Origin of the sequence: Vibrio crassostreae 9ZC13 (assembly GCF_000272045.2) — a bacterium.
In the GTDB taxonomy this organism is placed as follows: domain Bacteria; phylum Pseudomonadota; class Gammaproteobacteria; order Enterobacterales; family Vibrionaceae; genus Vibrio; species Vibrio crassostreae_C.
The window spans coordinates 1-115,343 of record NZ_AJYZ02000002.1 but is presented as its reverse complement, the minus strand read 5'-3'; the positions used below and the strand labels follow the sequence as shown (position 1 = coordinate 115,343).

At 45.9% G+C, this 115,343-nt stretch carries 99 protein-coding genes and 3 tRNA genes (1 of these 102 running past the window's edge); 55 read left to right on the top strand and 47 right to left on the bottom strand.

The genetic code is table 11. The features are described from left to right. From aroB to pilM, 7 genes are all read right to left on the bottom strand, one after another. Positions 1-101: the start of a 3-dehydroquinate synthase gene (gene aroB / locus A136_RS00520; protein WP_017061124.1), read on the bottom strand. Its footprint begins 988 nt before the window's first position; the window shows 101 of its 1,089 coding nt (coding positions 1-101); it begins with the start codon at positions 99-101; the stop codon falls past the left edge of the window. A 25-nt stretch (positions 102-126) separates the two neighbouring features. Beyond that, positions 127-645: a shikimate kinase AroK gene (gene aroK, locus A136_RS00515; RefSeq protein WP_017061125.1), complete on the bottom strand. Its 519-nt coding sequence runs from the start codon at positions 643-645 to the stop codon at positions 127-129. Positions 646-821: 176 nt separating this feature from the next. Beyond that, positions 822-2,540 (bottom strand): type IV pilus secretin PilQ, encoded by a 1,719-nt coding sequence (locus A136_RS00510; RefSeq protein WP_032545762.1) that lies wholly within the window; start codon positions 2,538-2,540, stop codon positions 822-824. Positions 2,541-2,575: 35 nt separating this feature from the next. Further along, positions 2,576-3,094, bottom strand: a complete 519-nt coding sequence (locus A136_RS00505; RefSeq protein WP_017063694.1) for a pilus assembly protein PilP — start codon at positions 3,092-3,094, stop codon at positions 2,576-2,578. Next, complete coding sequence (locus tag A136_RS00500) at positions 3,081-3,710, bottom strand: type 4a pilus biogenesis protein PilO (protein WP_017061128.1); 630 nt, start codon at positions 3,708-3,710, stop codon at positions 3,081-3,083. Before A136_RS00500 ends, A136_RS00505 begins: the two co-directional genes overlap by 14 nt. Next, on the bottom strand, positions 3,703-4,302 hold the full coding sequence (locus tag A136_RS00495; protein ID WP_017061129.1) for a PilN domain-containing protein: 600 nt from the start codon (positions 4,300-4,302) through the stop codon (positions 3,703-3,705). Before A136_RS00495 ends, A136_RS00500 begins: the two co-directional genes overlap by 8 nt. Continuing rightward, positions 4,286-5,311, bottom strand: coding sequence for a type IV pilus assembly protein PilM (gene pilM, locus A136_RS00490; RefSeq protein WP_017061130.1), 1,026 nt, complete (start codon positions 5,309-5,311; stop codon positions 4,286-4,288). The genes A136_RS00495 and pilM overlap by 17 nt, the downstream gene beginning before the upstream one ends. A gap of 151 nt (positions 5,312-5,462) precedes the next feature. Between pilM and A136_RS00485 the strand changes: the two genes are divergently transcribed. After that, a complete protein-coding gene (locus A136_RS00485; protein WP_032546261.1) occupies positions 5,463-8,024 on the top strand; it encodes a penicillin-binding protein 1A in 2,562 nt (853 codons plus the stop codon). Between the two features lie 111 nt (positions 8,025-8,135). Here A136_RS00485 and oxyR read toward each other — a convergent pair whose 3' ends face one another. Then, entirely contained in the window at positions 8,136-9,029 is an 894-nt protein-coding gene (oxyR, locus tag A136_RS00480; RefSeq protein WP_017061132.1) for a DNA-binding transcriptional regulator OxyR, read from the bottom strand. Between oxyR and A136_RS22935 the strand changes: the two genes are divergently transcribed. From A136_RS22935 to A136_RS00460, 4 genes are all read left to right on the top strand, one after another. Further along, positions 9,028-9,207 (top strand): hypothetical protein, encoded by a 180-nt coding sequence (locus A136_RS22935; RefSeq protein ID WP_017063692.1) that lies wholly within the window; start codon positions 9,028-9,030, stop codon positions 9,205-9,207. The two genes, oxyR and A136_RS22935, sit on opposite strands and share 2 nt — an antisense overlap. Positions 9,208-9,251: 44 nt before the next feature. Then, positions 9,252-9,980: a glutathione peroxidase gene (locus A136_RS00470; protein ID WP_017061133.1), complete on the top strand. Its 729-nt coding sequence runs from the start codon at positions 9,252-9,254 to the stop codon at positions 9,978-9,980. Positions 9,981-10,254: 274 nt separating this feature from the next. Further along, complete coding sequence (locus A136_RS00465) at positions 10,255-11,721, top strand: dihydrolipoyl dehydrogenase (protein WP_017063691.1); 1,467 nt, start codon at positions 10,255-10,257, stop codon at positions 11,719-11,721. Positions 11,722-11,966: 245 nt separating this feature from the next. After that, the gene (locus A136_RS00460; protein ID WP_017063690.1) at positions 11,967-13,655 is read left to right on the top strand and encodes a hypothetical protein; all 1,689 of its coding nucleotides are present in this window, start codon (positions 11,967-11,969) and stop codon (positions 13,653-13,655) included. Positions 13,656-13,724: 69 nt separating this feature from the next. On the opposite strand, the gene A136_RS00455 is transcribed toward A136_RS00460, so the two are convergent. Beyond that, positions 13,725-14,084, bottom strand: coding sequence for a RidA family protein (locus A136_RS00455; RefSeq protein ID WP_017063689.1), 360 nt, complete (start codon positions 14,082-14,084; stop codon positions 13,725-13,727). A gap of 86 nt (positions 14,085-14,170) precedes the next feature. Here A136_RS00455 and A136_RS00450 point away from each other — a divergent pair, with 86 nt between their 5' ends. Then, entirely contained in the window at positions 14,171-14,419 is a 249-nt protein-coding gene (locus A136_RS00450; RefSeq protein ID WP_029235154.1) for a DUF3624 domain-containing protein, read from the top strand. Between the two features lie 261 nt (positions 14,420-14,680). On the opposite strand, the gene argH is transcribed toward A136_RS00450, so the two are convergent. From argH to argC, 4 genes are all read right to left on the bottom strand, one after another. Beyond that, positions 14,681-16,555 (bottom strand): argininosuccinate lyase, encoded by a 1,875-nt coding sequence (argH, locus tag A136_RS00445; protein ID WP_017063687.1) that lies wholly within the window; start codon positions 16,553-16,555, stop codon positions 14,681-14,683. Positions 16,556-16,902: 347 nt separating this feature from the next. Beyond that, positions 16,903-18,114, bottom strand: coding sequence for an argininosuccinate synthase (locus A136_RS00440; RefSeq protein ID WP_017061137.1), 1,212 nt, complete (start codon positions 18,112-18,114; stop codon positions 16,903-16,905). Positions 18,115-18,227: 113 nt separating this feature from the next. Next, the gene (argB, locus tag A136_RS00435) at positions 18,228-19,016 is read right to left on the bottom strand and encodes an acetylglutamate kinase (RefSeq protein ID WP_017063686.1); all 789 of its coding nucleotides are present in this window, start codon (positions 19,014-19,016) and stop codon (positions 18,228-18,230) included. A 12-nt stretch (positions 19,017-19,028) separates the two neighbouring features. After that, on the bottom strand, positions 19,029-20,033 hold the full coding sequence (gene argC / locus A136_RS00430) for an N-acetyl-gamma-glutamyl-phosphate reductase (RefSeq protein ID WP_017063685.1): 1,005 nt from the start codon (positions 20,031-20,033) through the stop codon (positions 19,029-19,031). A 153-nt stretch (positions 20,034-20,186) separates the two neighbouring features. Here argC and argE point away from each other — a divergent pair, with 153 nt between their 5' ends. The 3 genes from argE (at position 20,187) to A136_RS00415 (ending at position 25,100) form a co-directional block, all read left to right on the top strand. After that, a complete protein-coding gene (gene argE, locus A136_RS00425) occupies positions 20,187-21,323 on the top strand; it encodes an acetylornithine deacetylase (RefSeq protein ID WP_017063684.1) in 1,137 nt (378 codons plus the stop codon). 252 nt (positions 21,324-21,575) lie between these two features. Then, complete coding sequence (ppc, locus tag A136_RS00420; protein ID WP_017063683.1) at positions 21,576-24,212, top strand: phosphoenolpyruvate carboxylase; 2,637 nt, start codon at positions 21,576-21,578, stop codon at positions 24,210-24,212. Positions 24,213-24,560: 348 nt separating this feature from the next. Next, complete coding sequence (locus A136_RS00415) at positions 24,561-25,100, top strand: PadR family transcriptional regulator (RefSeq protein WP_017061141.1); 540 nt, start codon at positions 24,561-24,563, stop codon at positions 25,098-25,100. Between the two features lie 129 nt (positions 25,101-25,229). Here the strand turns inward: A136_RS00415 and metF are convergent, their stop codons facing one another. The 3 genes from metF to A136_RS00400 all read right to left on the bottom strand — a co-directional run bounded on the left by metF (position 25,230) and on the right by A136_RS00400 (position 30,022). Then, entirely contained in the window at positions 25,230-26,129 is a 900-nt protein-coding gene (metF, locus tag A136_RS00410) for a methylenetetrahydrofolate reductase (protein ID WP_004729683.1), read from the bottom strand. A gap of 297 nt (positions 26,130-26,426) precedes the next feature. After that, a complete protein-coding gene (locus tag A136_RS00405; RefSeq protein WP_017063682.1) occupies positions 26,427-28,838 on the bottom strand; it encodes a bifunctional aspartate kinase/homoserine dehydrogenase II in 2,412 nt (803 codons plus the stop codon). Positions 28,839-28,840: 2 nt separating this feature from the next. Further along, positions 28,841-30,022 (bottom strand): O-succinylhomoserine (thiol)-lyase, encoded by a 1,182-nt coding sequence (locus A136_RS00400; RefSeq protein WP_017063681.1) that lies wholly within the window; start codon positions 30,020-30,022, stop codon positions 28,841-28,843. A gap of 208 nt (positions 30,023-30,230) precedes the next feature. Between A136_RS00400 and metJ the strand changes: the two genes are divergently transcribed. Then, entirely contained in the window at positions 30,231-30,551 is a 321-nt protein-coding gene (metJ, locus tag A136_RS00395) for a met regulon transcriptional regulator MetJ (protein ID WP_004415993.1), read from the top strand. Positions 30,552-30,717: 166 nt separating this feature from the next. On the opposite strand, the gene A136_RS00390 is transcribed toward metJ, so the two are convergent. Both A136_RS00390 and rpmE read right to left on the bottom strand, forming a co-directional pair. Continuing rightward, a complete protein-coding gene (locus A136_RS00390; protein WP_017063680.1) occupies positions 30,718-32,025 on the bottom strand; it encodes a malic enzyme-like NAD(P)-binding protein in 1,308 nt (435 codons plus the stop codon). Between the two features lie 334 nt (positions 32,026-32,359). Then, positions 32,360-32,578 carry a 50S ribosomal protein L31 gene (gene rpmE, locus A136_RS00385; protein ID WP_004737142.1) on the bottom strand — a complete coding sequence of 73 codons (219 nt, stop codon included), beginning with the start codon at positions 32,576-32,578 and terminating at the stop codon, positions 32,360-32,362. 332 nt (positions 32,579-32,910) lie between these two features. Between rpmE and priA the strand changes: the two genes are divergently transcribed. The 3 genes from priA to A136_RS00370 all read left to right on the top strand — a co-directional run bounded on the left by priA (position 32,911) and on the right by A136_RS00370 (position 37,019). After that, positions 32,911-35,112, top strand: coding sequence for a primosomal protein N' (priA, locus tag A136_RS00380; RefSeq protein WP_017063678.1), 2,202 nt, complete (start codon positions 32,911-32,913; stop codon positions 35,110-35,112). A gap of 240 nt (positions 35,113-35,352) precedes the next feature. After that, the gene (cytR, locus tag A136_RS00375) at positions 35,353-36,357 is read left to right on the top strand and encodes a DNA-binding transcriptional regulator CytR (protein ID WP_017061147.1); all 1,005 of its coding nucleotides are present in this window, start codon (positions 35,353-35,355) and stop codon (positions 36,355-36,357) included. A 122-nt stretch (positions 36,358-36,479) separates the two neighbouring features. Next, a complete protein-coding gene (locus A136_RS00370) occupies positions 36,480-37,019 on the top strand; it encodes an SPOR domain-containing protein (protein ID WP_017063677.1) in 540 nt (179 codons plus the stop codon). A gap of 108 nt (positions 37,020-37,127) precedes the next feature. Here A136_RS00370 and A136_RS00365 read toward each other — a convergent pair whose 3' ends face one another. After that, positions 37,128-37,388 carry a hypothetical protein gene (locus A136_RS00365; protein WP_017061149.1) on the bottom strand — a complete coding sequence of 87 codons (261 nt, stop codon included), beginning with the start codon at positions 37,386-37,388 and terminating at the stop codon, positions 37,128-37,130. A gap of 298 nt (positions 37,389-37,686) precedes the next feature. Here A136_RS00365 and hslV point away from each other — a divergent pair, with 298 nt between their 5' ends. The 4 genes from hslV (at position 37,687) to rraA (ending at position 41,299) form a co-directional block, all read left to right on the top strand. Beyond that, the gene (gene hslV / locus A136_RS00360; RefSeq protein WP_004729692.1) at positions 37,687-38,235 is read left to right on the top strand and encodes an ATP-dependent protease subunit HslV; all 549 of its coding nucleotides are present in this window, start codon (positions 37,687-37,689) and stop codon (positions 38,233-38,235) included. Between the two features lie 58 nt (positions 38,236-38,293). Next, positions 38,294-39,634 (top strand): HslU--HslV peptidase ATPase subunit, encoded by a 1,341-nt coding sequence (hslU, locus tag A136_RS00355; protein WP_017061150.1) that lies wholly within the window; start codon positions 38,294-38,296, stop codon positions 39,632-39,634. 155 nt (positions 39,635-39,789) lie between these two features. After that, positions 39,790-40,707: a 1,4-dihydroxy-2-naphthoate polyprenyltransferase gene (locus A136_RS00350; protein ID WP_017063676.1), complete on the top strand. Its 918-nt coding sequence runs from the start codon at positions 39,790-39,792 to the stop codon at positions 40,705-40,707. A gap of 73 nt (positions 40,708-40,780) precedes the next feature. Beyond that, a complete protein-coding gene (gene rraA / locus A136_RS00345) occupies positions 40,781-41,299 on the top strand; it encodes a ribonuclease E activity regulator RraA (RefSeq protein ID WP_017063675.1) in 519 nt (172 codons plus the stop codon). Positions 41,300-41,397: 98 nt separating this feature from the next. On the opposite strand, the gene zapB is transcribed toward rraA, so the two are convergent. Then, the gene (gene zapB / locus A136_RS00340) at positions 41,398-41,640 is read right to left on the bottom strand and encodes a cell division protein ZapB (RefSeq protein ID WP_008219652.1); all 243 of its coding nucleotides are present in this window, start codon (positions 41,638-41,640) and stop codon (positions 41,398-41,400) included. A gap of 324 nt (positions 41,641-41,964) precedes the next feature. Here zapB and glpX point away from each other — a divergent pair, with 324 nt between their 5' ends. The 3 genes from glpX (at position 41,965) to A136_RS00325 (ending at position 44,261) form a co-directional block, all read left to right on the top strand. Next, positions 41,965-42,972: a class II fructose-bisphosphatase gene (glpX, locus tag A136_RS00335; protein ID WP_017061153.1), complete on the top strand. Its 1,008-nt coding sequence runs from the start codon at positions 41,965-41,967 to the stop codon at positions 42,970-42,972. 198 nt (positions 42,973-43,170) lie between these two features. Then, the gene (locus A136_RS00330) at positions 43,171-43,791 is read left to right on the top strand and encodes a helix-turn-helix transcriptional regulator (protein ID WP_017063674.1); all 621 of its coding nucleotides are present in this window, start codon (positions 43,171-43,173) and stop codon (positions 43,789-43,791) included. A gap of 122 nt (positions 43,792-43,913) precedes the next feature. Further along, complete coding sequence (locus A136_RS00325; RefSeq protein ID WP_017061155.1) at positions 43,914-44,261, top strand: DUF3135 domain-containing protein; 348 nt, start codon at positions 43,914-43,916, stop codon at positions 44,259-44,261. Between the two features lie 61 nt (positions 44,262-44,322). On the opposite strand, the gene A136_RS00320 is transcribed toward A136_RS00325, so the two are convergent. Beyond that, entirely contained in the window at positions 44,323-44,751 is a 429-nt protein-coding gene (locus A136_RS00320; protein WP_017063673.1) for a DUF805 domain-containing protein, read from the bottom strand. A gap of 45 nt (positions 44,752-44,796) precedes the next feature. Beyond that, complete coding sequence (locus A136_RS00315) at positions 44,797-45,144, bottom strand: 5-carboxymethyl-2-hydroxymuconate Delta-isomerase (protein ID WP_017061157.1); 348 nt, start codon at positions 45,142-45,144, stop codon at positions 44,797-44,799. A gap of 249 nt (positions 45,145-45,393) precedes the next feature. Between A136_RS00315 and tpiA the strand changes: the two genes are divergently transcribed. Further along, entirely contained in the window at positions 45,394-46,164 is a 771-nt protein-coding gene (gene tpiA / locus A136_RS00310; RefSeq protein WP_017061158.1) for a triose-phosphate isomerase, read from the top strand. Between the two features lie 149 nt (positions 46,165-46,313). Here tpiA and pfkA read toward each other — a convergent pair whose 3' ends face one another. From pfkA to A136_RS00295, 3 genes are all read right to left on the bottom strand, one after another. Next, positions 46,314-47,276, bottom strand: coding sequence for a 6-phosphofructokinase (gene pfkA, locus A136_RS00305; protein WP_017061160.1), 963 nt, complete (start codon positions 47,274-47,276; stop codon positions 46,314-46,316). A 317-nt stretch (positions 47,277-47,593) separates the two neighbouring features. Further along, positions 47,594-48,502 carry a CDF family cation-efflux transporter FieF gene (gene fieF, locus A136_RS00300; RefSeq protein ID WP_017066567.1) on the bottom strand — a complete coding sequence of 303 codons (909 nt, stop codon included), beginning with the start codon at positions 48,500-48,502 and terminating at the stop codon, positions 47,594-47,596. 164 nt (positions 48,503-48,666) lie between these two features. After that, positions 48,667-49,176: a CpxP family protein gene (locus tag A136_RS00295; protein ID WP_017063671.1), complete on the bottom strand. Its 510-nt coding sequence runs from the start codon at positions 49,174-49,176 to the stop codon at positions 48,667-48,669. 187 nt (positions 49,177-49,363) lie between these two features. Here A136_RS00295 and A136_RS00290 point away from each other — a divergent pair, with 187 nt between their 5' ends. From A136_RS00290 to trmL, 4 genes are all read left to right on the top strand, one after another. Continuing rightward, entirely contained in the window at positions 49,364-50,053 is a 690-nt protein-coding gene (locus A136_RS00290) for a response regulator (RefSeq protein WP_017063670.1), read from the top strand. Next, a complete protein-coding gene (cpxA, locus tag A136_RS00285; protein ID WP_017061164.1) occupies positions 50,053-51,432 on the top strand; it encodes an envelope stress sensor histidine kinase CpxA in 1,380 nt (459 codons plus the stop codon). Before A136_RS00290 ends, cpxA begins: the two co-directional genes overlap by 1 nt. A 76-nt stretch (positions 51,433-51,508) precedes the next feature. Continuing rightward, positions 51,509-52,126, top strand: coding sequence for a superoxide dismutase (locus A136_RS00280; RefSeq protein WP_017063669.1), 618 nt, complete (start codon positions 51,509-51,511; stop codon positions 52,124-52,126). Positions 52,127-52,203: 77 nt separating this feature from the next. Further along, entirely contained in the window at positions 52,204-52,683 is a 480-nt protein-coding gene (trmL, locus tag A136_RS00275) for a tRNA (uridine(34)/cytosine(34)/5-carboxymethylaminomethyluridine(34)-2'-O)-methyltransferase TrmL (protein WP_009844716.1), read from the top strand. A gap of 168 nt (positions 52,684-52,851) precedes the next feature. Here the strand turns inward: trmL and A136_RS00270 are convergent, their stop codons facing one another. Continuing rightward, positions 52,852-53,376 carry an FxsA family protein gene (locus tag A136_RS00270; RefSeq protein WP_012604974.1) on the bottom strand — a complete coding sequence of 175 codons (525 nt, stop codon included), beginning with the start codon at positions 53,374-53,376 and terminating at the stop codon, positions 52,852-52,854. 284 nt (positions 53,377-53,660) lie between these two features. Between A136_RS00270 and aspA the strand changes: the two genes are divergently transcribed. From aspA to A136_RS00215, 11 genes are all read left to right on the top strand, one after another. After that, a complete protein-coding gene (gene aspA, locus A136_RS00265; RefSeq protein WP_017063668.1) occupies positions 53,661-55,112 on the top strand; it encodes an aspartate ammonia-lyase in 1,452 nt (483 codons plus the stop codon). A gap of 180 nt (positions 55,113-55,292) precedes the next feature. Beyond that, positions 55,293-56,600 (top strand): anaerobic C4-dicarboxylate transporter, encoded by a 1,308-nt coding sequence (locus tag A136_RS00260; protein WP_017063667.1) that lies wholly within the window; start codon positions 55,293-55,295, stop codon positions 56,598-56,600. Between the two features lie 510 nt (positions 56,601-57,110). Beyond that, positions 57,111-58,559, top strand: coding sequence for a YfcC family protein (locus A136_RS00255; protein WP_017062726.1), 1,449 nt, complete (start codon positions 57,111-57,113; stop codon positions 58,557-58,559). Between the two features lie 805 nt (positions 58,560-59,364). After that, positions 59,365-60,588, top strand: coding sequence for an arginine deiminase (gene arcA / locus A136_RS00250; RefSeq protein WP_017062724.1), 1,224 nt, complete (start codon positions 59,365-59,367; stop codon positions 60,586-60,588). A 73-nt stretch (positions 60,589-60,661) separates the two neighbouring features. Further along, positions 60,662-61,573, top strand: coding sequence for a carbamate kinase (gene arcC / locus A136_RS00245; protein WP_017062723.1), 912 nt, complete (start codon positions 60,662-60,664; stop codon positions 61,571-61,573). Positions 61,574-61,714: 141 nt separating this feature from the next. Then, a complete protein-coding gene (locus A136_RS00240; RefSeq protein WP_017063666.1) occupies positions 61,715-62,725 on the top strand; it encodes an ornithine carbamoyltransferase in 1,011 nt (336 codons plus the stop codon). A 484-nt stretch (positions 62,726-63,209) separates the two neighbouring features. Next, entirely contained in the window at positions 63,210-64,139 is a 930-nt protein-coding gene (pyrB, locus tag A136_RS00235; RefSeq protein WP_017063665.1) for an aspartate carbamoyltransferase, read from the top strand. A gap of 15 nt (positions 64,140-64,154) precedes the next feature. Beyond that, positions 64,155-64,619, top strand: a complete 465-nt coding sequence (pyrI, locus tag A136_RS00230) for an aspartate carbamoyltransferase regulatory subunit (protein WP_017062720.1) — start codon at positions 64,155-64,157, stop codon at positions 64,617-64,619. Between the two features lie 327 nt (positions 64,620-64,946). Next, a complete protein-coding gene (locus tag A136_RS00225; protein ID WP_017063664.1) occupies positions 64,947-65,435 on the top strand; it encodes an arginine repressor in 489 nt (162 codons plus the stop codon). A gap of 175 nt (positions 65,436-65,610) precedes the next feature. Beyond that, positions 65,611-67,461 carry a protein-disulfide reductase DsbD gene (locus A136_RS00220; RefSeq protein WP_017063663.1) on the top strand — a complete coding sequence of 617 codons (1,851 nt, stop codon included), beginning with the start codon at positions 65,611-65,613 and terminating at the stop codon, positions 67,459-67,461. Positions 67,462-67,673: 212 nt separating this feature from the next. Next, positions 67,674-68,303, top strand: coding sequence for a response regulator (locus A136_RS00215; protein ID WP_017062717.1), 630 nt, complete (start codon positions 67,674-67,676; stop codon positions 68,301-68,303). On the opposite strand, the gene A136_RS00210 is transcribed toward A136_RS00215, so the two are convergent. After that, positions 68,300-70,051, bottom strand: a complete 1,752-nt coding sequence (locus tag A136_RS00210) for a potassium/proton antiporter (RefSeq protein ID WP_017063662.1) — start codon at positions 70,049-70,051, stop codon at positions 68,300-68,302. The genes A136_RS00215 and A136_RS00210 overlap by 4 nt on opposite strands. 448 nt (positions 70,052-70,499) lie before the next feature. Here A136_RS00210 and A136_RS00205 point away from each other — a divergent pair, with 448 nt between their 5' ends. The 4 genes from A136_RS00205 to A136_RS00190 all read left to right on the top strand — a co-directional run bounded on the left by A136_RS00205 (position 70,500) and on the right by A136_RS00190 (position 74,465). Further along, positions 70,500-70,766, top strand: coding sequence for a DUF4212 domain-containing protein (locus A136_RS00205; protein ID WP_010435433.1), 267 nt, complete (start codon positions 70,500-70,502; stop codon positions 70,764-70,766). Positions 70,767-70,776: 10 nt separating this feature from the next. Then, the gene (locus tag A136_RS00200; protein WP_017062715.1) at positions 70,777-72,480 is read left to right on the top strand and encodes a sodium:solute symporter family protein; all 1,704 of its coding nucleotides are present in this window, start codon (positions 70,777-70,779) and stop codon (positions 72,478-72,480) included. Positions 72,481-72,680: 200 nt separating this feature from the next. Beyond that, complete coding sequence (locus tag A136_RS00195; protein ID WP_017062714.1) at positions 72,681-73,067, top strand: hypothetical protein; 387 nt, start codon at positions 72,681-72,683, stop codon at positions 73,065-73,067. Positions 73,068-73,079: 12 nt separating this feature from the next. Beyond that, entirely contained in the window at positions 73,080-74,465 is a 1,386-nt protein-coding gene (locus A136_RS00190; protein ID WP_017063661.1) for a class II fumarate hydratase, read from the top strand. Between the two features lie 117 nt (positions 74,466-74,582). On the opposite strand, the gene A136_RS00185 is transcribed toward A136_RS00190, so the two are convergent. Next, a complete protein-coding gene (locus tag A136_RS00185; RefSeq protein ID WP_032546799.1) occupies positions 74,583-78,014 on the bottom strand; it encodes a hybrid sensor histidine kinase/response regulator in 3,432 nt (1,143 codons plus the stop codon). A 118-nt stretch (positions 78,015-78,132) separates the two neighbouring features. After that, the gene (locus A136_RS00180) at positions 78,133-79,329 is read right to left on the bottom strand and encodes a 3-phenylpropionate MFS transporter (protein ID WP_017062710.1); all 1,197 of its coding nucleotides are present in this window, start codon (positions 79,327-79,329) and stop codon (positions 78,133-78,135) included. 232 nt (positions 79,330-79,561) lie between these two features. On the opposite strand from A136_RS00180, the gene A136_RS00175 reads away from it, so the two are divergent. The 9 genes from A136_RS00175 to fis all read left to right on the top strand — a co-directional run bounded on the left by A136_RS00175 (position 79,562) and on the right by fis (position 89,350). Further along, the gene (locus A136_RS00175; protein ID WP_017063659.1) at positions 79,562-81,394 is read left to right on the top strand and encodes a DUF294 nucleotidyltransferase-like domain-containing protein; all 1,833 of its coding nucleotides are present in this window, start codon (positions 79,562-79,564) and stop codon (positions 81,392-81,394) included. 10 nt (positions 81,395-81,404) lie between these two features. Beyond that, the gene (locus A136_RS00170) at positions 81,405-82,037 is read left to right on the top strand and encodes a 3'-5' exonuclease (protein WP_017062708.1); all 633 of its coding nucleotides are present in this window, start codon (positions 81,405-81,407) and stop codon (positions 82,035-82,037) included. A 218-nt stretch (positions 82,038-82,255) separates the two neighbouring features. Then, the gene (gene acs / locus A136_RS00165) at positions 82,256-84,205 is read left to right on the top strand and encodes an acetate--CoA ligase (protein WP_017063658.1); all 1,950 of its coding nucleotides are present in this window, start codon (positions 82,256-82,258) and stop codon (positions 84,203-84,205) included. Between the two features lie 322 nt (positions 84,206-84,527). Further along, on the top strand, positions 84,528-84,977 hold the full coding sequence (aroQ, locus tag A136_RS00160; protein ID WP_010435475.1) for a type II 3-dehydroquinate dehydratase: 450 nt from the start codon (positions 84,528-84,530) through the stop codon (positions 84,975-84,977). Positions 84,978-85,051: 74 nt separating this feature from the next. Beyond that, a complete protein-coding gene (accB, locus tag A136_RS00155; protein ID WP_017062707.1) occupies positions 85,052-85,504 on the top strand; it encodes an acetyl-CoA carboxylase biotin carboxyl carrier protein in 453 nt (150 codons plus the stop codon). A 15-nt stretch (positions 85,505-85,519) separates the two neighbouring features. Then, complete coding sequence (accC, locus tag A136_RS00150; protein WP_017062706.1) at positions 85,520-86,863, top strand: acetyl-CoA carboxylase biotin carboxylase subunit; 1,344 nt, start codon at positions 85,520-85,522, stop codon at positions 86,861-86,863. A gap of 170 nt (positions 86,864-87,033) precedes the next feature. After that, a complete protein-coding gene (gene prmA, locus A136_RS00145) occupies positions 87,034-87,921 on the top strand; it encodes a 50S ribosomal protein L11 methyltransferase (protein WP_017055901.1) in 888 nt (295 codons plus the stop codon). Between the two features lie 140 nt (positions 87,922-88,061). Then, complete coding sequence (dusB, locus tag A136_RS00140) at positions 88,062-89,030, top strand: tRNA dihydrouridine synthase DusB (RefSeq protein ID WP_032546269.1); 969 nt, start codon at positions 88,062-88,064, stop codon at positions 89,028-89,030. Between the two features lie 23 nt (positions 89,031-89,053). Beyond that, positions 89,054-89,350 (top strand): DNA-binding transcriptional regulator Fis, encoded by a 297-nt coding sequence (fis, locus tag A136_RS00135; protein ID WP_004729744.1) that lies wholly within the window; start codon positions 89,054-89,056, stop codon positions 89,348-89,350. Positions 89,351-89,438: 88 nt separating this feature from the next. Here fis and zntR read toward each other — a convergent pair whose 3' ends face one another. Continuing rightward, complete coding sequence (gene zntR, locus A136_RS00130) at positions 89,439-89,879, bottom strand: Zn(2+)-responsive transcriptional regulator (protein ID WP_017062704.1); 441 nt, start codon at positions 89,877-89,879, stop codon at positions 89,439-89,441. Positions 89,880-90,204: 325 nt separating this feature from the next. Here zntR and purH point away from each other — a divergent pair, with 325 nt between their 5' ends. Together purH and purD are read left to right on the top strand one after the other, a co-directional pair. Continuing rightward, positions 90,205-91,812: a bifunctional phosphoribosylaminoimidazolecarboxamide formyltransferase/IMP cyclohydrolase gene (gene purH / locus A136_RS00125; RefSeq protein ID WP_017063656.1), complete on the top strand. Its 1,608-nt coding sequence runs from the start codon at positions 90,205-90,207 to the stop codon at positions 91,810-91,812. 133 nt (positions 91,813-91,945) lie between these two features. Further along, positions 91,946-93,235, top strand: coding sequence for a phosphoribosylamine--glycine ligase (gene purD / locus A136_RS00120; RefSeq protein WP_017062702.1), 1,290 nt, complete (start codon positions 91,946-91,948; stop codon positions 93,233-93,235). A 181-nt stretch (positions 93,236-93,416) separates the two neighbouring features. On the opposite strand, the gene A136_RS00115 is transcribed toward purD, so the two are convergent. After that, positions 93,417-94,115, bottom strand: a complete 699-nt coding sequence (locus A136_RS00115; protein WP_017063655.1) for a DUF1481 domain-containing protein — start codon at positions 94,113-94,115, stop codon at positions 93,417-93,419. A 47-nt stretch (positions 94,116-94,162) separates the two neighbouring features. Then, positions 94,163-94,435 carry a nucleoid-associated protein HU-alpha gene (gene hupA, locus A136_RS00110; protein WP_004729753.1) on the bottom strand — a complete coding sequence of 91 codons (273 nt, stop codon included), beginning with the start codon at positions 94,433-94,435 and terminating at the stop codon, positions 94,163-94,165. 270 nt (positions 94,436-94,705) lie between these two features. Here hupA and A136_RS00105 point away from each other — a divergent pair, with 270 nt between their 5' ends. Then, on the top strand, positions 94,706-95,857 hold the full coding sequence (locus tag A136_RS00105) for a CNNM domain-containing protein (protein WP_017062700.1): 1,152 nt from the start codon (positions 94,706-94,708) through the stop codon (positions 95,855-95,857). 104 nt (positions 95,858-95,961) lie between these two features. On the opposite strand, the gene A136_RS00100 is transcribed toward A136_RS00105, so the two are convergent. After that, positions 95,962-96,549, bottom strand: coding sequence for a YjaG family protein (locus A136_RS00100; protein ID WP_017062699.1), 588 nt, complete (start codon positions 96,547-96,549; stop codon positions 95,962-95,964). Between the two features lie 71 nt (positions 96,550-96,620). On the opposite strand from A136_RS00100, the gene A136_RS00095 reads away from it, so the two are divergent. Together A136_RS00095 and A136_RS00090 are read left to right on the top strand one after the other, a co-directional pair. Continuing rightward, entirely contained in the window at positions 96,621-97,547 is a 927-nt protein-coding gene (locus tag A136_RS00095) for a D-2-hydroxyacid dehydrogenase (protein ID WP_017063654.1), read from the top strand. Then, positions 97,547-98,140: a uracil-DNA glycosylase family protein gene (locus A136_RS00090; RefSeq protein ID WP_017063653.1), complete on the top strand. Its 594-nt coding sequence runs from the start codon at positions 97,547-97,549 to the stop codon at positions 98,138-98,140. The genes A136_RS00095 and A136_RS00090 overlap by 1 nt, the downstream gene beginning before the upstream one ends. Positions 98,141-98,243: 103 nt before the next feature. Here the strand turns inward: A136_RS00090 and hemE are convergent, their stop codons facing one another. Both hemE and nudC read right to left on the bottom strand, forming a co-directional pair. Then, positions 98,244-99,311 (bottom strand): uroporphyrinogen decarboxylase, encoded by a 1,068-nt coding sequence (hemE, locus tag A136_RS00085; RefSeq protein ID WP_017060530.1) that lies wholly within the window; start codon positions 99,309-99,311, stop codon positions 98,244-98,246. A gap of 299 nt (positions 99,312-99,610) precedes the next feature. Next, a complete protein-coding gene (gene nudC / locus A136_RS00080; RefSeq protein ID WP_017060529.1) occupies positions 99,611-100,420 on the bottom strand; it encodes an NAD(+) diphosphatase in 810 nt (269 codons plus the stop codon). Positions 100,421-100,585: 165 nt separating this feature from the next. Between nudC and A136_RS00075 the strand changes: the two genes are divergently transcribed. Further along, positions 100,586-101,083: an Rsd/AlgQ family anti-sigma factor gene (locus A136_RS00075; RefSeq protein WP_032546263.1), complete on the top strand. Its 498-nt coding sequence runs from the start codon at positions 100,586-100,588 to the stop codon at positions 101,081-101,083. A 330-nt stretch (positions 101,084-101,413) separates the two neighbouring features. Here A136_RS00075 and rpoC read toward each other — a convergent pair whose 3' ends face one another. From rpoC to A136_RS00015, 12 genes are all read right to left on the bottom strand, one after another. Beyond that, positions 101,414-105,616, bottom strand: coding sequence for a DNA-directed RNA polymerase subunit beta' (gene rpoC, locus A136_RS00070; RefSeq protein WP_017060527.1), 4,203 nt, complete (start codon positions 105,614-105,616; stop codon positions 101,414-101,416). A gap of 92 nt (positions 105,617-105,708) precedes the next feature. Beyond that, positions 105,709-109,737 carry a DNA-directed RNA polymerase subunit beta gene (gene rpoB, locus A136_RS00065; protein WP_017060526.1) on the bottom strand — a complete coding sequence of 1,343 codons (4,029 nt, stop codon included), beginning with the start codon at positions 109,735-109,737 and terminating at the stop codon, positions 105,709-105,711. Positions 109,738-109,972: 235 nt separating this feature from the next. Next, the gene (gene rplL / locus A136_RS00060; RefSeq protein ID WP_017060525.1) at positions 109,973-110,341 is read right to left on the bottom strand and encodes a 50S ribosomal protein L7/L12; all 369 of its coding nucleotides are present in this window, start codon (positions 110,339-110,341) and stop codon (positions 109,973-109,975) included. 57 nt (positions 110,342-110,398) lie between these two features. Further along, a complete protein-coding gene (gene rplJ / locus A136_RS00055; RefSeq protein ID WP_017060524.1) occupies positions 110,399-110,893 on the bottom strand; it encodes a 50S ribosomal protein L10 in 495 nt (164 codons plus the stop codon). Positions 110,894-111,143: 250 nt separating this feature from the next. Continuing rightward, positions 111,144-111,848: a 50S ribosomal protein L1 gene (rplA, locus tag A136_RS00050; RefSeq protein ID WP_017063651.1), complete on the bottom strand. Its 705-nt coding sequence runs from the start codon at positions 111,846-111,848 to the stop codon at positions 111,144-111,146. Between the two features lie 4 nt (positions 111,849-111,852). Continuing rightward, positions 111,853-112,281: a 50S ribosomal protein L11 gene (rplK, locus tag A136_RS00045; protein ID WP_010435555.1), complete on the bottom strand. Its 429-nt coding sequence runs from the start codon at positions 112,279-112,281 to the stop codon at positions 111,853-111,855. Positions 112,282-112,494: 213 nt separating this feature from the next. Further along, positions 112,495-113,043, bottom strand: a complete 549-nt coding sequence (nusG, locus tag A136_RS00040) for a transcription termination/antitermination protein NusG (RefSeq protein ID WP_010435556.1) — start codon at positions 113,041-113,043, stop codon at positions 112,495-112,497. 13 nt (positions 113,044-113,056) lie between these two features. Then, positions 113,057-113,434, bottom strand: coding sequence for a preprotein translocase subunit SecE (gene secE / locus A136_RS00035; RefSeq protein WP_010435558.1), 378 nt, complete (start codon positions 113,432-113,434; stop codon positions 113,057-113,059). Positions 113,435-113,657: 223 nt separating this feature from the next. Beyond that, complete coding sequence (gene tuf / locus A136_RS00030; RefSeq protein WP_010435158.1) at positions 113,658-114,842, bottom strand: elongation factor Tu; 1,185 nt, start codon at positions 114,840-114,842, stop codon at positions 113,658-113,660. 95 nt (positions 114,843-114,937) lie between these two features. Then, positions 114,938-115,013: transfer RNA gene (locus tag A136_RS00025), tRNA-Thr, on the bottom strand. A gap of 13 nt (positions 115,014-115,026) precedes the next feature. Further along, a tRNA-Gly gene (locus A136_RS00020) sits at positions 115,027-115,101 on the bottom strand. A gap of 39 nt (positions 115,102-115,140) precedes the next feature. Then, positions 115,141-115,225: transfer RNA gene (locus A136_RS00015), tRNA-Tyr, on the bottom strand. Positions 115,226-115,343 lie beyond the last annotated feature (118 nt).

Below are 115,343 nucleotides of genomic sequence, written 5' to 3'. Positions count from 1 at the left end.
TTACCTGATAAAAAAGAAAGGTACGCCGGGTCTTCAAATAACCCGGCGCCAATAGAGATAGGGTAGCTACGCTCAGCTAGATTGACCGTAATCCGTTCCATGGGTTTGCTCTCCGAAAAAATGAACTTAACGTTCTTCTAGCATTTTTACGATCTGGTTGGCTACCACTTTTGCACTTTGGTCGTCAGTACGAACTGTGTAGTCCGCCACTTCTTCGTATAGTGCGTTGCGAGATACAGCTAGATCTTCTAGCACATCACGCGGGTTGTCTGTTTGAAGTAGAGGGCGTTTCTTGTCGCGGTTAGTGCGAGCAAGTTGCTTTTCAATTGTTGTCTCTAGGTATACAACAATGCCTCGTGCAGATAGACGGTTACGGTTTTCTTTGCTCAACACTGAACCACCACCTGTCGCAAGAACAATACCTTGTTCTTCTGTCAGATCATTGATTACAGATTCTTCGCGCTTACGGAAACCTTCTTCGCCCTCAACATCAAAAACCCATGCGATGTCTGCGCCAGTGCGCTCTTCGATCACAGTGTCAGAGTCTAGAAACTCCATATGAAGTTGGGAAGCTAGGTGTCTACCAATTGTACTTTTGCCGGCGCCCATTGGGCCAACAAGAAAAATATTGCGTTTCTCAGCCATGTTTTTAGCAGTAATTTACAACGTTAATTCAATGACATCGCCACAAGGTAGGTCAGTACAAGTACTGAAATTAAAAGGCCCGTGGCACCGATTCCTCACAGATAATTCGTGATAAGACCCGAAATTATCAAGGTTAGGTGCCACTAATGCAACTTTATTTTTAATCTAATTGTTCATTACTGAATCACAACTTTGGGTGTGACAAAAATAAGTAGTTCACTTTTACCCACATTTTCATAGCTGCGACGGAACAATGCGCCCAAAACTGGCAGGTCCCCCAACAGAGGAACTTTATCCACTGTACTGCTCACGCTGTGCTGAAATATCCCGCCAAGCACGACAGTTTCACCATTATTAACAAGCACTTGCGTACCTATTCTTTGCGTATCAATGGCGACCGCTTCACCGGTTCCAGTTTTTACCACTTGCCCTGGCCTATCTTGAGTCACGCTCAAATCCAATACCAAACGATTATCGGGCGTGATCTGCGGTGTCACCTTAAGACTCAACACGGCTTTCTTAAATGCAACCGACGTAGCGCCACTTGAAGATGACTCTAAGTAAGGAATTTCAGTACCTTGCTCAATATAAGCCGGCTTTTTATTGGTGGTGATTAAGCGTGGACTAGAAATGATTTCAGCTTTTGACTCTTGTTGCAGTGCCGACAGTTCAAGATCGAGTAAGGTATCTGAACCCAGTTTGGCCACCTGAAACGCAATACTCGAGGCGTTCGGCGATGTTGCCCCTAAATTGACGTTGAGATAGTCATCAATCACGCTGCTGCCGCTATCGTCGTCATACGGCGTAATCGCTGATGGGTGGTTACCTTCGATTGAGCCACCAACGGTGAAGCTTCCGTTGGTTGAGGAAACGCCCCAGCGCACGCCAAGCTCATCAAGATTACCCTCAGTAACCGTGACAATACGTGCCTCTATCTGTACTTGCTTCACGGGAATGTCTAACGATTCAATGATGCCTCGGATCACGGCAATGTTTTCTTCCAATTCACGAATGAGCAGTGAGTTGGTGCGCTCATCAATGGTAATCGAACCACGATCGGACAACATGCTGACCGCACCTTCACCTCCAATCATGTCAGCGATGTCGGTGGCTTTAGCAAAGTTAATCTTGATGATTTCCGATTTAAGCTCCCCTAACTCCTCTTCTAAGCGCGATTTCTCTAACGCTTGTTGCTCTCGAAGGTCGAGCTCCGCTTTCGGCGCGACCAAGATAACATTGCCATCAACACGCTTATCCAAGCCTTTAACTTGCAAGATAATGTCGAGAACTTGCTGCCAAGGTACGCCATCTAAGCGTAACGTCAGGTTTCCGGCTACCGAATCAGACACCACGAGATTGAAGTCGTTGTAATCGGCAATCAGTTGCAGGACATTTCGTACCGGGATATCCTGGAAGTTAATCGATATCAGCTTGCCCTCTTTCTCTAGAACGCTTTTTTCTTTGGTCGCTTCATCGAGCACCGGTTTGCTGATCACCACCTCAATAAAGCGCCCCTTTAGGTTGTATTCATACTGATAGTCATTGCTAATCGTCGCTAGAAGCCGAGTGCTTGGTGTCTCTTTATAGACTTCAATGCCTTCAACCAAGGTAGCGAAATCCTTCACATCCAGCAGGTAGAGCTTGTCATCATCAACTTGAGTATTGATTAGCTCGATACTTAACCCTTCCTGAGCTCGTTGAACATCCACGACTGCTGTGCTGGTCGCCAGCTCAATAATGATGACGGCGTCTTTATCCTTATTGACCCTAAAATCAATATTCTCCAATTTGTTCGGTAAGCTCTCGGCATGGCTGAGCACGCTAACAACCAACATCACAGACACAGCAAAACCTTGTAGAGCCTTGCTCACTAATCCACTTATTCCTTTAATCATATTTACATCTCATATCCACATCATGTGACATTGGTTTACTTCAGAGCCAGCCTAACGTTGCGCTTATGCCAACAACCTAAGCCATCTGGAAGAGTTTCATTAATCTGAACGTATTGGCTCGTCACCTTAGTAACTCGGCCATTGTTTAAGCCGATAAACTGGCCTTTCTTGACGTTTACCACGTTGCCTTTGGGTGTTTGCACTAAGCCAAACACGCTTGAGCCACTGCCCATCACGCCTCTTAAACGAAGCTTACTCAGCGGGTACTTCTCTAACTTGCCATTACGAGAACGGGCGCTGGGTTGCCAACAGTCTTTCTTAACCAAGGGTTGGTTTTGCACAATGGCTTCTTTAGGCAGTTCAAAGGGAGGACGCAAAGATCGGCGCTGATAAGTCGCCGCCGTGAATTCAGTTGCTGGGACAAGTTGCTCGACATCTTTTCTCGCCTTGGCTTCAACCTGCGCCACAAAATCTTGCAGTGAGTCTTGATTAGCTTTGCAGCCTGACAACGCAAGCATCAATACGATTGAGTAAAACGCGCTATTGGGTTTCATCATTAACCTCCGATTTAAACTGGTAGGTATAAGCTCGAACCCTAAAGTGCAGCGTGCTACTTTCTTGACTGACTCGCTGCCAATTCACATCATCAAAGCTAATAATACGCGGCAGCTTGGCGATGGCAGCAGAGAAGTCACCAATCTCGTGATAGTCACCTGTCAGCTCTATATTGAGAGGCAATCGATAGAGAAACTCCTTATTCTGCTTTTGCCCCCAATCGATTCGTGTGAAGGTCAGCGAGTTATCCAAGCCGAGCTCATTCACGGAGGCCAACATGCTCGCTAACTCCTTTTGAACGGGCAGCTGCTCTAATAGATAATCGTAGCGACTAGTTAGCTCATCCAACTGGCTCTGCAACTTAGGCAAGGCTGCAACCTTATTCGCCTTTATCCTCAAGGTCGTTTTTAAGGTCTGCTCCTGTTGCTTCATCTGTTTCAGTTCCTCGTCGAGCGGCAGCAGATACAGCCAAGTGCCAACACCTTGGATTAACACCATCAACACCAGAATCACGAGAAGCTGAGGCAACAATGGCCATTCGGTGATCTCATCAACATCGAGATCTTGCAAGCTCATCCTGTTTTGCCTACTAATCCTATTTTGAAGGTTAGCCATGATGCGCCCCCTTATCTTTTCTGCTCGCGGTTGTGTTTTCTAAAGACACAGGGCTAAACACAAAAGAGACCTTGAAGGTCTGAAACTCTTTATTGAAGCGCTTGCGGTTATGAACGATAGAGTGCATCTCGACCCCTTTCAAAGAATCTGAACGTTCGAGGTTGTCCAACATGGTGGCGAGACGAGCAGTGCTGTCGCTGATGCCCGACATTTCAATCTCCTGACCATTCATCTTTATCTTGTCGACATAGACACCCTCTGGAATCAGCTCCGGCATCAAGTTCATGAAGTCGGTGGTCTTATTACGGCCAAGCTGCAGCGACTCAACCACATCAAGTCGAGTCAGAATGGCTTTGTGTTCTTGCTCTGCGACTTTTAACGACTGAATTTGTCGGTCGAGCTCAGCAATGTACTGATTGAGGTAATTGAGGCGAGCTTGCTGCTTGGCTTGTTGATCGTGAAAATAGTGACCAACCGCCCATTGCCCTATAAGCGCAATGATGACGCCAAGAATGACCAGATGGATAAAACGCTTCTTGTGCTGAGCACGAATCTCATCACGCCACGGCAGCAGGTTAATTTGATGCAACATGCTTCTCTCCCTGCCACTTGAGCCCACTCATCGCCATACCCGCCGCGATACCAAAGTGTTGCCAGTCAATCGGCAGTCGGCGTCTCTTGGCGACCTTATTCTCAAATAAAGACAAAGGATTCAATGACTCGCAGCTCAACTGAAAATGGCGTTCTAGCTCTTCGGTTACCATAGGGATGCTGGCGCCCTCGCCCATCAACCAAATCCCTGAGATAGGTTGCTGCGCATTTCCCGATGAATAGAGCTGCAATTGACGCTTGAGCTTCTCAATCAGGTTAACAATGAATTGATGTGTCTCTTCCATAGTACCGAACACGCTCTCGATATCACTCGGGTCATCTGAGCTGCGAAGATCTTGAGTGCCAAAGGCGATGTCTTTATAGAAAGGCGCCGAATTCTGCGGGATAACCCCTAGCGAGGTTTGGTCGATTCCAACATCCACTAGCAACCAGTTTTTCTTATCGGGATACAGGCGCGAGGCCAATTGCCAGATATTAAGTAGCCCATGCGCCTGTGTATCCACCACCACAGGTTTGAAGCCAGCCTTGGTTAATGCATCCGCTCGGCTATCCACAACTTCTTTACGAGTGGCGTATACCTGATAACTGCTTGTCGAACCTTTACCAAATCGTTTGTCTTCCAGCTTTACAAAATCTAAACTCAGCTCCTCGATAGGAAAGGGAGATTGATGGGCGAAGGTTTGATAGATAGAAAACTCTTTTTCTCTGTCTTCTAACTCACTCTCTATTTGCAGTACTTTGCTGATCACCGTGTTATCAGGTACCGAAATGGCGACGTTGCGACAGCCAAAAGGCAGTCCTTTCCTAAGTTCTTTAAGTTTCTTAACAGTTTTCTGATACTCCAAAGTATGGTTAGCTGTAAAAATGTCGTCCGAAATCGGCAGCTCTTTGTATCCCACTAGGGCATACAACTCCCCCACGGGTTTTAGTACCACGGCTTTGATGCTGTGATGATTTATATCTATACCTGTAATTAATGATGAACCCATGTGACCTAGCTCCTGAAGTGCCAAGCATTTCGTTGATTATCTAGGGGTTGTGATTATTAGTTAAATAAGCGTTAATAAACGAAAGCTAAGTTTTTAGCCTAGAGTACAAGGGTTTGCTGCTTATCAGCCTTAACTAATCAGGGATTATCCGGTGAAGTTCATAAAGCGATTATTCATATTTACATTGATTTGCATGATTCTTGGAGTCAGTACAATTTTCGGGTTTTATTTTTACGTAAAACCAGAGTTGCCTGATGTTGCCACTTTGCGCGACGTAGAACTCCAAACGCCGATGCAAGTCTTCAGTCAAGACGGTAAGCTGATCTCTCAATTTGGTGAAAAGCGTCGTAATCCAGTCACTTATGACGAGATTCCTCGCCACTTAGTTGAGGCTCTGATTGCCACCGAAGATAGCCGTTTCTATGAACACCCAGGTATTGACCCAATCGGTATCACACGTGCAGCACTCGTGGTTGCAATGTCGGGTTCAGCCAAACAAGGTGCTAGTACCATTACTCAGCAGCTTGCGCGTAACTTCTTCTTATCTAATGAGAAAAAGATTATGCGTAAGATCAAAGAGATCTTCATTGCGATCCACATTGAGCAACTTCTTAGTAAAGAAGAGATCATGGAGCTTTACGTCAACAAGATCTTCCTTGGTCACCGTTCGTATGGTTTTGGCGCGGCAGCACGTGTTTACTTCGGTAAAGATCTTCCTGATCTCACGCTGAGTGAAATTGCGACCCTTGCGGGTATGCCAAAAGCACCTTCGACAATGAACCCTATTTACTCTGTTGAGCGCGCGACTAACCGTCGTAACGTTGTATTGCGTCGTATGTTAGACGAGAAATACATCACTCAAGCAGAGTTCGATGACGCTCGTAGCGAAGAGCTTATCTCGAAATACCACGGTGCAGAGATCGAACTGAGCGCGCCATATGTTGCTGAAGTTGCACGTGCTTGGATGGTGGAACGCTATGGTGAAGAAGCTTATACATCAGGCATGAAGGTCTACACGACCGTTGATTCGAAACTGCAAAAAGCAGCGAACCAAGCCGCAATTAAGAACCTACTTGGCTACGATGAGCGTCACGGCTACCGTGGTGCTGAAAAAGTATTGTGGCAGACTGCGCAATCAGCGTGGGATCAAGAACAAATCGTTAAACACCTTAAGTCTCAACCAACCTATGGTGACCTAGTCCCTGCTGTTGTTACCGCGGTTGATTCGAAAAGTGCTCAAATTTGGGTTAAGAACCAAGGTGAAGGCACTATCGAATGGCAAGGCATGAACTGGGCGCGTAAATTCCTAACGGATAACCGCCAAGGACCAGCGCCTTCTCAAGCGAAAGAAATTCTGGCGGTTGGTGAACAAATCTGGGTTCGCCATGAAGCCGTTACCGGCGATGAAGTCTCTGAAGAGCCGACAGAAGAGTCAGCGACTGCAGAATCAGAAACACCGATTGTATGGCGACTAAGCCAAGTACCGAATGCGAACACAGCATTTGTTGCAATGAACCCGAACAACGGCGCGGTATTGTCGATGGTCGGTGGCTTTAACTTCGTCCACAACAAGTTCAACCGTGCAACGCAATCTATTCGTCAGGTGGGTTCTGGTATCAAACCCTTTATCTACTCAGCAGCGATTGAGAAAGGCTTAACGCTAGCCTCACTGATCAACGATGCACCGATTAACCAATGGGATAAGAGCCAAGGTACCGCATGGCGACCAAAGAACTCGCCACCGACTTACGTGGGTCCAACTCGTTTACGTATTGGCTTAGCTCAGTCTAAAAACGTAATGGCGGTACGTGTACTGCGCGAAGTAGGCCTAGATGATACTCGTAACTACCTAACTCGATTTGGTTTTGATATTGACGAAGTGCCTCGTTCAGAGACCATTGCTCTGGGTGCGGGTAGCTTAACGCCAATGAAAGTAGCTCAAGGTTACTCAGTATTCGCTAATGGCGGCTACTACGTTGAACCTTTCTACATCAGTCGCATTGAGACACCATTTGGTGAGACTGAATTTGAAGCGACACCAAAAGTGGTTTGTAAAGACGATTGCCAACAGCAAATGACCTCAGACCCAATGGCTGATGAGTTTGCAGAGCAAGATGTGGATGCCAAAGTACAATACGCACCTCAAGTTATCTCTGAACAGAACGCATTCCTTGTTCGTGAAATGATGTACAGCAACATCTGGGGTGGCGGTGATTGGAGCGCTGGCACTGGTTGGAACGGTACTGGTTGGCGTGCACAACCGTTGAAGCGTCGTGACATTGGCGGAAAAACGGGTACCACCAACGATTCTAAAGATACTTGGTACAGCGGCTACGGCCCTGGCATGGTGGCTACGGTATGGGTTGGTTTTGATAACCACAACCGAAACCTAGGCCGTACTAAAGCGAACTCGAACCTTGGTAAAAATCAGATTACTGGTGCAGAAGCTGGCGCGAAAACAGCAGAACCTGCATGGGTTGATTTTATGGGTACGGCGTTAGCGGGTGTTCCTGCTGAGCGTAAAGAAATTCCGGAGAACATCGTCCGTGTTCGAATCGACCGTGAAACTGGCTTACTGACCAACAAGTTCGATAGCTCATCAATGTTCGAGTACTTCGAGAAAGGCACAGAGCCAACCGAGTACATCACTGAGCGTTTCAATGATGACATCTACTCAACCTCATCAGGTGAAGCAGTAGAAGAACTGTTCTAACTAGGGTTTGTAGAACCTAGTAACATGAACCAACAAAAAGGGTTGATATGAATTCATATCAACCCTTTTTATATATCTATATCTGACCAGACTAGGCTCTAAATTCAAGCGCTAAGCCGTCTTCTCCAGTTGAGTTCGAATCGTCTCAGCCAGTTGCTCGAAACGTCCCTTCAATGGAGAGCCCGGACGATAAGCCACGACAATTCGACGTGAAGGTGTTGGATTCACCGCAGGTACGTAACACACACCATCTTTCTGCTTTTCCTTTGGCACCGATAACTGAGGTAGCAAGGTAATGCCCGCCCCCGCCGCGACCATGTTACGCAGCGTTTCTAAGCTGGTTGCCTTAAAGCGCTCGTCATCTTTGGCACCCGCAGCAAAACAGAAACCCAAGGCTTGGTCTCTTAAACAGTGACCGTCACCTAGCGCCAGTACGGTTTGTCCATTTAGCTGCAGCATATCGACAGTGTCTTGTTGAGCCCACTCGTGGTCACATGGAACGGCAACACTTAACGGCTCGTCATACACATCAATCTCTTTAAACACCGCCGTTTCATCAACCGCAGCCAGTACCAAGCAATCAAGCTTGCCGTCTTCAAGTTGACTCACTAACTGATGGGTCTGAGCTTCATGCAGGTAAAGCTCAAGATCTGGGAAGCTCTCTTTTAGATGAGGAACAATCTTAGGCAAGATGTAAGGACCCACGGTTGGAATAAAACCAATGTGCATTGGCCCCGTCATCGCTTCACCGTGTCCACTCGCCATATCTTTAAAAGTTTTCACTTCATTGAGAATACGCTTGGCTTGTTCAACAAGTTGTAACCCTGATTCTGTAAATATTACCTTCCTTGGACTACGCTCGGTTAACTGAAGTCCAATTTCATCTTCGAGTTTGCGTATTTGACCGCTTAGTGTCGGCTGACTGACAAAGCACGCTTCTGCCGCTTTTCGGAAGTGTTTATGCTCTGCGAGCGCCACCAAGTATTCAAAGTCACGAATGTTCATGATCAGTCTCTTACCTCAGGTTTTAATAAGAACAAGGGTTCTAATAGAAACATTTAAAAGAAAAATGCTCTTGATAGAATTTACCTATCAAAACCATAACATCAAACGATTAGAGCTATCAAAGGATTTATCTAATAATGGGCTCAACGAAACGAAACTGAGCGAAGAAAAACGTTAAGCTCTGATAGAACAAAATTAAAAATACTATTTAAGGAAATCAATATGTTTGCATCTAAAGAAGGTCAATCAATCCCTCAAGTAACATTCCCAACTCGCCAAGGTGATGCATGGGTTAACGTAACTACTGAAGAGCTATTCAAAGACAAGACAGTTATCGTATTCAGCCTACCAGGTGCGTTTACGCCAACATGTTCGTCAAGCCACCTACCTCGTTACAACGAGCTACACTCTGTATTCAAAGAAAACGGTGTTGATGACATTCTGTGTGTTTCAGTAAACGACACATTCGTAATGAACGCTTGGAAAGCAGACCAAGAAGCGGAAAACATCACATTCATCCCAGATGGTAACGGTGATTTCACAGACGGCATGGGTATGCTAGTTGAGAAAAACGACATCGGCTTCGGCAAACGTTCATGGCGTTACAGCATGCTGGTTAAAAACGGCGTGGTAGAAAAAATGTTCATCGAAGAAGACGTACCAGGCGACCCGTTCAAGGTTTCTGATGCAGATACTATGCTTAACTACCTTGCTCCTGAGCACAAAGAGCAAGAGTCAATCACAGTATTCACTAAGCCAGGCTGTCCTTTCTGTATGAAAGCAAAACAGAACCTAATCGACAAAGGTCTGAACTACGAAGAAGTGGTTCTAGGTAAAGATGCAACAACAGTAAGCCTACGTGCAATCTCTGGTCGCACTACCGTTCCTCAAGTATTCATCGGTGGCAAACACATCGGTGGTAGTGAAGAACTAGAAACTTTCCTAGGCTAATCGCTTCATCGACGATATAGGCTTAGAAGTATCAGCTAACCCACCCTCTTGTGGGTTAGCTATTCCAAACACTCTTATCTGAGTTTTGGGAAAAAGAATATAGCTGGTGACTCGCCTGTCTTTTACTAACCTATAGTTAGCAATAAAAGCAGAGTCACAAGCTAAACCTAATAAAACAGAATCACAAAACTGACCCGCAATCCTGACTCTCAAAAAATCATCAGAGTTGGAGGGGTTCGTTCAAACCAAATTTAGCCATTGCGAGAAAATTATTATGAAACAAGTCAATGTAGATGTAGCAGTTATCGGGGGCGGTACGGCAGGTTTAGGTTCTTACCGCGCTGCAAAAGCACACACTGACAGTGTCGTGATGATTGAAGGTGGCCCTTACGGTACAACCTGTGCTCGTGTTGGTTGTATGCCATCTAAACTGCTTATTGCAGCTGCGGAAAGCGTACACCAAATCGAGAAAGCTCCGGCTTTTGGCGTTCACCCACAAGGTGATATCGTGATTAACGGCCGTGAAGTGATGGACCGAGTGAAGTTTGAGCGTGACCGTTTTGTTGGTTTTGTTTTAGAAGGTGTTGATGAAATCCCAGAGCAAGACAAGATCTCTGGCTACGCAAAGTTCTTAGATGACAACACACTACAAATTGATGACCACACGGTTGTCACCGCTAAGCGTATTGTTATCGCGACCGGTTCTCGCCCTGCATACCCTGCCGTTTGGAATGAGCTTGGCGATCGCCTGATCATTAACGACGACGTGTTCAGCTGGGATGATTTACCAGAATCGGTTGCGGTATTTGGCCCTGGTGTTATTGGTCTTGAGCTTGGTCAGTCACTGCACCGCTTAGGTGTGAAGACCAAACTGTTCGGTTTGGGTGGTCAAGTTGGCCCAGTAACTGATCCAGAGATCATGGCTTATGCAGATAAAGCTTTCAATGAAGAGTTCTATCTCGATGCCGACGTGAAAATCGAAAGCATGAAGCGCATTACCACTGAATCGGGTGAGCCACGTGTCGAAATCCAGTTCATCAATAAACAAGGTGAATTAGAAACTAACGTCGTTGAATACGTACTAGCAGCAACAGGTCGTCGCCCTAACACTGACAAGCTTGGCTTAGAGAATACCTCTCTAGAGCTTGATGAACGTGGTGTGCCAATCGCAGACCACTACACGCTACAAACATCACTACCATCAATATTTATCGCTGGTGATGCGAGTAACCAACTGCCTCTACTGCATGAAGCAGCAGACCAAGCTCGTATTGCGGGTGACAATGCAGGTCGCTTCCCAGAGATTCGTGCAGGCCTACGCCGCTCTAAAATCTCGGCAGTATTCTCTGACCCGCAAATCGCGATGGTTGGTGAAACCTACAAAGAGATCACCACACGCTTAGGCACATGTGGCTGTTTCGCAACGGGTGAAGTGTCTTTCGAAAACCAAGGTCGTTCACGAGTGATGCTTCGCAACAAAGGTATTCTGCACGTATACGGCGAGCAAGGCACAGGCCGCTTCCTTGGTGCTGAGATGATGGGACCAAACGCAGAACACTTGGCTCACTTATTAGCATTGGCACACCAGAACAAGATGACGGTTTCTGAGATGCTAGACATGCCGTTCTACCACCCAGTAATCGAAGAGGGTGTACGAACTGCCCTACGTGACCTGAATGCGAAACTGCACCTAGGCCCAGAGATGGTGAAACACTGCCTAGATTGTGGTCCTGGTTGTTAAATTATTGATATTTAATATAAATAGCTTACCTTTGGTAAGCTATTTTTCTATTTACCCACATATTTCATAATGTTTTCCACACCAAGTATGATTAAAGTCACTTGGTTACTTTTAGATACATTTCGACACTTCCATTCATCCCCTTGCATACCTCTATAATAGTAACTCATCGAAAGGTGACCTTTATTCCATAAAGGGAATTTTCAGCAATTTACTACAACTAAAATGTTCACAAGGAAGATGTAATGTTCAAACAAAGTTTGCTAGCAGCAACCATTACTTTGGCTTTAATTGGGTGCGGCTCAGACTCCAATTCAGGATCAAGCGAGGAAACTATAACCTCATACCAATTTATTGATTCTGCTGTTGAAGGGTTATCATACACAACAAGCTCAGGGTTAAATGGAGTAACGGATTCAGAAGGGAATTTCAACGCCCTCCCGAACGATTCGGTCACCTTTTATATTGGTGGTCCTGATGGTGTAAAAGTAGGAGCAGCTTCAGTGCAAGAAGTAGTAACACCGTTTGAAGCAGCTGGTAAATACAACAGAGCGATAAACTTAGCGGTTCTACTCCAGTCTGTTAATAACCAATTTGGTAGTTCCGGAAGCGGCGTTTTAACTATCCCGGAAAAGCTACAAGACAGAGACGATCAGCAAGTTGCTGATGCGTTAGTCAACCTTAGACTCGACAATATCAGCAGTGTTGAGACTTTTTTAACTGAGATTGGCGTTGCTTCCACGAACATAGTGACTGACGCTGAAGCTATCGCACATATGTCTGATTCTTTTGGTGAAATGGTGCGTGGAGACGTTGATACCAACAACCCGTTCGCACAAGGTGGTCATAAACACGTACGCTATATCGATGTTACTCAGTATAAAATCGCTACAGACTTAGACCCACAAACATTTACCTACGTACATGCAGATAAAACCCTGCCAATCGAGCTCTTTGAAAAAACTCGTGGCATGACATCTATGGACTTCACTTTAGATTCAGAAAACGTAGTTATGCTTGCTGGCTCAAACGACACATCCCTTTCGGAAAGCAGAGCTGAAGATTATTTAAACTGCCTCGCGGCAGGCCATAACTTTGTTGATAAAAGCTGTGATGGAATCCCCGACGAAAATTATTCGATCATTAAAAATGGGACATTCGCTTACCAACTGCAAGACCCTGAAGGTGTTCAAGAAACCAACGAACCATTTCCTTGGGATGAGTTCAATTTTGGTCCATTCCAAGCAAGCACTATTAGTGAGTTAAATCACTTCAATGAACGAGTTAGAGACGATAAAGATGATGGAGATATCGACTCCGCATGGCAGCGTGAAGTTATCTCAGGAGCTTACGACCCGATTACTGGCATCTACACAGAGATTACTAACAAAACAGAGTTAAATGGAGATAGCTGTGATCTATCGCCATCAAGTTGCACCGATAGCCGAAACACTCAGTTAGTCGCATTCTATTATCCTGTAGATGAGGCTGGAGGTGAGCGCTACGTAAACTTTGAAGGTGAATGGGTTAACACTCAGATTTGCGCAGACAACTCCGTAGCGAAGGAAAGCTACTCTTTCTCAGAATCCAATGTCACCATCAGCGGTTCGGAATGTCAAAATGGAACCGCACAAGACAATACCCATGACGAACCATACACCTATGAAGATTTAGCTAACATCGATTATTGGTGGTTCAACCAAACAGGTCGACAATCTCAGGCAACCCTTACAGAGTTGAACACGGTCGTGCGCTTCTGTGATCAAGATGACTATGTTCAGGGTGACGTGTGCTCTGACAATAAAGAGTATTTCGTCAAATGGGAATACCAACCTGCTGGGACAGACTGGGATCAAGGCTTGTTAATCCGTACGAAGAAATCTAAGTCGGGTCAAGTTGTTGGTCGTAGCATAATGCAAAAAGTATCTAGCTAACTGTTTCAGAATTAGTCATATAAAAAAGCCTCGCATAACAGCGAGGCTTTTCATTGAACTAAGAATGAATTAACAACAGCTGTTTTTCTCAGCAGCAATCACAGAGATCTCAACAAGTAGCGCTTCGCGAGCCATGTCGCCAGTCACACATGCGCGAGCTGGAGCGTGACCTTCTGGAACCCATGCATCCCAAACTGCGTTCATTTCTTGGAAGTCTTTCATGTCTTTCAAGTAAATCGTTGCTGACAGCATGTGCTCTTTGTCGCTGCCTGCTTGATCAAGTAGGGCTTCGACTTTATCCAGCATCGTTTGTGTTTGCTCAGTGATGTCTTTGGTTGCATCAGCACACACTTGGCCACATAGGTAGATAGTACCGTTGTGTTTAACAATACGGCTCATACGTTGCTTGGTTTCTTGGCGCTCAATCATCGACTTTCTCTCTCGTGTCACCGTGATCCAATATCTTGTGACGTGTTATTATCAGGGCAACAAGCATAACGCGAATCAAACCCAAGATGACATGCATTCATTGCAATAAAAGTGAAAAAATCCGTAACAAACTCGGTCGCTGCCAGCGCTGTATGAATCAGCTGATGGTGTTGTCGATTTTAAGTTGGGGAGCATGGTGGTTGTTTTTCAAAGAAGACCCAAAAACCATCAATGCCATCGCGTTGATGATGGCCGCTTTTGCGTTCAGTGGCTTACTGTCGTTGCATTGGATAATGAAGTTTGTCGTGCTGCCTTTAAGGAACAAAAAGCGCTAACAGAGAGATTTTGCTAGATAAGTAATAAAGGCTAGATAAGCGATAAAGGCTAAATGCCAAATTAAATGACCCGACTTAGCAAGCCATCATCATTTCCCAAACAGCAGATAGAAAAAAGCCCCAGAACCAATCGATTCTAGGGCTTTCTTAGAAAATTCTAAGAAAAAGCAGTGGTACTTTAATAGACCGGACTTTTCTTAATTTGTTCCCAAAAAAGATCAATTTTTTGATCTTTTTTTTAGGGACTATAAAATCAATGCTTTATGCAACATTAACCTTAGCGATGATCTGCTCTACCAAGTTCACTTCCAAGGCCACTTCATCACACGCGTGTTGACGAGGACACTGGTCACAATCTTTCAGCACCTTCTCAGGCAGCAGAGATTTTGATGTCGGTAAGAAGTCATGCTTCATAAAGAACTCTGGAGTACGAGTCAGCACAAACACCTTCTTGATGGCCATTTGTCGCGCTTTCTCAACCAAGTGCTGCACAATTGCGGTACCCTGCCCTTGACCTTGCCAGCCAGCTTCGACACCCAGTGAACGGATTTCCGCTAGGCCAGAGTCATACACATAGAGTGATGCACAACCTGTCACCTCACCATGATGCTCTGCGACCGCAAACGAGCCAATATCACGCACCAGTTCATTACGAGAACGAGGTAGGTTTTCACCCATGTTCGCCCAGTAAGCGACCATACCTTCCAACGCTTCAATATCGGTCAGACGAGCAGGACGAACCTTGACGATGGACGTATCACGCTGTGATAAACGTTTCTCAGCTTGGTCAACCGCGTAAGCCACTTGCTGTGGAGATACACCGCCTAGCGCGCAACGTTTTTCAAGACACGATTCAATGGTCAGGATGTCATACACATCTTCCTCAATCACCTCAGAGAACTCTTTCATCTCTGCGATGGTTAATTCTTCTAATGCACAGCCTTTAGCAATCGCCGCCACTACCGTCACACCAACAATATGGTGAGCTTCACGGAAAGGAATCCCTTTCGCTACTAGGTAATCAGCCAATTCAGTTGAGTTCGCGTAGCCTTGTTTCGCGGCTTCAAGTGTACGTTCGCCGTTCACTTTAATGCCGTCAAAACAGAGTGCTGCCATTTCCATACAATCATTCCAAGTATCTAAAGCGTCGAACAGACCTTCTTTATCTTCTTGCATGTCTTTGTTGTACGCCAAAGGCAGAGCTTTTACTGTCATCATCATTGCCGCTAATGAACCGTAAACACGGCCAGTTTTGCCACGGATAAGCTCTAGCGCATCTGGGTTTTTCTTTTGTGGCATCAGAGATGAACCTGACGTCACGGTATCCGCTAACTCGATGAAGTTTGATTCACCTGAGTTGTAGAAAATCATATCTTCTGCAAGACGCGAAAGGTGAAGCATAGAGATAGAAGCAATCGACATTAGCTCCATCACATGGTCGCGGTCAGAAACTGAATCTAGAGAGTTGCGCGTTGCACGACGGAAACCTAAGTTGTGAGCTAACTCTTCACGGTCCATCGGGTAAGCTGTTCCAGCAAGGGCACCAGAACCCAGCGGACATGTGTCTAGACGCTTAATCGCATCATTCAAACGTGAATAATCACGCTCAAGCATTTCAACGTAAGCCAAGCACCAGTGAGCAAAAGTTACCGGCTGAGCACGTTGTAAGTGAGTGTAGCCAGGAAGCACGGTTTCTTGATGCTGAGAAGCAACGTTCACCATTTGGCTTTGTAGGCGATCCAATGCCAGTAGCAGTTGGTTACCTTGCTGACGACACCATAGTTTCAGGTCTGTCGCCACTTGGTCGTTACGAGAACGGCCAGTGTGAAGTTTTTTGCCCAAGTCACCGACTTTGCCGATAAGTTGCTGCTCAACCCAGCTGTGAATATCTTCTGCATCAGAACGTAGAATCTGTTCAGGATCTTCCATCACCTCAAGTTTTAGCTCATTCAGCGCTAACTCAAGCTTCTGTTGCTCTTCTTCTGTTAATACGTTGACCGACAGTAGAGCTTTAGACCAGGCAATTGAGCCCACAATGTCTTGCTCAGCCAATCGGTAATCAAAACGAAGAGAATCGTTAAAATCTTTGAACCGGGTGTCTGCTGCTTGGGTAAATCTACCGCCCCATAATGCCATTGTGTATCTCCTAATTGCACAGTGCTCACTGTTTTTGCAAATGATAATTCTGATTAAGATTCAGTATTTTTCTGATGGTTTAAACTTACGGCAATTCAAAATGAAAATAAAGTATTAATTCATTATTTTCACATATTTATTCACCAACAGTTCAATCCATTGATTATTTTTAGCGTGGAGCGCGAATTATATGCCATCCGATAGGAAAAACCGAAGCTGATTTATTAGGCAAATAGAAAGTAAAAAGCCCACTCACTAATCAATAGTGAATGGGCTTTGCATAATAATGTCTGTTTACTAACCTTCAATCTTTCATCAAAGGCTAGCTCACTAACTCATTGTTAGGATTACTTTTGGCTATTCAAAGCACGGATACGGCTTGATAGCGAGTAAAGGCGGATGAAGCCTTCAGCATGGCTTTGGTCGTAAACTTCATCTTCACCAAAGGTTGCAAACTCTTCTGAGTACAGGCTGTTGTCAGAACGCTTCTGAGTCACCGTTGCATGGCCTTTGTAAAGCTTGATAACCACTTCACCATTCACGTCTTGTGCTAGCTCTTCTGTCGCGGCAAGGATTGACTTACATAGTGGAGTGAACCAACGACCATCGTATACAAGGTGAGAAGCCTTAACACCGAGCTCTTCACGGAATTCGAATGCCGCTTTATCAAGAACCAGTTGCTCTACTGCACGCAGTGCTTCCATCATGATTGTGCCACCCGGAGTTTCGTAACAACCACGAGACTTCATGCCAACAAGACGGTTCTCTACGATATCGATACGACCAACACCGTGCTTAGCACCTTTCTCGTTTAGGTAAACCAGTGCGTTGTATGGCGTCATTGTTTCGCCATCAACCGCAACCACTTCGCCTTTTTCAACTTTAAGCGTCACTGTTTCAGATTCGTTTGGCGCTTGCTCAGGGTCTACAGTCCAAGCCCAGCAATCTTCGTTAGGTGCATTCCATGTGTTTTCTAGAACGCCGCCTTCTGTTGAGATGTGCCATGCGTTTGCATCACGCGAGTAAATCTTAGTAAGAGAAGCCGTACAAGGGATGTTACGCTCAGCCAGGTAATCTAGACACTCTTCACGACTCACTAGATCCCATTCACGCCATGGTGCAATTACGTGTAGATCAGGTGCTAGTGCAGCAAATGCGCCTTCAAAACGAACTTGGTCATTACCTTTACCAGTACAGCCGTGACACAGTGCGTCTGCACCTACTTTACGTGCGACTTCAACCTGTGCTTTCGCGATGATTGGACGCGCCATCGACGTACCTAGTAGGTATTTACCTTCGTAGTAAGCGCCCGTTTTCAGCGTTGGGTAGATGTAGTCAGCAACCATCTCTTCTTTAAGGTCTGCGATGTAACACTCAGATGCACCAGAAGCTTTTGCTTTCTCTTCGATACCAATCAACTCTTCGTCGCCTTGACCAACATCCGCAACAAACGCAACCACTTCACAGTCATAGTTCTCTTTCAACCATGGAATGATTACTGATGTGTCTAGACCGCCAGAGTAGGCTACTACAACTTTCTTTACGTTAACTTTGCTCATTTTCTTTCTCCTAGTTTCCATACTGCACATGGCGGTCAGCGTTGGAAATGACTTCATAATTATATGTTTATTTAATTTGTCTAAATTCTTTAAGTAGTGACTCGTTGTGAGACCTACTGAGGTAAAAACTGTGTTCCTATGCTTTTACCTGAAAACAGTTGTGTTAGCTTTTCTGGGTATCGCCAAGTGGCAACTTCGATTGGTCGTCCAAGGTCGTTAGCGGCTTCTAGTGCAGCTTGAACCTTAACGATCATGCCGTCGGTAATCACTTTGCCGGCAATAAGGTCATCGGCTTGCTGTTGATTAAGACTTGGAATGAGGTGGCCTTTGCCATCCAACACACCACTTACATCAGAAAGCAGTACCAGTTCAGCATCAAGTGCGCCCGCAACGGCAACCGCAGCTTGGTCGGCATTGACGTTCATCAGTTGACCTTGCTCAGTAAGACCAATTGAGCTAATGATTGGCAGTGCGCCCGCATTAAGAATCGCTTGCAGAACGGTTGAGTCGCCCGGCTCCGCTTTTCCTACCGCGCCCAGTTCAGGGTTCAGTTCGCTCACTTTGCATAAACCACCGTCTGCTAGGCTTAAACCAACGGCATTGATACCGTCTTTAATTGCCTGACCTTGAAGTAGTTTGTTGGCCGTGCCCGCTAGTGCACCAGCGATCACAGGGATCTGATCATAAGGAGTAACACGTAGCCCTTCTTTCTTAACGGTTTCTAGATTCAACTTATTCATCAAATCATCAACAAGGTAACCGCCACCGTGAACAATCACGATTGGTCGTTGTGCCTGTTGTTGGTAAGCAGAGATAGCACCAAATAACTTGCTAAGCGTTTCACCACAAGATAGCGCTGCGCCACCTAACTTTATGATTAATGGTTGATTATTAAGGCTCATATCTAGATTTCCTTACACTAACGCAGTTAATGGCGCAAAACCATAACGTAAATTTAAACACTGCATCGCTTGGCTAGATGCACCCTTTAATAAGTTATCAATCGCTGAAACAACGATGATGTGTTGACCTTGAACCTTCCAACCTAAGTCGCAGAAAGGCGTCTGCTCTACATCTTGAATTCTTGGCAATGTCTCTTCGAGTAATCTCACCGCAGGTTTACCTTGGTAAGCTTGCTCGAAGGCATCTTGTATCTGTTGTTCTGTCACGCCTTCAGCCAATTTCATGGTAATGGTTGCCAAAATGCCACGCTTAAAGTTGCCGAGGTGCGGGGTAAAAATCACATCACATCCTAAATGTGCAGCCATTTCAGGTTGATGACGGTGATTGAATACACCATAAGCTTGCAAGCTCACTTCGCAGAAGCTGTTGACCATCGTCGCCTTGCGGCCTGCACCAGTCACACCGCTGGTTGCGTTAATCACTGGCCATTGGTTTTCATCCAGTAACTTGGCTTCAACCAAAGGCTTAATCGCCAGTTGTGATGCGGTTGGGTAACAACCCGCGACAGCGACAAGCTGAGCTTCTTTAATTTCTTGTTCGTTCCATTCCGCTAAACCGTAAGCCGCTTTGTCTAGCCATTGTTCGTGTTGATGTTCAAAACCGTAAAACTCTTGATAGAAGTTTTCGCCTTTAACTCTGAATGCTCCCGATAGGTCGAAGACTTGGCAATCGTTCTCTAGAAAGATTGGCGCTAGGTCGTGACTAACCTCGTGTGCCGTTGCTAAGAAAATCACATCAGACTGTTTAGCTACTTCTTCCGGATTTGTTAAAGGTTGTACTGGCATATCAATCAAACCAGCTAACTTACCGTGCAGTGCCGCTATAGGTTTACCTGCGTCTACACTATTGGCTGAGACATATAAACCTGATAGCGTGAGCTCAGGGTGTCTGTTTATCATTAGAGCCAGTTCTGCTCCTGTGTAGCCGCTTGCGCCAATGATCGTGGTTTTCAACATCTCAACACATCCATTTCTGAGGTAAGTTACATTTCAAATTTGACTATTCATACTTAATTTTTAGCTTTATTTGATTTCTTATGCATTAAATATGATTTAATATGTGTTTTACCGACTTATGGTTTTCCTGTCAATAGTAGAAGTGAAGTTATTATGCAATTACCGAGTTTTCTTGAGGTCTACAAAGGCCTAATTTCCACAGACTCTATTAGCTCGACCGATCCAAGCTGGGATCATGGCAACGAGAAAGTGATCGAAAAAATGGCTCAATGGTTTAAAGACGTAGGCTTTAGCGTTGAAGTCGTGGAAGTCGAACCCGGCAAGCATAATATGGTCGCTAAGATGGGATCGGGCGAAGGTGGCATGCTACTCGCAGGACACAGCGACACAGTGCCATTTGATGAAGGACGTTGGAACTTCGACCCTCACGCACTAACAGAACACAACAATCGCTTCTATGGATTAGGCACAGCCGATATGAAAGGCTTTTTCGCTTTCGTTTATGAAGCGGCAAAGAAGATGGATTGGAGCAAACAGACCAAGCCGCTATATGTATTGGCAACCTGTGACGAAGAGACCACCATGCTGGGTGCGCGTCATTTCACTGAAAATGCACCGTTTAAACCGGATTACTGCATTATTGGTGAGCCAACCAGCCTTGTGCCGATTCGTGGCCATAAAGGCCATGTTGCTAACGCTGTGCGAGTAACGGGTAAATCAGGTCACTCTTCTGATCCTGCATTAGGTGTCAACGCCATCGAGATCATGCATGAAGTGTTGTTCGCTTTAATGCAACTGCGTGACAAGCTAGTCAAAGAGTATCACCACCCGGGTTTCGCAATTCCAAGCCCCACTCTAAACCTTGGCCATATTCACGGTGGCGACAGCGCGAACCGTATCTGTGGTTGCTGTGAGCTGCACTACGATGTACGTCCTTTACCGGGTATCAGCTTAGATGGTTTGGATAACATGCTGCGCAGCGCACTCAAAGAAGTAGAAGCAAAATGGCCGGGCAGAATTGAGATTACGCCACTGCACGAACCTATCCCGGGTTACGAGTGCCAACATGACCATCCATTTATCGGTGGCATGGAATCAGTTTGCGAAACTGAATCACAAACCGTGAACTACTGTACAGAAGCACCTTTCCTTCAAGAACTTTGCCCAACCTTAGTGCTGGGTCCAGGCTCAATCGACCAAGCTCACCAACCAGATGAGTTCCTAAGCTTCGATTTTATCGATCCAACGATTGATGTTCTGAGTAAGTCGATCCGCAAATATTGTTTCTAGTTATTACTTTTCTTCCAATATTTTCGTATAAAAGCTACCCGAAAAGGTGGCTTTTATTCTGTTATCCCAGACACAGCCTGATCTTGTAATTAAATTTCACTTTAATTCCGAACTATTGGGAAATTTACTTCTCCCGCATTTCGAAAACTAATAATTGCAAACTTAGAATGCTTTATTTGACTAGATACAGCACTTTTCGCTAGATTGTGTACTTAACAAGGAACAATGGATGTAATTTTTTTACGAGGCAGGATGACAATGAACGAGAAATACGCCGCTCTCAAGAGTAACGTAAGCATGCTGGGACGCTTGCTAGGTAACACAATCCAAGATGCACATGGTGACGTTATCTTAGAGAAAGTGGAGACTATCCGTAAACTTTCCAAATCCGCCCGCGCAGGCAACAAAGCTGACCGTGACAGCCTAGTTGAAGAAATCAAAAACCTGCCGAACGAACAACTCACTCCTGTTGCTCGTGCATTTAACCAATTTCTCAACCTCACCAACATGGCAGAGCAGTACCACACCATCTCTCGCCACTGTGAGGAGCATGTTTGTGAACCAGACGTGCTGCAATCTCTATTTTCCAAATTAAACCAGAATGACATCAGCAAGCTAGACGCGGCTCAAGCCGTTCGCGACCTGAACATTGAACTCGTTCTGACTGCACACCCAACAGAAATCACTCGTCGCACCATGATCAACAAGCTAGTTAAGATCAACGAGTGTCTGTCTAAATTAGAATTAAGCGACCTATCACACAAAGAGCGCGTGAAAACCGAACGCCGCCTAGAGCAACTGATCGCTCAAGGTTGGCACTCAGATGTGATTCGTCAACAACGCCCAACGCCACTTGATGAAGCTAAGTGGGGCTTTGCGGTTGTAGAAAACTCTCTATGGGAAGCTGTACCAGATTTCCTACGTGAAATGGACGGCCGACTAAAAGGCTACCTTGGTGAAGGTCTACCAATTGATGCGCGCCCGGTACACTTCTCATCTTGGATGGGCGGTGATCGCGATGGTAACCCATTCGTAACGCACACCATCACCAAAGAAGTACTGCGCCTATCTCGCTGGAAAGCCGCTGACCTTTACCTAGGTGACGTAAACGAGCTGATTACCGAACTATCGATGACTAAGTGTAATGATGCCGTTCGTGAACTAGCGGGTGATGAGCATGAAGCTTACCGAGCAATCCTAAAGAGCCTACGTACTCTGCTGAACAACACGTTAGAAGTGCTCGATGCAAAACTGCATGATGCTGAAGTACCGAAGAAAGAAACACTACAGAACATCGACCAACTTTGGACACCGCTTTACGCGTGTTACCAATCGCTGCACGAATGTGGCATGGGCGTAATCGCAGACGGTTCTCTACTTGATACCTTGCGCCGCCTAAAAGCATTCGGTGTACACCTAGTGCGTCTCGATGTTCGTCAAGAAAGTACACGTCACTCAGATGTGCTGTCTGAACTGACTCGCTACCTAGGCATTGGCGACTACGACCAGTGGAGCGAGCAAGACAAGATTGCTTTCTTAACCAATGAATTAAGCTCTAAGCGCCCACTACTTCCTCGTGATTGGGAGCCATCTGAACAGGTTAAAGAGGTTTTAGACACCTGTAAGGTCATCGCTGCTCAACCTCGTGAAGCCTTCGGCGCTTACGTGATTTCTATGGCTCGTACTGCATCGGATGTACTGGCTGTTCACTTGCTGCTGCAAGAGTGTGGTTGCCCGTATCGCATGGACGTGTGTCCACTGTTCGAAACGCTAGACGACTTGAACAACTCAGAAGCAGTGATGAAACAGCTAATGAGCATCGACTTGTACCGTGGCTTTATCCAAAACCACCAAATGGTGATGATTGGATACTCTGACTCAGCAAAAGATGCCGGCGTTATGTCTGCAGGTTGGGCTCAATACGATGCAATGGACAAGCTGGTTAAGGTTTGTGATGAAGAAGGCATTGAACTGACTCTATTCCACGGTCGTGGCGGTACAGTTGGTCGTGGTGGCGCTCCGGCGCACGCTGCTCTTCTTTCTCAGCCACCTAAGAGCTTGAAAGGCGGTTTACGTGTAACAGAGCAAGGCGAAATGATCCGCTTTAAACTTGGCTTACCAGACGTTGCTGTAAACAGCTTCAACCTTTACGCAAGCGCGATTCTAGAGGCGAACCTTCTGCCGCCACCTGAGCCAAAACAAGAGTGGCGCGACCTAATGGAAGTGCTATCTCAAGTATCTTGTGAGGCTTACCGCAACGTGGTTCGTGGCGAAGAGAAATTCGTACCTTACTTCCGTCAAGCGACACCTGAACTGGAGCTAGGTAAACTGCCTCTTGGCTCTCGCCCTGCGAAACGTAACCCGAACGGCGGCGTAGAAAGCCTACGTGCGATTCCATGGATCTTCTCTTGGAGCCAAAACCGTTTGGTACTGCCTGCATGGTTAGGCGCTGGTGAAGCGATTCAGTACTCTGTAGATCAAGGCCATCAAGCCCTGCTCGAAGAGATGTGTCGCGAGTGGCCGTTCTTCTCTACCCGTCTCGGTATGTTGGAAATGGTGTACTCGAAGTGCAACATGGAAATCGCTAAGTACTACGACCAACGCCTTGTTGACGAAGAGCTATTACCATTAGGTGAGTTACTGCGTGAACAGCTGCAAAAAGACATCAAAGCCGTGCTAAATGTTGAGAACAACGAGAACCTAATGCAGAGCGACCCTTGGGGACTTGAGTCAATCCGCCTACGTAACATCTACGTTGAGCCACTAAACATGCTTCAAGCTGAACTGCTTTACCGTACTCGTAAGTGTGAAACACCACCAGCAGAGCTTGAAGAAGCGCTAATGGTGACGATTGCAGGCATTGCAGCAGGCATGCGAAACACTGGTTAATTAGTGATTCCTACCATTTAACAGACAAAAGGTCGCCTAGTGCGACCTTTTTATTTCACAAAATAAGCAATAGTGAGTTTTTTGTCAGTTTTTTGGGTTATTTTGTCCATGTATTCTACTTTATGCTTATTATTTAGATATACTACTGCTCCGCTGCGGAAACACTCCAAAAAATAATCTGCAGCATCTTGACCAATAAACTGGTCAACCTAGGTGATAAACGGCTTTGTAAGGTGACATAACCAACCGATGAGTTGGTGCTACTTAGACATAACCAATATAACGTGCCATTAGAAGCACACTTGTTGTTTAAGTATTTGTTTACTGTTTACCATTTGGATTTCAGACATGTCATTACCACACGTAATTCTAACCGTTTTAAGTACACGCGATGCTACTGGTTACGATATCACAAAAGAATTCTCCGCAAGCATTGGTTACTTCTGGAAAGCTAGCCATCAACAAGTTTACCGCGAGCTAAATAAAATGGCTCAGAACGACCAGGTAACTTGCGTGCTTGAGCCTCAAGAAGGCAAACCTGATCGTAAAGTTTACTCTATCACTGATGCTGGCCGTGGCGCGCTAGGTGAATGGTTTGAACAACCAACTGCACACCCAACCGTTCGTGACGAGTTCTCAGCTAAGCTAATGGCTTGTGCTGTACAACCTTCTGACGCTTACCGTGTACAACTTGCTGAGCTAGTAGAAGAGTCTCGCAAACTGGTTTCTCACTACCGTGAAATCGAAGCAGCTTACTACGCAACGCCATCGACACTAGACAAGCAAGCACGCCTTGAGCGTCTAACACTTCGTCGTAACCTACTTATCCGTGAAGCATGGATTGTATGGGCTGAAGAAGTACTGCTTGAACTTGGCGCTCTAGCTTAAGTTAAGCTAGAAAAGAAAAGCAAAAGGCTTGAACTCTATGAGTCCAAGCCTTTTTTGTATCTATAGGATTTGAAATGTTACTGCCAGAGGCTTTTTACAAGTGCTTAGGCTTTACTTCTTAGACTTTTCTTACAGCGCAGCGACTTGCGGACGAACACCTAGCGTATGGCAAAGTGCATAAGTCATTTCTGCACGGTTTAGCGTGTAGAAGTGGAAATCTTTCACACCTTCACGGCTCAGTGTACGAACCATATCAATTGCTTGGCTAGCACCAACAAGCTGACGAGTCGTTGGATCATCATCCAAACCTTCAAACTGCTTCGCCATCCAGCCCGGTACTTTTACGTTGTTCATCGCAGCAAAGCGAGATGCTTGCTTGAAGTTAGAAACCGGCAGAATGCCCGGTACAATCTCAACATCAACGCCAGCCGCTACACAGCGGTCACGAAAGCGTAGGTAGCTCTCTACATCAAAGAAGAACTGAGTGATGGCACGGTTGGCACCCGCATCCACTTTACGCTTTAGGTTAATAAGATCAGATTGAGCGCTTTTTGCTTCAGGGTGAACCTCAGGGAATGCCGCTACTGAGATATCAAAATCGTGGCGAGATTTAAGTAGCTCGACTAGGTCAGATGCGTACATCTCTGGCGCGCCGCCGCCTGCTGGAATATCACCACGTAGCGCAACAATACTCTCGATACCATTTGCCCAGTAATCGTCGGCAATTTGAATCAGCTCTTCACGGCTTGCATCAATACACGTTAGGTGCGGTGCAGCCACTAGGCCGGTTTGGTTTTTAATTTCTTTAATGATTGAGTGGGTACGGTCACGTTCACCCGAGTTTGCACCGTAAGTTACCGATACAAATTTTGGTTGAAGTGTTTTAAGGCGGTGAACAGAGTTCCACAGGGTCTCTTCCATCTTCTCACTGCTCGGTGGAAAAAACTCAAATGACACATTGATGTTGTCAGAAAGCTCAGCGATATTCTGATTTAAAGCGTCGATATGACTAGCGTGTGTGTATCCCATCTTACTCTCCCTGTGGCAAAAGCAACCACTAAAAACTCAAATCCTTAAACGACGTTTAGACGTCTATATGTCTGTAGAATGTATTGAATACGATTTAATGTCAACAGATCCATTATGAATTTTTCTCAAGTAGATCGTGAGTAAAACTCAAGTCGTTAGATGGGTCGCAAAGCAGAAATAATGTAGAAAAAAGGCTGAAAAACACATCGTGCTTTCAGCCTTATTTATCTTAGTGAATAGTATGCCATTTACGTACTAAAACAATTGATCTGAGTTTCAAACCAACCGATATGAGTATCAGAACAGACTAGACATTCTGTTTAGATCAGATTGAATTGCACCTGCCGTTACTTCACGACCGGCACCTGGGCCACGAATAACCAATGGATTATCTTTGTACCATTTGCTCTCAATCGCAAAGATGTTGTCGCAAGGCAACAAGTTCGCCAGAGCATGTTCTTTAGACAGTGCTTCAACGCCTACGGTTGCCTTACCGTTCTTCTCCAAACGCGCTACGTAACGCAGAACTTTCTGTTGAGAGTGCGCTTTCTCTAAACGCTCAGCCAGCTCTTCGCTCAGTACAGAAGCTTTGTCGAAGAAGTCATCCACAGATAGATCTTGCAGCTCTGCAGGTACGAGCGATTCCACTTTTACGTTTTCAGGTTCGATATCCAAACCAGATTCACGCGCCAGAATCACCAGCTTACGCATCACGTCTGAGCCATCTAGGTCAGCACGAGGGTCAGGTTCCGTAAGGCCTTGTTGCCATGCTAAGTCAACCAACTCGCTGAACGGCACGGTGCCATCAAACTGTTGGAACAACCAAGACAACGTGCCCGAGAAAATGCCAGACAACGCAATGATGTCATCGCCACTTTCACGTAGGTCACGTACCGTGTGGTTAATCGGCAATCCAGCACCCACTGTCGCGTTGTACAACCAATGACGGCTGATCTTAGCGAAAGCATCTTGTACTTGATGGTAATACTCGCTCGATGCAGAACCTGCCACCTTGTTCGCCGAGATTAGGTGAATACCTTGTTGTGCGATTTGCAGATACTTTGCTGCAAGCACTGGGCTCGCAGTCACATCCAGAACCACTGCTTCGTCATAACCTTGAATAGAGCCCAAACGCTCTAACCAGTCGTTACCATTGTTAGCAATAGCTTCGTCGTCAAAGCGCTTACCTACCGAAGTCGCATCAATGCCTTGATCGTCGAACCAATAGGTTTGGCTATCAACCACGGCAACCAATTCAAAGTTCATTCCACGGCGCTTTTCAAGTTCCGCTTTTTGCTCAGCAAACAGGCTTAACCAGCTTGAACCAATATTGCCCTTACCACACAAGGCAATCGCAACACGCTTCTGCGCTTGGAACAGTTGAGAATGAATGCCTTTCACTAGACTTGATGTTTCACTCTTACGAATCACAGCCACCAAGCTTAAGCCTGAGTTCGCTTCTGAGATGAACTCAACCGGCGAGCTCTTAAGCTGCTGGTAGAAACCGTAGCAATGATTAGGGTTCTTAGTCACACCCGCACCCACTGCAGCAATCAGAGAGAAACCTTCTTTTAGCTTAATCTCAGCTTCAATCGCATGGTCTTGGAGATATTCTAATGCACCACCAGCGATCTCTTCTGTGTAGGCAAGACGCAAACAGTGTTGATCCGGTTCAAGCTCATAAGCAAGCGGCTCAAGTTGAGCACGCTTAAGCCCTTCAAGCACTTCACTCTCTAGACGGTCGAAATCATGGCCGTGACCAAAGGTCAGTTGCACGATAAGCACTTCATCCAAAGAGGTAATGATTTTTGCGCCACGACCCGATGCCAGTACACGCTCGATCTGTGTAGAGCCCGCCTCCGGCTGATAGCTGCAGCGTAAGCTGAGATCCATAGCACTTTGCGCGACTGGCTGTAGTGTGCGGCTATGAAGCACAGGTGCGGCAAGACGAGCGAGTTCACTTGCTTCATCAAGACGAAGTAGAGGCAGTAAACACGCATCCGACACCAAGCGAGGGTCAGCGCTGTAAACACCCGCCACATCACTCCAAATCGTCACGCGTTCAACTTCAGCCAAAGCACCGATCACGGTTGCTGAGTAATCCGAACCGTTACGGCCGAGTAGAACCGTTTCACCCTCGCAGTTCTGAGCCATAAAGCCCGTAATCACCACGCGGCAATGGGCATGCTGCGCCAGAGCTTCTTTAATCAGAGGGTAAGAACGTGCGCGGTCGACTTCGGGCTGAGCGCCTACTTCTGCACGTAAAAAAGCACGCGCATCTTGAGCAACCGCTTGTAAGTCATGCTGGCACAACAAAGCAGCGAGTAGACGTGAAGACCAAACCTCACCGTGTCCAAGCACTTTTGCTTTTTGTGCTTCGCTCAAGGGAGCCGTTAGCTCACCCAAAGCGGTAAATTCTTGTTGAATGGTTGAAGTAAGTTGTGCGGCTGATTCACCCTCAAGCAGTGCTTCAATCAGATCGAGTTGGAACTGACGAAGTGCTTGTAGGCATTCATGGGCAATACGACCATCTTTGTCGAGCGCTTCAACAAATTCAATCAAACGGTTGGTTGTTTTGCCTGCTGCCGATACCACCACCAAATCAGATGCTGATGAGTATTCTCTAAGAATGTTGACCACGCGTTGGTAACATTCAGGATTCGCTAAACTGCTGCCACCAAATTTATGTAGCTGGCGAAAGGTTGCCATTATTAACCCTCCCCTTCAGCGATAAAGCGCTGTGTTCTTTCAAACGCTTGCTTGAGGTCATCGATTAGGTCTTCTGCATCTTCAAGGCCAACAGATAGACGCAGTAGTTGCTGAGAAACACCCGCTTCTGCTAAGGCTTCTTCACCCATCGCGCGGTGAGTCATCGACGCAGGGTGACAAATCAGGCTTTCAACACCGCCCAATGATTCTGCCAAAGAAAACAGCTCTAACTTATCAACAAAGTATTTAAGCGCCTCGAATGAGCCCGCAAACTCAAAACTGAGCATGGAACCAAAGCCCGATTGCTGTTTCTTCGCGATATCATGACCCGGATGTTCAGGAAGGCTTGGGTGGTAAATAGTGCCAACAAGATCTTGTTGCTGCAGAGACGCTAGAATTTCACGTGAGCTTTCTTCGTGAACTCGCATACGCGCACCTAGCGTACGAATACCACGTAAAGTCATGTAGCTATCAAATGGTGTGCCGGTCGCACCAATACAGTTGCCCCACCATGCTAACTCTTCAGCGTGTTCTTCTGTCTTAGTGACCACAACGCCACCAATAACATCTGAGTGTCCATTGATGTACTTAGTGGTTGAGTGGATAACAAAATCAGCACCCAGCTCTAAAGGCTTTTGGAACACAGGTGTCAAAAACGTGTTGTCGACAGCAACCAGAGCACCAACCTCTTTCGCTTTACGGCAAGTTTCTGCAATATCAACCACGCGAACCAGTGGATTCGATGGGGTTTCAATTAAGATCAACTTTGGCTTAAGCGCGAGCGCCGCATCCAGCGCTGCTTGATCCGATTGATCAACGAACAGAACTTTGAAGTCACCTTTTAGCGAGCGAGTGTTAAACAGACGGTAAGTACCGCCGTAGCAATCGTGCGGTGCAATAATAAGATCATCGCCGCCTAAGAAAGCCGAAACCCATAAGTTAAGCGCCGAAGTACCACAGTTAGTCACAACCGCGCCTTTGCCTGATTCAAGCTCAAACAGTGCCGTCTCTAATAAACCGCGGTTTGGGTTACCAGAACGGGTGTAATCGTACTTTGGCACTTCACCAAAAGCGGGAAACCCATAGTTAGTCGAAAGATAAATGGGTGGGACAACGGCATGGTGTTGCGTGTCTGACTCGATACCAGTACGTACTGCGATTGTTGCTGGCTTCCGGCTGCTCATAGGTGCTTCCTTACAAGTTTTGCGTCTGAGAATCACAGCGGCTTGTCGGCATTTTGCGGCTGTGTTAGATATATGTTATTCACTTTACTTTCATAAACGTGAGACGTCAACACTTCTAGACGTCTATATGTCTTTGCTTATGGCAGTAAATCCCGCTAAAATCACCACTATTAATTTATTCTAACAACTAAAGTGATGAAGGTACGCAATGGCCGACTGGAATGGTGAATACATAAGCCCATATGCTGAGCATGGAAAGAAAAGCGAACAAGTAAAGAAAATTACAGTTTCTATCCCTCTAAAAGTGTTAAAGGTTCTTACTGACGAGCGTACTCGCCGCCAGATTAATAACCTACGCCATGCAACAAACAGTGAGCTACTGTGCGAAGCCTTTCTACATGCGTACACAGGCCAACCACTACCAACGGATGAAGACCTTCGTAAAGACCGCCCAGACGATATTCCTGCTGAAGTGAAAAAGCTGATGACAGAGATGGGTATCGAGTTCGAAGCGTTTGACGAAGAATAAAAACAACTCAGTCACTGCCTTCATTATTGATTCGCTCTAGCTGAACCTTATTTATCACATCGCGCATAGCTTTTTATGATTGCGCTGTGAATGATAGACATAAAAAAACCGACTCCAGATGAGTCGGTTTTTTATTATTCTTTTTGGCTCAATAGAGCAACAGCTATTAAGCCATATAGTTAGCAGGCATCTCGATACGAGCTACGCCAGATTCAACAGCCGCTTCCGCAACTGCTCGTGCTACGCGAGGAAGTAGACGTGGGTCCATTGGCTTAGGAATGATGTAACCCTTACCGAACTCCAGTGCAGTCTCGCCCGCAGCTGCTAGTACTTCAGCTGGAACTTCTTCTTTCGCCAGTTCACGAATCGCTTTAACCGCCGCTAGCTTCATTTCGTCATTAATTTCGCTCGCACGCACGTCTAGTGCACCACGGAAAATGAATGGGAAACAAAGTACGTTGTTTACTTGGTTAGGGTAATCACTGCGGCCTGTACCCATGATTAGGTCAGAACGAACTTCGTGTGCAAGCTCAGGCTTGATCTCTGGATCTGGGTTTGAACATGCAAACACAACAGGCTTATCAGCCATCAGCGTTAGTGCTTCAGCAGGCAGTAGATTCGGCCCCGATACACCCAAGAACAGGTCAGCGCCTTCGATAACATCTTCAAGCGTACGCTTATCAGTGTTATTTGCGAACAGCTCTTTGTATTCGTTTAGGTCATCACGACGAGTATGGATCACACCTTTACGGTCAAGCATGTAGATTTTTTCACGCTGAGCGCCACACTTAATCAGTAGTTCCATACAAGCAACCGCCGCTGCGCCAGCACCTAAACAAACGATCTTACACTCTTCAAGTTTCTTACCTTGAAGCTCGATCGCATTCAGCATACCCGCTGCCGTTACAATCGCAGTACCGTGTTGGTCATCGTGGAATACCGGAACATCACAACGTTCAATCAGGCGACGTTCAATCTCAAAACAGTCTGGTGCTTTGATGTCTTCCAGGTTAATGCCGCCGAATGTATCTGCGATATTCGCAACTGTATCAACGAACTCATCGATTGTGCGGTGTTTTACTTCAATATCGATAGAATCTAAACCAGCAAAACGCTTAAACAGGAGCGCTTTGCCTTCCATAACAGGTTTAGAAGCAATAGGGCCAAGGTTACCTAGGCCAAGAATCGCTGTACCGTTAGAGATAACTGCAACCATGTTGCCTTTACCTGTGTACTTATAAACGTTATCAACGTTCTGTGCGATCTCGCGAACAGGCTCAGCCACGCCTGGGCTGTATGCAAGTGCTAGGTCTTCTGCAGAGTTTGCAGGCTTCGTCAGTTCTACGGCAATTTTGCCTGGAATTGGGAACTCATGGTAATCAAGAGCTTGCTGACGGAATTGTTCTTGAGGCGATAACGATTTTTCAGATGATAACGCTTGAGAGGATTGAGCTTGGCTGCTGTCTTCAGACATAGGTGTAGGTTCCTAGGATATTATTATTTGGGGGATCTTGTTCATGTTAATGGATGTACTTCAAAGTTCCTAGGTGGTTGAAGCCTCTGTCTCATTAAAAAACGAGATTTCACTACTAATAAGACCAGTGAGCAGTTGAAATTACTATCGCTTGTTGAAGTTTCGTGCTGAATTTTGGTGAAGAGAGATACGCAAGGAATTGCCCTGAAATAGAATAGAGAGGCAACTTATCGTTGGGTGAGAGTGATGCTTGAATAGAAGTCAGTGCTTTCTCAAATTACAGGCAACAAAAAAGGACACCGAAGTGTCCTTTTTCATGTCTAAATAGCGAGAATTACTTCTTGCTAGAAAGAGCACCGAAACGCTTGTTGAAGCGATCAACACGGCCGCCAGTATCTACGATACGTTGCTTACCAGTGTAGAACGGGTGACATTTGTCACATACGTCTAGGTGGATTGATTCTTTTGCTAGCGTTGAGTTGAACTCAAATGTGTTGCCGCAAGAACAAGTTGCAGTAACTGCTTTGTATTCTGGGTGGATTCCAGCTTTCATGGGATAACCTCAAGTAGGCCGTGTCGCTATACGATTCTAAGCCGCACACCACACGTAGTTTAAAAAAAGAAATAAAGACACCGCATCGACACAAAAGAGTGATGAAGCCATACCTTTAAGGCGCAGTATAGTAATGAATCTATAAAGCAGGATCAACCGATTTGATACATTTTTCACCAATTCTCTCTTTATTTCCTTTATCGGCCTGAGATTTCGGGCTGTCGTTGTCGGTATACGCTAACTCGCCACCTTCATCCAAACTGCTTCTCGAATTTAACCGCCTTATCCTTTAGACTGTTCGCTCTCGTCAACTCAGATAAAGCCGTCCCTTTATGCGTCCAATGATTGCCCGCGTGGCACTGCCTGTTCCACTCGACAAGCAGTTCGATTACAAGATTCCAAACCACCTATTTCCGATTATTGGTGGACGAGTCTCTGTGCCTTTTGGACGACAAACCTTAACCGGCATTGTCACGGCTCTGGTTAACGAATCTGAATTCGAGCTAGACAAGCTCAAACCGATTAAAGCCTTGTTAGATAATCAGCCTGTTTGGCCGGAATCTGTCTATTCACTGTTAACTTGGTGCAGTCAGTTCTACCAGTACCCACTTGGCGAAACCTTTGCCAATGCCCTACCCAGCGCTTTACGCAAAGGCAAAGCTGCAGACTTCGCAACTTTGGTTGAATGGCAGTTAACGCCATCAGGCAAAGACCAACTGATGCAAGGTTTTGGTCGCGCGGTCAAGCAAGCCAAAGTGATGCACATGCTTGAACACGGCCCGGTTCCTCATCAAGAGTTCATTGATGAAGAAGTTGGCAGCGCCGTACTCAAAACGCTAGAAGAGAAAGGCTGGATTGAATCGGTAGAGAAAAAGCCGAAGCGTCAGGCGTGGCCAGTTGATCTTGAAAACGACCAAGACAAACCTAAGCTCAATGCTGAACAAGCCATCGCGATTGCGACCGTAAATAGCCAAACCGACTTTGGTTGTTTCCTGTTAGAAGGCGTCACTGGCTCAGGTAAGACCGAGGTTTACCTGAATATGATTAAGCCGATTCTCGATCAAGGTAAACAAGCGTTAGTACTCGTGCCTGAGATTGGCCTCACCCCTCAAACAATTAACCGCTTTAAACGACGCTTTAATGTGCCTGTTGAGGTTATCCACTCAGGTTTAAACGATTCTGAGCGACTGAATGCTTGGTTATCGGCGCGTGATAAAATAGCGGGCATCGTGATTGGTACCCGTTCGGCTCTGTTCACGCCGTTTGCGGATCTGGGCATTATCATTGTCGATGAAGAACACGACGCCTCTTATAAACAACAAGATAGCCTGCGCTACCACGCTCGAGATGTGGCGATCATGCGTGCTCATAAAGCACAGATTCCAATAGTGTTAGGCTCGGCGACTCCGGCCTTTGAAACACTGCACAACGCTCAGATTGGTAAATACAGTTATCTCACCCTTACTTCACGTGCGGGTGTCGCACTGCCGACCACCAATAAGGTGTTGGATGTTAAAGGTGAATATCTAGAAAGTGGCCTGTCTGCGTCGTTAATTGCAGAGATGCAAAGACACCTCAAAGCAGGCAACCAAGTGATGCTGTTCCTCAATCGCCGAGGGTTTTCTCCGGCATTGATGTGTCACGATTGTGGTTGGACAGCCGAGTGTAAACGTTGTGATGCTTACTACACCTATCACCAATACAGTAATGAGATGCGCTGCCACCACTGTGGTTCTCAGCAGCATATCGTGCACAACTGCCAAGGTTGTGGGTCTGTGAACTTGGTGACAGTGGGTGTCGGGACCGAGCAGTTAGAAGCTCAACTTGGTCAACTATTCCCGGAATACAAAACCATTCGTATTGACCGCGACAGCACCCGCCGTAAAGGCAGCTTAGAAAGCGCGCTCGAGTCGATTCGTAAGGGTGAATTCCAAATTCTTATCGGCACGCAGATGCTTGCTAAGGGTCACCATTTCCCTGACGTGACACTTGTGGCGTTATTGGATGTGGATGGCTCTTTATATAGTAGTGACTTCCGTGCCTCTGAACGTCTTGCCCAGCTATTCATCCAAGTAGCGGGACGCGCAGGACGAGCAAGCAAACCCGGTGAAGTGATCTTACAGACTCACCACCCAGAACATGGGTTGTTGCAAGCCTTGCTACACAAAGACTATAACCACTTTGCTCAGACGGCGCTGGCAGAACGTAAGCAGGCAATGTTACCGCCCTATACCTTTATGACGCTGTTTAGAGCAGAAGCCAATGACACTCGCTTGGTGGAAGAGTTCTTGCGTCAGGTTCGTCACACATTGGAATCGCACCCGCTGTTTGACCAATATTGCATGGTGTTAGGGCCAACCCCGGCTCCGTTAGCAAAACGAGCGGGCAAATCGCGCTGGCAGTTAATCTTACAAACTCAGACGCGCTCGTTAATGCAGAAGCTATTGATGAGTGCCAAGCCGGCCATCAATATGTTACCTGCTGCGAAAAAAGTTCGCTGGTCACTCGATATTGAGCCGCAAGATTTGAGTTAAACCCACTTGGGTTAAAACTAATGATAAGTTTGTTCAAAAATATTTCATATTTCTCGTGAGCAACTTCACACTAGTCATGTGATTTTTGTTAATCTAGCCGTAACTTTACACGGATTAAACGAATAAAATATTGCAATAAAAAAAGTGTTAGCAACACTTTCATAATATCTATTCGATTACATTTATTATTCACGCCTTAGATGCTTAGGCGGCAAAGGAACTTAAAAGAGGGTTTAATTTATGGCGACAATGAAGGATGTTGCCCAGCTAGCAGGCGTCTCAACAGCCACGGTATCACGTGCATTGATGAACCCTGAGAAAGTCTCAGTTTCGACTCGCAAACGAGTGGAAACAGCAGTACTTGAAGCTGGATACTCACCCAATACATTAGCTAGAAACTTACGTCGCAACGAATCAAAAACCATCATCACTATTGTTCCTGATATCTGTGACCCTTATTTCGCCGAGATCATTCGTGGTATCGAAGATGCCGCAGTAGAAAATGATTACCTTGTTCTACTGGGTGATAGCGGCCAGCAAAAGAAGCGCGAGTCTTCGTTTGTTAACTTAGTTTTCACCAAACAAGCCGACGGCATGTTGCTGCTGGGTACTGACCATCCGTTTGATGTCAGCAAACCTGAACAAAAGAATTTACCGCCGATGGTAATGGCGTGTGAGTTTGCCCCTGAGCTTGAACTGCCTACGGTACACATCGATAACCTGACCTCTGCCTTTGAAGCGGTGAACTACCTAGCTCAGTTAGGTCATAAGCGTATTGCTCAAATTTCAGGACCAGTATCGGCAACACTGTGTAAGTTCCGCCAACAAGGCTACCAGCAAGCGCTGCGTCGCGCCGGAGTCTCAATGAATCCAGCCTATAGCACGGTCGGTGACTTCACCTTTGAAGCGGGCGCTCAAGCGGTTCGTCAATTACTGGCACTTCCTGAACAACCTACAGCTATCTTCTGTCACAACGATGCGATGGCGATTGGTGCGATTCAAGAAACGAAGAAGCTGGGCTTGCGCGTTCCTCAAGACCTATCGATTGTCGGCTTCGATGACATCCAATTCGCTCAATACTGCGATCCACCGCTAACCACCATTTCTCAGCCTCGTTATGAGATTGGACGCCAAGCGATGTTGATGATGCTTGATCTATTAAAAGGCAACGATGTGCAAGCAGGTTCACGTCTGCTTGAAGCTAAATTAGTGGTTCGAGGCAGTACAGCGCCACCTCGAATATAACCCTTAGAAATACCCTTATAAATCTGCGGCACATTTTGATGTGCCGCTTCCATTTCTGCACTATTATCCTCGCGCAATCTGGATTACCATGAGGGCAGAATCAGCAACTATTGAATTGTCTTGTGGCTAATAGAGATTATGTAAAGCGCGGTCGTGGCACGAAAAAACCGACCAAAAAACAAGCCCCTCGCCGTAAACCTTGGCGCAGTGGTCTTTTGGCGATCCTCCTTGCCGGTGGTTTTGGTTACGGACTTTACCTATTGAGTAATGATCCTGAGCCGCCTGCACCAACGCCTGTGGCAACCAAACCAAAACCTAAGCCAAAACCAGCGAAAGTGATTCCGCCGCCTCCTGAAGAGAAGTGGGACTACGTTGAAACGCTGCCAAGCCGCGAGATTGAAGTAAAAGCCAAAGAGCAACAGATCTCTAAGATCCCTTACATCATGCAGTGTGGCGCTTACAAAACCTCGTCGCAGGCAGAAGCACGTAAGTTGGATATTGCCTTCCAAGGTATCTCAAGTGAGATCCGCAAGAAAGATGGCAGTAGCTGGTACCGTGTGGTTTTAGGGCCATACAAGTTGAAGCGTGACGCAGAACGCGATCGCCATAAGCTGCAACGAGCGAAAATTGAACCTTGCGCTATTTGGAAAGACGAGTCTTAATCAACTCAATATATAATAGGGGGAAGAGGATTCCCCCTATTGCTGTTTGAAAGCGTTCAATAGTTCATCGCACAAGCAATACCAGTATGTTAATCAAAAGAGTGCGTTTTAACGAAACTGAGGTACTTGTTCGTAGTACTCAAGCCCAAAGTCAGTCAGGTAGACCTGCTCCTTATTTATCTCGATGTAACCAAAAAAATCCAAGTGCGCTAAAACGTTAGGAAATGGACGTTTAAGAAAAACGTTGACCGAGTTTTTTAGATGTTCTGTTGAACACTCGCCCGCCTCCTGATACATCAGATGATGCAGTATAGACAGCTCATCCAGATCCATATCTCTATTAAAAAAACTGATATTGTCACTATTCATCACACTACTCCTTATGCAGTGAATACCACTGATTAGTGAACATCATTCCTTATAAATCAAACAAAAAGTGTTAACCATTTCACGTTAGAAATTTGTTTTATCTTTTTTTATATTTATTACAAACTATTAACCCACCAACCCTTGCCACACATAGGCTCAACAGGTAATGGATGTTTGAAACAACTGGTAACATTTAGTTTTTTTGATATAGCATACCATTAAATGTGGCACTTGAATTCATGATAGTGGAGCCACATATAAGTAGTAACCATAAATAATAATCAAAAGAGGTCGACTCGTGACTACCATTGTATCTGTACGTCGTAATAATAAAGTCGTCATCGCGGGTGATGGACAAGTATCTCTGGGCAATACAGTAATGAAGGGCAACGCCCGTAAAGTACGTCGCCTATACAACAACAAAGTACTGGCCGGTTTTGCTGGCGGTACGGCTGATGCTTTCACGCTATTCGAAAAATTTGAAAGCAAGCTGCAAATGCACCAAGGCCATCTCACCAAAGCGGCAGTTGAGCTAGCGAAGGATTGGCGTAGCGACCGTGCTCTACGTAAGTTAGAAGCACTGTTAGCAGTAGCGGATGAGACCGCTTCACTGATCATCACAGGTAACGGTGACGTAGTTCAACCTGAGAACGACCTGATTGCGATCGGTTCGGGCGGAAACTTCGCTCAAGCAGCCGCTACTGCACTATTAGAAAATACTGATTTAGATGCGCGTGAAATCGCAGAAAAGTCGCTGAACATTGCAGGCGACATCTGTGTCTTCACCAACCATCACCACACTATTGAAGAACTAGAAAGCACCGTTGAGCTGCCAAAGCCAGAGTAACGACCGCTTCCATCAATAACGTTGTATTCAACAGTGATTAAAGAATTAAGGAAAAACCATGTCTGAGATGACTCCTCGCGAAATTGTTCACGAACTCAATCGCCACATTATCGGCCAAGACAACGCTAAGCGCTCAGTGGCTATCGCTCTTCGTAACCGCTGGCGGCGTATGCAGCTTGAAGAAAGCCTACGTGTTGAAGTATCGCCAAAAAACATCCTGATGATTGGCCCAACGGGTGTAGGTAAAACTGAAATCGCTCGCCGCCTAGCGAAATTAGCAAACGCGCCTTTCATCAAGGTAGAAGCGACTAAGTTCACCGAAGTGGGTTACGTTGGTAAAGAAGTTGAAACCATCATCCGTGATCTAACGGACGTTGCGATCAAGATGACGCACCAACAAGCGATGGAAAAAGTACAATACCGCGCTGAAGAACAAGCTGAAGAACGCATTCTTGATGCCCTTCTACCACCAGCGCGTGATGCTTGGGGTCAGAACGAGCAATCAACTGAAGACACAACCTCTTCAAACACTCGTCAGATTTTCCGCAAAAAACTGCGTGAAGGTAAGCTAGATGACAAAGAGATTGAAGTTGATGTAGCCGCACCGCAAATGGGCGTTGAAATCATGTCACCTCCAGGCATGGAAGAGATGACAAACCAGCTGCAAGGCATGTTCCAAAACCTAGCGGGCGACACCAAGAAAAAGCGTAAGATGAAAATCAAAGACGCATTCAAAGCACTGACGGAAGAAGAAGCTGCGAAGCTTGTGAACCAAGAAGAGCTGAAAGAGAACGCGATCTTCAACGCTGAAAACAACGGCATCGTATTCATCGATGAGATCGACAAAATCTGTAAGCGTGGCGACAGTTCAGGCCCAGATGTATCTCGCGAAGGTGTTCAGCGTGACCTACTGCCTCTTATCGAAGGCAGCACAGTATCAACCAAGCACGGTATGGTTAAAACTGACCACATCTTGTTTATCACATCAGGCGCATTCCAAGTGGCTAAGCCATCTGACCTGATCCCTGAGCTACAAGGTCGTCTACCAATCCGCGTAGAACTTGAAGCACTATCAGCACATGACTTCAAACGCATCCTAACTGAGCCAAAAGCATCTCTAACAGAGCAATACATTGCCCTAATGAAAACAGAAGATGTCAACATTGAGTTCACTGAAGATGGCATCAACCAGATTGCGGACGCAGCATGGCGCGTAAACGAAACCACTGAGAACATCGGTGCGCGTCGTCTACACACAGTGATGGAGCGTCTAATGGATGAGATTTCATTCGAAGCAACAGACAAAGCTGGCAGCAAGCTAGTGATTGATGAAGCTTACGTAACATCGAAACTTGGCGAATTCGTTGAAGACGAAGACCTAAGCCGCTTCATCCTGTAGCACACCAAACTCTAACTTATTGCTCTATCTCAAAGAAATAGCAGCTAATAAGCGAATTCAAGGCCCACTTTCGAGTGGGCTTTTTATTACCCGAAAAATGGGCGTATACTCAAATCACAGTATGAAACGAAGACTTACAAAGAATTAGACCTACGATGAAACAATCTCTACTGATCTGGCTTGATGCCGCACGACCAAAAACTCTGCCTCTCGCACTTGTCTCTATTCTTACAGGAAGTAGTTTAGCGTTCGCCGGTGGTCAGTTTTCTTTATCGATAGCCCTACTGGCATTTTTAACCGCCACCCTATTACAGATTTTATCGAACCTAGCCAATGACTATGGCGACGCCGTAAAAGGCACAGACAACGAAAATCGTCTGGGGCCAACACGTGCCATGCAATCTGGCGCGGTAACAGCGAAAACCATGAAGCAAGCGATCATCCTCAACATCGTGTTTACTATGGTCGCTGGGCTGATTCTTATTTTTCATGCCTTAACCTCGATTGAAAGTATCTTATCTTTCATTGCGTTAGGCATATTAGCCATTGTTGCTGCCATCGCTTATACCGTCGGTAATAAGCCTTATGGCTATATTGGCCTTGGCGACTTATCGGTATTTATCTTCTTCGGTTTATTAGGTGTTTCAGGGACTTACTTCTTGCACACTGGCCATGTTGAACCAAGCCTATTCCTTCCGGCATTGGGCTGTGGCTTGATGGCGGTTGCGGTACTCAATATCAACAACATGCGTGATATCGAAAACGACAGCGAATGTGGTAAGCGCACCATGGCGGTTCGCCTAGGACAACGCAAAGCCAAACACTATCATTTTGCTCTGCTTGGCCTCGCCCTTGCGTCTTTCGCTATCTACCTGCTTATTCAAGAAAAACCGGCCTGGATCAGCCTGCCGTTTTTGCTGAGCATTATTATTGTTTACAAGCATGGCAAAGCCGTTTGGGAAACCGAAAAGCCAGCGCAAATTGCACCAATGATGCCCGTGATTGTGAAATGCTCACTGGTCACTAACCTATTGTTTGCAGGGGTTGTCGTAGCTCAAACTCTATTGAGTTAAATGAGACTAATCATTGCAAAGGGATCAAGCGCCGATATACTCAAAGTAAGCTCATTGTTCAAAAGGTATACTAATGGAATACAACACTTCAGCACTGTGCGACATATATTTGGATCAAGTTGATGTCGTGGAGCCAATGTTCAGCAACTTCGGTGGACGTGCATCCTTCGCAGGACAGATCACGACATTAAAGTGTTTTGAAGACAACGCTTTGATTCGCTCTGTACTAGAGCAAGACGGTCTGGGGCGTGTGTTGTTAATCGATGGGGGCGGCTCACTACGTAAAGCGCTGATCGATGCTGAGATAGCCCTACTTGCCGAAAACAATGAGTGGGAAGGGATTGTGGTTTACGGGTGCGTTCGTGAAGTCGATGAGCTTGAAGACATGAACCTAGGTATCCAAGCCTTGGCTTCTATCCCTGTTGGTGCGAGCCAAGAAGGTGTCGGTGAATTAGACGTTCCAGTGAACTTTGGCAGCGTGACCTTCTTACCTGAAGATTACCTCTACGCAGACAACACTGGCATCATTCTTTCTGCCGAACCTCTAGATGTAGAACTCGATTTGGATGTCGAGGAAGAAGACGTCGAGTAACTCTCACTCAGCTTCAAATAATAAAACAAATCATAAGAACACAAACAAAAACGCCCGCTACTGAGTAGCGGGCGTTTTTTTTAAATCTGAAGAGTCGATTACTCTACTTCATCCATTTTACCAAGAAGGTTACGGATGCGATCTTGCCATGCTGAATGCTCTTCCTGCATTTGCTGAGTTTTTTGCTCTAGCTCGTGACGGCTTGCTTTAAGCTCACCAGCTTCTGTTGCTAGTGCTTGTTTCTCTTCTTTAAGCTCTTCCACTTCCATTTGAAGAAGTGCAATTGTATCTACTGCTGTTTGAATTTTTGCTTCTAGCTGCTCTAGTACTTCAAAAGACATTCTGGCCTACCTTTAAGTTATCCGTTTGATGGTGAAGGTTCACTCCACTTATTTCCCCATTCTACTCAGCAGAGCAAGGATAAACACTCAATATATTCGATATTTTGCGCCATTCGATGAAAAAAACAGCGCTTTTTACCGAATATTGACGTGAACGATTACCGCCACAACGGCAAACCGATTATTTTGATGAATAATAACTGTTTTCCACTGCGAATTGATCGAGAGCAATCTCCAAAAAACAAAAAGGCAAACGTTTCCTTTTGGATATGGTAAAATTCGCCGCGAAATTTCTATTCCCCCTTTGAAAATTTTGGAGTCCGCATGAAACGCGATTTAGCAATGTCATTCTCTCGTGTCACAGAAGGTGCAGCACTAGCTGGTTACAAGTGGCTTGGCCGTGGCGATAAAAACGCTGCAGATGGCGCTGCTGTAGAAGTAATGCGTAGCCTATTAAACAAAACCGAAATTAGCGGTGAGATTGTTATCGGCGAAGGTGAAATCGATGATGCACCTATGCTATACATCGGCGAAAACGTAGGTGTGGGCGGCGACGCTGTCGACATCGCAGTTGACCCAATTGAAGGGACACGCATGACAGCAATGGGCCAATCAAATGCATTGGCTGTATTGGCTGCGGGCGAAAAAGGCAGCTTCCTTAAAGCGCCTGATATGTACATGGAAAAGTTGGTTGTTGGCCCTGGCGCTAAAGGCGTGATTGACCTAGAACTGCCACTAACAGAAAACCTAGAAAACATCGCTAAAGCACTAGGTAAAACACTTGATACTCTAGTCGTAACCACGCTTGCTAAGCCTCGTCATGATCAAGTCATCGCCGACATGCAAGCAATGGGCGTTCGTGTATTTGCTGTGCCAGACGGTGATGTTGCGGCTTCTATCTTAACCTGTATGCCAGACAGTGAAGTAGACGTCATGTACTGCATCGGCGGCGCACCTGAAGGTGTGGTCTCGGCGGCGGTAATTCGCGCACTCGACGGCGACATGCACGGTCGTCTTCTACCTCGCCACGAAGTGAAAGGCGACACAGAAGAGAACCGCAAGCACGGTGAACTTGAACTTGAGCGCTGCGCAGAAATGGGCGTAACGGCGGGTATCGTATTGAAGATGGAAGACATGGCACGCAGCGACAACGTTGTATTCTCAGCAACAGGCATCACTAAGGGTGACTTGCTAGAAGGTATTTCTCGTCAAGGTAATATCGCAACCACAGAAACCCTGCTTATCCGTGGCCGCTGCCGTACAATTCGCCGCATCAAATCTATCCACTACCTAGAGCGTAAAGATCCAGAAGTAGTAGGTCATATCCTGTAAGCCTAAATTCGGTGAAACAGAATATTCCAAGGCTGATACCTAGTATCAGCCTTTTGTTTTATTAGCGCACCAGAATCTGACCATGGCAGCCAATAGAGTAAAACGCTATCTATAGAGTAAATTATCATCAATATAGTAAATGGTTTGCTTTATAAACACCTTGCCTCATAATAGTAAGGTTCATTAGGTAGGGATAGTATGAAAACAAGCGACAGAATCTTACAGACCATTAAGCGTCAAGGCGCGGTAACCGCGAAACAACTGTCAGAAGAATTTGGCATGACGACAATGGGGGCAAGGCAACATCTGCAAAGCCTGGAAGATGACGGTATTCTTGCGTTTCATGATGTGAAAGTGAAAGTGGGTCGCCCGACTCGCCACTGGTCCCTGACTCAACAAGGTCATAACCAATTTTCAGACCGACATGGTGAACTCACCATTCAAGTGATTGATGCTGTCGAGAATCTATTTGGTAAAGAAGGGCTGGCTAAGGTTGCTGCCGAGCGTGAACAACACACTCTTAAGCAGTATCAAACTGCGCTGTCTGGCTGTGATTCACTCATCAGCAAGCTTAAAAAACTCACCCAGCTTCGTGAAGACGAAGGCTACATGGCTGAGCTTCAAGAGCATGATGATCACTACATCTTAATTGAGAACCACTGCCCTATCTGTAAGGCTGCAACTCGCTGCCCTAGCCTGTGCCAATCTGAGCTCAACGTGTTTACTGAGTTACTAAAAGATGAGTGTCACGTGAGCCGTACAGAGCACATCATTGCTGGCGAACGACGCTGCACTTACACCTTAACACCCGCCCTTTGATTGCAAAGGTAATCGGCTAATACCGTCTCAATATTGAGAAAATACAAATAGATTAAAATTTGTACAGATTTCTTTCTTAAGCTTAGAGCATATGAAACACGCTTAATGCTAAGGAAGGAATGATGGCGCATCCACAACCCGCTCAAAAACTGCCACCCTTTGATGAACTTGTCCAACTCGCGAAAAGCGACCCGAAAGCATTCAATCAATTCAAACACGAGATGTGCGAACAGATGATTTGTTCGGCTTCAGACGTGATGCAAGACCGACTTCGTGCGCAGCAAAGTCACATCGACTTAGTGGTTAGCCGTTGTAAAAACCCACACCACGCCAATGTCGTACTCATGCAAGAGCTGCGCTGTCAGGTCTGTAAGTTCCAAGATGCACTCGAAGGGCGCTGCGGCTTTGAAGAATCTCTGCCTGAAAATGTCGTGCCTTTTAAGCCGAATACTGAACCTAAAATGTACTGAAATTAGCAAAGCACTAAAAAGAAAAAGGGAGCGTAATGCCCCCTTCTTATTGGTTCGCTGTTCAATATTTACATGGGTCTTCGCCGTAGTCATTACGGCCTTCTGTACCTTTCAACAAACCACACTCAATCAGAATCCAGAAACCACACACTAATGCCGCGACGGTTGCCGCCATATGAATTGGCGATACCGGCTCTGTCGTCGTTGCAACCATTGGCGAAGCTAAACGACCCAATACTAATGGCACATTCAATAGTAGCCAGTAATTAGACTTATTGCGGTCGTGCCAGCGCTTAGCGGTTACCGCAAGGTCTGGGATCACAAGCATCAATAGGATGATTGGTAGCAGGATATAAGAGTAAGCAGGGAACAACACAGAGATACCTGAAGCAAAACCGGTAATCGCTATGTAGTAGAAAACATTCCAAATCCAGTAAGTCTTACGACCAATTCTCCCCTTGAAAGAGAGCAGTAATTCTTTCATCGACATCTTAAATACTCAAATTTATACGCCGCTAAAAGTCAGCAGCAATGGTTAGTTTATTACTTTTTGAAAGCAACTTTTATCCATATCACGAATATTCACCGTTAAGCTTCTTACATGACTCGCTTGTTCTTGCAGGATCTGCATTAACGATCGTGACAATTCTCGCTTTTGCTCTTCCGTTCGTCCCGAAAGTAACTCAAAGCTGATATGAATAAAGTCTACACTATCTTCCTCATCACCGACCAACCAATTATGGCAACGCAGTGAACGAGATTTCACTGATGGCACATCAAACAAGCCACATGTGAGAGCGACTTGGTGGAGATCTTCCAGTAAGCCTTGGATATTTACTCGCTCATCCACTGAATTGGAGTACTCTAGAACTAGATTCGGCATTGTTACTTCCTGTTGTTAACGCAATCGTTTGTCCCTTAATAACAACTAACGATGAAAAATCCGAGAAGTTAGCTATTATTCTGTCTGCCGGATCACTGATATATGCTCAAAATCTACTCTGACCATTGAGTAAGATCCAAGAAAGTCATGACCACAGTCATGATCTGTTGATATTAATCTGTTATATTATTTCGTAATAAAGTTTACTTTTTTACATTCGATTTATTTAAATACTTTGGAGATATTCCTATGCGTCATCCTGTAGTTATGGGTAACTGGAAACTAAACGGCAGCAAAGAAATGGTTGTTGATCTACTAAACGGTCTTAACGCTGAACTTGAAGGCGTAACAGGCGTAGACGTAGCAGTTGCTCCACCAGCACTTTTCGTTGATCTAGCAGAGCGTACGCTTACTGAAGCGGGCAGCGCGATCATCCTAGGTGCTCAAAACTCTGACCTAAACAACAGCGGTGCATTCACTGGCGACATGTCTCCAGCAATGCTTAAAGAGTTCGGCGCATCTCACATCATCATCGGTCACTCTGAGCGTCGTGAATACCACAACGAATCAGATGAGTTCGTAGCTAAGAAATTCGCATTCCTAAAAGAGAACGGCCTAACTCCAGTTCTTTGTATCGGTGAATCTGAAGCACAAAACGAAGCAGGCGAAACTGTTGCAGTATGTGCTCGTCAACTTGACGCTGTTATCAACACTCAAGGTGTTGAAGCTCTTGAAGGCGCTATCATCGCTTACGAACCAATCTGGGCTATCGGTACTGGTAAAGCAGCTACAGCTGAAGATGCACAACGCATCCACGCTCAAATCCGTGCACACATCGCAGAGAAATCTGAAGAAGTTGCTAAGAAAGTTGTTATCCAATACGGCGGTTCTGTTAAGCCAGAAAACGCAGCAGCTTACTTCGCACAACCAGACATCGACGGTGCTCTAGTTGGCGGCGCAGCTCTAGACGCGAAAAGCTTCGCAGCTATCGCTAAAGCAGCAGCTGAAGCAAAAGCTTAATTTAAACCTCACCGTTTAGATTAGATGAAAGGTCAACTTAGGTTGGCCTTTTTTATTACCTGTCGTTTCTGAAACCCAAACGGCAGGCACAAAAAAACCGCTGAATAATCAGCGGTTTTTAAATTCTTTAAGCTAACGCTAAGCGTGTCTTAGAACAACTCTTCTGCAACGCGGAACAGCTCAGAACGGTCTGGGTTCTGCATGTTCTCGATACAGTCGATGATGTCGTGGTGAACAAGTTCTTCTTTCTCGATACCAACACAACGACCACCGTGACCTTCTTGAAGAAGGTGAACAGCGTAGTTACCCATACGAGAAGCCAATACACGGTCAAATGCAGTAGGACGACCACCACGTTGGATGTGACCAAGAACCGTTGCACGAGTTTCACGACCTGTTGAAGATTCGATCTCTTTAGCCAGTTCGTTAGCATCCATCATTAGCTCAGTTAGAGCGATGATTGCGTGCTTCTTACCTTTCGCAATACCATCTTGGATGTTGCTGATAAGCTGTTCTTTATCTAGGCCAGTCTCTGGAGTAATGATGTACTCACAACCACCCGCGATTGCTGACATAAGCGTAAGGTCACCACAGTGACGGCCCATGATTTCAACAATAGAAATACGTTGGTGAGAAGAAGACGTGTCACGTAGACGGTCAATTGAATCAATAACAGTGTTAAGCGCTGTTAGGTAACCGATTGTGTAGTCAGTACCCGCGATATCGTTATCGATTGTGCCTGGAAGACCAATACATGGGTAACCCATTTCAGTCAGCTTCTTAGCACCCATGTAAGAACCGTCACCACCGATAACAACAAGTGCTTCGATACCGTGCTTCTTAAGGTTCTCAATGCCTTTCTCACGAACAGCAACGTCTTTAAATTCAGGGAAACGTGCAGAACCTAAGAAAGTACCACCACGGTTGATCACGTCAGATACGCTTGAACGGTCAAGCTTTTCGATACGGTCTTCAACAAGGCCTTGGTAGCCATCGTAAATACCGTAAACTTCAATGCCAACTGATAACGCAGTACGAACAACGCCGCGAACTGCTGCGTTCATACCTGGAGCGTCACCACCACTGGTCAAAACACCGATCTTCTTAATCATGCTCACCCTCGATTTTTGGGAATCTATTATTCAATTCTTGTTCTTGCTGATTGTATATCAACAAGATTTTAAATCTATATTTGTGCGTTATGTTACATTTCCTCAACAGGAATAGCACTCAAATCGCGTAAAATTATGTAACATTTCTACTTCTGTAAGAGTATTACAGTTTTACTCAATAACTTTGTTGATTCACATCAGAATCAACATTAATTGTTACTAAGGTGGTTTTTGAATCACCTAACAGTTAATAATTTTTACTCACTTTAGTTCAAAAGCCACTCACTTACCATTTGCCCGCTGATTTTTAGCACGCATTACCACGAGTGGAATTTCTGCTGCTTCTCTGGTCCAAATACGACCGAATACGGGTCTTGGTGAATTAATACATCAGCATCAGGGAACACGGAGATAAGCTTAGCCTCTACTTCGTCAGAAATGCGATGCGCTTCAATAAGTGGGATATTATCTTCCAATTCTAGATGCAGTTGGATGAAGCGTATTGGCCCCGAGCGACGCGTTCGTAATTGATGCACACCCAACACGCCTTCCACGCTCAATGATGTCTCTTTAATCTGTTTCAGCTCATCATCTGGCAGCTTATGATCAAGCAGAGACTGAACCGCTTCCATCGCCATTTGATAAGCGCTGTACAGAATGTAGATACCTATACCCACCGCAAATACAGAGTCCGCTTGGCCAAGCCCAAACCAACTCAATGCCAGTGCCAGCATAATCGCGGCGTTCATATAAAGGTCTGATTGATAGTGCAATGAATCGGCTGCAATAGCTTGGCTACCCGTTTTGTTGACCACATGTTTTTGGAAGCGAACCAGACCAAAGGTCATCACTATCGCGAACAGGCTGACGTAGATACCAATTTCTGGAGAGTTCAGTTCATGAGGTCGGAAGAAGCGCTCAATACCATTGAGAATAAGGAAACATGCAGAGCCTGAAATAAACATTGCCTGCGCTAATGCAGCGAGAGATTCAGCCTTACCATGACCAAAGGTGTGCTCTTTGTCGGCAGGCTGCAGAGAGTAACGAACCACGATAAGGTTAACGACAGAGGCCGCGATATCCAGCATTGAATCCACGACGGAAGCCAACAGACTCACGGAACCTGTCACCCACCAAGCTGCGACTTTCACTATCAATAAAATAGTGGCGATGGTGGTGGCTGCCCAAGCGGCGAGCGTAACTAAACGTGCGTATTCTTGTTTCATAACTTGGCTATAAAGTGACTGATAGCACAAAGTATAACCTGCAAACCACCAATTGAATATGACAGCCATGATGTAAAACATTCATTTTTAAGGATCAAAAAAAGCGACACTCGGCCGCTTCTTTCTAAACACTTTCATTCAACGCTGATTTTTCAAGCAATGAATTACTTGTCTTTGTTCATGCGTTTTCCCATTTTGTCAGCACACTTAGTCATGCGCTCTTGTTGGATTTCTTTCAGTTGAGTCTTTTGCTCAGCCGTTAGTACGCTCATCATTTGGTGTTGCTTCTTAAGCATTGCTACGCGACGCTCAGTTTGCTTCTCAACCATTTGGCTTGCTAGGTCGTTTGCTGCTGCTTCGTCAAAGTTGTCAGCAAGTACCAATGCTTGAACCTTTTCGTGATGCGCTTTCATTTGCGCCATTTTTGCCGTTTTGTTTGCACCGCGCTTTGCTTTCATCTCAGCACGGTCTGCTTCACGCATCTCTTTTAACTGTTCTTTTTGAGCGTCGGTTAGGTCTAGTTGGCGCATTACTTTTTTATCGAAACCGCCACACTTGTCGTGCATACCTTTGTGGTCACCTTTATCACCACCACCGTAAGCATACGCGCTTGCTGTACCAAAAATAAGTGGAAGTGCCGCAGCTGCTAGTACAAGTTTCTTAGTCATTTTCATAATTGTTGCCTCAATTCGGTATAATAAGTCATGTGTTGCGTCTGTTTCTCAGCGCTTAGATATAGATTAGTCTTTCCCTCGTAAAGTGACGTTTAGAAAGCGTAAAGAATCGTAAAGAGTGAAAGTTGACGAATAATTAGCAGTATTATTAACCTGTAAATAGTAGATAACCGATTAAGGCTTCCCAATGGCGAACATTCTTCTTATTGATGACGACACCGAGTTAACCAGCTTACTCAAAGACATTCTGAGCTTTGAGGGCTTCACTGTTTCCGAAGCCAATGATGGCTATGCAGGGCTGGAAGCTATCAATGATGAGATTGACCTGATTCTTTTGGATGTGATGATGCCGCGTCTTAATGGCATGGAAACACTAAAGAAACTGAGAGAAAATTGGGAAACACCAGTGCTGATGCTGACCGCAAAAGGCGAAGAGATCGACCGTGTGATTGGTCTTGAGCTTGGCGCGGACGATTACCTGCCTAAACCTTTCAGTGACCGAGAATTGTTAGCGCGTATTAGAGCTATCTTGCGTCGAACTCAAACCGCCACCGCGCCTAAAGCGGCCAGTGATAGAGTTCAATATCAAGACATCGAAGTTTTCCCGGGTAAACAAGAAGCCTACTGCAATGGTGAGCTCATCGATCTCACCACCACCGAGTTCGCTCTACTGAGTCACCTTATCCAAAACCCAGGGCAAGTGATCACCAAAGAAGCATTGAGCCTAGATGTATTAGGTAAAAGGCTCGCAGCGTTTGACCGTGCGATAGACATGCACATCTCCAACCTGCGTAAGAAAATTCCTGAGCGCACTGACGGTAAATCACGCATCAAAACCTTACGAGGCCGTGGCTACTTATTGGTAGAGGAAGATTAATGCGTATACCTAAAATCACCAGCTTATATGGACGTATCTTTGCTATCTTTTGGTTCACCATGTTACTGGTGCTTTTGTCGGTGCTGTCACTTCCCCATTTAGACCCTCGAGTCGCGCGCGATGTGCCTGCAGATCACCTCGATAAACTCGAGCGTATCGCTAAAATCACAGAGAAACGCTACGCCAAAGAACCAAATCTGGGCAAGATTGTCTTCCAACTTGAGGCACCACGCAGCCGCAAGGATTCTCGCGCTCGCATCTATCTGACCGATCTTGAGGGCGCAGTCCTTACCTCGAAAAGGCATTCAGACTACAAACTTAAAGCGATTCGCAACTTTGTTACCTCGATAGATAACCCTGAAGTGCCGAAACAAAAACTGTACGGACACTACATGGTGGCAGGTCCAGTACCCATCAAACTCGCGGGTGAAGAGTTGTTGATGTACGCCGGAATAAAGTGGACTCAACCACCTCCGTTCTTGTTACGCCTGTTTGATAGACCTCTGCAGTTACTGCTTGCGGTTATGCTGGCGAGTACCCCGCTATTGCTTTGGCTAGCTTGGGCACTGAGTCAACCCGCTCGCAGGCTAGAACGCGCGGCACAACGCGTGGCGAAAGGTCAATTCGAGGTCGATCCAACACTCGAAAAAGGTACTTCAGAGTTCAGACAAGCTGGTGAAAGCTTTAACCAGATGGTAGAAGCGGTAAACCAGATGATTTCGGGGCAACAACGCCTGCTCTCTGATATCTCACACGAGCTCCGCTCGCCACTGACACGTCTTCGCATGGCCAATGCACTGGCGATTCGTAAACAAGGCGAGAGCCAAGAGTTAGAACGCATTGATACCGAAGCACAGCGTTTGGAACAGATGATCAGTGAGCTGCTGACGCTATCTCGTATGCAGGTCGACAGCCATATTACTCGTGAGGTTCAGCCTATCTCGAGCCTATGGGAAGAGATCTTAAAAGACGCAGAGTTTGAAGCCGAACAGATGGGCAAACAACTGACGTTCTCGGAGATCCCAGAACGCTCTATTTCGGGGAACCCTAAACTGCTGATGAGTGCGCTAGACAACATTACACGCAATGCCATCTACTACGGTAAAGACCAAGTGGATGTACAGTTCCATGTGGTTCAAGATCAGCTAACAATTTGCGTCAATGATAATGGTGATGGTGTTCCAGAGGATGAACTCGATTCTATCTTCAGACCTTTTTACCGTGTCTCAACAGCGCGTGACAGAAACTCTGGCGGCACAGGGCTTGGATTAACCATTACTGAAAGTGCGATTCGCCAACACAGCGGAACCATCACCGCAACCCGCAGCCAGCTCGGTGGATTACAACTCGAAATCACCCTGCCTATCTTACCGGTGTAATACCCCCACAAAGATCGCAGTTGATAATGATTGTCATTACCATTATGGTAAATCCTCTAATTAAGGAGGATTTACCATGTCGCACACTTTCCCTGCTTTACCCTACGCTTACGATGCCCTAGAGCCTTACATTGACGCTAAGACAATGGAAGTGCATTACAGCAAGCACCATAGAACCTACTACGATAAGTTTGTTGCGACGGTGTCTGGCAGCGAGCTAGAACAGCAATCTCTGACCGAGATCTTCGCCAACATCTCTCAGCACAGCCCGGCTGTTCGTAACAATGGCGGTGGCTACTACAATCACATCTTGTACTGGAACTGCATGTCGCGAGACGGCGGTGGTGAACCTACGGGCGAGCTTGGTGAGGCTATCAAGAGTACCTTCGGTGATTTCGAGACATTCCAAGATCAGTTCGCCCAAGCGGCGATCAATACCTTTGGCTCCGGCTTTGCTTGGCTAGTGGTAGAGCAAGGGCAACTGAAGATCATCTCAACCTCGAACCAAGATAATCCGTGGATGGATACCGTTGTCAGTGATGGCGAACCGATTCTTGCGCTCGATGTTTGGGAACACGCCTACTACATCAGCTACCAAAACCGTCGTCCTGATTACATCAACGCATGGTGGAATGTGGTGAATTGGAAGGCGGTTGCTGAAAACTACGCACAAGCACTCGCGAATAAAGCGTAAGCGAATGGTGGTGAACTGTACTCACTCAGCTTGCCACCGTATACTCGGGCTATCTTTGATTACTCTTGTGAACCAACATGTTTGATATCGCTCTATACGAACCAGAAATTGCACCCAATACGGGTAACATCATCCGCCTATGTGCTAACTGCGGCGCAAATCTGCACCTGATTGAACCGCTTGGCTTTGATTTTGAAGAGAAGAAGGTTCGTCGTGCTGGATTGGATTACCACGACCTTGCGCGAGTTAAGCGTCACAAGAACCTAGAAGCTTTCCTTGAGTATCTTGAGAATGAACGCGAGGGTGACTTCCGCATCTTTGCCTGCACCACTAAAACGACAGGTCACCACGTTGATGCAAAATTCCAACAAGGTGATGTGTTGATGTTTGGCCCAGAGACTCGCGGCCTGCCTGCTGAGTTCATTGAAAGCATGCCAATGGAACAACGCATTCGTATTCCAATGATGCCAGACGCGCGCAGCCTGAACCTGTCTAACGCAGTGGCAATCATTGCTTTTGAAGCATGGCGACAAATGGGTTTTGAAGGCGCGGTATAACCGAACACTCAAGCTTATCTTTTATCTGTTATCTGTTATCGATAGTAAACAGTAAGTAACAGCTAGCGACAGACAATAAAAAAGGCTCTTACCATTATCACTTTCTTGCGAAGGATAAAGGTAAGAGCCTTTTCTGTTTTCCCTCTATATAAAGAGAGAAAAAATTAATTAGTTTAAGCGGTTACGATCGTTGTCGTCGTCTTTCTTCTCAAACTCACCTTCAAAGGTGTTGCCGTCTTTTGATTGGTCAGATGGATCGCGATTGAATGGGTCTTGTCCAAATGGGCTCTGGCCAAAACCAGCTTGTCCACCGGCATGGAAACCACCAGACATGTTGGTCACCACCATTTTTTCCATCATTTTCTTGGCAATCATCGCTCTTGGTGCTGGCAATAATACCAACATACCGAGTGCGTCCGTCATAAAACCCGGAGTCAGCAGCAATACACCGGCAACTGCAAGCATCACGCCTTCAAGAATCTGTTGTGCTGGCATTTCGCCTTGTTGCAAACGACCTTGCACAGACATAAGTGTCTGAATGCCTTGGCTACGAACCAGCGATGCACCCACAAATGCAGTGATCAAAACCAACGCAATAGTTGGCCACAATCCTAAGAAGCCACCAACTTGAATAAATAGCCCAATCTCAATGATGGGTACGAAGATAAATAGTAATAATAAGATAGGAAACACACGCCCTCCTTTGTTACTTGCAGTTTACGCTGAAAGCCCTAACAATCTCAAATTTATCCTGTAAATAAGCGTGTTTATTGACCAAGAATAACTTTGCAAAATATTGACGAAACAAAACTGAAAAAGGTGATCCACTTAATATTTTTATGCGCTAAGTACAGTATCATGTGCCACATAAGTCAGGACGGATTTATCAGCCCAATATTCTAGCGAACGGAGTATTTGCACACAGAATAGGCTAATAACTAACTATATAATCAGAATAATTCTCTAAGGATCCTGTTATGGCTACTCAATCAGAAGCTCAAGTTGAAGCTCCTCAAGCTACTCGTCTCGAAGAAGATCTATTAGGTCAACGTCATGTTCCGGCTGATGCTTACTACGGCATCCACACTCTACGCGCAGTTGAAAACTTCAACATCTCAAATGTAACGATCTCAGATGTACCTGAATTCGTTCGCGGTATGGTTATGACTAAGAAAGCAGCGGCTTTAGCAAACAAAGAGTTAGGTGTAATTCCAAGCGAAGTGGCTAAATACATCATCCAAGCTTGTGACCTAATTCTAGACACGGGTAAGTGCATGGATCAGTTCCCATCGGACGTTTTCCAAGGTGGTGCTGGTACTTCTGTAAACATGAACGCAAACGAAGTTGTTGCGAACGTGGCTCTTGAACTTATGGGCAAAGAAAAAGGCCAATACGAGTTCATCAACCCGAACGACCATGTAAACCGCAGCCAATCTACAAACTGTGCTTACCCAACTGGCTTCCGTATCTCTGTTTACAACAGCGTTCGTAAACTGATTGATGCGATCGAATACCTAAAAGGTGCATTCGAGCTTAAGAGCCAAGAATTCAACACGATTTTGAAGATGGGTCGTACTCAGCTTCAAGACGCAGTTCCAATGACGGTTGGCCAAGAGTTCCACGCTTGGGCTGTAACCATCAATGAAGAAATCAAAAACCTAGAATACACTTCAAAACTACTGCTTGAAGTAAACCTAGGCGCAACGGCTATCGGTACAGGTCTGAACGCAGCACCGGGTTACCAAGGCCTAGCAGTGAAACACCTAGCAGAAGTAACAGGCCTAGAGTGTGTAGCGGCTGAAGATTTAATCGAAGCAACGTCTGACTGTGGCGCATACGTAATGACGCACGGCGCACTTAAGCGTCTAGCAGTTAAGCTATCTAAGATCTGTAACGACTTGCGTCTACTTTCTTCAGGTCCACGTACTGGTTTGAACGAGCTAAACCTACCTGAACTGCAAGCAGGTTCTTCAATCATGCCTGCTAAAGTAAACCCAGTTGTACCTGAAGTAGTAAACCAAGTTTGCTTCAAAGTTCTAGGTAACGACAACACGGTTTCTTTCGCTGCGGAAGGTGGTCAACTTCAACTGAACGTAATGGAACCTGTTATTGCACAAAGCATGTTTGAGTCTCTAGACATTCTGACAAACGCTTGTGTGAACCTGCGCGACAAGTGTGTAGACGGCATTACGGTAAACAAAGAAGTATGTGAAGCGCACGTATTTAACTCTATCGGTATCGTCACTTACCTAAACCCATACATTGGCCACCACGAAGGTGACATTGTTGGTAAGATCTGTGCAGAAACAGGTAAGAGTGTTCGTGATGTAGTTCTAGAACGCGGTTTATTGACCGAAGAAGAACTTGATGACATTTTCTCTGTTGAAAATTTGATGCATCCTCAGTATAAAGCGAAGCGCTACGAATAAAGTTAGCGAGAAAGGGTTCCAAACGGAGCCCTTTTTTAGGCTCCAATACGGTTAACCATGATTATTTTGTGGATTTCCGTTGGTTGCGCTTTTGCCAAATTGAATCTAAACCATAGAACTATTATGTGAACATTCCAGCGGCGAATGTTCACATAATAAAATCTAAATGAGGTGTTACTTATGATTGCAGTAGAACTGTTTGTCGTCCTGCTCTTTATCTTTTTGGGGGCCAGAATTGGCGGTATCGGTATTGGTTTTGCCGGTGGTGCTGGTGTTATTGCCCTTTCACTTATTCTTGGCGTTCCAACAAGCCAATCTTTCATCCCGATCGACGTAATCTTGATCATCATGTCAGTTATCACCGCAATTGCTGCAATGCAAGTTGCTGGCGGTATGGACTGGTTGGTACAAATTGCCGAAAACTTTTTGCGTAAACACCCTGAACGCATCACCTTTTACGCGCCGATTGTGACCTTTGTAATGACATTAATGGCGGGTACTGGTCACACAGCATTCTCTACGCTTCCTGTTATTGCAGAAGTAGCGAAAGGCCAAGGTGTTCGTCCTTCTCGTCCACTGTCTATCGCAGTTGTCGCTTCTCAAATTGCTATCACAGCTTCGCCAATCTCGGCTGCAGTTGTGGCTTTCGCAGCAATGTTGGCACCATTTGGTGTTGATTACCTAACGCTATTGATGGTTTGTATCCCAACAACCTTCATCGCTTGTATGGTTGGTGCGGTTGTTGCTAACTACATGGGTAGCGAATTGAAAGACGATCCTGTTTATCAAGAACGTCTAGAGAAAGGTCTAATCAAGCTAGCAACAGAAGAGAAACGCGAAATTCTACCTACAGCGAAGAAAGCAACGTACATCTTCCTAGCTGCAATTGGTTTCGTGGTTTGTTACGCAGCGGCTATCTCTAGCTCTGTTGGCCTAATTGAAAACCCGGCGCTAGGTCGTAACGAAGCGATCATGTCTGTAATGCTGGCAGCAGCAGCGGCTATCGTGATGTTCACTAAGATTGATGCAGCGAAGATTTCTTCAGCACCAACGTTCCGTTCTGGTATGACGGCATGTGTATGTGTACTTGGTGTGGCTTGGTTAGGTTCAACGTTTGTAAACGCACACGTTGCTGAAATCAAAGACGTAGCAGGCGCTCTACTGGCTGACTACCCATGGATGCTGGCTCTTGTTCTGTTCTTCGCTTCTATGCTGCTTTACTCTCAAGGCGCAACAACAGTTGCACTGATGCCTGCAGCACTAGCGATTGGCGTAGCACCACTAACAGCCGTTGCTTCTTTTGCTGCGGTAAGTGCGCTGTTCGTACTTCCAACTTACCCTACGCTACTAGCAGCGGTTGAGATGGATGACACAGGTTCAACTCGTATTGGTAAGTACGTATTTAACCACCCATTCTTCATTCCTGGTGTGGCAACAATCAGTACAGCGGTAGCACTCGGCTTCGCATTCGGCGGTCTGTTTATCTAACATTCGCTGGTGATTGAACATTTAAAAGGAAGCTTCGGCTTCCTTTTTTGTTTTCTGCTCAATGTGTTATTTGATACGCATCAAATAACCATTATAAACTTTAAAAACCGCCTAAAAATAAAGTTTGAATAAAATTCCAAGATTATTCTGCCTAATCATAAACAACGCCTACCAAATCAATCTCCTTCCACTTCCAGTTAATCCACAACGAATATTAATCCAAGCTAACTAACCAAAAAACCTTGACGATTTTCTGCCATTTTTTAGCCCTTTTATTAGCCATTATTTTTGTGAACAGCACCAAACTTAAATACCGGAGTAAGGAATAAAATAACCGCAGCTAAATTAAATCTAACTTCATTTGGATTAGTAAATATAAAAACAACCTTAATTTAAAGTCAGCAACTTTATATCGTTGAGTGCTTTATAAGTGTCCGTGTATTTACAATCTATAAATCATTAGTCGCTAATTCACATCACTTCTATTTAAGATGATGTAAGGAGATAGCCATGACAACTCAAACGATACCAAGCGAGAAAAAAAAGGGCGGCTTCTTTGCCAACTTTAAATTCCCTTCTGCCTACACCATTCTATTTATTCTGATTGCGTTCGTCGCACTGCTTACCTGGATTGTTCCAGCAGGCCAATACGACCGTGCAATGAATGAAGAGCTAGGCCGAGAAGTACCCGTAACCGGAACCTATCAAGCGGTAGAAGGTAACCCTCAAGGCGTGATTGATGTACTGCTCGCGCCTATTGACGGCTTCTATGACCACAATAGCTATGAAGCGGCGGCTATCGACGTTTCGCTGTTCATCTTAATCATTGGTGGCTTCTTAGGGCTAGTAACCAAAACGGGTGCCATTGATGCCGGTATCGAGCGCGTCACCGCCCGCTTAGAAGGGCGAGAAGAGTTGATGATACCAATACTGATGGCGCTATTTGCCGCAGGTGGTACCGTCTACGGCATGGCGGAAGAATCACTGCCCTTCTATACATTGCTAGTGCCGGTAATGATGGCAGCTCGCTTTGACCCTCTTGTTGCCGCTGCGACCGTACTGCTTGGTGCAGGTATTGGGGTGCTGGGTTCAACGATTAACCCATTCGCAACCGTGATCGCTGCCAACGCCTCTGGTATTCCATTTACAGACGGTATCGTGTTGCGCATTGCGATGTTGATTATTGGTTGGGGTATTTGTGTTGCCTACGTAATGCGTTACGCAAGAATGGTTCAAGCCGATCCAACAACATCAATTGTCTACGACAAATACGAAGAGAACAAAGCGCACTTCTTAGGTAATGCGAGCGGCGAAAAACTTGAATTCACCGCGACTCGCAAACTGATTCTGACCATTTTTGGTGGCTCGTTCGCTGTAATGATTTATGGTGTATCCGTTGCTGGATGGTGGATGGCTGAGATCTCAGCGATGTTCTTAGCAGCAACCATCATCGTTGGTATTGTGGCTCGCATGAGCGAAGAAGAGTTTACCACCAGCTTCATTGATGGTGCCCGCGACCTACTTGGCGTTGCGCTCATCATAGGTATTGCACGTGGTATCGTAGTGGTGATGGACCGCGGTATGATCACCGATACCATTCTCTTCTCAGCAGAACAGATGGTAACGGGGCTTTCTTCGGTTATCTTCATTAACGTGATGTTCTTCTTAGAGATTCTACTGTCGTTCTTAGTGCCATCGACCTCTGGCTTAGCGGTACTGACCATGCCAATCATGGCACCACTGGCCGACTTTGCTGGCGTAGGTCGTGACTTGGTTATCACTGCGTACCAATCTGCATCTGGCTTGGTGAACCTAATCACCCCAACCTCCGCGGTGGTGATGGGTGGTTTGGCGATTGCTCGTGTCCCTTACGTGCGCTGGGTTAAATGGGTGATGCCACTAGTCGGTATATTGATGGTGTTCTGCATTGTTGTACTGAGTATTGGTGCGCTGATCTAACTAACAGCACTTCACTCCTTTCTCATCCAAAGCCGCTTCTCACAGCGGCTTTTTTATTGTTCCCTCTCAATGTAACCCTCTGCCACTGAAACAGCTCCTCAAAGCCATACACGCGATATTCAAGGTTCTTCTGTTCGTAGCCAAGCTCAACCAAACTCAAAGCACTCGCAATAGAAGAATCAATCCTACTTTTAAACATCTAATTTTCTTGATGAAATAACACTCTATTTTCAACCATGATGTTTAAACAAATAGTTAGTCACTTATTAGCGTTAATTATATTTAAAGTAATTAATAGCCTAATAAACAGACGAGGATTAATGCCCTTTTCTATCAAAAAACACACTTAAACAGCCGATTTTAAAATGTGATCGCAACAGCTTTATTCGCATTTACTTTGTTAATAAACAATTAATTCCACATCCAAAATTAAATATCTAAATAAAAACACTGCATACTTCCAAGCTAAGTACACTCTTATCAATAAAACTATTCTGCATATAATCCCTCGTAAATTAGATTCTAGTAAGTTTCGTCAAAAAAGCGTGCATAAAGTTCCCTAACTGCTAACTATTTAGAATGTATCATTCATAACTGAAAGTGCATAAAGTTTGTTAAAACCCTTAATTTTAAAGGGCTGCGGGATAAAAAACGATTTGTGATAGATCTCTAAGAATACCTGACTAGCAGGCGTAATATTAATTCCAGACAAGAGATATGAATAAATAATTCATTCTTCTCAACTGAAAATAAATAATTACTCTTAGCGATAAAAGTAATTCAAATATATAAGAGAGAGACGATCATGAGTAAGTTCTATGTAGGTTCTGAAATAGGTCAATTACGCCGCGTTCTAGTTCACCGTCCAAGACGCGCACTGACTCACCTAACACCCTCTAACTGTCACGATTTACTATTTGATGACGTACTGGCTGTTGAACGTGCTGGTAAAGAGCATGACGCATTTACTCAAACGCTGCGTGATCAAGGTGTTGAAGTTCTTCTTCTTACTGACCTACTAGCAGACACGCTAGCAGTGCCAGAAGCGAAAGATTGGCTTTTGAATCATCAAGTTTCTGATTACCGCTTAGGCAAAACCTTTGCTAACGATGTGCGCTGCTACTTGGGCGACTTACCAAACCTAGAACTAGCAAAAATCCTAACGGGTGGTCTGTCTTACGCTGAGATGCCAATGAAATCATCTTCAATGATGCAAGGCATGCACGCACCAACCGACTTCATTATCGAACCGCTACCAAACCACCTATTTACTCGTGACACATCTTGCTGGGTATACGGTGGCGTATCCATCAACCCGATGGCGAAACCTGCTCGTCAACGTGAAACCAACCACGTTCGCGCTATTTACCGCTGGCACCCAACATTTGCTGGCCAAGACTTCATTAAGTACTTCGGCGATGAAGAAAACATCAGCTACGACAACTCAACCATTGAAGGCGGTGACGTTCTTGTAATCGGTCGCGGTACGGTTCTTATCGGTATGTCTGAGCGTACAACAGCACAAGGTGTTGAGCACTTAGCATCTAGCCTATTCAAACACGGTCAAGCGAAACAAGTTATCGCAATGCAGCTACCAAAACACCGCTCTTGCATGCACTTAGACACCGTTATGACGCACATGAACGAAGATACGTTCTCTGTTTACCCTGAAGTGGTGAGTAAAGACGTACAGTGCTGGAACCTAACTGGTGATGAGTCTGGCGCAGTGAAAGTGAAAGAAGAAGGCTACTTCGTAACAGCTATCGAAAAAGCACTTGGCGTAGACAAGCTAAACCTAATCACGACCGGTGGTGACAACTTCCATGCAGAACGTGAGCAGTGGAACGATGCAAACAACGTTCTAACGGTTAAACCTGGCGTTGTGATTGGCTACGAAGGCAACACCTACACCAATGAAAAATACGATAAAGCAGGCATCACAGTTCTTCCTATCCCTGGAGATGAACTTGGCCGCGGTCGCGGTGGCGCACGCTGCATGAGCTGCCCAATTGAGCGTGATGGTATCTAATCACTAAGACGAAAACGGCCAAGTTGAATGATCTTAAATAATCTCAGCTTGGCCAAAATGAGAGAACACAATTATGACTAAGCAAACTGTTGTTGTTGCACTCGGCGGTAATGCCTTACTTCGTCGCGGTGAGCCGTTAGAAGCCGATGTTCAACGCCGTAATATTGAAACAGCGGTTAAAACCATCTCTGAAATCGCGAAAGTGTACAACGTGGTTCTAGTACATGGTAATGGCCCACAAGTTGGTTTACTGGCTCTGCAAGGTTTGGAATACAAAAAAGTAAACCCGTATCCGCTAGATGTATTGGGCAGTGAGACTCAAGGCATGATCGGCTACATGCTGATGCAAGAGTTCAAGAACTATCTACCTAACCGCAACATCTCGTGCATGTTGACGCAAATGACCGTTGATCCAAACGATCCTGCATTCGCCGATCCAACGAAGCCGATTGGCCCGATCTACGAAGAAGCGGAAGCGCGTGAATTGGCGGAGAAATTCCACTGGATCGTCAAACCAGACGGCCAACACTTCCGTCGCGTTGTGCCAAGCCCACGCCCTACTGGCATTGTTGAGCACGAAGCGATCACCCAACTTATCGATGCAGGCCACCTAGTGATTTGTACTGGCGGCGGTGGCATCCCAGTGAAAAAAGAGAACGGCAAATTAGTGGGTGTTGAAGCGGTTATCGACAAAGACATGTCAGCGGCTTTCTTAGCGAAACAACTGGATGCGGATGCACTGCTTATTTTGACCGACGCGGACGCTGTTTACCTTGATTGGGGCAAACCGACTCAACACGCACTGCGCAGCACCACACCAAGTGAACTGGCGAAATTCGAATTTGATGCAGGCTCTATGGGACCAAAAATTGAAGCATCGTGCGAATTCATTCAGCAAGGCGGCAAAGTCGTCGGTATTGGTGCACTCGAAGATGGTTTGCAAATCCTGCAAGGCTTGGCGGGCACCAACATCACCAAAGATTAATCTACTCGCGAGCTTTTCAAACCTTGCGAGAAAACTGAATCACCGTTTGAACTGAAATTAATACACAAAAATTGAATCGCGCTTTCTTGAATTTTCTTTCCCTGTAACAGGAAAGCGCCTAAATCTAAGAAGGAATACATCATGGCTTTTAACCTACGCAATCGTAACTTCCTAAAACTACTAGATTTCACTCCACGCGAAATTCAACACTTGTTAGATCTTTCTATGGAGCTAAAAAAAGCGAAGTACAACGGTTACGAACAGCCGACACTGACTGGCAAAAACATTGCACTTATCTTTGAGAAAACCTCAACTCGTACTCGCTGTGCATTCGAAGTCGCGGCATTCGACCAAGGTGCTCGCGTGTCTTACTTAGGTCCATCTGGGTCTCAAATTGGCCACAAAGAATCTATGAAAGATACCGCTCGCGTTCTTGGCCGTATGTACGATGGCATTGAATACCGCGGCTTCGGTCAAGAGATCGTTGAAGAACTAGGCGCTTACGCTGGTGTACCTGTATGGAATGGTCTGACTGACGAATTCCACCCAACTCAAATCTTGGCTGACTTCCTAACCATGACGGAATACGGCCGTGGTAAACAACTGCATGAAATCAGCTTTGCTTATCTAGGCGATGCTCGTAACAACATGGGCAACTCTCTGATGGTTGGCGCTGCGAAAATGGGTATGGACATCCGCCTTGTAGCTCCAAAGCAATTCTGGCCACAAGAAGAGCTACTAGCTCAATGTCGTGAAATCGCAGAACACACTGGCGGCAAAATCACGCTAACAGAAGATGTTCAAGAAGGCGTGCAGGGTTGTGACTTCCTATACACCGACGTTTGGGTATCCATGGGCGAAGCGAAAGAAGCATGGGCTGAGCGTATCAACCTAATGATGCCTTACCAAGTGAACATGGAAATGATCAAAGCAACAGGCAACCCACATGTGAAATTCATGCACTGCCTGCCAGCTTTCCATGGCGAAGATACCACGGTAGGCAAACAACTTGCTGCTGAATATCCGCAACTTAAAGATGGCGTAGAAGTGACAGATGAAGTAGTCGAGTCTGAATACTCAATCGTATTCGATGAAGCAGAAAACCGCATGCACACCATCAAAGCAGTCATGGTTGCGACACTAGGCAGCTAATAAATTAAAAAGTTACGAAGTTAAAAAGTTAAGCACTCACTTGTTCGCAAGACATTGACAAGTTAAGTGCAATAACAGGGAAATGCGGGTGGCGTTCTTGGGATTTTGACCTTGGATAAAACCCGCATTTTTTTTCATGTACTAAAAAAGATTATTACCTGAAAAACCCTGAGATTCGCAGTTCCGACAAAGGCTTAAATGGAAGCTACAAACGGACGTGATTTCGCATAAAAATCCATTAAATGAATACTTTACAGAAAGTATTGCATGGCCTTTTTATCTGAGTATAATCCTCCGCAATTTGTCTAAAGAGAGCAAAAAATGAACCGCAGTTCTGTCGCACATAATTGTCAAACTACACGCCAAAGAGTGGCGTTAGTGTCATTTTTATTTTGCTCTATTGATCGTTTCGAAGCCTCCTATTTTTAGGGGGCTTTTTTTTGTCCGCAATTTGACTGTATGCATAGAAAAAGGAAGACCCGTTATGGCGCATTCGTTATTTAACAAGCACATCATCTCCATTCCAGAGCTCTCTCGTGATGAACTGGAGCTTATCGTCGATACTGCAGCAAGACTCAAAGCAGAGCCAAACCCAGAGTTGCTGAAAAATAAAGTCGTTGCGAGCTGCTTCTTTGAGCCTTCAACTCGAACTCGCCTTTCATTTGAGACCGCCGTCCAGCGCCTTGGTGGCACGGTCATTGGCTTTGATAATGGCGGTAACACCTCACTGGCGAAGAAAGGCGAAACACTTGCCGATTCAGTGCAGGTTATTTCATCCTACGTCGATGCCTTTGTAATGCGTCACCCACAAGAAGGGGCAGCACGTTTAGCGTCTGAATTTTCTAACGGTGTGCCGGTAGTAAACGGCGGCGACGGTGCTAACCAGCACCCGACGCAAACCTTGCTGGACCTGTTCTCGATTTACGAAACACAAGGCACGCTCGATAACCTCAATGTGGCGTTCGTCGGCGACCTAAAATATGGCCGTACCGTGCACTCATTGACCCAAGCACTATCGAAATTCAATAACGTGCGTTTCTTCTTTATCGCGCCAGAAGTCTTAGAGATGCCAGATTACATCTGTGAAGAATTGGAAGAGATGGGCATCCAATACAGCACTCACAGCAGCATTGAAGAAGTCGTGCCGGAACTGGATGTTCTGTACATGACTCGCGTGCAGAAAGAGCGCTTTGATGCGTCGGAATACGCACACATGAAATCGGCTTACATCCTCACCGCCGATACATTGAAAGACGCTCGTCAAAACATGAAGGTACTTCACCCGCTGCCACGCGTCGACGAAATCACCACCGACGTTGATAAAACGCCACACGCTTACTACTTCGAACAAGCTGAAAACGGTGTATACGCTCGCGAAGCCCTATTGGCCCTAGTTCTTAACGACACTTTATAAGCAGGAGAAACAGTCATGGTTAAACAAACTCAGCTACAAGTAGAAGCGATCCGTAACGGCAGCGTGATTGACCACATCCCTGCTCACCTTGGTATCAAAATCCTTAAACTGTTTAAGCTACACAAGACAGAACAGCGCATCACTATGGGCTTAAACCTGCCATCATCGGCACTTGGCCATAAAGATCTAATCAAGATTGAGAACATCTTCCTGACCAAGGAACAAGCCAACCAATTGGCTCTTTATGCTCCGCAGGCAACGGTCAATCAGATTGAAGAGTATAAAGTGGTTAACAAGCTAACCCTTGTGCTGCCAGAGCAAATCCACAGTGTCTACTCTTGCCCGAATAGCAACTGTATTTCGCACGGTGAACCTGTCGAAAGCAGCTTTAAAGTGCAGCTAAAACAGGAAAACGTGCAGCTAAAATGTCACTACTGTGAAAAAGTATTCTCTCGCGAGATCATGAGTGAAATTCGCTAACCCTTAGCGCCATTATCACGGTCTCCAAAGCACCCTAATACCGATGGATATTTATGCCAAACTTGGAATAAATATCCATTTAACAAAAGAATAAAACTCCAAAATAAAAGCAATTAACTAGAATTTTATTTGGTGATCCCCTTCAAAAAGATAACTATCCTTTAGTGGTAGACTCAATGGGTAGACGATCATACATCACGCATACCTTCCCTCTTTATTTCGGGATTCATCGGTAAGCCCTATTTAACAATCGTACTCTACGGCTTTGGGAGTACGCTCGGCGCTATGGACAAGCGATAACCACATGTTGACCTTAAGGAGTTGTTCATGAACCCAATCACTGAGCACGGTTGCTTGTATTCAGCTGAAGATAAAACACTGACTGCAGCGTGCAAACGCTTACTACAACAACAAAGCTTCTCGACCCAAAATCAACTGCGAGAGAAACTCGTCGATATTGGCTATACCGGTATCAGCCAATCGACCGTATCTCGTATTTTGTCACAGCTTGGTGTTGTCAAAATTCAGAATGCTTGCGGTAAAAAGGTTTACTGCATCACGGTTGAAAGTGCACCGGTTCGTGTCGATGCATCCATCTCATCGCAAATCGAATTCATCACTCATAACCAAGCGATGGTCATCGTAAAAACTCATCCAGGTTGTGCTCAATTAGTCGCAAGATTAGTCGATATCGACCCACATACTGAGATTATCGGCACCGTTGGCGGTAATGATACCGTGCTTATTATTCCAAAAGATACGATGAATATTGATGCTTGCGAACAAGTAGTAAAAGCACGCTTGGGTGTAGCTTAAATGTCTCTTTTACAAAGGCAAGTCACTCAAGTTGAATTGCAGCTCCCCACTCGATTACCCAATAAAATCGCTATCCCGCCTTAGGGGATATTTGTTTGCCGATGAAACTAATAGCAAACTATTACGGTCTGATTGAGTTAAGATACCTTCAACTCCATTTTGATGACTAAATAGTATGCGACGACTTGCCACATTACTTTTTATTTGTGTTTCCCTATTCACCCAGCCTGCGTGGGCGCTATTTGGGAACGACAACGCCGAGCCAAGCTTCGGAGGCAATAACAATGGTTTTGTCCCTGTAGACCAAGCTTTCCCTTTCAATTACTACCAGCAAGACGACAAAGTCCTTCTCGACTGGCAAGTAAAAGAGGGCTACTACCTCTATCAACATAGCCTCTCGTTCACCGGGCAAAATCTCGCTATCGGTAATGTTGAATTAGAAGATGGTAAGCCGCACCAAGATGAATTCTTCGGTGAGGTGAGCATTTATACTCAGCCGTTATTCGTGCAAGTTCCTCTGCAGAGTTACCAAGATGGCTCACAGCTGATCGTTAAGTATCAAGGCTGTGCGGACGCAGGGTTCTGCTACCCACCAGAGACTCGTATCATCGACATTGAACCTTTCACAGCAACAGGTTCTGCTAATTCGCAAGGTAGTGACTCACAAGCTTCATCTTCTGCTGGCAACGAAACCGATGTTTCTACGCAACCAACATCTCCGAAAGCAGACGTTGTAAGTAACACGACTCAACAGCCAAATGCCCCTGTTTCAAAAGAAGCAGGCTTAGCCGATAAGCTCGGTGACAGTTGGTGGACCCCTCTATTATTCTTAGCACTCGGTGTTGGTTTAGCCTTTACGCCGTGTGTGCTGCCTATGTATCCGATTCTAACGGGTATCGTTTTAGGTGGTGGCAAACTCAGCCAAGGTCGCGCGCTGATGCTGTCCTTTATTTACGTGCAAGGCATGGCGTTAACCTACACCTTATTAGGTTTAGTGGTTGCTTCAGCAGGCATGCAGTTCCAAGCCGCTATGCAGCACCCTTACGTGCTGATCGCGCTGAGTGTTCTGTTCGTGGCGTTGGCAATGTCGATGTTTGGCGTTTATAACCTGCAACTGCCAAGCAGCATTCAAACTTGGCTCAACAATCAAAGCAATAAGCAGCAAGGTGGCAATACCTTGGGCGTATTCGCAATGGGCGCTATCTCTGGCTTAGTGTGTTCACCTTGTACCACGGCGCCATTGTCAGGCGCGCTGCTGTATGTGGCTCAGAGTGGCGACCTATTTACCGGTGCGATTGCTCTGTATGCATTAGCCATGGGTATGGGTATTCCGCTGATTTTAGTTGCGGTATTTGGTAATAAGCTATTGCCTAAAGCGGGCAGCTGGATGGACAAGGTGAAGATCGTATTCGGCTTTATCTTGCTGGCAGCACCTATCTTCCTGCTAGAGCGCATCATTCCTGAATTGTGGGCAACCGTGCTTTGGTCTGGCCTTGGCTTCATCGCCTTTGGTTGGCTGTACCATAGCAAGAATGCACTGCCATTCGGCGGCTGGAAGCAGAGTGCGGTAGGCATCATCGCGATGCTTGGCTTGTTTGCTTCGGCACAGCCTGCATTGAACTATTGGTTTGCGGAGAAGAGCGTAACGGTAGAACAACAGCACATCCAATTTGCACGCATCAACACGGTTGAAGAGCTAGAAATCCAGCTCATCGAAGCGAAGAAACTCGGTAAGCCTGTGATGCTCGACTTCTACGCCGATTGGTGTGTGGCGTGTAAAGAGTTCGAGAAGTACACCTTCCATCAAGCTGATGTGGAAAACAAGCTTTCTGACTTTGTACTGCTACAAGCCGATGTAACGAGAAACATGCCTCAAGACATTGAACTGCTTAAACAATTACAGGTACTTGGCTTACCGACGATTGAGTTCTGGGATGGCGAGGGTAACCATGTTCCAAATGCTCGTGTAACCGGTTTTATGCCTGCTGATGTATTCTTAAAACACATGCAAAACCACCAGCTATAACGGCAATATTCACTAAAATATAAGCCGAATCGAAAGCCGCACCGCCCCTCCGTAACGAGATGGCAGTGCGGCTTTTTTGCTATTCAGAGTAACGCTTTCTTATTCCGGGGATAAAAGTCGATATGGTTCAGACTTTTAATGCATAGATATTGTCCACATACTCAATCAGGATGATAATAAATATTAACTAAATTGTTAAAAGTATGAACGTCATGGACTCGACCTATACCATCATCATTGCTGATGACCACCCTCTCTTTCGCAACGCCCTGTTTCAGTCAGTTCATATGGCGATCAGTGGTGCGAACCTGCTTGAGGCCGATTCTCTCGATGCCTTACTGACTCTGCTAAAGAAAGAAGGCGAGCCGGATCTATTACTGCTCGATCTGAAAATGCCGGGCGCCAATGGCATGTCAGGCTTAATTCAACTGCGCGCTGAATACCCAGATCTACCGATTGTGGTGGTTTCTGCCAGTGAAGATGCCAGCGTGGTCACTCAGGTGAAGAGCCACGGTGCGTTTGGCTTTATTCCTAAGTCGAGTGATATGCGTGAGTTGGTGAGTGCACTGAATCAAGTGCTGAATGGCGACCCGTTCTTCCCTGAAGGGCTTATCACCAATAATGCAGCGTGTAGCGACCTTGCAGAAAAGATTTCCACACTGACGCCTCAGCAATACAAGGTATTAGGGATGCTTTCTGACGGCTTGCTTAACAAGCAAATCGCGTATGAATTGAATGTTTCGGAAGCGACCATCAAAGCACATATGACGGCCATCTTCCGTAAACTGGATGTGAAAAATCGTACTCAAGCGGTTATCTTGCTACAAGAAGTCCACAATTAAGCTTCACTGATATCCTCTTCTAAAGTCGTCTTAGGTAAACATAAACCCAACCTGACGACTTTATGATCGTCTATCTCTGCAACCACCCAAGTGATGTCATGCCACTCAAAGCTATCACCCAATACAGAGTGTGCGCCAAGCTCTTGAGCAACCAATTGTTTTAGCGTCATTTCTCGCTCTTCTTCCGAGCCAAGTTCAATACCATAACAATCACTCACTGCCGCAACTGATAGCTCAACATCCAAGAAGAAGTCACCAAAGAATCGTGCCGCCTCTTCTGCTAGAGGCGCCTCACTGAACAACGAACTTAAGCTGTCCAAATCTTTGTCTTGACCAAGCACACATAAGATATCGTTCGCCTCTAACACGGTGCTGCCTGATGGGTGAAGCATGGCATCTTGTCGAAACACTGCCGCAATGCGCGTCCCTTCTGGCATAGATAAGCGTTTAAGCGGCTCGCCGACACACCACTTCTCGTCTTTCAATTTGTAAACAAACATCTCCCACTCACTGGTCGGATAAATCTCCATGCCGGTACGAGAAATTGGGGTTGGTGTCGGTGGTAAGGTCACCTGAGCCAACCTCGCAACTTTCATCAAGCTACCGCCCTGAACAATCAGCGAAACCATAACCACGAAGAAGGCGATATTGAAGTAAAGCTGGGCATTAGGCAGGCCAGCCATCATCGGGAACACCGCCAAAATGATCGGCACAGCGCCACGTAAACCTACCCAAGAAACAAACCAACGTTCTTTGGTGGTAAAGCTTCTGAACGGCAGTAAACCCAACCAAACAGACAACGGGCGAGCAAACAAAATCATACCGAAAGCCAATGCTAACGCAGGAAGTGCAATGTCCATCAATGTCGATGGCGTCACCAATAACCCCAGAACCAAGAACATCACGATCTGGCTTAGCCACGTCATGCCATCAAGAACATTAAGAATCGAGTGTCGCGAGCGCGTCGGACGATTACCAATGAACAAGCCCACTAGGTAAATCGATAAGATGCCGCTGCCGCCAAGCATGTTAGAGAACGCAAACAGAGCCACACCCCCACTGAGTACCAGAATGGAATAAAGGCCATCAGCCAATTGTACTCGATTGATTAAGCTCCATAGCACCCAGCCCCCACCAAGACCGATAAGAGTGCCGATACCAAACTGCATCGCGAAGCTTTTCAGTAGGAAGTTCATCCCCATTTCAGCATCAGGAGTGCCCAGCAGCGCAATTAAGGTCACCGTCAGGAACACCGCCATTGGGTCATTGGTACCGGATTCGATCTCTAGGGTTGAGCCAACACGTTCATTGAGGCTCTGCCCTTTCAACAAAGAGAATACCGCTGCCGCATCGGTCGAACCAACAATCGCGCCCACCAAAATGCCCTGCATCAGTGACAGGTCGAACAGCCAAGCCGCCATTAAACCGGTTAGAGTCGCAGTACAGGCTACGCCTATTGTTGCTAATGAGAGCGACGGCCAGAAAGCGACCTTGAAGCTTGCGACCTTGGTTCGCATACCGCCATCCAGCAAGATCACGGCAAGCGCGAGGTTACTCACCAAATAAGTCAGTGAGTAATCATCGAAATTAATACCGCCCGGGCCATCTTCACCGGCTAACATGCCAACGAAAAGGAAGATCAAAAGAATAGGAACGCCCAATCGAGAGGACACTTGTGAGAAAAGTACACTGATGGCGATGAGTACGGCACCAGTCAAAAATAAGTGATTAATGGTTATTGCGTCCAATTCGTTCCCCCAAAGAATAAAACTCGAGCTTTAAGCCTGTTGATCTTTTGCCACTAGCTTGTTGATCTTCTGCCGTTAAGCAAGTCACAGCCGGTGAAAGTACCGTAGTTACTATAACAAACTTATGTTTCGCTTCGTGTCATAGGCAGGACTAAATACCGTTTCTCGGTCATTTAGTTGTTAAATTTTATGACTCGCAGTCTAATTCATCCCTTTTTGTTAGACCTTTGGCTAATTTAACAACATTTTAACATCACATTTTTCTATGATTATGTCTCCTAGCTCCCATATTTCAGTACATTAGCGCTAATACCATCCCGACTAAAGTTGCACAGATCCCTTGACTTATCCTTGCTACATTCTAAATCGTAACATTACGTTAACACGCTATTTTACAAAACGGTTTCACAAAAACAGTTTCTACGAAAACGGAATAAAGGAGAAGGCAATGGCGTTCGAATCTACGGAACATGCTCAAGCCTACTGGAAGGAAAACTTGGGAATTATGGGAACACTGCTCGCGGTCTGGTTTGCGGTGTCTTACGGCGCTGGCATCTTATTTGTGGATGCCCTCAATACCGTTCAGTTTGGCGGGTTCAAGCTAGGATTTTGGTTCGCTCAGCAAGGTTCGATATACACCTTCGTGGCGCTGATATTTATTTACGTTGTCCGCATGAATGCGCTCGACAAAAAATACAACGTACAGGAAGACTAGAGGCTAGAACATGGATATTCAAACTTGGACGTTTATTCTCGTCGGTATTACTTTCGCGGTATATATCGGCATCGCAATCTGGGCTCGTGCAGGGTCTACTAGTGAGTTCTACGTTGCTGGCGGTGGTGTACACCCAGTAGCAAACGGCATGGCGACCGCCGCTGACTGGATGTCGGCAGCATCATTCATCTCAATGGCAGGTATCATCTCATTCGTTGGTTACGACGGTGCGGTTTACCTAATGGGTTGGACAGGTGGTTATGTACTACTTGCGCTATGTTTAGCACCTTACCTACGTAAGTTCGGTCAGTTTACGGTTCCTGATTTCATCGGTGAGCGTTACTACTCGAAAACGGCACGTATGGTAGCGGTATTCTGTGCAATCTTCGTATCGTTTACGTACGTTGCAGGCCAGATGCGTGGTGTGGGCGTTGTATTCTCTCGTTTCCTAGAAGTTGATATTAACCTAGGCATCATCATTGGTATGGGTATTGTGTTCTTCTACGCAGTACTAGGTGGCATGAAAGGCATCACTTATACGCAGGTAGCTCAATTCTGTGTCCTCATTTTCGCCTTCCTTGTTCCAGCAATCTTTACCTCAATCATGATGACAGGTAACCCACTTCCACAAGTTGGTATGGGCTCTACGCTATCAGGCACAGATGTTTACCTTCTTGATAAACTGGATGGACTGACCGAAGAACTCGGATTTACCGCCTATACCGAAGGTAACAAGAGCATGGTAGATGTATTCTTCATCTGTGCGGCTCTAATGGTCGGTACTGCGGGTCTTCCACACGTAATCATTCGTTTCTTCACGGTACCAAAAGTACGTGATGCTCGTATCTCAGCGGGTTGGGCACTACTGTTCATCTCATTGCTATACACAACAGCACCAGGCGTTGCAGCATTCGCTCGTGTAAACATGATCGAAACAATCAACGGCCCTGACATGCAAGGTGTCGCTGCAGCGGACGCACCAAGCTGGTACAAAAACTGGGAAAGCACTGGCCTAGTAGGTTGGGAAGATAAGAACGGCGATGGCAAAATGTTCTACTCGGGCGATGAGCGCAACGAGATGAAGATTAACCGTGACATCATCGTACTGGCTTCTCCAGAGCTAGCGAAACTACCAAACTGGGTTGTAGCACTGCTTGCAGCCGGTGGCCTAGCAGCCGCACTATCAACAGCCGCGGGTCTACTATTGGTCATCTCAACGTCGATTTCACATGACTTGTTGAAGAAAGGCTTCAGACCAAACATGACCGACAAGCAGGAGCTGTTAGCCGCTCGTCTGGCAGCCATGGTCGCGATTGTCGGTGCCGGTTACTTAGGTATTAACCCACCAGGCTTTGTAGCACAGGTAGTAGCGTTTGCCTTCGGCTTAGCCGCAGCATCCTTCTTCCCAGCGATTATCCTAGGTATCTTCTACAAGAAGATGAACAAGGAAGGCGCAATTGCAGGTATGTTGTCAGGTATTGCCTTCACAGCAAGCTACATCATCTACTTCAAGTTCATTAACCCAGCAGCAAGCACACCTGAAAACTGGTGGTTTGGTATCAGCCCAGAAGGCATCGGTACGCTAGGTATGTGTCTAAACTTCGTAGTATCGATTGCTGTAAACAAAGTAACTGCTGAAGTACCACAAGATGTACAAGATATGGTTGAGAACATCCGTTACCCGAAAGGTGCAGGTGAAGCTCACGACCACTAAGCACGACCATTAAACAAAGATGTTTAGCAAAAAATGAATCAGTACTTACATTGTAGGGATTAGGTACTGACTCCAGAAAGCCGATACTTCGTGTATCGGCTTTTTCTTTTTCTGCTCACTTTATAAAAAGATAAACAAAGGGTTGTTTTTAAAATTTTATTTGATAATAATTATCATTAACATCCAATAAAGAGATGCAGATGATGATGAAAGAGCAGCAGGTTCTCTATTCGAGATTTTACAAAGCACAGGATCGCTTTGCTTCATTAGAACAAGTTCAAGGCCATGAGCCGTTTGTAATTCGAGAGTATATCGAGTGTGCACTGACGCTTTCGGCTTACTATGAAAAGCATGCCGCTCAAGAAAACATCTTGTTGTGCGAGCTGTATCTACGCCAAGTTTTCTTTCATTTGATTGAAGCGATTGAGTCTCCTCAGCGCAGTTTCGCCTTTCGTCATATCTGCCTAGACTCTATTCACTCACCACTATTTTATTTGAAGCGCCACTACTGCCAGCAACCTCAAGGCCAAGCGCGTTTTTTGAATCTCAGCCAAACACTACAACAAGTCCAAGCCCCACTTGGCTAACAAGGATAGAACATGACCCTACAATTTCGGATTGAAAAAGACAGCATGGGCGAAGTGAAAGTCCCTGCCGATGCGCTATACCAAGCACAAACTCAGCGTGCAGCGGATAACTTCGCGTTTAGCTCTCACAAGATGCCGACCAGTTTTATTCAAGCACTGGCGTTAATTAAACAGGCAGCGGCAGATACCAATGCTCAGTTAGGTCTACTGGAAGGTGATATTGCCAACGCGATAGCCGAAGCCAGCCAAGAGATCATTGAGGGTAAACACCTCGATCAATTCCCTATCGATGTCTACCAAACCGGTTCAGGTACCAGTTCCAACATGAATGCCAATGAAGTGATTGCTACGCTTGCCTCAAGAAGCTTGCAAGGCGACGTGAACCCCAATGATCACGTCAACATGGGCCAAAGCAGTAACGATGTGGTGCCAACCGCAATTCAAGTGAGCGTTGCTTTGATGGCTGAAAATAAGCTATTACCTGCATTAACTCACCTTTCTGAAGCACTCACCATCAAACAACAGGAACTTGCGGAGGTCGTGAAGACCGGCCGCACTCATCTAATGGATGCGATGCCAATGACCTTTGCTCAAGAGCTAGGTGGTTGGAAATTTCAGATAGAACACGCTAAGCAAGCAATAGAGAACACCCTGCCCGCTATCAAGGCTTTAGCACAAGGTGGTACTGCGGTTGGAACAGGGATCAATGCTGACCCACGCTTTGCCGATAAGTTTGCGAGTAACCTGTCTCAATCGACAAAGATCAGTTTTAGCTCGAGTGAAAACTTCTTTTTTAACCTCAGCAGTCAAGACGCGATCGTTGCGCTGTCAGGTCAGCTCAAAACGGCAGCAGTTGCGATCATGAAGATCTCAAACGATCTTCGCTGGATGAACTCTGGGCCGTTGGCTGGCTTAGGGGAAATTGAATTACAGGCTCTACAACCAGGCTCATCGATCATGCCTGGCAAGGTAAATCCTGTGATTCCAGAAGCTGCAGCTATGGCGGCGGCGCAAGTCATTGGCAACGACACCACCATTACCGTAGCCGGACAATCAGGTAACTTCCAACTTAATGTGATGCTGCCAGTGATTGCTCATAACGTGTTGGAAAGTATTGAGTTATTGGCTAATAGCTCTGTCGCATTGGCAGATAAAGCCATCGCGACCTTCACGGTACGCCAAGACAATCTCGATTTGGCACTGTCAAAGAACCCAATCCTAGTGACCGCACTTAACCCTGTGATTGGCTACTTGAAGGCGGCTGATATTGCCAAGAAAGCTTACAAAGAAGGCTTACCAATTCTGGATGTCGCAGAAAGAGAAACCGATCTTAGCCGAGAAGAGCTCAGTAAACTGCTTGATCCAACCACACTGACACAAGGTGGCATTGCTGGTTAGTTATTGAATTAACAAGCGAATCGGCGTTCGCAAAAAAAAAAGAGACAAAAAAGGCCTCATCTGAGGCCTTTTCACTATCCGCTCACGAACGTACTAATCCGAGCCTGTTAACCCAAACTAGCTCACTCGATTCAAGACCGCTCTTAACTTAAGTGGCTTCACTGGCTTGGCAATAAAGCGAAAGCTGTTGGCCTTTATCGCTGCCAACATGTCATCGGTTCTATCGGCACTAATGATGACCCCTTCAAAAGAGTCTCCGAGGCGCAAGCGACACTGCTGCAGGACTTCGAGACCCGTTCTGCCATTATCTAAACGGTAATCAGAGAAAATCACATCAGGTAGCCAACCCTCATCTAGGCACTGCAAGCTTTCGACCAAATCAACCGCCGTCTTAACCTCACAGCCCCAACGTCCGATCAGGTTTTCCATACCGACTAAGATTTCTCGTTCATTATCGACACACAATATCTTGAGATGTTCGATGTCGCTGGTCGCCATTGGCGTCGAAGCTTGCACAACTGGAGCCACTTTTTCCGCTCTAGTTAAGGTGATGGAAAAGACACTGCCTTGCCCCGGCCATGAGCGCATCGAAATTTGATGGCCAAGCACATGAGCAATACCTTTCGAGATTGCTAACCCTAACCCCAATCCTTGATCGGCTCGTACTTGGCTGCCACGAGTAAACTCTTCAAAGATTTCTTGTTGCTTGTCTTCATCGATACCGGTTCCATTATCCCACACATCAATTCGAACCTGTCCATTGACTCTTCTCGCACCCAGTACCACTTTCCCTTCCGGGTTGTAGCGGAACGCATTGGTCAAAAAGTTCTGAATCACACGCCTCAACAGCTTAGGGTCTGAATGAATGAACAATGACGACGGAATCATCTTAAACTCAATTTTCTGTTGTCTCGCTAGAGCGCTAAATTCCGCGTTCAAATTGGTTAATACGTCATGCACGGCAATCGCGTGAATGTTGGTTTCTAACTTTCCGGACTCCAATCGAGAGATATCCAGCAAGTCACCAATCAAATCTTCTGCGGCGCCAAGTGCACTCTCGATGTGAGATGACAATTGCTTCACCTCTTGCTCTTTTGCCACCTCAGACAGTGACGAAGCAAATAGACGTGCGGCATTGAGCGGCTGCATCAAATCGTGGCTTACCGCGGCTAGAAAACGACTCTTAGATTGTGATTCTTGATCCGAAATCTGCGTGGCTTTTACCAAGCGATGGTTCAGTTTTTCGAGTTCTTGAGTTCGCTCATGCACTCTCGATTCCAAACTTTCGTTGGCATCTTTTAGCGCTTGCTCTGCTTGTCGGAATACCGTGATGTCGGTAAAGCTCATCACAAAGCCACCACTTGGCATCGGGTTACCTTGCACTTCAATCACTCGACCATCAGGACGAATGCGAGAAGAGGTATGTCGAGTGCCTTGCTCCAAATGATAAACACGGCGACGCACATGATCTTCAGGGTCACCCGGACCACACAAACCTTGCTGAGCATTATGGCGAATCACATCGGAGATCGGCCTGCCCACTTGTATCAAACCAGCAGGGAACTCAAACAATTCTAGATAGCGCTGATTCCACGCCACCAGCCTCATTTGTTTGTCGATTACTGCGATGCCTTGGCCAATATGTTCAATCGCGCCTTGCAGTAAACCACGGCTGAAGTCGTACAGTTCCGAAGCTTCATCCACGATGGTCGCGACTTCTTCAAGCTGCATGTTTCTTCCCTGTAAAGCGGAAGTAAGTACTAACTTAGCAGACGAAGCACCGAATACTCCGGCGAGCACGCGCTCTGCGTGTCGAATCAGACTTGCAGGCGCTTGTTGATTAGGAAGCAGCGGCTGACCGTGTTGTTGCCAATAGCTGTGTAAGGCACTTTTGGCACGCTTACGGCCCACAAAACGCGACGCCAGCATCTCTAATTCAGCGACCGTCACTCGGTTCTGGTAAAGGCTGATATTCTCGTTTTCAGGCAGCGGCGTGCCAACAAATGCTGCTGATTGTAAGCGCTCACTTAGGCTTGGGCGAGTCGTCATCGAAACCACGGCATAGCACAAGGTATTAAGTACAATACTCAGCACAATGCCCCAGTTTGAACTGCTGATATTCCAGCTACTGAGCAGTTCTGGCGGCGTGATAATCCACAGTAAAAGGTTACTTTCACTGTCGCCAGCCAACATGCTGGTTTGGCTCATCAAGGTAATCAGCCAAATCAACGAGCCCACCATTAAGCCGACATACACGCCCTTGCGGTTACCCGGGCGCCAGTACAAACCACCAATAAGTGCTGGCGCGAATTGAGCAATCGCAGCAAAGGAAAGAAAGCCAATCGCTGACAGTGAATGGATGGTATCGAGCGCCTGATAAAACAGCCAAGCACCCAGTAACAGCAGTAAAATTAGCCCGCGGCGAATCACCAATAGCAGGCCAGAAAAGTGTCGATGGGTTCTTTGAGTTAGGCGCATACGGCGCAGTAACAATGGCATCACTAAATCATTCGACACCATGATCGCCAAGGCGATGGTCGACACTATCACCATGCCACTTGCCGCAGACGTACCACCAAGGAAAGCCAGCAAGGCAATGTGATTAGCGCCTTCTGACATTGGCACACTGATCACATAGGTATCCGCTGGCATACCAGTAAGTAGTCCTTGTCCTGCCCAAGCAATTGGCAGCACGAACAGTCCCATCAAAATCAGGTAAAGCGGAAACAACCAACGAGCGGTATGCAGGTCTTGAGGACGTTCGTTCTCTACCACCATGGTATGGAACTGGCGTGGCAGACAGACAATCGCCAACATGGTCAAAACGGTATGAATAATTAAGGTCGGAATATTGGGTGATTCGTAGGTGGAAGCCGCCACATCAAGCAAGTCGATCTTGTCGCTGCTCATCGCCAGATACATGATGAATAGGCCAACGATCAGGAATGCCGCGAGCTTAACGATGGATTCAAACGCCACCGCCATCATCATGCCACGGTGATGCTCTGTGTTATCAATGTGTCTTGTACCAAACAGCATGGTGAAAATAGCCAAAGCACCGACCACAAACCAAGACACATGATAGTCCTGATAACCGAAGTCAGCCGCTAGGTTGGGTGCAACAATATCCAACCCCATGGTAATACCACGCAGTTGCAGAGCAATATAAGGAAGGATACCAACCACGGCGATAACCGTCACCGCCACCGCTAAGCCCTGAGATTTTCCATAACGAGCCGCGATAAAGTCGGCAATGGAGGTGATATGTTCCCGCTTCGCAATCAGGATCAGCCGCGCCAAGATCCGCCAGCCTAGTGTAAAGACTAGAATCGGGGCGAGGTAAATGGGTAAAAAAGACCAAGGGTTGTTACTCGCCTGCCCGACCGTTCCATAGAAGGTCCAAGAGGTACAATACACGGCAATCGAAAGGCTATAGATCCACGGGCGCCAACGCGATAGCCAACGAACCTGCCTGTCTCCATACCAAGCGATCAGAAATAACACGCCCAAGTAGGCTAAAGAGACTGGAATTACTATCCATCCTTGCATTGAAAACCCTTTTTTCATCCATAAAAAAACCTCTCCATAAGGGAGAGGTTTCATTTAACTAAGGATGGGTGATTAACTCAATCGCATCGCTTAAATTCTGTGCTTTAGACTCTAATTATCAGCATTTGCTGTGAGATTCTGACTGTTCCGAATCTGATTGATTAATCTCAACCACTGAACTTCTTTCATCCAACTTAATGAACAGAGCAAGTGCACCCATTGCAGCCATGCCCCAGAAGATATTTGCGCCCCAAAGCTCATAACCCCAACCACTTAAGGTGGTCATCAGTGCAATAAAGGCACCTAATGGAATCGCGTTATACAGGGCTTGTAGCGCAACCATCTTGTTTTGTTCTTCAGATTGGATGTATTGAATCGCGGCGATGTGTGCCATGGCAAATGTCACACCGTGCAGCAACTGCACCATCACCAGTGCAAAAATCGCCGTGGTTGATGCGGTAATACCCCAACGCGCCATCACCCCAATAGCCGCGACGACAAACAAAGTACGCAGTGACCAGCCTGAGAATAATCGCTTACTCAGAGCAAATACGGCCACTTCAGCAACAACACCTAAACTCCACAAGTAACCGATGATAGCTTCTGAGTGACCCGCTTCTTTCCAATAAATCGCACTAAAACTGTAGTAAGCCGCATGACTACCTTGCAGCAGCGCCATCAAGGCTAAAAACTTTACCACTGACGACTCACGCAGCAGTTCACCTAGTTTTGGTCGCGCCGCTTGTTGCTCAGATTGTGTTACTGGCATCACATTGGGGTTTCTCATCGCAAGAATCAATGACAGCAACACACCGGCAAGCGCAGTATACAAAATCATGTCGGTGCCGAATTGTGCCACCAAATAGCCAACAACCGTTGAACCTGCGATAAAGGCAATTGATCCCCAAAGACGAGTTCGGCCGTAGTCGAGCATTTTCAAACGACTGTAATGGTTAGCCATCGCATCAGAAAGAGGAATGATCGGCCCACAACAGAGGTTAAACAGTACCGTTGCCAACAACATCAGTATAAAGCTGCCACCGGTGAAGAAGTGGAAACCGACAAACAGCAGCGCAGCGAAACTCAAACAGCGTAGCGCTGGCATCAAGTGTTCCACTTTATGGATACGCGGCGTAATCACTAAGTTGGCCACACAACGAGTCGCAAAGCCGATACCAATCAATACGCCAATATCACCAGCAGACACGCCTTGGTCTTCAAACCACAACGCCCAAAATGGCAAATACACGCCATACGCAAAAAAGAAACCAAGAAAATACTGAGAGATCCAGCCATAGGGTGAAGGGCTAAACATAAATGACCTATAAAGTGTGCGGAAAAAGGCAGCACCAATTATGCCTATCTCGCATACGATGAAAAAGGGAATTATTACTGGGATAGTATTCCCATATTCAATGGGTCTGGATATCGCATTTCAACAAGAGATTTCACGCTCATCAATACTCATACTCGCATTTAGACTAAAGTCGTCTGGAGCTTCGCTGGTATTTTGTCAGACTGATTAAAGACTCCCATTTCTTCTTGTGATGCTTATGCCTGACAAATTTAATATGCAGCACCCGCCCTTCGATAGCCTGTCCGACGCCGAACAGTTGAAGCTTCGCTCTTCATTAGACGTGGTGTATTACCGCTCTCAAGAAGTGATACTGGAAGCTGAAAGGCCGAGCCGACACCTGCATATTTTGATCAAAGGAGCTGTTGAAGAGCGCGCGAGCAGTGATGGTGAGATTTACGCACACTATGCCAATGACGATATTTTTGATGTCCGCAGCCAGTTTGAACCCCACACCAAACACCAATATATCGCACTCGAAGATACATTAAGTTATCTGCTGCCCACCGATATTTTTCTTGAGCTTTACCACGCCAATGGCCAATTCGCTGCCTACTTTGATAGCAACCTATCAACACGAAAAGCTTTGATAGAAGCCGCCCAGCAGCAACAGAATCTTGCCGAGTTTATATTAACCAAAGTGGATGACTCTATCTATCACCCACCACTGATACTTGAACCAAACCAACCGATCAACCAAGTCACTCAAACCCTTAAAGAACAAGGGTTAGACTCGGCCCTAGTCCATTTGGAACATAATGATCCAAAAGCTTTTGGATTATCATGTTCCTTGCCGTATGGAATCGTCACTCGAACCAATTTATTGCATGCTGTGATGCTCGATAATTTCACACTGGATGCGCCTGTCGGTGAGATCGCAACGTTTCCGGTGATGCACGTGAACCAAGGCGATTTCTTATTTAACGCCATGATTACCATGACCAGAAATCGAGTAAAAAGGTTGATGGTTTGTGATGGTAAAAATGCGGTCGGCATGGTGGATATGACACAGATTCTCAGTGCATTCTCCACACACTCCCACGTTCTTACTTTGCGTATTGCGCGCGCCACCAGCGTTGAAGAATTGGCAATGGCTTCTAACAAACAGCGTCAGCTGGTCGAGAGCTTACTCAGTAACGGGATTCGCACACGCTTTATCATGGAGCTGATTTCTGCGGTTAATGAACAGATCATAGAGAAAGCTTTTGAGTTGGTGATCCCACCTGCACTGCATAATCATTGCTGCCTAATCGTATTGGGTTCCGAAGGCCGTGGAGAACAAATTCTCAAAACCGATCAAGACAACGCTCTGATTATTCAAGATGGTTTGGAATGGCATCAATGCCAAAGTGCCATGAACGACCTCACCCATACCCTTCAACAATTGGGTTACCCACTGTGCCCGGGCAACGTAATGGTCAACAATCCGAAATGGGTGCATTCAGAACAAGAGTGGAAACAAACCCTCACCCATTGGGTAAAAAAAGCCACGCCAGACACCGTGATGGATATCGCGATCATGGCAGATGCACACGCAGTAGCGGGGAATAGAGAGTTATTAAAACCTGTAAAGCAGCACCTCAGTGATTTAATGCTCGGACAAGAATTGATTCTGACGGAGTTCTGCCGCCCGGCGCTGAACTTCTCAGTTCCCCTGACCCTGTTTGGTAATGTGAAGCAATCTAAGTCCGGACTCGATATCAAACAAGGCGGTATTTTCCCTATCGTGCATGGTGTGAGAGCGCTTTGCCTAGAACATGGTGTCACGGTCAACAACACCTTCGAACGCATTGAGCAGCTGGTCAGCAAGAAAGTATTAGAGCAAAGTACTGCCGATAATCTCAGTGAAGCACTCAAGCAATTCTTTAAGTGGCGCTTAGCCCAAAGGCTTTCTCAGCAGCACAGCAGCAACAAGATTAACGTCAAACTGATGGAACGAGCAGACAGGGATCTGCTTCGTCATAGCCTGCACGTGGTGAAGAAATTCAAGCAATGGCTCGGCTACCACTATCAGATACGGGATTAGGCATTGAACGATGAATAGGTTGGTTCGCTATTACTGGCATCACAAGCTCAAAGGCTCCCTCTATCAGCCTCTGTTTACTGCGCCTATTGATCATGAATATGTATCGCTCGATTGTGAAACCACCAGCCTAGATCCCAATCAGGCAGAATTAGTTACCATTGCCGCGACCAAGATCATCGGTAACCGAATCATTACCAGCCAACCTTTTGAAGTCCGGTTGCGCGCCCCCCAATCGCTCGATTGCAATTCAATAAAAATCCACCGTATCCGTCATCAAGATCTAAAGCACGGCATCGAAGAAAAACAGGCTTTAATCGAGCTACTGAACTTCATTGGAAATCGTCCTTTAGTCGGCTATCACATCCGCTATGATAAAAAAATTCTCGACCGCGCCTGTTTAAAACAGCTTGGATTTCCACTGCCTAACCGATTAGTCGAAGTGAGCCAACTCTATCAAGACAAACTCGAAAGACAGCTGCCCAATGCCTATTTTGATCTCAGTATGGACGCCATCTGTCGCCAACTCGATTTACCTATCCCGGTCAATAAACATGATGCATTACAAGACGCTATCTCCGCTGCGCTGATCTTTGTGCGCCTGAAACATGGTGACCTTCCCCGTTTCAACTCTTCTTATTCTTAATTCAACCACTGGCGCTTCACATAGAGAGCAACATCTCAAAATTGAACTTAACTCGCTATTTTGTAAGTGAAAAGCAGCGTCTCATCCTAAAGTCTAATTGTGGAAATCGCCGTCCTAGCCGAGAGTGATAACACAAAGACGGTTCTGTAATAGACCTAGAAACTGAACACAAAGGAAGTTGCCAGTTCATTAGGAATGTAGGCACAAGGAGAGATGCAATGAGTGAAGCCCACGTTTATCCGGTAAAAGAAAATATTAAATCAACCACACACGCGGATAATGACACTTACCTAGCCATGTACCAGCAATCTGTTTCTGACCCTGAAGGCTTTTGGGGTGAACACGGAAAAATCGTTGATTGGATCAAACCTTTCACACAAGTAAAAAACACCTCTTTCGACCCTGGCCACATTGATATTCGCTGGTTTGAAGATGGCACGCTTAACGTTTCGGCTAACTGTATCGACCGCCACCTTGCTGAGCGCGGTGATGAAGTCGCTATCATCTGGGAAGGCGATGACCCGGCAGATGATAAAACTCTAACTTTTAATGAACTGCATAAAGAAGTGTGCCTGTTTTCGAATGCTCTAAAAGAGCAAGGCGTGCGCAAAGGTGATGTGGTTTGTTTATACATGCCAATGGTGCCAGAAGCGGCAGTAGCCATGCTGGCGTGTACCCGTATCGGTGCGGTTCACACAGTCGTATTTGGTGGTTTCTCACCAGAAGCACTGTCTGGTCGTATTATCGATTCAAATTCTAAAGTCGTTATCACTGCCGATGAAGGCGTGCGTGGCGGCCGTGCTGTTCCACTGAAAAAGAATGTCGATGAAGCACTGACGAACCCTGAAGTGAAAAACATCGAGAAGGTTGTTGTATTCAAACGCACTGGCGGTGATGTGGCATGGCACGAACATCGCGATGTGTGGTGGCACGATGCTATTGCTAATGTATCTGCAGATTGCCCACCAGAAGAGATGAACGCAGAAGATCCACTATTCATCCTTTATACGTCAGGCTCAACAGGTAAACCTAAAGGCGTTATGCACACCACAGGTGGCTACCTTGTTTATGCTGCGATGACCTTCAAATACGTATTCGATTACCAAGAAGGCGAGACTTTCTGGTGTACAGCCGATGTGGGTTGGATTACCGGTCACACATATCTTGTTTACGGACCGCTTGCTAATGGCGCAAAAACGATTCTGTTTGAAGGCGTGCCAAATTACCCGAACACCAGCCGCATGAGCGAAGTGGTCGATAAGCACCAAGTTAATATTCTTTATACGGCGCCAACGGCTATTCGTGCATTGATGGCGAAAAGCAATGAAGCCGTTGAAGGTACTTCTCGTGACAGCCTAAGAATCATGGGCTCAGTGGGTGAACCTATCAACCCAGAGGCGTGGGAGTGGTACTACAAAACAATCGGTAATGAGCAATCTCCAATTGTTGATACATGGTGGCAAACAGAAACGGGCGGTATCTTGATTGCACCGCTACCAGGCGCAACAGACCTGAAACCGGGCTCTGCAACTCGTCCATTCTTCGGTGTGCAACCGGCACTGGTTGATAACATGGGTAACATCATTGAGGGTGCAACAGACGGCAACCTAGTGATTCTTGACTCTTGGCCAGGCCAAATGCGTACCGTTCATGGCGATCATGACCGCTTCGAACAGACTTACTTCTCGACCTTTAAAGGCATGTACTTCACCAGTGACGGCGCTCGTCGTGATGAAGACGGTTACTACTGGATTACGGGGCGTGTCGATGATGTACTTAACGTATCAGGTCACCGTATGGGTACTGCTGAGATTGAATCGGCTCTAGTCGCGTTCGATAAGATTGCAGAAGCCGCGATTGTGGGCATCCCTCATGATATTAAAGGCCAAGCAATTTATGCTTACATCACACTGAATGATGGCGAGTTCCCAACCGCAGAGCTTCATAAAGAAGTGAAAGACTGGGTACGTAAAGAGATTGGCCCAATTGCAACGCCAGATGTACTGCACTGGACCGACTCTCTACCAAAAACTCGTTCGGGTAAAATCATGCGTCGTATCCTGCGTAAAATCGCGACTGGCGATACAGGTAACCTAGGTGATACCTCGACACTGGCCGACCCAAGTGTGGTTGATAAGCTGATTGCCGAGAAAGCAGAACTGGCATAAGCAACCAGTCACAGCAGCTAATCACTGTTTAAAACAACACTTTCTAAACCGTCACCTATGTGGCGGTTTTTTTATGGCTGATCTTGATCTCAAATATCCCGCCCCAAATTAAGGCTAAGACGCTTTTTTGTTAAGTTGGTAACAATTCCAAGCTGTATCAATAGGAGATTAGACCAGTAAATTGCTGCGATTTGCGCTGAATTAGCTATAATCTGGTTCTAATTTTTAAATTTGGGTTTTTCTCACTGGAAATTAACCGCAAATTTTCAATAAAATGGCAACATTCACGTTCGTAAACACGATAAAGGAAGATAGCCCCACGATGTCTACAAAGTTTCGCATTCTAGTTTTAAATGGCCCAAACCTTAACCTGTTAGGCCTTAGAGAGCCTGCACACTACGGTTCTCAAACACTTGACCAGATTATTAGCTCACTGACCGAGCAAGCGAAAGCACACGATGTTGAGCTATCTCACTTACAGTCAAATCGTGAGTATGAACTGATTGAAGCGATCCATAGTGCTTATCAAAATGTTGATTTTATTATTATCAACCCAGCAGCCTTTACACATACCAGTGTGGCACTGCGTGATGCACTACTTGGCGTTGCCATCCCATTTATTGAGGTTCATCTATCGAATGTTCACGCACGTGAACCATTCCGTCACCACTCTTACCTATCTGATAAAGCAGAAGGTGTGATTTGTGGCTTAGGTGCCCAAGGTTATCAATTTGCTTTGACCGCTGCGCTCAGCAAGCTCAACTCAAAGTAAACATAAACAACGAACTATTACTAACCTACTCAGTCATAGAGTAAGTTCAATTAACAGATAAAGAGAAAGAAACAATGGATATTCGCAAAATCAAAAAGCTAATCGAATTGGTTGAAGAGTCTGGTATTTCTGAGCTAGAAATCTCTGAAGGTGAAGAGTCAGTACGAATCAGTCGTAACAGCACTGCACCTGTAGCACCTGTTCAATATGCAGCTGCTCCAGCACCTGTAGCGGCAGCAGCTCCTGCGGCGGCACCTGTAGCAGCAGAAGCAGCAGCTCCTGCAGTTCCAGCTGGTCACCAAGTTCTTTCTCCAATGGTTGGTACTTTCTACGGCGCTCCAAGCCCAGACGCAAAACCATTCGTTAAAGTTGGTCAATCTGTAACTGCTGGCGAAACGCTATGTATCGTTGAAGCAATGAAAATGATGAACCAAATCGAAGCTGATAAATCTGGTGTTGTAACAGCTATCCTAGTTGAAGACGGTCAACCAGTAGAATTCGACCAAGCTCTAGTAATTATCGAATAATAGAGAGCACTCATTATGTTAGATAAATTAGTAATCGCGAACCGTGGTGAGATTGCACTACGTATTCTGCGTGCATGTAAAGAGCTTGGCATTAAAACGGTAGCGGTTCACTCAACTGCTGACCGTGACCTTAAGCACGTACTGCTTGCAGACGAAACCATTTGTATCGGTCCAGCTCGTGGTATCGATAGCTACCTAAACATCCCTCGTATCATCAGCGCAGCTGAAGTTACAGGTGCAGTAGCTGTTCACCCTGGCTACGGCTTCCTATCTGAAAATGCAGACTTTGCAGAACAGGTAGAGCGCAGTGGCTTTATCTTCGTTGGCCCTAAAGCTGAAACCATTCGCATGATGGGTGACAAAGTGTCAGCTATCACGTCAATGAAGAAAGCTGGCGTACCTTGTGTACCAGGTTCTGACGGCCCTCTTGACGACGACGAAGCAAAAAACAAAGCGCACGCTAAACGCATTGGCTTCCCAGTTATCATCAAGGCATCTGGCGGCGGCGGCGGTCGTGGTATGCGTGTTGTTCGTTCTGAAGCAGAATTAACAGAAGCTATCGCGATGACTCGTGCTGAAGCAAAAGCATGTTTCAACAACGACATGGTTTACATGGAGAAATTCCTAGAAAACCCCCGTCACATTGAAGTACAAGTGCTTGCAGATGGCCAAGGTAATGCTATCCACCTAGGTGAGCGTGACTGTTCAATGCAACGTCGTCACCAGAAAGTTGTGGAAGAAGCGCCAGCTCCAGGTATCACTGAAGAGATGCGTAAGTACATTGGCGAACGTTGTACTCGTGCATGTATTGAGATCGGTTACCGCGGTGCAGGTACATTTGAATTCCTATACGAGAACGGTGAATTCTACTTCATCGAAATGAACACTCGTATCCAGGTTGAACACACGATTACTGAAATGGTAACGGGTATCGACCTAGTGAAAGAACAGCTACGTATTGCAGCTGGTCAGCCTCTATCATTCACTCAGGATGACATTAAGCTGCGTGGCCACTCAATCGAATGTCGTATCAATGCTGAAGATCCAGTTCGTTTCCTACCTTCACCAGGTAAGATTGAACGTTTCCACGCACCAGGCGGCATGGGCGTACGTTGGGAATCTCACATCTACACGGGTTACACAGTGCCACCACACTACGATTCAATGATTGGTAAGCTGATCACTTACGGTGAGAACCGTGATGTTGCTATCGCTCGTATGAAGAACGCATTGGGTGAAATGATTGTTGAAGGTATTAACGTTAATACTGAGCTTCAACTGTCTATTATGAACGACGAAAACTTCCAACACGGTGGTGCAAACATCCACTACCTTGAGAAGAAACTTGGTTTGTCATAATCCGTTCGTTTAAGAACAGTCAAAATGCTCACTTCGGTGAGCATTTTTGTTTTTGAACCGCCGAAAAAATCAATCTTTAATCCCCATTATATTCCGTGGGGTTTTGGTGAATTTGCTCATATTTTCTGCTAGACTCGCCATCCAATTTTTCTCATATAGAAGATGCAGCCATGCCTTGGATTCAAATCAAGCTTAATGCTACCAATGAAAATGCCGAACAAATCGGCGACATGTTAATGGAAGAGACTGGTGCTCTTTCTGTAACTTTCCTGGATGCACAAGATACCCCTGTATTTGAGCCTCTGCCAGGCGAAACTCGCCTTTGGGGTGATACTGACATTCTCGCGCTTTACGACGCTGAGACTGATACTGGTGTCGTTCTAGCGCAGATTAAAGCAAGCAACATGTTCCCTGCAGACTTTGCTCATAAAGTAGAGCAAATTGAAGACAAGGATTGGGAGCGTGAATGGATGGACAACTTCCACCCAATGAAGTTTGGTGAGCGTTTATGGATCTGCCCTAGCTGGCGCGATATCCCTGAACCTGACGCTGTTAACGTAATGCTAGACCCTGGCCTTGCATTTGGTACAGGTACTCACCCGACAACGGCATTGTGTCTTGAGTGGCTTGAAGGCTTAGACCTTGCAGGCAAAACCGTGATCGACTTCGGTTGTGGCTCAGGCATCCTAGCGATCGCTGCGATCAAACTAGGCGCAGCAAAAGTTATCGGGATCGACATTGATCCTCAAGCTCTGCTTGCATCAAAAGACAACGCACAACGCAATGGCGTTGCTGAGCAACTAGAGGTGTTCTTGCCACAAGATCAACCGGAAGGTTTGCTAGCAGACGTTGTTGTTGCCAACATTCTTGCGGGTCCATTACGCGACCTTTCTGGCATCATCAAGGGCCTAGTTAAGCCAAATGGTGTACTTGCGATGTCGGGTGTTTTAGATACACAAGCAGAAGATGTTGCCACTTATTATCGTGATGAGCTTCACATTGATCCGATCATCGAACAACAAGAATGGTGTCGAATCTCAGGTCGCAAGCAAGGCTAGACAAGACTTTGGGCGCTAATTGACTGAAATTTAAACAAATTACAAAAACAAATTGTAAATGCTCAAATATTAGTCTTTTCACGCAGCGAAAAAATGCGTAAAATGCGCGCCCTTGCTGGTACAGAACTGTGATGACATTTTTGAAAATCGGAAATTATCAACTTAAGAACAATCTAATCGTCGCTCCTATGGCTGGCGTAACGGATAGACCATTCCGTGAGTTGTGTCTTCGCTACGGTGCGGGGATGGCAGTCAGTGAAATGATGTCCTCCAATCCGAAAGTTTGGAAAACGTCAAAGTCTCAGCAGCGTATGGTACATGAAGGCGAATCGGGCATTCGTTCAGTACAAATCGCTGGTGCAGATCCACAGCTTATGGCCGAGGCTGCTCAATTTAATGTCGATAACGGTGCGCAAATCATCGATATCAACATGGGTTGTCCAGCCAAAAAAGTGAATAAGAAGCTTGCGGGCTCAGCCTTACTGCAGCATCCAGAACTCATTGAAGACATTCTGAAAGCGGTGGTAAATGCTGTCGACGTTCCAGTAACGTTGAAAACGCGCACAGGCTGGGATACAGACAATAGAAACTGTGTCCAAATCGCGAAAATAGCCGAAGACTGCGGCATACAAGCTCTTGCGCTCCATGGAAGAACTCGCGCTTGTATGTACAAAGGTGAGGCAGAATACAAACACATTAAAGCAGCGAAACAAGCAGTATCTATTCCGGTTATCGCTAACGGTGATATCGATAGTCCGGAAAAAGCGAAGTTTGTGCTGGAGTACACCGGCGCTGATGCTTTAATGATAGGTCGACCTGCCCAAGGACGTCCTTGGATTTTTAACGAAATCCTACACTATTTGGAAAACGGCACCACGATGGACCCACTCCCGATTTCGGAAGTGAAAGACATCATGCTTGGTCATGTGCACGCTCTACATGAATTTTATGGAGAGTTTTTAGGCCCTCGCATCGCTCGTAAGCATGTGGGTTGGTATCTAAAAGAACATGAACAAGCGAGTGAGTTTCGCCGTACCTTCAACGCATTCGAAGCAGGTGATCTGCAGCTTGAAGCGCTAGAAGGTTTTTTTGATAACGTTGCACCATAATTACGAGAAGAGCTAGACCGAATATGTTCGAACAAAATCTGACTTCAGAAGCATTGACAGTAACTACAGTTACATCACAAGACCAAATCACGCAGAAGCCACTACGTGACTCAGTTAAAGCATCATTGAAAAATTACCTTGCTCAATTAAACGGTCAAGAAGTCAGCGAGTTATACGAATTAGTATTAGCTGAAGTTGAACAGCCACTACTAGACACTATCATGCAGTACACTCGCGGTAACCAAACTCGCGCAGCAACCATGATGGGTATTAACCGCGGTACTCTTCGCAAGAAACTTAAAAAATACGGCATGAACTAATCGTTCTTTCGTAATTTATTGAATTGAAAGCCAAGCTCATTGTTGAGTTTGGCTTTTTTTTGGCTTGTCGATCCGTGATAGTCGCTGATTACTCTCCAGTGCGACAGCAGCGACCTTTGTCGACGTTTGCTGAGTCCAAGGCTGCTAGAATCGAACAATGGCTTGCATCATCGTCTACGTGACCACAACACGCATCATTAATCTTTTTAAGTGCGGTGCGAATCTTAGTTAACTCGGTAATCTTCTCATCAATCATCTCTAGCTTTGCTGAGGTAATCGACTTCACTTCAGCGCAACTGTGCTGTGTGGCCTCGAGGCGAATCTCAAGCAATTCTTTAATCTCGTCCAAACTCAGCCCCAACGCTTTAGATTTGAGAATAAACGTCACCTGTTTCTGGTTATTTTCATCATATAGGCGATAACCCGAGTCACTGCGACTGGCTGGCGCGATCAGGTTATTCTTCTCATAAAATCGCAAGGTATCGGCTGTCACACCGCATCGCTTCGCTAATTCACCGATCTGAAACATGTTTTTTCCTACTGTTTCGTCCATTCCACAATTAACCTTATCGTTACTTTTCAGGCTGAAATGGCACTTTTCATAATTAATTTTGAGATGCCAAACGATTGCGCGAGCTTTTTTGTAATAAATTAGTTAGAATCTGCGCCATCAAATTTGGAGTTGGTTATCTTATAGCTTAATCATAAGACTAACCCAAAAGGTCTTTACCAAAACTGGCCAATATTTTATCTCTTACTGGTATCTAAGATAATCCACGCTAAGAAGATAGAAACAAGTTCTTTTTTGGCAAATATCTTTATTTTAACCCCATGAATTTGAGGAAGATGGAAGCATGAATAACGCTCGTCCAATTCGCCGCGCTCTAATCAGCGTATCAGACAAAACTGGTATCGTTGAATTTGCACAAGCTCTTGCTAACCGTGGTGTAGATATCCTATCTACCGGTGGCACTGCTCGCCTGCTTGCTGATAAAGGCATCTCTGTTACAGAAGTATCTGACTACACTGGTTTCCCAGAAATGATGGATGGCCGTGTTAAGACTCTGCACCCAAAAGTTCATGGTGGTGTTCTAGGCCGTCGTGGCCAAGATGATGACGTGATGGAAACTCACGGTATCAACCCTATCGATATGGTTGTTGTAAACCTATACCCATTCGCAGAAACCGTTGCTAAAGAAGGTTGTACCCTTGCTGATGCTGTTGAGAACATCGACATCGGCGGCCCTACAATGGTTCGCTCTGCAGCGAAAAACCACAAAGACGTAACGATCGTTGTTAACGCACACGACTACGAGCGCGTTGTCGCTGAAATGGACGCGAACGATAAATCTCTAACACTAGAGACTCGCTTCGACCTCGCTATCGCAGCATTCGAGCACACCGCTTCTTACGACGGCATGATCGCAAACTACTTCGGCACTATGGTTCCATCTTACGGTGAGAACAAAGAAGGTGACGAACCTTCTCCTGAAAACAAGAGCAAATTCCCTCGCACGTTCAACCAACAGTTCGAGAAAAAGCAAGACATGCGCTACGGTGAGAACAGCCACCAGGCAGCCGCATTCTACGTTGAAGCAAACCCTGAAGAAGCATCAGTTTCTACAGCTCGCCAGATTCAAGGTAAAGCCCTTTCTTACAACAACATCGCTGACACCGACGCAGCACTTGAGTGTGTGAAAGAGTTCGACCAGCCAGCATGTGTGATCGTTAAGCACGCTAACCCATGTGGTGTTGCACTAGGTGAAGACATCCTAGAAGCTTACGACCGTGCATTCAAAACAGACCCAACTTCTGCATTTGGCGGCATCATCGCTTTCAACCGTGAGCTAGACGCTGCAACAGCAACGGCTATCACTGAGCGTCAATTCGTTGAAGTTATCATTGCACCATCAGTTTCTGCTGAAGCAGTAGCAATCGTAGCGGCTAAGAAAAACCTTCGCCTACTTGAGTGTGGTGAGTGGACAACGAAGACAACTGGCTTTGACGTTAAACGCGTTAACGGTGGTTTGCTAGTTCAAGACCGCGACCAAGGCATGGTGTCTGAAGATGACCTTAAAGTGGTTTCTAAGCGCCAACCTACAGCTGAAGAATTGAAAGATGCTCTATTCTGCTGGAAAGTAGCGAAATACGTTAAATCTAACGCTATCGTTTACTCGAAAGGCGACATGACAATTGGTGTTGGCGCTGGCCAAATGAGCCGCGTTTACTCTGCGAAAATCGCAGGCATCAAAGCTGCAGACGAAGGTCTACAGGTTGAAGGCTGTGTGATGGCATCAGATGCATTCTTCCCATTCCGTGACGGTATCGACGCGGCTGCAGAGGCTGGCATCAAGTGTGTTATCCAACCGGGCGGCTCTATGCGTGATGACGAAGTTATCGCAGCAGCAGACGAACACGGCATGGCGATGATCTTTACGGGCATGCGTCACTTCCGCCACTAGAAAGAAAAGATACGAGAGCGCTTCGCTACGGGAAACGAGAACGCTGCGCTCCGAGATGAGCAACACTATCATTTAGTGTTGCTCAGACATTTTCTAGTTCTACTACTATCAATTTTGATTGAAGGTTTAAAACATGAATGTATTGATTATTGGTGCTGGCGGTCGTGAGCATGCACTAGGTTGGAAAGCAGCACAAAACCCAAACGTTGAAACAGTATTCATCGCTCCAGGTAACGCAGGCACTGCACTTGAGCCAAAACTAGAGAACGTAAACATCGGCGTTGAAGACATCGCTGGTTTAGTCGCGTTTGCTCAAGATAAAAAAATCGAACTGACTATCGTGGGCCCTGAAGCACCATTGGTTATCGGTGTGGTTGATGCATTCCGCGAAGTAGGTTTGCCAATCTTCGGCCCTACTCAAGCTGCAGCACAGCTTGAAGGCTCTAAAGCATTCACTAAAGACTTCCTAGCTCGTCATGATATCCCAACAGGTTACTACTCAAACTTCACTGAGATTGAGCCAGCTATCGCTTACGTTCGCGAGCAAGGCGCTCCTATCGTAGTGAAAGCTGACGGTCTTGCGGCAGGTAAAGGCGTTATCGTTGCGATGACCCTTGAAGAAGCAGAAGACGCAATCAAAGACATGCTAGCGGGCAACGCCTTTGGCGAAGCAGGCAGCCGCGTTGTTATCGAAGAGTTCCTCGAAGGCGAAGAAGCAAGCTTCATCGTAATGGTTGACGGCTCTAGCGTGCTTCCTATGGCCACCAGCCAAGATCACAAACGTGTTGGCGACAAAGACACTGGGCCAAACACGGGCGGCATGGGTGCTTACTCTCCTGCGCCGGTTGTAACTCCAGAAATCCACAACCGTATCCTTGAGGAAGTTATCTACCCAACGGTACGTGGTATGGACGCAGAAGGCGCACCTTACACAGGTTTCCTTTACGCTGGCCTAATGATCGATGCTGACGGCACACCTAAAGTTATCGAATACAACTGCCGCTTTGGCGACCCTGAAACGCAACCTATCATGATGCGTATGGAGTCAGACCTTGTTGAACTTTGCCTAATGGCTATCGACGAGAAGCTCGACGAAGCAGAATCGAAGTGGGATCCACGCGCTTCTATCGGTGTTGTTCTTGCGGCTGGCGGTTACCCTGCTGACTACGCAAAAGGTGACGTTATTTCACTACCAACAAGCGAAGTTGAAGGTCAAAAGGTTTTCCACGCGGGTACGACAAATAATGAAGCTGGCGACGTTGTGACAAACGGCGGTCGTGTACTTTGTGCAACAGCACTGGGCAATACGGTTTCTGAGGCTCAAGAGCGCGCTTACGCGTTGACGAAGCAAGTTAGCTGGAATGGTATGTTCCACCGCAATGATATTGGTTACCGTGCGATTGCGCGCGAACAAGAGCAGTAAACAATCTTGTTGCTCGCTTACTTTCCAATAACAGTAAGCAAATGACAGCAAGTGAATAACAGAAAAAGGCGCCTCAATAGGCGCCTTTTATTATCTCATTTACACAAGAATCTGTATTTGTACAGACAAATAGGCACTTGGCCTACAGTAGGCCAAATACTCTCAATCCTTTGATTACTCGCTATTCTTTCAACAATGATGGCCTAACGACACAATCATGGCTGTCTTCAGCCAGCATCAGTAACTCTTCCACGCTCATCTTACCCAGTGAATCACTGCCAAGAAACGCCGCATAGCTTTCCACAGACGCCAATCGGTCAATCACGAAGCCTGGCAAGGTCTGGTTAAATTCAATGCGATCAAACTCACCACCAGCGCACGTTTTAAAAGAGCTGCCATTCCAGTAACCCTGAATCAGCCTAAGCCCTTCATCATGCTGCTTCGTTGTGGTCTCTAGAACCGACGTCGCTTCTTTCTGATAGTTTTCAAGCTGCTTGGCTTGGATAGGTAAGATTTTGCTATCAATACGATACTGTTGATACACAGCTTCGCCTGACTTATTGAAACGCACATGGACTCGATAGGGAACCAGCTCATTAGAAGAGTTACGCTGCTCGCCTTCACGAATGAATTCACGAAGCACGCCTTCTGACCAAGCATAATCAGTTTGGTACCAGCCGTAATCGCCGACAGTGACGTAGTCAGCTGAAGTATGAGGTTGTGTTAGCTTGTTTGTAACCCAGTAGAAACTCGTCGCGTCGCCCATGACTTGGCCGCCAGTGTGAGTTTCAAATTGCTCTAGGTTTTTGCGAGGGCTTGTTGAAGAACAGCCAATAAGAAATGTAGATAATAGTGAAACGAGAAGAAATGCTTTTTTCATAAAAACCTGTACCGAGGTGGAATACGACTACCTCGGTACAGTTTAGATTATTTCACTGAATCTTTCAGCGCTTTACCTGCAACAAATGCTGGAACATTTGCAGCAGCGATTTGGATCTCATCACCAGTTTTTGGGTTACGACCAGTGCGAGCTGCACGGTGGTTTACTTTAAAAGTACCAAAACCAATTAGCTGAACTTGATCGCCATCTTTAAGAGCATCTGTAACACCGCCAAGAGTCGCTTCTAGAGCAGCTTTAGCTTGTGCTTTAGAAAGGTCCGCTTTTTCAGCAATAAAGTCGATTAATTGAGTCTTGTTCATTTTAGGTTTCCCTTCTTTGTATTTTTGAATTCAATTCACTCTAAAACATAAATGCCCCATCTGGCAAAGGTTTGTCGTCGATCTTTAGCTCTAATGCCGTAGTTTTAGCCATAATATGAGTAATAACTCACAATTTGTTACTGATTTTATTAAGCAAGCCCTTGTTTAAAAGGGGCTGAGAGCAAAATTAATGATGACCTAGCCACTACTTTTTCACTATAATCCACGCTGAATCGCTGCTAAAGCGTACAATTTAATTTAAGGGCAAACATGCTGCTGCTATCTATTTACGTCTCCATTGCTATTGGAGTTTCTTTCATTTGTTCTGTTTTGGAAGCTGTACTTTTGAGTATTAGTCCGAGCTACATTGCTCAACTAAAACAAAATGGGCACCCTGCAGCAGAGTCTTTAGACAAACTGAAAACAGATATTGACCGCCCGCTTGCGTCAATTTTAACGCTCAACACCATCGCCCATACTATCGGTGCTGCGACAGCAGGTGCACAAGCGGCTGTCGTTTTTGGTAGCCAATGGTTAGGTGTCTTCTCTGCCGTGCTAACGCTAGGTATCTTGGTATTATCTGAGATTGTTCCAAAAACCATTGGTGCAACCTACTGGCGTCAACTTGCTCCTGCTTCGGCAAGCGTGCTTCGTTGGATGGTGTTCTTCCTAACACCGTTTGTATGGTTCTCAGAACAGATCACCAAACGTCTTGCTCGTGGCCACCAAGCACCAAAAATGCGTGATGAGTTATCTGCAATGGCGATTTTGGCAAAAGAGAGCGGTGAATTTGCAGAAGGCGAGTCAAAAATCCTGAGCAACCTACTGGGTATTCAAGATGTACCCGTGACTCAGGTAATGACGCCGCGCCCAGTGGTATTCCGTGTTGATGCGGAAATGAGTGTGAATACGTTCCTAGAACAACATAAAGACACGCCATTCTCACGTCCGCTGGTTTACAGCGAGCAGAGTGACAACATCATCGGTTTTGTTCACCGCTTAGAGCTGTTTAGATTGCAGCAAGCCGGTTGTGGTGAGAAAGCTTTGGGTGAAGTAATGCGCCCTATCCACGTGTTGCTGAACAACATGGGCTTGGCTAAGGCCTTTGACCAGATGATGGCAAACCGCCTGCAACTGTCTTTAGTTGTGGACGAATACGGCACTATTCAGGGCATCATCACCCTAGAAGACATCTTTGAGCACCTAGTGGGCGAAGAGATTGTCGACGAAGCGGATAAGACGACTGACATGCAAGAACTGGCGTTCCAACGCTGGGAGAAGTGGAAAGAGACACACGGTGTTATCGAAAACCGCGATGACGAGGACGAGGAAGAAACTCCAGCAGACAACGACTCTTCAGATGCAAAATCAACGAATGACGACGACGCATCAAAAGATAAGGCATCAAAAGACAAAGTGTAGAACGAAGACAAAAAAGACGCTTAATCTAAATTTGATACCGTCAGATACAACAAAGGCTCCCTAGGGAGCCTTTGTTTTTATTCGTACCTTGGTGCAATTGCGAATTATAGCGCAACACCAATGTTACTGACTGGGTCTTCACGCAGTTCGTGGCGTAGGTCTTTGATCAGCTCTAAGTCACGCTCAGTCGTTTCACGTAGAGGTCGGAAAATGGCCCACTGAACGTCCCACTCTTCACACACCGCTTCGTTTTCTTTCTGGTTTTCGTTCGTCACTTCTTCAGCGCCTTGAGCAAACTCAAGCTCAGCAACCGTCTTCACCGATTGTTGACTCACTTTAATTACCGCTTCCAACATATGTTCACGGTCAAGCAGACCATGAATTAGCGTTGCTAGGCCTTGGCATGCGTCCATTGCTGGGTAAACACCATAAAAATCAAAATCATCACCGCTAGGGAATAGCTCTTCAACCTTCTCAAGTTGACGCTCAAAGTTCACCTTTGCTGTTTTAACCGTCAGGATTTCCCAAATGCTATCCAAAACATCACGATAGATTCGAGCTTCCGCAAATTCTGTATTCTCACAAAACATGGCATAGTTAGGGTACATACGCTCACATAGACACGCCATAAAGGTAATTTGTTGCCAAGGTTCTAACTTTTCAAGACGAACCTGCAGTGGATTCTGAAGCATAGTCACTCAATAATTGCAGAAAAAGACAGCGAAAGTGTACTTGATAAACCCTGGGGGGAAAAGGTAAGCCGATGAACAATTTTACGAATAAGCTCTATATTCTTACTGAGCATGACGATACCTATACGCAACTGATTCTAAACCAGGATTTACCCGACCTAGAAATCACTCAAAACCCCAAATCAGCACAGATTGTCTTGGCGTCACCACCTCTAATCGCAGAGCGCCTCGGCGAGTTTAAAGAGCTAGACTGGGTACAGAGTACCTATGCCGGAATCAATAAACTCACTCAGCCAGATCTGCGTCAGGACTATACGCTAACCAACGTCAAAGGCATCTTTGGTCCGGCTATCGCAGAATACGTATTGGGTTACACAATCAGTCACTGTAGACACTTCCCTCATTACCACCAGCATCAACAACAACGAAACTGGCAGCCACAGCTTTATACTAGCCTAACTGACAAAACTATGGTGATTTTAGGAACAGGTTCAATCGGCAGTCATTTGGCAAAAACCGCGGCGGCTTTTGGTATTCATACCATAGGTGTCAACCGTACCGGCATCCCATCCAAACAAGAAACCTTTAAAGAGACTTTCCACATCAATGAGATAGAGGCTGCCCTTAAGCAGGCCGATATTGTGGTCAACACCTTGCCATCAACCGCTGAAACCTATCAGCTGTTGAACCAAACCACGTTAGGTTACTGCTCTAATGTGTTGCTGTTTAATGTCGGTCGAGGGGAAAGCATCGACAATAAAGCCTTGTTGCTCGCCATAAAAAACAGATGGGTAGAACACGCATTTTTAGATGTGTTTGAAAGTGAACCCCTCTCTCAGGAACATCCTTTCTGGAAACTACCGCAAGTCACCATCACTCCACACATCGCTGCACTCAGTGAGCCAAGACAAGTAGTCGAGATCTTCGCAGAGAATTACAAACAGTGGCGAGATGGCTTTACACTTAATCATGTCATCGATTTTGATAAAGGTTACTGATGTCCTCTTCGTTACTTAAAGAGATTCGACAATGCCGAGCTTGTGAGCCTCACCTATCACACGGTGCTAACCCGGTGATTCAAGCGCATCCAAACGCGCGCTTGCTGATCATAGGTCAAGCGCCGGGTATCAAGGTGCATGAGTCGTCGATCCCTTGGAATGACGCGAGTGGCGAACGATTAAGAGGATGGTTAGGGATAGATAGCGATACTTTTTACGACGAGCAAAAAGTCGCGATTGTGCCTATGGGGTTTTGTTATCCGGGGAAAGGGAAAAGTGGTGATCTTCCACCACGCAAAGAGTGCGCGGAGCTTTGGCATAACAAAGTGCTGCAATCTCTACCCAATATTCAAATGACACTGCTGATTGGCCAGTACGCACAAAACCATTACCTAACAAACAAGACCACCAGCACATTGACCGAAACCGTGCGTGATTGGCAAAGGTGGGCGCCTGAGTTTTTGCCATTACCCCACCCTTCGCCACGCAATAATATCTGGCTCAAGAAGAACCCTTGGTTTGAAAGTGAAGTCATTCCTTATATCATGAAACACATCTCTGAGCATTTGGCCTACCATGATCCAAATACCTAATTAACTGCACACAACAAGATTAAACCGCCATCAAATGCCAATTTCAGGCAATAAAAAAGCGCTGTTGGTTTCCCAACAGCGCTTTCAATAATCTTACTCAGAATTACTTGTGGTAAGGCTTAGACAATTCGTGAACAGCGTCAACGAATACACCAGCGTTCTCTGGCGGTACATCTAAGTGGATACCGTGGCCTAGGTTAAATACATGACCGGTACCACCGTCGCCGAAGCCTTCAAGGATGCTGCCCACTTCTTCGCGAATACGTTCAGGCTGAGCGTAAAGCATTGAAGGATCCATGTTACCTTGCAGAGCAACTTTGTCGCCGATGCGAGCTTTTGCATCTGCGATGTTGATAGTCCAGTCTAGACCAACCGCATCACAACCTGTTGCTGCGATAGACTCAAGCCACATGCCACCGTTCTTAGTGAACAGAGTAACCGGTACTCGACGACCTTCGTTTTCACGGATTAGGCCATCAACGATTTTGTGCATGTATTGCAGTGAGAATAGGTTGTAGTCACGAGGAGTCAGTACACCACCCCATGTATCAAATACCATTACCGATTGAGCACCCGCTTTAATTTGCGCGTTCAGGTATTCGATAACACTGTCAGCCAGCTTATCTAGAAGCAGGTGCAGCGTTTGTGGCTCTGCGTACATCATCTTCTTGATCTTAGTGAATGCTTTAGAGCTTCCACCTTCAACCATGTATGTCGCTAGAGTCCATGGGCTACCAGAGAAACCAATCAGTGGCACTTCGCCTTTCAGGTCTTTACGGATCTGACGAACGGCATTCATTACGTATTGAAGCTCACCTTCTGGATCTGGTAGGCCAATCTTCTCTACGTCAGCTTTACACGTGATAGGACGCTCAAACTTAGGACCTTCACCTGTTTCAAAGTACAAACCTAAGCCCATTGCATCAGGGATAGTTAGGATGTCTGAGAACAAGATTGCCGCATCAAGCGGGAAACGACGTAAAGGCTGAAGTGTTACTTCTGATGCCAGTTCAGCGTTTTTGCACAAAGACATGAAATCGCCCGCTTCAGCGCGCGTTGCTTTGTACTCAGGAAGATAGCGGCCAGCTTGGCGCATCATCCATACCGGTGTGTAATCAACAGGCTGTTTTAAAAGTGCGCGTAAATAGCGATCGTTTTTTAATTCGGTCATTCCGTTAAATTCCAATTCAATCTTGTCTAGTTTTGATGGCAAGTATTCTAACACTGATTGAAGGGTAAAAGCTGTGTGCTTTGCAACCTAGATCAAGTTATTAACTTTTAAATCAATGCTTAATTTGCACCCAATTACGGGAGCATGTTAAAAATTTGTTCGCTAGCGAAAATTACAATTATAACATCTGAGTAGTCACTACTCAGCATCTCATAACGACATCTTACTTACCCCCTCCACTTGTGGAGGGTTTTTTTTAGCTTTTGATCACCCATAGGCCAAATACTATCACAGGCAAATTAGTGCTCTAGTATCTGCTCAGTCACACCATCTTTCATCACGTCATCAACGGTTTTCTCAATCAACTGTCTCGCAATGGTTCCAACAGGAGCAACATCAGGTAGGCTTGTTACGTCAAACCATTGAGCATCCGATAGCTCGCTGTAGTCAGGCTTGAGCGTACCACCAGCATAATCTGCGAGAAAGCCCATCATCATACTCGATGGAAACGCCCATGGCTGGCTGCCAAAATAACGAATATTATCGACATCGATACCCGTTTCTTCTTTGACTTCTCTTGCCACACACTGCTCTAAGGTCTCTCCGACCTCTAGGAAGCCCGCTATCACGGTATACATACCTGTCTTATGTCTTGGGTGCTGCGCAAGCAATATCTTGTTGTCGTTTCGTACAGCGACAATGATGCACGGGAAGATACGAGGATAATGAAGTGTGCGGCAATCTCCACACTGCATCGCCACCTGGTTATGGTTGAGATGATTTCGACCACCACACTGAGGGCAAAAACGCATACTTTGAGTCATATGCCCATATTGGATGGCTTTGCTTGCAGTCAAGAAACTCACTTCAGGCCAGTGCAGTAACTCTCTTAGGCTGACCATGCTCAGCTCATTCTCCACATCACAATCGTTGAGCCAATACACCTTGCGACCTTGATGCTGACCAATACAGATTGCATGCTCCACACTCAGCCCAAGCTCTTCAGCAGAGCCAAACGGAAACTGATCATTATTAACCCAAATATCACTACCAGAAACGACGCACCAATAAGCTTGCTCTGTCATTTTGTTATCACTTTTTTTTAACATCCCTATGCCTCATTGCTTGCAGTTCGTTCATTTTACTGGCAATCTAATTTCATACTAGAGTTGTAGCAGAGAATATTTCAAGCTATTACTTTTAGTAGCTACCAATAAAACGGACCCTGCTTAGGCAATTACTTGATCACAAGGTTGTGATCAGATCATGAGGACATGGTCATGCTAAATAAATTCAAACAAATACAAGAACAATGGGGTGGCTCTAATGAGGTCATCGATCATTGGCTCGAAACTCGACAGTCTCTAATCGTTGAATATTGTAAGCTAGGTGCCTTGCAGCCAGCTAGCAACGGGCAATCAAACGTTGTTGAACTCCCTTCCCCTAAAGAAATAAGCTCATTCTGTGATCATGTTGTCGATTATATCTCAGAGGGTCATTTTAAGATCTACGATATGGTCATGAAAAAATGGCAAGCAACAGGCTTTAAAACCAATGACGAGATTGATACAACTTACGCGAAGATCGTACTTACAACCGAGCCGCTTCTAGAATTCAATGATAAGTACGTTAAAGTAAATGCAGACGATGAGTTGCCTAACTTCGAAGGAGATATGTCCAAAGTAGGTGAACTACTCGAACTACGTTTTGAAGTAGAAGATAATCTTATCCAGCTTATTGCAGACAGTTTAGCGATTCCACCAGGCGCTTAGTTAGCCGAATCCTTAATAAGCTTGCCTCTGTGCAAGCTTTTTGTTTTGTCTGTAAGGTTATCCAAACTACCCAGAACCTTTCAGACAGAGCTTACTCGCTCGCCCTGACCTTTAGCCATAAGCATATGGTTACAGCCCTAATCAGCCTAGTCATCTCTACCCTTTATCTTACTGGCCTCAAAGAGCACTCTTCAGGACATAAATCCAACCTCACCAGCTAGATAAGCACACCTATCACTTTATAAGTCATAGCTAAATACCAATACGCCAGATACAAAAAAGGCACCCGAAGGTGCCTTTTTCTTATCTCTTAGAGACTACTCGTAGAGCTTACTCTTCTGAAGAGAAACCAGCGTTTAGAAGTGCTGCTAGATTGTCAGTAGCTTGTTCAGCTGAAGGACCTTCTTGCTCTTCTTCACGTTGTTTTTGACGCTCTTGGTGGTATGCGAAACCAGTACCAGCTGGGATCAGACGACCAACAATTACGTTCTCTTTCAGGCCGCGAAGGTCATCACGCTTACCAGAAACCGCAGCTTCTGTTAGTACGCGAGTCGTTTCTTGGAACGATGCAGCTGAGATGAATGACTCAGTTGCAAGAGATGCTTTAGTAATACCTAGTAGATCACGTTCGAAACGTACTAGTTCTTTACCTTCAGCTTCTAGCTTACGGTTAGCAATCTTAACATTGTGGTACTCAACTTGTTCGCCAGGTAGGAACGGAGAGTCACCAGAATGAGTGATTGTACACTTACGTAGCATTTGACGAACGATAGTCTCGATGTGCTTATCGTTAATCTTTACGCCTTGTAAGCGGTAAACTTCTTGAACTTCGTTCGCGATGTACTGAGTTACTGCGTGGATACCACGTAGACGCAGGATATCGTGTGGAGTTTCAGGACCGTCGGCGATTACATCACCACGTTCAATCTTCTCACCTTCGAACACGTTCAATTGACGATGCTTAGGAATCATCTCTTCGTAAGCGTCACCGCCTTCACGAGTGATTACTAGACGACGCTTACCTTTCGTTTCTTTACCGAAAGACACAGTACCTGTGTGCTCAGCAAGGATCGCAGGCTCTTTAGGCTTACGAGCTTCGAATAGGTCAGCTACGCGTGGTAGACCACCGGTGATATCTTTGTTTCCGCTCGATTTTTGAGGGATACGAGATAGTGTGTCACCGATGCCAACTTCAGCGCCATCTTCGATGTTTACAATCGCTTTGCCAGGTAGGAAGTAGTGAGCTGGCATATCAGTACCAGGGATCATTACGTCGTTACCTTGCTCATCAACAAGTTTGATAGCTGGACGCATATCTTTACCTGCTGCTGGGCGAGCTGCTGCGTCTGTAACTTCACTTGAAGAAAGACCCGTTAGATCGTCAGTTTGACGAGAAACTGTAATACCATCGATCATATCTACGAATTGGATACGACCTGCCACTTCAGTGATGATTGGCATGGTATGCGCTTCCCAGTTAGCTACAACTTCACCAGCAGTAACTGCTGCGTTGTCGCCTTTGGTTAGCATCGAACCGTAAGGAAGTTTGTGCTTCTCTTTAGTACGGCCGAATTCATCAATAATCGTCATCTCAGATGCACGAGAAGTGATAACCAGTTTCTTATCTTTGTTAACTACGAACTTAGCATTGTGAAGTTTCACAGTACCAGTTGTCTTAGCTTGGATGCTGTTCTCTGCTGCTGCAGTAGATGCCGCACCACCGATGTGGAACGTACGCATCGTTAGCTGTGTACCCGGTTCACCGATAGATTGTGCAGCGATAACACCAACTGCTTCACCTTGGTTCACTAGGTGACCACGTGCTAGGTCACGACCGTAACACTGTGCACAACAACCGAAGTCTGCATCACAGGTAACAACAGAGCGCACTTTCATGCTATCTACTGAGTTGTCTTCCATGATTTGACACCACTTCTCATCAATCAGAGTATTACGTGGAATCAGTACATCTTCAGTACCAGGCTTAAGAACGTCTTCAGCTACTACACGACCTAGAGCAAGCTCAGAAAGTGCAACTTTAACGTCACCACCTTCGATGTGAGGCATCATGTCGATACCTTCATGCGTGCCACAGTCATGTTCGTGTACTACAACGTCTTGAGCAACGTCTACTAGACGACGAGTTAGGTAACCCGAGTTTGCTGTTTTCAGTGCTGTATCCGCAAGACCCTTACGAGCACCGTGCGTTGAGATAAAGTACTGAAGGACGTTTAGACCTTCTTTAAAGTTCGCTGTGATCGGCGTTTCGATGATTGAACCATCTGGACGCGCCATCAGACCACGCATACCTGCTAGCTGACGAATCTGAGCTGCAGAACCACGTGCGCCCGAGTCGGCCATCATGTAGATGCTGTTGAACGATTCTTGCTGTTCTTCTTCGCCGTCACGGTTGATAACTGTTTCAGAAGATAGGTTATCCATCATTGCTTTCGCAACGCGGTCATTCGTAGATGCCCAGATATCGATAACTTTGTTGTAACGCTCACCCGCAGTAACAAGACCAGATTGGAATTGCTCTTGGATTTCGCGAACTTCTTCTTCAGCAGATTCAATTTCATCGTATTTCGCTTGAGGTACAACCATATCGTCGATACCTACAGAAACACCAGAAAGTGCAGCGTATGCAAAACCTGCGTACATGATTTGGTCAGCAAATACTACTGTATCTTTTAGACCAAGCTTACGGTAACACTCGTTAAGAAGAGTAGAGATCTGCTTCTTACCTAACTTTTGGTTAACGATGCTGTACGGTAGGCCAGCTGGAACGATTTGCCATAGCATTGCACGGCCGACAGTTGTATCAACCATCTTCGTTTCAGTAGTGCTGTTACCATCTTCGTCTACTACAGTTTCGGTGATACGTACTTTAACGCGAGCGTGTAGCTCAGCAGTCTTAGTACGGTATGCCTTTTCAGCCTCAGCAGGGCCAGCAAGGTACATACCTTCGCCTTTCACGTTGATCTTGTCACGTGTCATGTAGTAAAGACCCAATACAACGTCCTGAGAAGGTACGATGATCGGATCACCTGACGCTGGCGACAGAATGTTATTCGTCGACATCATCAGTGTACGTGCTTCAAGCTGTGCTTCTAGAGTTAGAGGCACGTGTACCGCCATTTGGTCACCATCGAAGTCGGCGTTGTATGCCGCACACACTAGTGGGTGAAGCTGAATCGCTTTACCTTCGATTAGTACTGGTTCAAACGCTTGGATACCTAGACGGTGAAGTGTAGGTGCACGGTTAAGCAGTACTGGGTGTTCGCGGATTACTTCGTCCAGGATATCCCAAACGATAGCTTCTTCGCGCTCTACCATCTTCTTAGCAGCTTTGATTGTCGTAGCCATGCCACGAGTTTCTAGCTTGCTGTAGATGAACGGCTTAAATAGCTCAAGTGCCATCTTCTTAGGAAGACCACACTGATGTAGACGAAGGTATGGACCGACTGTGATTACAGAACGGCCAGAGTAGTCTACACGTTTACCTAGAAGGTTCTGACGGAAACGACCTTGTTTACCCTTGATCATATCAGCAAGAGATTTCAGAGGACGCTTGTTAGAACCAGTGATAGCACGACCGCGACGACCGTTATCTAGAAGTGCATCAACAGACTCTTGCAGCATACGCTTTTCGTTACGTACGATGATGTCCGGAGCAGCTAGCTCTAGAAGACGCTTCAAACGGTTGTTACGGTTGATCACACGACGGTAAAGGTCGTTCAGATCTGAAGTCGCAAAACGACCGCCATCTAGTGGTACTAGAGGACGTAGATCTGGCGGCAGAACCGGAAGTACAGTCAGAATCATCCATTGCGGATCGTTACCCGATGCAATGAACGCTTCAACTAGCTTCAGGCGCTTAGTAACTTTTTTACGCTTAGTTTCTGAGTTAGTCGTTTCTAACTCTTCGCGCATTTCTTCCACTTCTTGATGAAGGTCCATTGTTGCAAGCAGATCTTTGATCGCTTCAGCACCCATCTTAGCAGTGAATTCGTCACCCCACTCTTCTAGACGATCCAGATACTCTTCTTCAGTAAGCATCTGAGATTTTTCTAGATCAGTCATACCAGGTTCAGTTACTACGTACATCTCGAAGTAAAGAACACGTTCGATATCACGTAGAGGGATATCCATTAGTAGACCGATACGAGACGGCAGTGATTTTAGGAACCAGATGTGAGCAACTGGTGAAGCTAGCTCGATGTGGCCCATGCGGTCACGACGAACTTTAGTTTGTGTAACTTCAACGCCACACTTCTCACAGATAACACCACGGTGCTTCAGGCGCTTGTATTTGCCACAAAGACATTCGTAGTCTTTAACTGGACCAAAAATACGTGCACAGAACAGACCATCACGTTCAGGTTTGAACGTACGATAGTTAATTGTTTCCGGCTTTTTAACTTCACCAAAAGACCATGAACGGATCATGTCTGGTGAAGATAGACCGATTTTGATTGCATCAAATTCTTCGGTCTTATGCTGTGCTTTTAGAAAGTTTAATAAGTCTTTCACATTCAGCTCCTGTAAGGAGTTAAAGGAGCTCACTGCTGTAGCAAGCTCCCTTTTACCAAATAATCCTATCTTCTTTTAAAAAGAAGGAGGGATTACTCTTCGTCTTCTAGCTCGATGTTGATACCTAGCGAGCGAATCTCTTTCAACAGTACGTTGAACGACTCAGGCATACCAGGTTCCATGCTATGGTTACCGTCTACGATGTTCTTATACATCTTAGTACGGCCGTTAACGTCATCTGACTTAACTGTTAGCATTTCTTGTAGAGTATATGCAGCACCGTATGCTTCTAGTGCCCATACTTCCATCTCACCGAAACGCTGACCACCGAACTGAGCTTTACCACCAAGTGGTTGCTGAGTTACTAGGCTGTAAGAACCAGTTGAACGAGCATGCATCTTGTCATCAACCAAGTGGTTCAGTTTCAGCATGTACATGTAACCAACAGTTACAGGACGCTCAAACGAATCACCAGTACGACCATCAAACAGTTTAAGCTGACCAGATTCTGGCAGATCACCCAGTTTAAGTAGTTCTTTGATTAGAGACTCAGAAGCACCGTCGAACACAGGAGTAGCAATCGGTAGACCGCCACGTAGGTTCTTGATCAGTGTACGAACTTGATCATCAGACAGTTCAGCAATATCAACTTTCTGACGAGTATCACCAAGATCGTAAACCTTCTGTAGGAACTCACGGAACTTATGCAGTTCTTGTTGTTCCTTAACCATTTGGTTGATCTTGTCACCGATACCTTTCGCAGCCAAACCTAAGTGAACTTCTAGGATCTGACCGATGTTCATACGCGATGGTACACCCAGCGGGTTAAGTACGATGTCTACAGGCTGACCTTTCTCATCGTATGGCATGTCTTCAACAGGGTTAATCTTAGAGATTACACCTTTGTTACCGTGACGACCGGCCATCTTATCACCAGGCTGGATACGACGTTTAACCGCTAGGTAAACTTTAACAATCTTAAGAACGCCAGGCGCTAGATCATCACCTTGAGTGATTTTACGACGCTTAGTTTCAAACTTCTTATCGAAGTCTGCTTTTAGCTCATCCCACTGCTCAGCAAGTTGCTCAAGCTGTGTTTGTAGCGCATCGTCTTCTAGAACTTGCTCTAGCCATTGCTTACGACCGATAGTATCAAGCTTAGCTTCAGAGTAACCACCAGACAGAAGTACAGCTTTAACACGGTTAAGAAGGCCACCCTCAAGAATTTGGAACTCTTCAGTTAGGTCTTTCTTAGCTTCTTTAAGCTGCATCTGTTCGATTTCAAGTGCACGCTTGTCTTTCTCTACGCCATCGCGAGTGAAGACTTGTACATCGATGATAGTACCCGAAACAGAGTTTGGTACACGTAGAGAAGTATCTTTAACATCAGATGCTTTCTCACCGAAGATAGCACGTAGTAGCTTCTCTTCAGGAGTCAGTTGAGTTTCACCTTTAGGGGTTACTTTACCAACTAGGATGTCGCCACCCTTAACTTCAGCACCAATGTAAACGATACCTGACTCGTCTAGTTTAGACAGAGCAGACTCACCTACGTTTGGAATATCAGCTGTGATCTCTTCAGAACCCAGCTTAGTATCACGAGCCACACAAGATAGTTCTTGGATGTGGATTGTCGTGAAACGGTCTTCTTGAACTACGCGCTCAGATACTAAGATCGAGTCTTCGAAGTTGTAACCGTTCCAAGGCATGAATGCGATACGCATGTTTTGGCCAAGAGCTAGTTCACCAAGGTCTGTTGAAGGACCATCAGCAAGAACATCGCCACGTGCAACTGGTTCACCAGGAAGTACAGTTGGACGTTGGTTAATACATGTGTTTTGGTTCGAACGCGTGTACTTAGTTAGGTTGTAGATATCGATACCAGCTTCGCCAGGTACCAATTCATCTTCGTTAACCTTAACTACAATACGAGAAGCGTCTACAGACTGAACTTGACCACCACGTTTAGCAACCGCTGTAACACCAGAGTCAACTGCGATGTTACGTTCGATACCAGTACCTACTAGAGGCTTATCAGCCTTAAGTGTTGGTACAGCTTGACGTTGCATGTTGGCACCCATCAATGCACGGTTCGCATCATCGTGTTCTAGGAACGGGATAAGCGAAGCAGCGATAGATACTACTTGGTTTGTCGCAACGTCCATGTAGTCAACGTGATCGCGTGGGTGAAGACCAGATTCACCTTTTTGACGAGCTGTAATTAGCTCATCTGCAAACGTACCTTCTTCAGTAAGAATGGTGTTTGCTTGCGCGATTACGAATTGACCTTCCTGGATTGCAGACAGGTAATCAACTTCTTCTGTTACTACACCATCTACTACACGACGGTACGGAGTTTCTAGGAAACCGTAATCGTTACAACGTGCAAACGCAGATAGTGAGTTAATTAGACCGATGTTTGGACCTTCAGGCGTTTCGATCGGACATAGACGACCGTAGTGAGTTACGTGAACGTCACGTACTTCGAAGCCTGCGCGCTCACGAGTAAGACCACCAGGACCTAAAGCAGAGATACGACGTTTGTGCGTAACTTCTGACAATGGGTTGTTTTGGTCCATGAACTGTGAAAGCTGTGAAGAGCCAAAGAATTCTTTAACTGCAGCAGAGATCGGCTTAGCGTTGATAAGATCTTGAGGCATGATTGCATCAAGGTCACCAAGGCTTAGGCGCTCTTTAACGGCACGTTCTACACGAACTAGACCAACACGGAATTGGTTTTCTGCCATTTCACCTACAGAACGGATACGACGGTTGCCAAGGTGGTCGATATCGTCCACTTCACCAATACCGTTACGGATACCAATCAGTTTCTTCATCACTTCGATGATGTCTGATTCATCCAGAGTACCGCGCTCTTCTTCTTCTTCACGCTCAATAGAGCTGTTGAACTTCATACGGCCTACAGTTGATAGGTCGTAACGTTCTTCAGAGAAGAATAGGCTTTCGAATAGAGACTCTGCAGCTTCTTTCGTTGGTGGCTCGCCAGGACGCATCATGCGGTAGATTTCTACCAATGCAGAGATGCGATCTACTGTGCTATCTGCACGTAGAGTGTCTGACATGAATGGACCGTGATCTAGGTCATTCGTGAACAGAGTTTGTAGAGCCTTGTGGCCTGCTTGAGACAGGTTAGCAAGAGCTTCTAGGCTAATCTCTTGGTTCGCGCCAACGATGATCTCGCCAGTTGCTTCGTTGATGTAATCTTTAGATGCAACTTTACCAACGATGTACTCTACTGGTACTTCGATGTGCTCAACGCCATCTTTTTCAAGTTGACGGATATGGCGAGCAGTAACACGACGACCAGTCTCAACGTAAGTTTTACCGTTTGCTTCGATGTCGAATGACGCAGTTTCACCACGTAGACGATCAGGAACCAACTCCATAAGAAGAGTTTGGTCTTTCACTTCGAAGTTCACTTTGTCGAAGAACAGATCAAGGATCTCTTCAGTCGACTTACCAAGTGCACGAAGAATAATCGATGCTGGTAGCTTACGACGACGGTCGATACGTACGAATAAGTTATCCTTAGGATCGAACTCAAAGTCTAACCATGAGCCACGGTAAGGAATTACACGTGCGTTATAAAGAACTTTACCTGATGAGTGGGTCTTACCCTTATCACTGTCGAAGAACACGCCTGGGCTTCGGTGCAGCTGGGATACGATAACCCTCTCGGTACCATTAATTACGAAAGTACCATTGTCTGTCATAAGCGGAATTTCGCCCATGTAGACTTCTTGTTCTTTAATGTCTTTTACAGTACCTGCTGGTGCATCTCGATCAAAGATAACTAGACGTAGTTTTACGCGTAGTGGCTTTGAGTAAGTAACACCGCGGATTTGACATTCTTTAACGTCAAAAACTGGCTCACCAAGACGGTAGCTAACGTATTGCAGCTCAGAATTGCCGTTGTAGCTCTGAATTGGAAATACAGAACGGAAAGCAGCTTCAAGACCGTATTGACCTTCTGGATCCTGTTCGATGAATTTGTCGAAAGAATCAAGCTGGATCGATAACAGGTATGGAATGTCCAAAACTTGTGGACGAGTACCAAAATCCTTACGGATGCGCTTTTTCTCGGTATAAGAGTAAACCATGGGGTTCCTCAGCTCGCTGATAAGTGACCCAAACCACCCAAAACACTCTTCAGAGGGGGTGGTGACAAACAGCTGTTTAGTGGTAGTGAACAATCATTTCGAAAAAATGACTGTTTTTTTGCTCGGATTATGACGGTTAAACAGCGGAAATTTCGTCATAGCCCTACAGCGCAAAAAGGCCGGTGGTTAATAAACCACCAGCCATTAGCCTTGCGGCTATGAAATTAAGTAATAATTACTTGATTTCAACAGAAGCGCCAGCTTCTTCTAGCTGTGCTTTAAGAGCTTCAGCTTCAGCTTTGTCAACGCCTTCTTTAAGCGCTGCAGGAGCTGAGTCTACAAGACCTTTAGCTTCTTTAAGACCTAGGCCAGTTGCGCCACGTACAGCTTTGATAACTTGTACTTTGTTAGCGCCAGCAGCAGTTAGGATTACGTCGAATTCAGTTTGCTCAGCAGCAGCGTCGCCGCCAGCTGCGCCACCAGCTACAACTGCAGCTGCAGCTGAAACGCCGAATTTCTCTTCCATAGCTTCGATAAGCTCAACAACTTGCATTACAGACATTTCTGCAACTGCGTCTAGGATTTGCTCGTTAGTAATAGACATAACAATTCTCTTTTAAGTCAACAATAAGTTTAATTTGCAACCAGTGAAAAGCAAGGCTTAAGCCGCTGCTTCTTCTTTTTGGTCACGTAGTGCAGCGATAGTACGAACCAGCTTGCCAGCAGAAGCTTCTTTCATGCACATCATTAGGCGTGCGATAGCTTCGTCGTAAGTTGGTAGTGTCGCTAGTACTTCAGCATCAGTAACTGCGCCTTCAAATGCAGCAGCTTTGATCTCGAAATCTTTGTTCTCTTTAGCGAAGTCTTTGAAAAGACGCGCTGCAGCACCTGGGTGCTCGTTAGAGAACGCGATCAGAGTTGGACCAGTGAAAGTGTCTACTAGACACTCGTAGTCTGTACCCTGAACCGCACGGCGTGCTAGTGTGTTACGAACAACTTTCATGTAAACACCCGCTTCGCGAGCTTGTTTACGTAGAGAAGTCATTGCGCCAACTTCAACGCCACGAGAATCAGCTACAACTGCAGAAAGTGCACCACTGGCAGCTTCGTTGACTTCAGCAACAATTGCTTTTTTGTCTTGAAGATTTAAAGCCATTTGGATTAACCTCTGGTTGTGATTACAGCACCCAATACAAAATGTATTGAGCGTTTACGATGTTATTTAAAAATGAATAAATCCACTTCAAACCACAACATCGCCTACGTAGGTTTTATTAAGCTATCAATAATCTAATGAAAATCGACAGCGCCTACGGTCTTGGGATAGATGATTTCAAATTGCTTTAAAACCACCCAACCACAAATATTAGGCGCAGAAGTATACACTAAATCTGCGCCTAAGCAAATTAGTTTGCTTGAGTATCAAGACTAGCTTGATCAACAGCAACACCAGCACCCATCGTAGTAGAGATGCTTACTTTCTTCAGGTAAGAACCCTTAGCTGAAGAAGGCTTAGCTTTCTTAAGAGCAACTAGAAGTGCTTCTAGGTTCTCTTGAAGCTGGTTAGCTTCGAAAGATGCTTTACCGATAGTAGTGTGGATGATGCCGTTCTTGTCGTTACGGTAACGAACCTGACCAGCTTTAGCGTTCTTAACCGCTTCAGCAACGTTAGGAGTTACAGTACCAACTTTAGGGTTTGGCATAAGGCCGCGTGGACCTAGGATTGTACCTAGTTGACCAACAACACGCATTGCATCTGGAGAAGCAACAACTACGTCGAAGTTCATTTCGCCTTTTTTCACTTGCTCAGCAAGATCTTCCATACCAACGATATCTGCGCCAGCAGCTTTAGCAGCTTCTGCGTTTGCACCTTGAGTGAAAACAGCAACGCGGATGTCACGGCCAGTACCGTGAGGTAGCACTGTTGCGCCACGAACGTTTTGGTCAGATTTACGAGCATCGATGCCTAGGTTAACAGCAACATCTACAGACTCAACGAATTTAGCAGTCGCTAGTTCTTTAAGAAGAGCAACAGCTTCGCTGATTTCGTATTCTTTAGTTGAGTCAACTTTGTCGCGGATTACGCGCATACGCTTAGTAAGTTTAGCCATGATCTTATCCCTCTACCACTAGGCCCATTGAACGAGCAGTACCAGCAATAGAACGTTTCATTGCTTCGATGTCAGCACCAGTCATATCAGCAGCTTTAGTTTCTGCGATTTCCTGAACTTGAGCGTCAGTAACAGTACCAACTTTCTCAGTGTTTGGACGACCTGAACCAGACTTAACGCCAGCAGCTTTCTTAAGAAGAACAGCAGCAGGTGGAGTCTTAGTTACGAACGTGAAAGAACGGTCGTTGTAAACAGTAATAACTACTGGAGTAGGTAGACCTTTCTCAACAGATTCTGTTTTTGCGTTGAACGCTTTACAGAATTCCATGATGTTCACGCCGTGTTGACCTAGAGCAGGACCAACCGGTGGACTTGGGTTTGCCATACCAGCTGCAACTTGCAGTTTGATATAAGCTTCAACTTTCTTAGCCATGATATTTCCTAATATTTTGGGTACATGCGCTAGCCGCAAGGCGAGCTCCCCATAAATTCAATTAACTCTTTTTCACTTCCACAGAAGCAAAAAGGCGCGAAATTATAATCATAATTCGCGCCTTTAACAACCCTAAAAAGGTGATTTTTTATACTCTTTAATTTTAAACAGCTTATGAACTATTTATCCACAGCTTGTTCAAAACTTAGAGTTTTAGTCCAGTTTTTCAACCTGACCAAATTCAAGCTCAACCGGTGTTGCACGACCAAAGATCGATACAGATACCTTAATGCGGCTTTTCTCGTAATCTACTTCTTCAACAGTACCGTTGAAGTCAGCAAATGGACCATCGTTCACACGAACCACTTCACCCGCTTCGAACATTGTCTTAGGACGTGGAGACTCGCTCGCTTTCTCTAGACGGTTCAAGATAGCATCAGCTTCTTTATCAGTGATTGGTGCAGGACGATCAGAGGTACCACCAATGAAGCCCATAACACGCGGAATGCTGCGTACTAAGTGCCATGATTCATCATTCATGATCATTTGAACTAATACGTAGCCAGGGAAGAATTTACGTTCACTTTTACGGCGTTGGCCTGCACGCATTTCCACTACTTCTTCAGTAGGTACTAGCACATCGCCAAATAGTTCTTCCATGTTGTGCATTTTAATATGCTCGCGTAGCGACTGTGCAACACGACCTTCAAAGCCAGAAAAGGCTTGAACTACATACCAACGTTTTTTTGGAGCTTCACTCATGAATCAGAACCCTCTACACCCCAGTTGCTAGAGAAACTAGACGGACCATAATGCCGTCAATTCCCCAAAGCACTAGAGACATAACAATACATACAGCTAAAACGATCAATGTAGTTTGCATAGTTTCTTGGCGAGTAGGCCAAACAACTTTACGAATCTCCATACGAGATTCTTTTGCAAAATCGATCGCAGCTTTACCTTTAGTTGTTGTTGCTGCAACGCCTAGTGCGGCAGCAATCAGCACAACTACACCTGCAGCGCGAATTACAACAGACAATTCACCATACAGGTAATTACCCACAACAGCAGCAGCCAACAGAACAAAAGCGACAATCCACTTCATTGTATCTGCTGCACCTGAGCTATCAGGAGTTTCAGCGTTTGCTTTCATAAAACCAACCTGTGATAAGTCTTAAATATAGACGACAATAACCCCGCTGTTGCAGGGCACATTCCTTTGCGTTGCAAAACAACACATCTAACAGTCATTTTAGTCAAAAAGACCGTTTAATTCTTTGCTAAGAGCAAAAATCGATGTCAAAACATCCAACTCTTTTTTTAGCGCAGAAAAAGGGCATCAAATGATGCCCTTTTTACTAGTGGTTCGTCAAATCTTATGCAAAGATTTTAGCTACAACACCAGCACCAACTGTACGGCCACCTTCGCGGATTGCGAAACGTAGACCTTCGTCCATTGCGATTGGAGCGATTAGCTCAACAGTCATTTGAACGTTGTCACCTGGCATTACCATTTCTACGCCTTCTGGTAGAGTGATGTCGCCTGTTACGTCAGTTGTACGGAAGTAGAACTGTGGACGGTAACCTTTGAAGAAAGGAGTGTGACGGCCGCCTTCGTCTTTAGAAAGTACGTATACTTCAGACTCAAACTTAGTGTGTGGGTTGATAGAACCTTTCGCAGAAAGTACTTGACCACGTTCAACGTCATCACGCTTAGTACCACGTAGAAGTGCACCAACGTTCTCACCTGCACGACCTTCGTCAAGCAGTTTACGGAACATTTCAACACCAGTACAAGTAGTAAGAGTAGTCTCTTTGATACCAACGATTTCTACTTCGTCACCTACACGTAGGATACCGCGCTCGATACGACCAGTTACAACAGTACCACGACCTTGAATTGAGAATACATCTTCAATTGGTAGTAGGAACGGTTGGTCAACTGCACGCTCTGGCTCAGGAATGTAAGAATCTAGTGCTTCTGCAAGCTCAACGATCTTGTCTTCCCACTGCTTCTCGCCGTTTAGTGCGCCAAGTGCAGAACCTTGGATAACTGGTAGGTCATCACCTGGGAAGTCGTATTCAGAAAGAAGTTCACGAACTTCCATCTCAACTAGCTCAAGTAGCTCTTCGTCATCTACCATGTCACATTTGTTCATGAATACGATGATGTAAGGGATACCAACTTGACGACCAAGTAGGATGTGCTCACGAGTTTGAGGCATAGGGCCGTCAGTCGCAGCAACAACTAGGATACCGCCGTCCATTTGTGCAGCACCAGTGATCATGTTTTTAACATAATCCGCGTGTCCTGGACAGTCTACGTGTGCGTAGTGACGTGCTGGAGTATCGTACTCAACGTGAGAAGTTGCGATTGTGATACCGCGCTCACGCTCTTCTGGAGCGTTATCGATAGATGCGAAATCTTTAGCAACACCACCGTACACTTTTGCAAGAGTAGTACAGATAGCAGCAGTTAGAGTTGTTTTACCGTGGTCAACGTGGCCGATAGTACCAACGTTTACGTGCGGTTTCGTACGTTCAAATTTTTCTTTAGACATGGGGTGTCCCTCTAGGTACGGATTAGGTGGCTTAAAATAAGACCACGCAACCAAAAAAAATGGTTTTCTTTATTAAAGGAGAAGAAGCTTTAGACTGGTGCTAATACCCAGAGTCGAACTGGGGACCTCACCCTTACCAAGGGTGCGCTCTACCGACTGAGCTATATCAGCACACAAAATGAGTTGGAGCGTGCAGCGGGAATCGAACCCGCATCATCAGCTTGGAAGGCTGAGGTAATAGCCATTATACGATGCACGCAACACGTAACTCTGTTTGAGCTATTTAACCTTTAGAATATGGTGGAGAGGGACGGATTCGAACCATCGAAGGCAGTGCCAACAGATTTACAGTCTGCTCCCTTTGGCCACTCGGGAACCTCTCCAAATTTTGAGCTTTCTCTCGCTTGCCTTATAGGAAGGGAGAAAGTGGTGCCGACTACCGGAATCGAACTGGTGACCTACTGATTACAAGTCAGTTGCTCTACCTACTGAGCTAAGTCG

Excerpts from the sequence above, each read along its gene's own strand:
- A136_RS22935 (WP_017063692.1), top strand. The coding sequence starts at position 9,028 with ATGATCAGTCTCTTACCTCAGGTTTTAATAAGAACAAGGGTTCTAATA.
- metJ (WP_004415993.1), top strand. The coding sequence starts at position 30,231 with ATGGCCGACTGGAATGGTGAATACATAAGCCCATATGCTGAGCATGGA.
- A136_RS00330 (WP_017063674.1), top strand. The coding sequence starts at position 43,171 with ATGAAAACAAGCGACAGAATCTTACAGACCATTAAGCGTCAAGGCGCG.
- prmA (WP_017055901.1), top strand. The coding sequence starts at position 87,034 with ATGCCTTGGATTCAAATCAAGCTTAATGCTACCAATGAAAATGCCGAA.
- argB (WP_017063686.1), bottom strand. The coding sequence starts at position 19,016 with ATGAGCCTTAATAATCAACCATTAATCATAAAGTTAGGTGGCGCAGCG.
- accC (WP_017062706.1), top strand. The coding sequence starts at position 85,520 with ATGTTAGATAAATTAGTAATCGCGAACCGTGGTGAGATTGCACTACGT.
- A136_RS00455 (WP_017063689.1), bottom strand. The coding sequence starts at position 14,084 with ATGATTGAGCGCCAAGAAACCAAGCAACGTATGAGCCGTATTGTTAAA.
- aroQ (WP_010435475.1), top strand. The coding sequence starts at position 84,528 with ATGTCTACAAAGTTTCGCATTCTAGTTTTAAATGGCCCAAACCTTAAC.
- A136_RS00315 (WP_017061157.1), bottom strand. The coding sequence starts at position 45,144 with ATGCCGAATCTAGTTCTAGAGTACTCCAATTCAGTGGATGAGCGAGTA.
- trmL (WP_009844716.1), top strand. The coding sequence starts at position 52,204 with ATGTTTGATATCGCTCTATACGAACCAGAAATTGCACCCAATACGGGT.
- A136_RS00095 (WP_017063654.1), top strand. The coding sequence starts at position 96,621 with ATGAACAATTTTACGAATAAGCTCTATATTCTTACTGAGCATGACGAT.
- pyrB (WP_017063665.1), top strand. The coding sequence starts at position 63,210 with ATGGCGCATTCGTTATTTAACAAGCACATCATCTCCATTCCAGAGCTC.
- ppc (WP_017063683.1), top strand. The coding sequence starts at position 21,576 with ATGACAATGAACGAGAAATACGCCGCTCTCAAGAGTAACGTAAGCATG.
- argC (WP_017063685.1), bottom strand. The coding sequence starts at position 20,033 with ATGTTGAAAACCACGATCATTGGCGCAAGCGGCTACACAGGAGCAGAA.
- A136_RS00350 (WP_017063676.1), top strand. The coding sequence starts at position 39,790 with ATGAAACAATCTCTACTGATCTGGCTTGATGCCGCACGACCAAAAACT.
- purD (WP_017062702.1), top strand. The coding sequence starts at position 91,946 with ATGAATGTATTGATTATTGGTGCTGGCGGTCGTGAGCATGCACTAGGT.
- rraA (WP_017063675.1), top strand. The coding sequence starts at position 40,781 with ATGGAATACAACACTTCAGCACTGTGCGACATATATTTGGATCAAGTT.
- A136_RS00075 (WP_032546263.1), top strand. The coding sequence starts at position 100,586 with ATGGTCATGCTAAATAAATTCAAACAAATACAAGAACAATGGGGTGGC.
- A136_RS00460 (WP_017063690.1), top strand. The coding sequence starts at position 11,967 with ATGTTCAAACAAAGTTTGCTAGCAGCAACCATTACTTTGGCTTTAATT.
- cytR (WP_017061147.1), top strand. The coding sequence starts at position 35,353 with ATGGCGACAATGAAGGATGTTGCCCAGCTAGCAGGCGTCTCAACAGCC.
- purH (WP_017063656.1), top strand. The coding sequence starts at position 90,205 with ATGAATAACGCTCGTCCAATTCGCCGCGCTCTAATCAGCGTATCAGAC.
- A136_RS00200 (WP_017062715.1), top strand. The coding sequence starts at position 70,777 with ATGGATATTCAAACTTGGACGTTTATTCTCGTCGGTATTACTTTCGCG.
- A136_RS00390 (WP_017063680.1), bottom strand. The coding sequence starts at position 32,025 with ATGTCTGAAGACAGCAGCCAAGCTCAATCCTCTCAAGCGTTATCATCT.
- A136_RS00105 (WP_017062700.1), top strand. The coding sequence starts at position 94,706 with ATGCTGCTGCTATCTATTTACGTCTCCATTGCTATTGGAGTTTCTTTC.
- A136_RS00510 (WP_032545762.1), bottom strand. The coding sequence starts at position 2,540 with ATGATTAAAGGAATAAGTGGATTAGTGAGCAAGGCTCTACAAGGTTTT.
- A136_RS00500 (WP_017061128.1), bottom strand. The coding sequence starts at position 3,710 with ATGGCTAACCTTCAAAATAGGATTAGTAGGCAAAACAGGATGAGCTTG.
- tpiA (WP_017061158.1), top strand. The coding sequence starts at position 45,394 with ATGCGTCATCCTGTAGTTATGGGTAACTGGAAACTAAACGGCAGCAAA.
- A136_RS00215 (WP_017062717.1), top strand. The coding sequence starts at position 67,674 with ATGGACTCGACCTATACCATCATCATTGCTGATGACCACCCTCTCTTT.
- acs (WP_017063658.1), top strand. The coding sequence starts at position 82,256 with ATGAGTGAAGCCCACGTTTATCCGGTAAAAGAAAATATTAAATCAACC.
- A136_RS00440 (WP_017061137.1), bottom strand. The coding sequence starts at position 18,114 with ATGAGCAAAGTTAACGTAAAGAAAGTTGTAGTAGCCTACTCTGGCGGT.
- cpxA (WP_017061164.1), top strand. The coding sequence starts at position 50,053 with ATGCGTATACCTAAAATCACCAGCTTATATGGACGTATCTTTGCTATC.
- A136_RS00470 (WP_017061133.1), top strand. The coding sequence starts at position 9,252 with ATGTTTGCATCTAAAGAAGGTCAATCAATCCCTCAAGTAACATTCCCA.
- A136_RS00400 (WP_017063681.1), bottom strand. The coding sequence starts at position 30,022 with ATGAGCAGCCGGAAGCCAGCAACAATCGCAGTACGTACTGGTATCGAG.
- arcC (WP_017062723.1), top strand. The coding sequence starts at position 60,662 with ATGACTAAGCAAACTGTTGTTGTTGCACTCGGCGGTAATGCCTTACTT.
- A136_RS00450 (WP_029235154.1), top strand. The coding sequence starts at position 14,171 with ATGACATGCATTCATTGCAATAAAAGTGAAAAAATCCGTAACAAACTC.
- secE (WP_010435558.1), bottom strand. The coding sequence starts at position 113,434 with ATGAAAGCAAACGCTGAAACTCCTGATAGCTCAGGTGCAGCAGATACA.
- A136_RS00205 (WP_010435433.1), top strand. The coding sequence starts at position 70,500 with ATGGCGTTCGAATCTACGGAACATGCTCAAGCCTACTGGAAGGAAAAC.
- pyrI (WP_017062720.1), top strand. The coding sequence starts at position 64,155 with ATGGTTAAACAAACTCAGCTACAAGTAGAAGCGATCCGTAACGGCAGC.
- rpoB (WP_017060526.1), bottom strand. The coding sequence starts at position 109,737 with ATGGTTTACTCTTATACCGAGAAAAAGCGCATCCGTAAGGATTTTGGT.
- hupA (WP_004729753.1), bottom strand. The coding sequence starts at position 94,435 with ATGAACAAGACTCAATTAATCGACTTTATTGCTGAAAAAGCGGACCTT.
- A136_RS00240 (WP_017063666.1), top strand. The coding sequence starts at position 61,715 with ATGGCTTTTAACCTACGCAATCGTAACTTCCTAAAACTACTAGATTTC.
- rplL (WP_017060525.1), bottom strand. The coding sequence starts at position 110,341 with ATGTCTATTACTAACGAGCAAATCCTAGACGCAGTTGCAGAAATGTCT.
- A136_RS00465 (WP_017063691.1), top strand. The coding sequence starts at position 10,255 with ATGAAACAAGTCAATGTAGATGTAGCAGTTATCGGGGGCGGTACGGCA.
- oxyR (WP_017061132.1), bottom strand. The coding sequence starts at position 9,029 with ATGAACATTCGTGACTTTGAATACTTGGTGGCGCTCGCAGAGCATAAA.
- rplJ (WP_017060524.1), bottom strand. The coding sequence starts at position 110,893 with ATGGCTTTAAATCTTCAAGACAAAAAAGCAATTGTTGCTGAAGTCAAC.
- A136_RS00495 (WP_017061129.1), bottom strand. The coding sequence starts at position 4,302 with ATGTTGCATCAAATTAACCTGCTGCCGTGGCGTGATGAGATTCGTGCT.
- A136_RS00415 (WP_017061141.1), top strand. The coding sequence starts at position 24,561 with ATGTCATTACCACACGTAATTCTAACCGTTTTAAGTACACGCGATGCT.
- A136_RS00365 (WP_017061149.1), bottom strand. The coding sequence starts at position 37,388 with ATGAATAGTGACAATATCAGTTTTTTTAATAGAGATATGGATCTGGAT.
- priA (WP_017063678.1), top strand. The coding sequence starts at position 32,911 with ATGCGTCCAATGATTGCCCGCGTGGCACTGCCTGTTCCACTCGACAAG.
- A136_RS00295 (WP_017063671.1), bottom strand. The coding sequence starts at position 49,176 with ATGAAAATGACTAAGAAACTTGTACTAGCAGCTGCGGCACTTCCACTT.
- tuf (WP_010435158.1), bottom strand. The coding sequence starts at position 114,842 with ATGTCTAAAGAAAAATTTGAACGTACGAAACCGCACGTAAACGTTGGT.
- rplK (WP_010435555.1), bottom strand. The coding sequence starts at position 112,281 with ATGGCTAAGAAAGTTGAAGCTTATATCAAACTGCAAGTTGCAGCTGGT.
- A136_RS00115 (WP_017063655.1), bottom strand. The coding sequence starts at position 94,115 with ATGAAAAAAGCATTTCTTCTCGTTTCACTATTATCTACATTTCTTATT.
- arcA (WP_017062724.1), top strand. The coding sequence starts at position 59,365 with ATGAGTAAGTTCTATGTAGGTTCTGAAATAGGTCAATTACGCCGCGTT.
- rplA (WP_017063651.1), bottom strand. The coding sequence starts at position 111,848 with ATGGCTAAACTTACTAAGCGTATGCGCGTAATCCGCGACAAAGTTGAC.
- A136_RS00185 (WP_032546799.1), bottom strand. The coding sequence starts at position 78,014 with ATGCAAGGATGGATAGTAATTCCAGTCTCTTTAGCCTACTTGGGCGTG.
- aspA (WP_017063668.1), top strand. The coding sequence starts at position 53,661 with ATGGCTACTCAATCAGAAGCTCAAGTTGAAGCTCCTCAAGCTACTCGT.
- A136_RS00090 (WP_017063653.1), top strand. The coding sequence starts at position 97,547 with ATGTCCTCTTCGTTACTTAAAGAGATTCGACAATGCCGAGCTTGTGAG.
- A136_RS00180 (WP_017062710.1), bottom strand. The coding sequence starts at position 79,329 with ATGTTTAGCCCTTCACCCTATGGCTGGATCTCTCAGTATTTTCTTGGT.
- A136_RS00505 (WP_017063694.1), bottom strand. The coding sequence starts at position 3,094 with ATGAAACCCAATAGCGCGTTTTACTCAATCGTATTGATGCTTGCGTTG.
- A136_RS00190 (WP_017063661.1), top strand. The coding sequence starts at position 73,080 with ATGACCCTACAATTTCGGATTGAAAAAGACAGCATGGGCGAAGTGAAA.
- fis (WP_004729744.1), top strand. The coding sequence starts at position 89,054 with ATGTTCGAACAAAATCTGACTTCAGAAGCATTGACAGTAACTACAGTT.
- A136_RS00195 (WP_017062714.1), top strand. The coding sequence starts at position 72,681 with ATGATGATGAAAGAGCAGCAGGTTCTCTATTCGAGATTTTACAAAGCA.
- A136_RS00280 (WP_017063669.1), top strand. The coding sequence starts at position 51,509 with ATGTCGCACACTTTCCCTGCTTTACCCTACGCTTACGATGCCCTAGAG.
- aroK (WP_017061125.1), bottom strand. The coding sequence starts at position 645 with ATGGCTGAGAAACGCAATATTTTTCTTGTTGGCCCAATGGGCGCCGGC.
- A136_RS00260 (WP_017063667.1), top strand. The coding sequence starts at position 55,293 with ATGATTGCAGTAGAACTGTTTGTCGTCCTGCTCTTTATCTTTTTGGGG.
- hslU (WP_017061150.1), top strand. The coding sequence starts at position 38,294 with ATGTCTGAGATGACTCCTCGCGAAATTGTTCACGAACTCAATCGCCAC.
- A136_RS00220 (WP_017063663.1), top strand. The coding sequence starts at position 65,611 with ATGCGACGACTTGCCACATTACTTTTTATTTGTGTTTCCCTATTCACC.
- argH (WP_017063687.1), bottom strand. The coding sequence starts at position 16,555 with ATGGCATTATGGGGCGGTAGATTTACCCAAGCAGCAGACACCCGGTTC.
- A136_RS00325 (WP_017061155.1), top strand. The coding sequence starts at position 43,914 with ATGGCGCATCCACAACCCGCTCAAAAACTGCCACCCTTTGATGAACTT.
- nudC (WP_017060529.1), bottom strand. The coding sequence starts at position 100,420 with ATGTTAAAAAAAAGTGATAACAAAATGACAGAGCAAGCTTATTGGTGC.
- argE (WP_017063684.1), top strand. The coding sequence starts at position 20,187 with ATGCAATTACCGAGTTTTCTTGAGGTCTACAAAGGCCTAATTTCCACA.
- A136_RS00255 (WP_017062726.1), top strand. The coding sequence starts at position 57,111 with ATGACAACTCAAACGATACCAAGCGAGAAAAAAAAGGGCGGCTTCTTT.
- A136_RS00225 (WP_017063664.1), top strand. The coding sequence starts at position 64,947 with ATGAACCCAATCACTGAGCACGGTTGCTTGTATTCAGCTGAAGATAAA.
- nusG (WP_010435556.1), bottom strand. The coding sequence starts at position 113,043 with ATGAGTGAAGCTCCAAAAAAACGTTGGTATGTAGTTCAAGCCTTTTCT.
- rpmE (WP_004737142.1), bottom strand. The coding sequence starts at position 32,578 with ATGAAAGCTGGAATCCACCCAGAATACAAAGCAGTTACTGCAACTTGT.
- A136_RS00100 (WP_017062699.1), bottom strand. The coding sequence starts at position 96,549 with ATGCTTCAGAATCCACTGCAGGTTCGTCTTGAAAAGTTAGAACCTTGG.
- pfkA (WP_017061160.1), bottom strand. The coding sequence starts at position 47,276 with ATGATTAAGAAGATCGGTGTTTTGACCAGTGGTGGTGACGCTCCAGGT.
- fieF (WP_017066567.1), bottom strand. The coding sequence starts at position 48,502 with ATGAAACAAGAATACGCACGTTTAGTTACGCTCGCCGCTTGGGCAGCC.
- zapB (WP_008219652.1), bottom strand. The coding sequence starts at position 41,640 with ATGTCTTTTGAAGTACTAGAGCAGCTAGAAGCAAAAATTCAAACAGCA.
- hemE (WP_017060530.1), bottom strand. The coding sequence starts at position 99,311 with ATGACCGAATTAAAAAACGATCGCTATTTACGCGCACTTTTAAAACAG.
- A136_RS00320 (WP_017063673.1), bottom strand. The coding sequence starts at position 44,751 with ATGTCGATGAAAGAATTACTGCTCTCTTTCAAGGGGAGAATTGGTCGT.
- zntR (WP_017062704.1), bottom strand. The coding sequence starts at position 89,879 with ATGTTTCAGATCGGTGAATTAGCGAAGCGATGCGGTGTGACAGCCGAT.
- A136_RS00290 (WP_017063670.1), top strand. The coding sequence starts at position 49,364 with ATGGCGAACATTCTTCTTATTGATGACGACACCGAGTTAACCAGCTTA.
- metF (WP_004729683.1), bottom strand. The coding sequence starts at position 26,129 with ATGGGATACACACACGCTAGTCATATCGACGCTTTAAATCAGAATATC.
- A136_RS00175 (WP_017063659.1), top strand. The coding sequence starts at position 79,562 with ATGCTTATGCCTGACAAATTTAATATGCAGCACCCGCCCTTCGATAGC.
- accB (WP_017062707.1), top strand. The coding sequence starts at position 85,052 with ATGGATATTCGCAAAATCAAAAAGCTAATCGAATTGGTTGAAGAGTCT.
- A136_RS00405 (WP_017063682.1), bottom strand. The coding sequence starts at position 28,838 with ATGGCAACCTTTCGCCAGCTACATAAATTTGGTGGCAGCAGTTTAGCG.
- pilM (WP_017061130.1), bottom strand. The coding sequence starts at position 5,311 with ATGGGTTCATCATTAATTACAGGTATAGATATAAATCATCACAGCATC.
- glpX (WP_017061153.1), top strand. The coding sequence starts at position 41,965 with ATGAAACGCGATTTAGCAATGTCATTCTCTCGTGTCACAGAAGGTGCA.
- A136_RS00170 (WP_017062708.1), top strand. The coding sequence starts at position 81,405 with ATGAATAGGTTGGTTCGCTATTACTGGCATCACAAGCTCAAAGGCTCC.